Annotated in this window: 98 protein-coding genes and 1 tRNA gene (1 of these 99 running past the window's edge); 47 read left to right on the forward strand and 52 right to left on the reverse strand. The window is 47.2% G+C overall.

What is annotated here, in order from left to right; genetic code table 11:
• On the forward strand, positions 1-238 hold the 3' portion of the coding sequence (locus J0L70_RS11930) for an NUDIX domain-containing protein (protein WP_017285917.1). It extends 218 nt beyond the left edge of the window; the window shows 238 of its 456 coding nt (coding positions 219-456); the start codon falls outside the window, past its left edge; the stop codon is at positions 236-238.
• A 90-nt stretch (positions 239-328) separates the two neighbouring features.
• On the opposite strand, the gene J0L70_RS11935 is transcribed toward J0L70_RS11930, so the two are convergent.
• Positions 329-1,138: a prepilin peptidase gene (locus J0L70_RS11935; protein ID WP_190651535.1), complete on the reverse strand. Its 810-nt coding sequence runs from the start codon at positions 1,136-1,138 to the stop codon at positions 329-331.
• 82 nt (positions 1,139-1,220) lie between these two features.
• Positions 1,221-1,463 carry a hypothetical protein gene (locus J0L70_RS11940; protein WP_017285915.1) on the reverse strand — a complete coding sequence of 81 codons (243 nt, stop codon included), beginning with the start codon at positions 1,461-1,463 and terminating at the stop codon, positions 1,221-1,223.
• A 244-nt stretch (positions 1,464-1,707) separates the two neighbouring features.
• Between J0L70_RS11940 and J0L70_RS11945 the strand changes: the two genes are divergently transcribed.
• The gene (locus J0L70_RS11945; protein WP_017285914.1) at positions 1,708-2,244 is read left to right on the forward strand and encodes a hypothetical protein; all 537 of its coding nucleotides are present in this window, start codon (positions 1,708-1,710) and stop codon (positions 2,242-2,244) included.
• Positions 2,244-3,332, forward strand: coding sequence for a bifunctional diaminohydroxyphosphoribosylaminopyrimidine deaminase/5-amino-6-(5-phosphoribosylamino)uracil reductase RibD (gene ribD / locus J0L70_RS11950; protein WP_287454700.1), 1,089 nt, complete (start codon positions 2,244-2,246; stop codon positions 3,330-3,332). Before J0L70_RS11945 ends, ribD begins: the two co-directional genes overlap by 1 nt.
• Here the strand turns inward: ribD and J0L70_RS11955 are convergent.
• The 4 genes from J0L70_RS11955 to J0L70_RS11970 all read right to left on the reverse strand — a co-directional run bounded on the left by J0L70_RS11955 (position 3,324) and on the right by J0L70_RS11970 (position 6,847).
• The gene (locus tag J0L70_RS11955; protein ID WP_017285912.1) at positions 3,324-3,539 is read right to left on the reverse strand and encodes a hypothetical protein; all 216 of its coding nucleotides are present in this window, start codon (positions 3,537-3,539) and stop codon (positions 3,324-3,326) included. The genes ribD and J0L70_RS11955 overlap by 9 nt on opposite strands.
• 160 nt (positions 3,540-3,699) lie before the next feature.
• Entirely contained in the window at positions 3,700-4,656 is a 957-nt protein-coding gene (locus J0L70_RS11960) for an Npun_F2552 family protein (RefSeq protein ID WP_287454702.1), read from the reverse strand.
• A 206-nt stretch (positions 4,657-4,862) separates the two neighbouring features.
• Positions 4,863-5,474: an SAM-dependent methyltransferase gene (locus J0L70_RS11965; protein ID WP_017285910.1), complete on the reverse strand. Its 612-nt coding sequence runs from the start codon at positions 5,472-5,474 to the stop codon at positions 4,863-4,865.
• A 20-nt stretch (positions 5,475-5,494) separates the two neighbouring features.
• Positions 5,495-6,847 (reverse strand): APC family permease, encoded by a 1,353-nt coding sequence (locus tag J0L70_RS11970; RefSeq protein ID WP_017285909.1) that lies wholly within the window; start codon positions 6,845-6,847, stop codon positions 5,495-5,497.
• A 215-nt stretch (positions 6,848-7,062) separates the two neighbouring features.
• Here J0L70_RS11970 and J0L70_RS11975 point away from each other — a divergent pair, with 215 nt between their 5' ends.
• Complete coding sequence (locus tag J0L70_RS11975) at positions 7,063-8,124, forward strand: peptidoglycan-binding domain-containing protein (protein ID WP_287454704.1); 1,062 nt, start codon at positions 7,063-7,065, stop codon at positions 8,122-8,124.
• 15 nt (positions 8,125-8,139) lie between these two features.
• On the opposite strand, the gene J0L70_RS11980 is transcribed toward J0L70_RS11975, so the two are convergent.
• The 3 genes from J0L70_RS11980 to J0L70_RS11990 all read right to left on the reverse strand — a co-directional run bounded on the left by J0L70_RS11980 (position 8,140) and on the right by J0L70_RS11990 (position 12,320).
• Positions 8,140-8,601, reverse strand: coding sequence for a Fur family transcriptional regulator (locus tag J0L70_RS11980; RefSeq protein ID WP_017285907.1), 462 nt, complete (start codon positions 8,599-8,601; stop codon positions 8,140-8,142).
• A 233-nt stretch (positions 8,602-8,834) separates the two neighbouring features.
• Entirely contained in the window at positions 8,835-10,079 is a 1,245-nt protein-coding gene (gene sigC / locus J0L70_RS11985) for an RNA polymerase sigma factor SigC (protein WP_017285906.1), read from the reverse strand.
• A gap of 357 nt (positions 10,080-10,436) precedes the next feature.
• Positions 10,437-12,320 (reverse strand): DNA/RNA helicase domain-containing protein, encoded by a 1,884-nt coding sequence (locus J0L70_RS11990; protein ID WP_287454706.1) that lies wholly within the window; start codon positions 12,318-12,320, stop codon positions 10,437-10,439.
• A gap of 78 nt (positions 12,321-12,398) precedes the next feature.
• Here J0L70_RS11990 and J0L70_RS11995 point away from each other — a divergent pair, with 78 nt between their 5' ends.
• Positions 12,399-13,523, forward strand: coding sequence for an extracellular solute-binding protein (locus J0L70_RS11995; RefSeq protein ID WP_287454707.1), 1,125 nt, complete (start codon positions 12,399-12,401; stop codon positions 13,521-13,523).
• On the opposite strand, the gene J0L70_RS12000 is transcribed toward J0L70_RS11995, so the two are convergent.
• Positions 13,501-14,085, reverse strand: a complete 585-nt coding sequence (locus J0L70_RS12000) for a hypothetical protein (protein WP_017285903.1) — start codon at positions 14,083-14,085, stop codon at positions 13,501-13,503. The two genes, J0L70_RS11995 and J0L70_RS12000, sit on opposite strands and share 23 nt — an antisense overlap.
• A gap of 130 nt (positions 14,086-14,215) precedes the next feature.
• On the opposite strand from J0L70_RS12000, the gene J0L70_RS12005 reads away from it, so the two are divergent.
• A complete protein-coding gene (locus tag J0L70_RS12005) occupies positions 14,216-14,641 on the forward strand; it encodes a hypothetical protein (RefSeq protein WP_017285902.1) in 426 nt (141 codons plus the stop codon).
• Between the two features lie 67 nt (positions 14,642-14,708).
• Positions 14,709-15,233, forward strand: a complete 525-nt coding sequence (locus J0L70_RS12010; protein WP_017285901.1) for a DUF456 domain-containing protein — start codon at positions 14,709-14,711, stop codon at positions 15,231-15,233.
• A 27-nt stretch (positions 15,234-15,260) separates the two neighbouring features.
• On the opposite strand, the gene J0L70_RS12015 is transcribed toward J0L70_RS12010, so the two are convergent.
• Entirely contained in the window at positions 15,261-16,295 is a 1,035-nt protein-coding gene (locus J0L70_RS12015) for a type IV pilin-like G/H family protein (protein WP_287454709.1), read from the reverse strand.
• A 314-nt stretch (positions 16,296-16,609) separates the two neighbouring features.
• Here J0L70_RS12015 and J0L70_RS12020 point away from each other — a divergent pair, with 314 nt between their 5' ends.
• The 3 genes from J0L70_RS12020 (at position 16,610) to J0L70_RS12030 (ending at position 20,073) form a co-directional block, all read left to right on the forward strand.
• Positions 16,610-17,539, forward strand: coding sequence for an Hpt domain-containing protein (locus J0L70_RS12020; protein WP_287454710.1), 930 nt, complete (start codon positions 16,610-16,612; stop codon positions 17,537-17,539).
• Positions 17,540-17,578: 39 nt separating this feature from the next.
• Positions 17,579-18,460: an NAD(P)-dependent oxidoreductase gene (locus J0L70_RS12025; protein ID WP_287454711.1), complete on the forward strand. Its 882-nt coding sequence runs from the start codon at positions 17,579-17,581 to the stop codon at positions 18,458-18,460.
• Positions 18,461-18,795: 335 nt separating this feature from the next.
• Complete coding sequence (locus tag J0L70_RS12030) at positions 18,796-20,073, forward strand: glycosyltransferase family 4 protein (RefSeq protein ID WP_190651557.1); 1,278 nt, start codon at positions 18,796-18,798, stop codon at positions 20,071-20,073.
• A 59-nt stretch (positions 20,074-20,132) separates the two neighbouring features.
• Here J0L70_RS12030 and J0L70_RS12035 read toward each other — a convergent pair whose 3' ends face one another.
• A complete protein-coding gene (locus J0L70_RS12035; RefSeq protein ID WP_287454713.1) occupies positions 20,133-20,816 on the reverse strand; it encodes a hypothetical protein in 684 nt (227 codons plus the stop codon).
• Positions 20,817-21,102: 286 nt separating this feature from the next.
• Between J0L70_RS12035 and J0L70_RS12040 the strand changes: the two genes are divergently transcribed.
• The 7 genes from J0L70_RS12040 (at position 21,103) to J0L70_RS12070 (ending at position 27,372) form a co-directional block, all read left to right on the forward strand.
• Entirely contained in the window at positions 21,103-22,155 is a 1,053-nt protein-coding gene (locus tag J0L70_RS12040) for a Fe(3+) ABC transporter substrate-binding protein (protein WP_287454715.1), read from the forward strand.
• Positions 22,155-22,808 (forward strand): MotA/TolQ/ExbB proton channel family protein, encoded by a 654-nt coding sequence (locus tag J0L70_RS12045; RefSeq protein ID WP_190651563.1) that lies wholly within the window; start codon positions 22,155-22,157, stop codon positions 22,806-22,808. Before J0L70_RS12040 ends, J0L70_RS12045 begins: the two co-directional genes overlap by 1 nt.
• Before the next feature lie 22 nt (positions 22,809-22,830).
• Positions 22,831-23,205 carry an ExbD/TolR family protein gene (locus J0L70_RS12050; protein WP_268182578.1) on the forward strand — a complete coding sequence of 125 codons (375 nt, stop codon included), beginning with the start codon at positions 22,831-22,833 and terminating at the stop codon, positions 23,203-23,205.
• 87 nt (positions 23,206-23,292) lie between these two features.
• A complete protein-coding gene (locus J0L70_RS12055) occupies positions 23,293-25,101 on the forward strand; it encodes a proline--tRNA ligase (protein WP_287454719.1) in 1,809 nt (602 codons plus the stop codon).
• 235 nt (positions 25,102-25,336) lie between these two features.
• Positions 25,337-25,825, forward strand: coding sequence for a GNAT family N-acetyltransferase (locus J0L70_RS12060; protein WP_239741262.1), 489 nt, complete (start codon positions 25,337-25,339; stop codon positions 25,823-25,825).
• Positions 25,826-25,829: 4 nt separating this feature from the next.
• A complete protein-coding gene (locus J0L70_RS12065) occupies positions 25,830-26,606 on the forward strand; it encodes an LmeA family phospholipid-binding protein (RefSeq protein ID WP_287454720.1) in 777 nt (258 codons plus the stop codon).
• 106 nt (positions 26,607-26,712) lie between these two features.
• Positions 26,713-27,372: a GerMN domain-containing protein gene (locus tag J0L70_RS12070; RefSeq protein WP_017285887.1), complete on the forward strand. Its 660-nt coding sequence runs from the start codon at positions 26,713-26,715 to the stop codon at positions 27,370-27,372.
• A gap of 3 nt (positions 27,373-27,375) precedes the next feature.
• Here J0L70_RS12070 and J0L70_RS12075 read toward each other — a convergent pair whose 3' ends face one another.
• Positions 27,376-27,732, reverse strand: coding sequence for an ArsR/SmtB family transcription factor (locus J0L70_RS12075; RefSeq protein ID WP_017285886.1), 357 nt, complete (start codon positions 27,730-27,732; stop codon positions 27,376-27,378).
• Between the two features lie 461 nt (positions 27,733-28,193).
• On the opposite strand from J0L70_RS12075, the gene J0L70_RS12080 reads away from it, so the two are divergent.
• Entirely contained in the window at positions 28,194-29,276 is a 1,083-nt protein-coding gene (locus tag J0L70_RS12080; protein ID WP_017285885.1) for a Gfo/Idh/MocA family protein, read from the forward strand.
• 129 nt (positions 29,277-29,405) lie between these two features.
• Here J0L70_RS12080 and J0L70_RS12085 read toward each other — a convergent pair whose 3' ends face one another.
• Together J0L70_RS12085 and J0L70_RS12090 are read right to left on the reverse strand one after the other, a co-directional pair.
• Complete coding sequence (locus J0L70_RS12085) at positions 29,406-30,821, reverse strand: glycosyltransferase family 2 protein (RefSeq protein WP_287454721.1); 1,416 nt, start codon at positions 30,819-30,821, stop codon at positions 29,406-29,408.
• Positions 30,822-30,969: 148 nt separating this feature from the next.
• A complete protein-coding gene (locus J0L70_RS12090; RefSeq protein WP_287454723.1) occupies positions 30,970-31,590 on the reverse strand; it encodes an acetoacetate decarboxylase family protein in 621 nt (206 codons plus the stop codon).
• Between the two features lie 87 nt (positions 31,591-31,677).
• Here J0L70_RS12090 and J0L70_RS12095 point away from each other — a divergent pair, with 87 nt between their 5' ends.
• The 3 genes from J0L70_RS12095 (at position 31,678) to J0L70_RS12105 (ending at position 34,205) form a co-directional block, all read left to right on the forward strand.
• Positions 31,678-32,418: an LmeA family phospholipid-binding protein gene (locus J0L70_RS12095; RefSeq protein WP_287454724.1), complete on the forward strand. Its 741-nt coding sequence runs from the start codon at positions 31,678-31,680 to the stop codon at positions 32,416-32,418.
• Between the two features lie 116 nt (positions 32,419-32,534).
• The gene (locus tag J0L70_RS12100; protein WP_287454725.1) at positions 32,535-33,371 is read left to right on the forward strand and encodes a tetratricopeptide repeat protein; all 837 of its coding nucleotides are present in this window, start codon (positions 32,535-32,537) and stop codon (positions 33,369-33,371) included.
• A 9-nt stretch (positions 33,372-33,380) separates the two neighbouring features.
• Positions 33,381-34,205: a tetratricopeptide repeat protein gene (locus tag J0L70_RS12105; protein ID WP_287454727.1), complete on the forward strand. Its 825-nt coding sequence runs from the start codon at positions 33,381-33,383 to the stop codon at positions 34,203-34,205.
• Here the strand turns inward: J0L70_RS12105 and J0L70_RS12110 are convergent.
• The 5 genes from J0L70_RS12110 to J0L70_RS12130 form a co-directional block, all read right to left on the reverse strand.
• On the reverse strand, positions 34,169-34,672 hold the full coding sequence (locus J0L70_RS12110) for a universal stress protein (protein WP_287454729.1): 504 nt from the start codon (positions 34,670-34,672) through the stop codon (positions 34,169-34,171). The two genes, J0L70_RS12105 and J0L70_RS12110, sit on opposite strands and share 37 nt — an antisense overlap.
• 215 nt (positions 34,673-34,887) lie before the next feature.
• Entirely contained in the window at positions 34,888-37,587 is a 2,700-nt protein-coding gene (locus J0L70_RS12115; RefSeq protein ID WP_287454731.1) for a two-partner secretion domain-containing protein, read from the reverse strand.
• A gap of 100 nt (positions 37,588-37,687) precedes the next feature.
• Positions 37,688-40,147, reverse strand: a complete 2,460-nt coding sequence (locus tag J0L70_RS12120) for a beta strand repeat-containing protein (protein WP_287454732.1) — start codon at positions 40,145-40,147, stop codon at positions 37,688-37,690.
• A 93-nt stretch (positions 40,148-40,240) separates the two neighbouring features.
• The gene (locus J0L70_RS12125; RefSeq protein ID WP_287454734.1) at positions 40,241-42,742 is read right to left on the reverse strand and encodes a two-partner secretion domain-containing protein; all 2,502 of its coding nucleotides are present in this window, start codon (positions 42,740-42,742) and stop codon (positions 40,241-40,243) included.
• A 100-nt stretch (positions 42,743-42,842) separates the two neighbouring features.
• The gene (locus J0L70_RS12130; protein ID WP_287454736.1) at positions 42,843-45,533 is read right to left on the reverse strand and encodes a two-partner secretion domain-containing protein; all 2,691 of its coding nucleotides are present in this window, start codon (positions 45,531-45,533) and stop codon (positions 42,843-42,845) included.
• A 179-nt stretch (positions 45,534-45,712) separates the two neighbouring features.
• Between J0L70_RS12130 and dps the strand changes: the two genes are divergently transcribed.
• Positions 45,713-46,279, forward strand: a complete 567-nt coding sequence (gene dps / locus J0L70_RS12135) for a DNA starvation/stationary phase protection protein Dps (RefSeq protein WP_017285874.1) — start codon at positions 45,713-45,715, stop codon at positions 46,277-46,279.
• Here the strand turns inward: dps and hemW are convergent.
• The gene (gene hemW / locus J0L70_RS12140) at positions 46,269-47,447 is read right to left on the reverse strand and encodes a radical SAM family heme chaperone HemW (protein WP_017285873.1); all 1,179 of its coding nucleotides are present in this window, start codon (positions 47,445-47,447) and stop codon (positions 46,269-46,271) included. The two genes, dps and hemW, sit on opposite strands and share 11 nt — an antisense overlap.
• A gap of 320 nt (positions 47,448-47,767) precedes the next feature.
• On the opposite strand from hemW, the gene J0L70_RS12145 reads away from it, so the two are divergent.
• From J0L70_RS12145 to J0L70_RS12165, 5 genes are all read left to right on the forward strand, one after another.
• Complete coding sequence (locus J0L70_RS12145; RefSeq protein ID WP_017285872.1) at positions 47,768-48,847, forward strand: PIN/TRAM domain-containing protein; 1,080 nt, start codon at positions 47,768-47,770, stop codon at positions 48,845-48,847.
• Between the two features lies 1 nt (position 48,848).
• A complete protein-coding gene (locus tag J0L70_RS12150) occupies positions 48,849-49,028 on the forward strand; it encodes a DUF8622 domain-containing protein (protein ID WP_017285871.1) in 180 nt (59 codons plus the stop codon).
• A 26-nt stretch (positions 49,029-49,054) separates the two neighbouring features.
• Positions 49,055-49,906 (forward strand): 3'(2'),5'-bisphosphate nucleotidase CysQ family protein, encoded by an 852-nt coding sequence (locus J0L70_RS12155; protein ID WP_017285870.1) that lies wholly within the window; start codon positions 49,055-49,057, stop codon positions 49,904-49,906.
• Positions 49,907-49,981: 75 nt separating this feature from the next.
• On the forward strand, positions 49,982-50,674 hold the full coding sequence (locus tag J0L70_RS12160) for a Crp/Fnr family transcriptional regulator (protein WP_026148354.1): 693 nt from the start codon (positions 49,982-49,984) through the stop codon (positions 50,672-50,674).
• A 116-nt stretch (positions 50,675-50,790) separates the two neighbouring features.
• Positions 50,791-52,596 carry a M61 family metallopeptidase gene (locus J0L70_RS12165; RefSeq protein WP_287454742.1) on the forward strand — a complete coding sequence of 602 codons (1,806 nt, stop codon included), beginning with the start codon at positions 50,791-50,793 and terminating at the stop codon, positions 52,594-52,596.
• A 77-nt stretch (positions 52,597-52,673) separates the two neighbouring features.
• Here J0L70_RS12165 and lysS read toward each other — a convergent pair whose 3' ends face one another.
• On the reverse strand, positions 52,674-54,194 hold the full coding sequence (gene lysS, locus J0L70_RS12170) for a lysine--tRNA ligase (protein WP_268182539.1): 1,521 nt from the start codon (positions 54,192-54,194) through the stop codon (positions 52,674-52,676).
• A 175-nt stretch (positions 54,195-54,369) separates the two neighbouring features.
• Here lysS and cysE point away from each other — a divergent pair, with 175 nt between their 5' ends.
• Both cysE and J0L70_RS12180 read left to right on the forward strand, forming a co-directional pair.
• Positions 54,370-55,143 carry a serine O-acetyltransferase gene (gene cysE, locus J0L70_RS12175; protein ID WP_287454745.1) on the forward strand — a complete coding sequence of 258 codons (774 nt, stop codon included), beginning with the start codon at positions 54,370-54,372 and terminating at the stop codon, positions 55,141-55,143.
• 208 nt (positions 55,144-55,351) lie between these two features.
• Positions 55,352-55,963 (forward strand): DUF4142 domain-containing protein, encoded by a 612-nt coding sequence (locus J0L70_RS12180; protein ID WP_036045149.1) that lies wholly within the window; start codon positions 55,352-55,354, stop codon positions 55,961-55,963.
• Between the two features lie 77 nt (positions 55,964-56,040).
• Here J0L70_RS12180 and J0L70_RS12185 read toward each other — a convergent pair whose 3' ends face one another.
• From J0L70_RS12185 to J0L70_RS12205, 5 genes are all read right to left on the reverse strand, one after another.
• A complete protein-coding gene (locus tag J0L70_RS12185) occupies positions 56,041-56,997 on the reverse strand; it encodes an NAD-dependent epimerase/dehydratase family protein (RefSeq protein WP_287454748.1) in 957 nt (318 codons plus the stop codon).
• On the reverse strand, positions 56,994-58,118 hold the full coding sequence (locus J0L70_RS12190; protein WP_287454750.1) for a GNAT family N-acetyltransferase: 1,125 nt from the start codon (positions 58,116-58,118) through the stop codon (positions 56,994-56,996). The genes J0L70_RS12185 and J0L70_RS12190 overlap by 4 nt, the downstream gene beginning before the upstream one ends.
• A gap of 63 nt (positions 58,119-58,181) precedes the next feature.
• Entirely contained in the window at positions 58,182-59,447 is a 1,266-nt protein-coding gene (locus tag J0L70_RS12195; RefSeq protein WP_287454752.1) for an FAD-dependent oxidoreductase, read from the reverse strand.
• A gap of 43 nt (positions 59,448-59,490) precedes the next feature.
• Positions 59,491-61,029: a phytoene desaturase family protein gene (locus J0L70_RS12200; RefSeq protein WP_287454754.1), complete on the reverse strand. Its 1,539-nt coding sequence runs from the start codon at positions 61,027-61,029 to the stop codon at positions 59,491-59,493.
• Between the two features lie 237 nt (positions 61,030-61,266).
• Positions 61,267-62,001: a GerMN domain-containing protein gene (locus J0L70_RS12205; protein WP_287454756.1), complete on the reverse strand. Its 735-nt coding sequence runs from the start codon at positions 61,999-62,001 to the stop codon at positions 61,267-61,269.
• A 214-nt stretch (positions 62,002-62,215) separates the two neighbouring features.
• Here J0L70_RS12205 and J0L70_RS12210 point away from each other — a divergent pair, with 214 nt between their 5' ends.
• From J0L70_RS12210 to J0L70_RS12230, 5 genes are all read left to right on the forward strand, one after another.
• On the forward strand, positions 62,216-64,609 hold the full coding sequence (locus J0L70_RS12210; protein WP_287454757.1) for a response regulator: 2,394 nt from the start codon (positions 62,216-62,218) through the stop codon (positions 64,607-64,609).
• Between the two features lie 100 nt (positions 64,610-64,709).
• On the forward strand, positions 64,710-65,357 hold the full coding sequence (locus J0L70_RS12215; RefSeq protein ID WP_287454758.1) for an Hsp20/alpha crystallin family protein: 648 nt from the start codon (positions 64,710-64,712) through the stop codon (positions 65,355-65,357).
• Between the two features lie 22 nt (positions 65,358-65,379).
• Complete coding sequence (locus J0L70_RS12220) at positions 65,380-65,553, forward strand: hypothetical protein (RefSeq protein WP_017285856.1); 174 nt, start codon at positions 65,380-65,382, stop codon at positions 65,551-65,553.
• Between the two features lie 68 nt (positions 65,554-65,621).
• Positions 65,622-66,131, forward strand: a complete 510-nt coding sequence (gene ybaK, locus J0L70_RS12225; RefSeq protein ID WP_017285855.1) for a Cys-tRNA(Pro) deacylase — start codon at positions 65,622-65,624, stop codon at positions 66,129-66,131.
• A gap of 65 nt (positions 66,132-66,196) precedes the next feature.
• Complete coding sequence (locus tag J0L70_RS12230; RefSeq protein WP_268182516.1) at positions 66,197-67,189, forward strand: glycosyltransferase family 2 protein; 993 nt, start codon at positions 66,197-66,199, stop codon at positions 67,187-67,189.
• Positions 67,190-67,194: 5 nt separating this feature from the next.
• On the opposite strand, the gene J0L70_RS12235 is transcribed toward J0L70_RS12230, so the two are convergent.
• From J0L70_RS12235 to J0L70_RS12255, 5 genes are all read right to left on the reverse strand, one after another.
• A complete protein-coding gene (locus J0L70_RS12235) occupies positions 67,195-68,118 on the reverse strand; it encodes an RluA family pseudouridine synthase (protein ID WP_287454761.1) in 924 nt (307 codons plus the stop codon).
• Between the two features lie 37 nt (positions 68,119-68,155).
• Entirely contained in the window at positions 68,156-68,500 is a 345-nt protein-coding gene (locus tag J0L70_RS12240) for a HepT-like ribonuclease domain-containing protein (RefSeq protein WP_017285852.1), read from the reverse strand.
• Positions 68,472-68,798 (reverse strand): nucleotidyltransferase family protein, encoded by a 327-nt coding sequence (locus J0L70_RS12245; RefSeq protein ID WP_017285851.1) that lies wholly within the window; start codon positions 68,796-68,798, stop codon positions 68,472-68,474. The genes J0L70_RS12240 and J0L70_RS12245 overlap by 29 nt, the downstream gene beginning before the upstream one ends.
• Complete coding sequence (gene cobA / locus J0L70_RS12250) at positions 68,795-69,604, reverse strand: uroporphyrinogen-III C-methyltransferase (RefSeq protein WP_017285850.1); 810 nt, start codon at positions 69,602-69,604, stop codon at positions 68,795-68,797. The genes J0L70_RS12245 and cobA overlap by 4 nt, the downstream gene beginning before the upstream one ends.
• Before the next feature lie 130 nt (positions 69,605-69,734).
• Positions 69,735-70,463, reverse strand: coding sequence for a sirohydrochlorin chelatase (locus J0L70_RS12255; protein ID WP_287454763.1), 729 nt, complete (start codon positions 70,461-70,463; stop codon positions 69,735-69,737).
• 94 nt (positions 70,464-70,557) lie between these two features.
• Here J0L70_RS12255 and J0L70_RS12260 point away from each other — a divergent pair, with 94 nt between their 5' ends.
• Positions 70,558-71,616 carry a hypothetical protein gene (locus J0L70_RS12260; RefSeq protein WP_287454765.1) on the forward strand — a complete coding sequence of 353 codons (1,059 nt, stop codon included), beginning with the start codon at positions 70,558-70,560 and terminating at the stop codon, positions 71,614-71,616.
• A gap of 5 nt (positions 71,617-71,621) precedes the next feature.
• On the opposite strand, the gene J0L70_RS12265 is transcribed toward J0L70_RS12260, so the two are convergent.
• Entirely contained in the window at positions 71,622-72,902 is a 1,281-nt protein-coding gene (locus tag J0L70_RS12265; RefSeq protein WP_268182507.1) for a hypothetical protein, read from the reverse strand.
• A gap of 417 nt (positions 72,903-73,319) precedes the next feature.
• On the opposite strand from J0L70_RS12265, the gene pds reads away from it, so the two are divergent.
• Positions 73,320-74,735: a 15-cis-phytoene desaturase gene (gene pds / locus J0L70_RS12270; protein ID WP_017285846.1), complete on the forward strand. Its 1,416-nt coding sequence runs from the start codon at positions 73,320-73,322 to the stop codon at positions 74,733-74,735.
• An 11-nt stretch (positions 74,736-74,746) separates the two neighbouring features.
• On the forward strand, positions 74,747-75,715 hold the full coding sequence (locus J0L70_RS12275) for a phytoene synthase (protein WP_316425900.1): 969 nt from the start codon (positions 74,747-74,749) through the stop codon (positions 75,713-75,715).
• On the opposite strand, the gene J0L70_RS12280 is transcribed toward J0L70_RS12275, so the two are convergent.
• Positions 75,712-76,524: a C39 family peptidase gene (locus J0L70_RS12280; protein WP_017285844.1), complete on the reverse strand. Its 813-nt coding sequence runs from the start codon at positions 76,522-76,524 to the stop codon at positions 75,712-75,714. The two genes, J0L70_RS12275 and J0L70_RS12280, sit on opposite strands and share 4 nt — an antisense overlap.
• Positions 76,525-76,673: 149 nt before the next feature.
• Between J0L70_RS12280 and ilvD the strand changes: the two genes are divergently transcribed.
• The 3 genes from ilvD (at position 76,674) to J0L70_RS12295 (ending at position 81,621) form a co-directional block, all read left to right on the forward strand.
• Positions 76,674-78,359, forward strand: coding sequence for a dihydroxy-acid dehydratase (ilvD, locus tag J0L70_RS12285; RefSeq protein WP_287454767.1), 1,686 nt, complete (start codon positions 76,674-76,676; stop codon positions 78,357-78,359).
• A gap of 348 nt (positions 78,360-78,707) precedes the next feature.
• A complete protein-coding gene (locus tag J0L70_RS12290; RefSeq protein WP_287454769.1) occupies positions 78,708-80,576 on the forward strand; it encodes a GTPase family protein in 1,869 nt (622 codons plus the stop codon).
• Positions 80,577-80,673: 97 nt separating this feature from the next.
• Complete coding sequence (locus J0L70_RS12295; protein ID WP_287454770.1) at positions 80,674-81,621, forward strand: GDSL-type esterase/lipase family protein; 948 nt, start codon at positions 80,674-80,676, stop codon at positions 81,619-81,621.
• A 130-nt stretch (positions 81,622-81,751) separates the two neighbouring features.
• Here the strand turns inward: J0L70_RS12295 and J0L70_RS12300 are convergent, their stop codons facing one another.
• Genes J0L70_RS12300 through J0L70_RS12310 form a run of 3 tightly spaced genes read right to left on the reverse strand, consistent with a single transcriptional unit; the run spans position 81,752 to position 85,110 of the window.
• Positions 81,752-82,417 carry a GAP family protein gene (locus tag J0L70_RS12300; RefSeq protein WP_287454771.1) on the reverse strand — a complete coding sequence of 222 codons (666 nt, stop codon included), beginning with the start codon at positions 82,415-82,417 and terminating at the stop codon, positions 81,752-81,754.
• Positions 82,410-83,645 carry an ATP-binding protein gene (locus J0L70_RS12305; protein WP_287454772.1) on the reverse strand — a complete coding sequence of 412 codons (1,236 nt, stop codon included), beginning with the start codon at positions 83,643-83,645 and terminating at the stop codon, positions 82,410-82,412. Before J0L70_RS12305 ends, J0L70_RS12300 begins: the two co-directional genes overlap by 8 nt.
• A 4-nt stretch (positions 83,646-83,649) precedes the next feature.
• Positions 83,650-85,110, reverse strand: a complete 1,461-nt coding sequence (locus J0L70_RS12310) for a site-2 protease family protein (protein WP_268182476.1) — start codon at positions 85,108-85,110, stop codon at positions 83,650-83,652.
• A 104-nt stretch (positions 85,111-85,214) separates the two neighbouring features.
• Between J0L70_RS12310 and J0L70_RS12315 the strand changes: the two genes are divergently transcribed.
• Positions 85,215-85,943 carry an MBL fold metallo-hydrolase gene (locus J0L70_RS12315; protein ID WP_017285837.1) on the forward strand — a complete coding sequence of 243 codons (729 nt, stop codon included), beginning with the start codon at positions 85,215-85,217 and terminating at the stop codon, positions 85,941-85,943.
• Here the strand turns inward: J0L70_RS12315 and J0L70_RS12320 are convergent.
• Entirely contained in the window at positions 85,935-87,974 is a 2,040-nt protein-coding gene (locus J0L70_RS12320) for a PAS domain S-box protein (protein WP_287454773.1), read from the reverse strand. The two genes, J0L70_RS12315 and J0L70_RS12320, sit on opposite strands and share 9 nt — an antisense overlap.
• 200 nt (positions 87,975-88,174) lie before the next feature.
• On the opposite strand from J0L70_RS12320, the gene J0L70_RS31995 reads away from it, so the two are divergent.
• On the forward strand, positions 88,175-91,924 hold the full coding sequence (locus J0L70_RS31995) for a DUF4912 domain-containing protein (protein WP_353736633.1): 3,750 nt from the start codon (positions 88,175-88,177) through the stop codon (positions 91,922-91,924).
• A gap of 15 nt (positions 91,925-91,939) precedes the next feature.
• Entirely contained in the window at positions 91,940-92,779 is an 840-nt protein-coding gene (locus J0L70_RS12335) for a carbonic anhydrase (protein ID WP_017285834.1), read from the forward strand.
• Between the two features lie 79 nt (positions 92,780-92,858).
• Here the strand turns inward: J0L70_RS12335 and J0L70_RS12340 are convergent, their stop codons facing one another.
• From J0L70_RS12340 to crtR, 6 genes are all read right to left on the reverse strand, one after another.
• The gene (locus J0L70_RS12340; RefSeq protein WP_017285833.1) at positions 92,859-93,830 is read right to left on the reverse strand and encodes an ABC transporter substrate-binding protein; all 972 of its coding nucleotides are present in this window, start codon (positions 93,828-93,830) and stop codon (positions 92,859-92,861) included.
• Positions 93,831-93,964: 134 nt separating this feature from the next.
• Entirely contained in the window at positions 93,965-94,222 is a 258-nt protein-coding gene (locus tag J0L70_RS12345; RefSeq protein WP_287454776.1) for a hypothetical protein, read from the reverse strand.
• A gap of 145 nt (positions 94,223-94,367) precedes the next feature.
• Positions 94,368-94,733, reverse strand: coding sequence for a phage holin family protein (locus tag J0L70_RS12350; protein WP_026148352.1), 366 nt, complete (start codon positions 94,731-94,733; stop codon positions 94,368-94,370).
• Positions 94,734-94,824: 91 nt separating this feature from the next.
• Positions 94,825-98,094 carry an efflux RND transporter permease subunit gene (locus tag J0L70_RS12355; protein ID WP_287454777.1) on the reverse strand — a complete coding sequence of 1,090 codons (3,270 nt, stop codon included), beginning with the start codon at positions 98,092-98,094 and terminating at the stop codon, positions 94,825-94,827.
• Positions 98,095-98,132: 38 nt separating this feature from the next.
• Positions 98,133-99,569, reverse strand: a complete 1,437-nt coding sequence (locus tag J0L70_RS12360; protein ID WP_017285829.1) for an efflux RND transporter periplasmic adaptor subunit — start codon at positions 99,567-99,569, stop codon at positions 98,133-98,135.
• A 400-nt stretch (positions 99,570-99,969) separates the two neighbouring features.
• Positions 99,970-100,905: a beta-carotene hydroxylase gene (gene crtR, locus J0L70_RS12365; RefSeq protein ID WP_017285827.1), complete on the reverse strand. Its 936-nt coding sequence runs from the start codon at positions 100,903-100,905 to the stop codon at positions 99,970-99,972.
• A gap of 226 nt (positions 100,906-101,131) precedes the next feature.
• Between crtR and J0L70_RS12370 the strand changes: the two genes are divergently transcribed.
• The gene (locus tag J0L70_RS12370; RefSeq protein ID WP_287454778.1) at positions 101,132-101,929 is read left to right on the forward strand and encodes a COP23 domain-containing protein; all 798 of its coding nucleotides are present in this window, start codon (positions 101,132-101,134) and stop codon (positions 101,927-101,929) included.
• A gap of 126 nt (positions 101,930-102,055) precedes the next feature.
• On the opposite strand, the gene J0L70_RS12375 is transcribed toward J0L70_RS12370, so the two are convergent.
• Positions 102,056-102,128, reverse strand: a tRNA-Gln gene (locus J0L70_RS12375).
• A 169-nt stretch (positions 102,129-102,297) separates the two neighbouring features.
• Between J0L70_RS12375 and J0L70_RS12380 the strand changes: the two genes are divergently transcribed.
• On the forward strand, positions 102,298-102,723 hold the full coding sequence (locus J0L70_RS12380; protein WP_287454779.1) for a Tery_1686 family protein: 426 nt from the start codon (positions 102,298-102,300) through the stop codon (positions 102,721-102,723).
• Here the strand turns inward: J0L70_RS12380 and J0L70_RS12385 are convergent.
• The 7 genes from J0L70_RS12385 to J0L70_RS12415 all read right to left on the reverse strand — a co-directional run bounded on the left by J0L70_RS12385 (position 102,707) and on the right by J0L70_RS12415 (position 108,828).
• Entirely contained in the window at positions 102,707-103,033 is a 327-nt protein-coding gene (locus tag J0L70_RS12385; RefSeq protein WP_190653003.1) for an MGMT family protein, read from the reverse strand. The genes J0L70_RS12380 and J0L70_RS12385 overlap by 17 nt on opposite strands.
• 7 nt (positions 103,034-103,040) lie before the next feature.
• On the reverse strand, positions 103,041-103,400 hold the full coding sequence (locus tag J0L70_RS12390; protein ID WP_287454780.1) for a hypothetical protein: 360 nt from the start codon (positions 103,398-103,400) through the stop codon (positions 103,041-103,043).
• Positions 103,401-103,426: 26 nt separating this feature from the next.
• Complete coding sequence (locus tag J0L70_RS12395; protein ID WP_287454781.1) at positions 103,427-103,849, reverse strand: hypothetical protein; 423 nt, start codon at positions 103,847-103,849, stop codon at positions 103,427-103,429.
• Between the two features lie 283 nt (positions 103,850-104,132).
• Complete coding sequence (locus tag J0L70_RS12400) at positions 104,133-105,026, reverse strand: tetratricopeptide repeat protein (RefSeq protein ID WP_287454782.1); 894 nt, start codon at positions 105,024-105,026, stop codon at positions 104,133-104,135.
• A 69-nt stretch (positions 105,027-105,095) separates the two neighbouring features.
• Positions 105,096-106,643 (reverse strand): ABC transporter ATP-binding protein, encoded by a 1,548-nt coding sequence (locus J0L70_RS12405; RefSeq protein ID WP_268182452.1) that lies wholly within the window; start codon positions 106,641-106,643, stop codon positions 105,096-105,098.
• A 136-nt stretch (positions 106,644-106,779) separates the two neighbouring features.
• Positions 106,780-107,727 (reverse strand): ABC transporter permease, encoded by a 948-nt coding sequence (locus tag J0L70_RS12410; RefSeq protein WP_268182449.1) that lies wholly within the window; start codon positions 107,725-107,727, stop codon positions 106,780-106,782.
• 6 nt (positions 107,728-107,733) lie between these two features.
• Positions 107,734-108,828: an ABC transporter permease gene (locus tag J0L70_RS12415; RefSeq protein ID WP_287454783.1), complete on the reverse strand. Its 1,095-nt coding sequence runs from the start codon at positions 108,826-108,828 to the stop codon at positions 107,734-107,736.
• Positions 108,829-108,968: 140 nt separating this feature from the next.
• Between J0L70_RS12415 and J0L70_RS12420 the strand changes: the two genes are divergently transcribed.
• Both J0L70_RS12420 and folB read left to right on the forward strand, forming a co-directional pair.
• Positions 108,969-110,351, forward strand: a complete 1,383-nt coding sequence (locus J0L70_RS12420) for an ArnT family glycosyltransferase (RefSeq protein ID WP_287454784.1) — start codon at positions 108,969-108,971, stop codon at positions 110,349-110,351.
• A complete protein-coding gene (folB, locus tag J0L70_RS12425) occupies positions 110,348-110,710 on the forward strand; it encodes a dihydroneopterin aldolase (RefSeq protein ID WP_287454785.1) in 363 nt (120 codons plus the stop codon). The genes J0L70_RS12420 and folB overlap by 4 nt, the downstream gene beginning before the upstream one ends.
• The last annotated feature ends 127 nt before the right edge of the window (positions 110,711-110,837 follow it).

A 110,837-nucleotide genomic window follows, 5' to 3' on the forward strand; every position in this document is an offset into this window, starting at 1 on the left:
ACTGACAAAAATTCGCCGCTTAGTTGGAATTTATTCGGCTCCCGATCGCGATCCGAGAATGCATTCGATCTGTGTGGTCGTTGAGGTCGAAGCAACAGGCAAGTTTAAGCCGAAAGATGTCAATGAAGTCTTGGATGTGAAAGCTTTCCATTGTTCGCAGTTGCCGCCCGGAAAGCTTTCTCATGACCATGGTCAGCAACTGCAAGATTACTTTGCAGGACGCACTACGCTCGCCTAAAGCAAGGAATTTAAACTGAGTTCAATGATTTCAAATCCTGGCGGAAATGAGTTGGATCGCACGCGAAGCTTGCATCCGAACGGTTCCAGGTTAAATCTGAAACAGTTGCAAATAGCTTGATATCCATTGCTCTCCCCAAAAGAGACTTAACCCCGCTCCCAAAGCCAAAAATGGACCAAACGGCATCGCTTGCCGCCGCGCCAATTTTCCAAGCGAGAGTGCCCAAAGTCCAGCAATTGATCCAGTCAAACAACCCAAGAAACCCGTCAATAACAACAGCTTCCACCCTAACCAAGCTCCTATCATTGCCATCAGCTTTGAATCACCTGCTCCCATTGCGGTCTGTCCGAGCATCATCGATGCCACAATTGAGATCGCATCCAATAGCCAAATTCCGACAATTGCTCCAATCACTCCCGTCATAAAATGCTGAATTGCTCCTGGTATTCCTGCGATCGAGAACCCAACGATCGCTTGAAACACCAATCCCAACACTAATCCTGATTGCGTCAAGGAATTGGGCAACAGCATGGTGTCGAAGTCGATCATCGACAGCGCCAAGAGCCAACTAATAAACGCCCAAAATCCCAGCGTTTGCAGCGAAAGATTGAAAACCGCAAAGACCAAGACAAAAAGCATCCCGGTTGTGGCTTCTATCAATGGGTAGCGAGGGGAGATCGGACTCTTACAATGTCCACATTTTCCTTTTAGTCTGAGCCATCCAAACACCGGAATGTTCTCGCGTTTTCTCAAGCGAGTTAGACAATGCGGACAGCGCGAAGGCGGATAGATCAAAGATAAACCAGCAGGTAAACGGTAGATGACCACATTGAGAAAACTACCGATCGATGCACCGATAAAAAAGACAATCAGAAAAGCTGGAACTGCGAGAATGTCCATCACTTGAGACAAGTATTAGGGCAACTCTCATTTAACTCGATCGAATTCAATTCAGCGCCCTAACCCTTCAATTCTCGTATTTTTACTCAATCAATTCAAACGGCACAAAACATTCTTGAGGCAGCAAAATCGGTTTCCCCGAAAAAATAATTTTGCCGCGATGCGTAATCCGATTAATCGCGACCCCTAATGGTCGATCGATATCGGGATGTACCGAAAAATAAGTTTCATAGATCAGTCGCGCCGATTGAATGAGAGTCGGATCCAGATAAGTTGAAAAATCATCTACATCCATTTCTTGATCAACTTTCGTCAAAACATCCATCTTCAGTCACATAGAGATTGACTGTATACTATGCCAAAAATTGCAACTGGAGCGCAAAAAAAAGTTAGTTTATTGAGCCTGAGTATCTTCCTACTTGCCCCTCTCTACTCCCCATCTTCACAAATGTAATGTTCTCCTCACGAAGTTCATTGAAATTAGATTAAATTCACCTAACGGTTAGTGAGGAAAGCGATGACAACAGTTTAGAATTCAGAGATACCATTGCCAATCCTGAGCTACTCCAGTGTCAGTTACTCGGTTCCTCCGCAAAAGCGGATTCATTCGTCGCCAGACTTTCCTCGCTGTGATGGTCTTCCCAGACGAAGCCTCAGTGTTTCAAGCCTATCGTTTGCTGCATTATCACGGTATTTCGCCCGAACATCTCGCGATCGTGGGCGCGGGTTATAGCAATCCCGAACATGTCGGTTTGCTTAAACCGATGCAGCTTGCTATCCGCAAAGCTCGATTTCTCAGCATTATCTTGGGCACCTTGGGCGCGATCGCTGGATTGGGTTTGTTTCTTGCTGCCCAGTTCGATCTGATTCAGATGACAGAATTAGAATCGCCATTTTTAGTACCAGCTTTATCGATCGTCAGCGGATTTTTTGGCGCAGTCATTGGCGCATTATTCGGGCTGTTTGGTGAAGGAACGACGGCGAGTATTTATCGACATCATCTCGATCGGGGGCAGTATTTGCTGATGATCGAAGGCTCCGAACGGCTTGTGCGCTGGGGACAAGAAATCTTAAGCCACTATTCAACCTCTAGTAGTTTGTATTGATGGCAACAGCAGACGAATTCGATCGGGCAATGATGCAGCGGTGTCTGGAGTTGGCGAGGCGAGCAATTGGGCGTACGGCTCCAAATCCCATGGTCGGCTGTGTGATTGTGGCAGATGGTGAAATTGTGGGCGAGGGGTTTCATCCGAAAACGGGAGAGCCTCACGCTGAGGTGTTTGCGCTGCAGCAAGCGGGTGCGCGATCGCGCAACGCGACTCTCTATGTCAATCTAGAACCCTGTAATCACTTTGGTCGAACTCCGCCTTGTTCTCAAGCAGTCGTGAAGGCTGGACTGAAGCGAGTGGTCGTCGGCATGGTTGACCCGAATCCGCAAGTTGCAGGCAAGGGAATTGCAACACTTGAGAATGCCGGGATTGAAGTGACGGTTGGGGTTGAAGAAGCGGCATGTCAGACCTTAAATGAAGCCTTCGTGCATCGAATCTTAAATCGTCGTCCGTTTGGGATTCTCAAATATGCCATGACCTTAGATGGAAAAATTGCGGCAACGTCCGGCCATAGTAGCTGGGTGACTGGGCAAATGTCGCGGCGACGTGTTCATCAATTACGGACACAGTGTGATGCGATCGTCATTGGTGGCAATACAGTTCGCAAAGATAATCCTGAATTAACCACGCATGGACTTTCAGAGTGGCAACCCTTGCGGGTCGTCATGAGCCGCAATTTGGATTTACCAACACTGGCGAATCTCTGGAAGACTGAGATTGCTCGAACTGTCGTATTTACAGGGCTGAATGCCAATTCAGACATTCAAGAAAAATTGAGCCAGCAAGGTGTTGAAGTTGTGAATTTGGAGACGACTACGCCTGCTGCGGTGATGGAGAATCTCTACGATCGCGGAATGAATACTGTGCTTTGGGAATGTGGTGGAAATCTAGCAGCGCAAGCAATTCGCCAAAGTTGTGTGCAAAAAGTATGGGCATTTGTTGCGCCGAAAATTATTGGTGGAGAGCACGCACCAACGCCGATCGCAGAATTAGGACTCAATCAGATGACCGATGCGATTCCGTTAACGCGGGTGACCTGGAGCACGATCGAATCAGATTTACTAATCGAAGGCTATTTAGGCTAAGCGTTCATAGGCTAAATCCCGAATCAAAGCGAGCCGAGAATAAACATAAGTCGAGAGCAGCGAATTCTCTTCTGAGTTGAGGGGTTGCTGCGTATTCACTTGGCGCAGAAGAGACTGCACCAAGTTTGCATCATCTAGGTTAACCAGATGAGTGGCTTGGGTCGTCTCTACCAGCGCCCAGAGTTGACGAATCAAAGATGGGTTCATAGGAACAAAGGATGAGGTTGCTGTTTCCACAATACTGAATCTGCCTATCCTGAAAGCCAGACATTACAAGCTGAAATAACAGTTATTAAAAGATTATTCTGCGCCTGTATATCGACAGGACAGTCGAAAATATTGTGACTTTCCTTCATCCTTTCACACATTAGCGGTAGGCTGCTATCGGTTCTTTGATGAAGCGGATATACAGATGTTTGAATGTTGATTTCAGAACGCGAGGCGCACCAAAATCAATGGGCATCATTTTGTCAGGAAGCTGCCAATCTGAAATCTGTAGATCTACGGGTTGAAGCAGTGGAAAGTCAATTGCATCAATGTCCGAACAGAGTCCTAATCGCTGGCTAGCTACAATCGTCGGTACAGTGTTGGGATCGACTTGTAGAATGTCAACGATCGCTCGGTCAAGAGAAAATATATCACGCGATGCTCCCAATACGCCTAAATCTTTTGGTTCACCGCCGCTTGGTCCATTGCCTTCGTGCCCGATGATGCCATCCACGATCGTTAAATCTGGATCGATTGTTCGCGCTGTCTCAACTAACATCGTGCCAAAACGAGATTGATCTTTCCCCGCTTCCATGTGCCACCAAGCTTTCATTTTGCCTGGAACACATCCGAATAAATTTTTCACACCCATCGTGATAGTCAATTGCATGTGCGATTTGACTTTAGGTAGATTGATCACGACATCCGCTTCGATCGCTTGTTTACAGAGCAATAAATGATTGAATTCTTCACCAACTGTTTCATACCGTTTGCCTTTGAATTCAACGATCGGTAAATTGAGCGACTCAGTGAGTTCGAGATAACCACTTGCCTTTGCGACTCCTAGAGCGCTGCCAAAGGCGGGACTATCTCCTAAGAATGGCTTTCCACCTGCTTCCTGCACCATTTTCGCAACGCAGTAGGCAATCTCAGGACGCGTCACGCATTCTTTTCCGGGGCGGGCACCCGTCAGGAGATTGGGTTTGAGTAAAACGCGATCTCCTGGTTTGACGATGCTGCTGATTCCGCCCAGAGGTTCAAGCAATGCTTCGAGTGCAGCCCGAAGTTCTGTTAAATCGTAAGAGGTAGCACGCAGCAGACTAACGGTTGGTTTCATACGCTTAGAAGGTTTTTTATTACTTTAACCGCGATCGAAAAATCCTATTGCAAAAGCACGCTCAGAATTTTGCACATTTTTTGGGAGTGCTGACTGAGTGAGGTCGAGTTACCTTGTGGAAGCGCAAACGGATGCAGACAAGAAGGCAATTCTAGAGTGCAGTGCTAGACTAACGATCAATCAGCAAACCTGCTGAAACCAAACCGTCATTTTTTCAGATTCGCTGGAACCTCTTCAGGTACAACCCAGTAATAAACCGTTGTTCCGCCAACGTTCACGACTTGATCAGGTTTCCAATCGCCCATATCAAAAGCATGAGACACAATCCGTGTGCCTGGTTTCAACTGCAATAATTTAGGACGCAATTCGAGATTGATCCGAGGTAAAAGATAGAGCGAAATCACAGTCGCCTTGCTTAGATCTGTTTTAAATAAATCTTGCTGAGCAAACTTCACCAGATCACTCACGCCTTCTTTTTGGGCATTTGCGTTTGCTTCTTGAATCCGTTGCGGATCGATATCTACTCCAAATCCACGAGTTCCGAATCGTTTTGCTGCGGTAATAGGAATCCGACCATCTCCACTTCCCAGGTCATACAGCACATCATTCTTCCCAACTTTCGCAACTTTGAGCATGGCATCAACCACTTCAGTGGGAGTAGGCACGTAAGGCACATCAAGCTGCGGAGACTCTTCGACTTGAGCTTGTTGCGGTGCTGCGGAAGGTTCAGGAGTTGCAGTTGGAGTAGAAGTTTGAGCACATCCAGTCAATGCCAAACTGACAAGACTGATAGTGATCATGAAAGTCTTAATCGTCATATCTTAGTTCTCCTAGAGCTTTATCGAAGTTGATTTTGCCGATATAGCACTGGAATTCCCAATGCTAGAACAACCACGCCTGCGATCGCACCCGTTTTCACATACACCAAGCTCGAATACAGCAGGTACCCACAAATTAGACAGAACAAGATTGGCGTGATGGGATAAAACGGAACGCGAAATCCATTTTCCTGAAGTGGCTCCTGCGATCGCAAAATAAATACGGAAATCCCAACCAGCAAAAAAAAGAACCAAAACACTGGAGCTGTATAGTCCACCATTGCTTCAAAACCCTTGCGTGTTAGTACTCCTAGTCCAATCAAAAACAAGGAGATTGCGCCTTGTACAAGTAAAGCGGTGGTTGGAGTATTCTGCTGTGATCGCCAAGTTCCTAAAGCCCGAAATACTGAGAAATCTTGTCCCAAAGCATAGTTTGTCCGTGCTCCAGTAAAAATCGTTGCATTCATCGCTCCTAAGGCTGAAATAGCAACGAGGACGCTAATAAACACAACTCCAGGTTGTCCAAATGCTCGTCGCATGAGTTCTGCTGCTACCGCAGGCGAGTTTGCCATTGCACTGATGCCGAGTCCATGCAGATAAGCTGCATTAATTGCAACATAGATCGCTGTGATAATGCCAATACTCCAAAGCAGCGATCGCACAATATTTCGCCGAGGATTCTGAATCTCAGCAGAGATATAGGCGGCTTCATTCCAGCCTCCATAAGACAGCAAGACGAGAATCATTGCGAGTCCCCAACTGAGTGAGGATTTTGACTCGGTTACAACAGGTGCAGCAGTCGGCGATGTGAAGAGTCCAATTATGACAACTAAGATCAGCCCAACGACTTTTGCCGCACTTAAAGCATTCTGCACTCCCTTGCCCAAGCGCAATCCTGCTAGATTGATCACAGTAAAAAGAACAATTGCGCCTGCGGCATAGATCGGAGTCGAGAAGTTACCCAACGAAAAAATCTCAGAGGCATAATCACCAAAAACAAAAGCAAGGAGAGCAATCGAGCCAGTTTGCACAATCGTCATTCTTGCCCAAGCAAACAGAAACGCGATCGCGTTTCCATAAGCTCGCTGTAAGTAGTAGTAATTACCACCCACATGAGGATAATTCGTTGCTAGCTCCGCATAGCACAATGCTCCAATCAGAGACACAACGCCTCCTGCAATCCACGCCAACAGAGCAGCCGAATTTGTTCCAGTATTCGCTGCAACCAATGCAGGGGTTTCAAAAATCCCTGCTCCAATCACAATTCCAACAATCAACGCGATCGCATCAAACAAATTTAATGTAGTCTTGGGTCTAGCAGACTCAACTTGGGTAGTAGAAGCAATCGAGCCAGAAGAGTTGGGTAAACCCATAGCGACACCTAATTAACAATGATTGCTATCGCAACCTTAGCACCGGATTTTAATGTACTGAGGGAACGGACGCGATCTAACTTTCGATAGAGATCAAGAGCTTTTCCACAATCTCCATCCTTAGGAAAAGCGATCACTCTATGGTATGGGTAATATAGTTTCAGAAGCAAAAATTTCCCATTCTACTCCCATTCACGAAAATTGCTCACAAAATTATGAAAATGATCGCATACTTGCATCGAGCTGGCGAAAATAAGTCCCCAGACCACGCGCAGATCAAGCAAATCCGTTCTGGGAACCTCTGCGTTCGGATTTTGAGCGTGTTGATGGGATGCGCGATCGCTGGATTCACTCAAACCGCAATGGCACAGGAGCTTTTAAGAAAAGGAAGTTCGGGGCAAGCAGTGGTCGAATTGCAGAATCGCTTACAAGAGCTAAATTGCTATGACGGTTCCATAACTGGATACTTTGGCGATCAGACCGAAACAGCGGTCATTCGATGCCAGCAACAATTTGGAATCGAAGCCGATGGAATTGTTGGTGCATCAACGTATAACGCTTTGGGGATTGGAACGACTGTAAATCCCGATACAGGTTTTGAGAATCAGTTCGGCGATCGATTACGAGTGGGCGATCGCGGGTCACGTGTACAACAGTTACAACAGCAATTACAAGCTGCCGGATACTATTACAGCGAGATCGATGGCGTATTTGGCTCTGCTACTCAGAGCGCTGTGATTCAGCTTCAGAGAGACTTCAGATTGCCTGAAACAGGCGAGGCTGATGCTTCAGTTTATGCAGCATTAGATCGAGGAAGTGTGCCTACCTCCCCGACGAACAGACCCGGAACAGGCTTACAGCGTGGAGATAGGGGAACCCAAGTGAGCGAACTCCAACAACAACTCAACCGATTAGGGTATTCAGTTCGAGTAGACGGTATTTTTGGGGCAAGTACAGAAGCAGCCGTCTTAGATTTTCAGCAGAGGAACCTGCTTGCAACGACGGGTGAGGCAGATGCACGAACGCTGAATCAAATCAGACAAAGTGCAGAATCTTCTGCCTCGCTGAATGTTCGTCGCTATGTGGTCATTGTTCCGATCCCTACAACAACAGAGTGGAGTCGGGTACTCAACATTGCGCCTAGTGCCACTCCTCGCAAGGATCGATTAGGAGACTACGCTGAAGTGAATCGTTACACGACACCCGAAGCAGCAGAGAGAATTGCCGCAAATTTGAGATCGCAAGGATTTCCCGATGCTCGTGTGATTTTTCGATAACGATTTTTCGATAACTTAGAGCGGTAAGAGCGATCGCTGACAGGTCGGACAAACGGCGTGAATTGTTAACTGGCAGTCTAGAATGTGGTATCCCTCTTTCTGGGCTGCTTTTGTACCGATTTTCAAGATCGGGTCACTTTTGAATTCGATCGTTTTATTACAGCGTACGCAAATCAAATGATGGTGATGATGGAAAGGCTGGTTAATCTCGTAATGCTTGTGACCCTCTGCTAATTCAAGCTCGCGCAGGATTCCCATTCGCGACATTAATTTCAGCGTGCGATAGATCGTCGATAAACTAATTCCCTCATTCTTTTCCTGAAGCTCATGATACAAATCTTCAGCACTGAGGTGTTGACCTTCAGGAAGCTTTTGAAAAACATTCAGAATAGTTTCACGTTGCGGAGTGAGCCGCCATCCTTTTTCATTCAGTTCCGCTTTTAGCGAGGCACTGGTATATACAGGAGCGTTTAGCATTGTCAACAAAGCCTCCTTTCTTGAGAATCATAGCATATAAAAATAATAGGCGATTTGCAACAAGTTCGCCTTATTGAAAATAATCTGCAATTAACTTTTTCAAAAAATTACCCCGCCTGCCTTGCTTGACTGAGCGGAGTTGATGGCTATATCTGCCTTGAGAAAGTCCCCATTGATTGGATTTACGTACAGCGAGTTTCGGCTTCGCTGCACATAAATCCGATGGCAATTCCTCAGCTCAGCGATTCGAGATAGTCCCGAACGCGATTGCGCCGTTTCGGTTGACGAAGTTTTTGCAGCGCCTTCGCTTCGATTTGTCTCACTCGCTCTCTAGACAATTCGAGCGCGCGTCCAATCTCTGCTAAAGAATAAGGATGTCCATCGCTTCCTAGACCAAAGCGCATTTGAATCACATCTCTTTCACGAGTGGTTAAATCGGCAAGCAACTGCAGCAAATCTCGGCGCAGTGATTCCCGCATCAACGTCTCTTCAGGCGTGACTTCTTCTGTTTCCAGCAAGTCGCCGAGTTCGGTGTCTCGCTCTTTGCCCACTTTGGTTTCTAGCGATACAGACCGCGGAACTCGCAACAACACTTCCCGAACTTGAGGCGGTGTCATTTCTAGCTCTGTTGCAATATCTTCGATCGTGGCAGTTCGCCCCTTTTCTTGAGAAATCTTGCGCTGAGCTTTTTTGATCTTATTCAGCTTTTCCGTAATGTGGACGGGCAGGCGGATTGTCCGGCTTTGAGTGGCGATCGCGCGCGTGATGCCTTGCCGAATCCACCAATACGCATAGGTGCTGAATCGGTAGCCTTTGGTTGGATCAAACTTCTCAACGGCTCGTTCTAAGCCGAGTGTGCCCTCTTGGATCAAATCTAGGAGTTCTAAACCGCGATTTTGATATTTCTTGGCAACGGAGACGACTAACCGCAGGTTCGCATTGATCATGCGAGTCTTCGCAGTGAGTCCTTGACTTTGAATTTGCTCGAGTTCGGCAACGCTGAGTTTCACAACTTGTGCCCAATGTTGTTTGCCTTCTGCCAAGAGAGGTTTGAGGTTAGCGACCTCGATATTTGCTTCGGCAGCCCAGCGTTCGAGAGACGGGCGGTGGGTCAGTGTGGACACCAAGCGATCGCGGGCATCCATTAGGTCTACAAATTGACGGATAGAATCATTGCCTTTGTTAGCGGCATCATTGCGCTGTTCTAATAGCTTCATGTAGCGTTGAACTTTTTGCGCCTCAGCCACTTCCTCGTCGCGTCCAAGTAAGTGGTAGCGGCCGATCTCTTGCAGGTAGAGCCTCACTAAGTCAGTGGTTTTCCGTCCAGCGGCGCGCATTTCCATTTGCCCTGCCAGTTCCGCTTCAAGTTCAGCGAGATCCGCATTGGGATCAAATTCGGTTTCTGATAGGGTTGAGGGTTGCTCTAGTGTAGAGGGATCAAACTCTGCATCAGCGTAGAAAGAAGTTGCTGGCATCATGTTCCGTTTGTGCGCTATGTGGAAATCGTTCTGTTGGTTGCTTTGCTAGTGTTCCCGTGCTTCGGGACTCTGAAACAGAGTTTAAAGTTCCAGGAAACGTAGAAACTACCGATGACATTGGATTCGAGCAGGTTTTTGAAAATTGCAGTCTGCAATCTCCTCAGTTCTTGATAGGGACTACACGCGATCGCGGGTGCAATTCGGAATTTACACAGGAAAACTTTCCCGTGTCATCAAGTTGGAGTCAGTATAGTGACGATAAAAGGGATATAAAGTGATTGAGATCATTCCGTGTTTTGACCCAGATCACGTTTCAACGGGGGCTAAAATGATGTGTGATTGATGACATTACCTTTTTCACAACTCGGGTTTGGTCATCCGGATCGAATCTAGCCTCTGTAATCCGGCTGATTCTAAAGCGTCAAAAGTACTGTCCATCTTGCTCTCAGGCGGAATAAATACAATGAATCCGTCGCGTCCCCGGGTAAGTAAAACTCGATAGCTATTGAGGCGTAATTGTCGGGGATTCTGCACATTTTTTTGGCGATTTGTTGTTTTCCAATCCTCGTTCTGCCAAATCAAATCGTCTCCCCAACCCAAAATTGGCAAATCTAATTCTAACCCTTGGCAACTGAACTCAGTGACGACTCGATCAAACATGCAGCAAGAGGTTTCCGTATCAGGTGGTTCGACATACCATGCGCCAACATTGAGTCTTTGAGTCGAGAGATAGTCGTTTCGGATGCCATATTGAGTGAGATTTTTGGCACGAGACGAGGCAACTAGTCCGTAGCGTTTGTCAGGTTGACCCTGGTAGCGATCGCGACAATAAATTTTCGCAACTTCCAAATCCCGAGTCAGATAACAGTCAAATCCTTCTGCAATCATCAAGGGCATGATAGCCCTAGCTTGTTCAATCTCACCGGCTAAAACATGAGAAACCCAGGTTTGAACATATTGGGCAAGATGCGATCGCAAAGACGTGGTCAGATTCAGCAAGGAATTGGTATGAGTGGGCTGATCAAAGAATTTTGCGTGTTCTGGCGAACAGTGAACTTGCCAAGACTCGATCGAGCTTTGTAATCCCTGATTCCATTGCTCGATTCCGCCTTCTTCTCCCACATGGATCGTTTGCCCTTCGCCAATTAAACCAACCAGCACACACCAATCTGGGGTGCGTTCACAGATCCGTAGAACTGTACCAGGAGCAGCACTTTGAATGCCATATTTTTTGGACATGCGATCGCTATCCCAAGCCCTTTGAGCTTCATCGAAAACAATGATTTGCTCTCTAGGGGCAGATTGGCGACGAGCTTCGTGCTGGATGTAAAAATTCCGAATTTCTCGAACCAAGGCTTTGCTTTTGAGGGCATATTGCAGAACGTTAATCAGTGGGCGGTTTCCAGATAGAAAAAGGGCATTGTGATCGGTTTGGTAGACGAACTGTAAGCCGACGAGCGTTTTCCCTGAACCTGGAACGCCTGTGATCAGAACAAGATGGCGTTCTTTTTTCTCTGAGGCTTGCTGCACTAAGCGATCGAGAAATTCAAGTATCTCTGGAATGCCCGCACTTTGGGCGCGTCTGATATTTGGCAATGGCTCTTGCCGAAAAATTCGCCGCGCTGCTTCGATCACCGTAGGCAAGGGTGCATAATCTGAATTCACCCAACTTGTCGGATCGATTTCCGGTTGCTTTGCAGGTAAGGATTCCAAATAGGTTGAAATTTGAGTGGGCTTGAGAATTTGAACTGCGTTACGGGCTGCATTCTCTTTGACGGAGCTAGTGGGAATTAGAACTGCGCTGACTGGATGTTGTGCCGATGCTTGATGATATTCGGATAAGTCTCGCGCATAGGCAGCAACTTGATCGCAATCTGCATTGGAGGCTGAAGTATTTTGTTTGAATTCAAAGACGACAATGTGTCCTAAACCGAGCATAACTAAATCAGGACGACGACCGCCTTCACCCGGCAGTTCGTATTCAAAAATCAATGTCCAGGATTTGCGAGTCAGAGCAGACAATTGCGATCGCAAAAGTTCTCCACAGTCTTGCCAAGCCTGTTGTTGGGTTCCGGCTGAATTTTGATGATAGAGCCTTTGATAATTCGTTTTGAGTGTTTCAAGCCAATCTGCTTGAGAACAGGTGAGAAATTCATCAAGTGACCCCATCCAACCGTAATTCGACATCGTTTTTGCGATCGCAACTTTCCCTACTGTTGCAAAAAATCGGGAACACGGCATCTCGATTGCGACGGAAAGAATTCCCAGCAATCTTGGCAAATAAAGTCTAAGATTGCTGTGATGGAAGGGTTAGGGAAAATGGATCGACGCAGTTTCATACTAGGAATGGCAGCATTAGGAACCACGCTGAGCGGATGCAGTTCTGACCCCTCAGCATTTCGAGTGAGATTGCTGAAAAATTCCATTCCAAGCCAGCTTCCAAACGAGTTTCGCAGACAACTCAAGCAAGATATCAAGCTCGATTTCAAGCCTGCCAATCAGCTGCAAGACCTGTTTAATGACTTGCAGGCTTGGAAACAGAAGCCAAGTCGCAATCAAACATCATCACCCGGTTTACCCTTCATCAGTCAGTCTTCTGAGCCAATTCCAGACTTGATCACAATGGGCGATTACTGGCTTTCCACTGCGATTCGCCAAAACCTCATTCAACCGCTTGACCCGAAAGCTTGGCAGCTTTGGGCACAACTGCCCGATCGCTGGAAAAAGATTGTCACTCGCGACAATCAAGTTTGGGGTGCGCCCTATCGGTGGGGTGCAACGGTCATTGCTTACCGAACGGATATTTTCCGCGATCGTAATCTCCAGCCGCCTCAAGATTGGGCAGATCTGTGGCGCGAAGATTTACGGGGTCGAATTGCCTTACTCGATCAGCCGAGAGAAACGATCGGACTCACACTGAAAAAGCTTGGTCAATCCTACAACACCGCTGATCTCAATAAAATTCCAAATTTAGAACCGGAGTTAGTCGCGTTAAACCGACAAGCCAGAGCCTACAGTTCTAGTACGGCTTTGCAATCCCTGATCCTGGATGATGTCTGGGTTGCAGTCACTTGGTCTACTGATTTTCTACAAGCAGTAAACCGTAATCCGACGATCGCTGCGATTTTCCCCAAGTCTGGTTCTGCTTTATTTACTGACTTGTGGGTTCGTCCTGCTCCTGTTAGTTCAAAAGCGCCGATTGCAGATTGGATTAACTTCTGTTGGCAGCCCGATATTGCGCCCCAACTTTCCCTGATCAGTCAAGCTGCATCCCCAATGCTTTCCACATTGGATGCCAATACTTTTCCAGAAAAACTTCGGCAAAATCCGCTGCTGGTTCCGCAGCCAGAAGTCCTTGCTCGTAGTGAATTTCTAGAACCCATTCCCGACGCTACGATTGAACAATACCGTTCTCTCTGGGCTAAAATCCGAGCGTCGGCTTAGTCGGCGACCAGAAGTTCGTACTCGCTAAATTATCAAAAGAAGCACAAGCAAGTCTTTCATCTGCATCTTTTGCCGCAATCTCTGAATTGAAGTTACAGGTATAGGCTGCGACTATGCTGCCTTGCGGATCAAACACTCGCAGATTATAGCCATAGCCTGTTGTCGCTGTGCCAAATTTTTGGATGAACTCATAGCGATCGAAGAAATCCAGCGAACTCCAAAGCTGAGCATTCACAACTACATCGACTCGGTTGGGTTCTTCGATGCCAGGACAGGCAAGCCACCCATTGACTAAGCGATCGCCGTATTTATTTTGAGCCGCAAGCTGATCCCGAATCCACCATAGACTCGGCTCTGTCAATTCTGTCTGCTGAATATTTGTATCTGTAATTCCAGCGATATTAGAGCTACACATCCCCTGCTGGATCATCTTCGGATTAAATGGAGTGGTTGAAGGTTCAAGCGCAGGTTTTGCGACAACACTTTGACTCCCTAGACCCAGCATCAAACTGATGCGAATGAAGTAGTGTAAGCCAGTTGAGAAAACGTGTTGCTGTGTCATATTGAGTTGAGCGAATTGAGCTGAACGAAATGTTCCAATCTAGCTGGCTAATCGACGTTGAACTCTGAGCAAAAGTGCCTCTCAATCTGTTGTAGTCTATCTGTTTAAAAATTAAAACCCTCAATATTCTATGTTTGATCCGCTCCGCCCGTTGAAATATCTTCCTTGGATAGAATTGCTGCAAGTTGCACTTGTCACGATCGGATTTACAGTTTTATTAGATTGGGCGTTTTTTCAGGCAGCAAGTACTCCTGCTCTACGACCCATTGCTGCACGAGTTCTACAGTCACCGCTTGGATTTTTGCTCGAATTAGCAGCAGCCGTTGGAATTGGAGCATTAGCAGTTGCTATCATGGAACGCTGGTTCCGCCGGAGAATTTTAATTACGAACTCGGTTCTCTGGGCATTAGTGCCGTGTTTGGCACTGTGGCTGTGGCTGCGATCGTTTTTACCAGACTCGATTTTTCCGCAGCTATTGACTCCGGTTCTAGGAATGAATGCCGTAATTTGTATTATTTTAGGGGTGTTTTGGAAGGGAAAACCCTATTGGCGATGATTCAATTTGTCGCTTGAATACGCTACCGTAGTCTCAAAAGCTTTTACTTACTCAAAGGACGCTCGTGATGGTTGCTCTGTATTGGGTTTTAGTCGTTGCCATGCTCGTTGGCATTGTGGGCGCGATCGTTCCGGGCATTCCAGGAACAAGTCTCATTTTGGCAGCGATCGTCATTTGGGGTGCAGTTAAAGGATTTTCAGATATTACGATCGCGTTAGCAGTGGGTGTGCTCGTCTTTCTGATGAGCTTAGGCATTGATTTTCTCGCAACCTACTGGGGTGCTAAAAAGGCAGGGGCGAGTAATTGGGGACAGATTGGTGCGTTCGTGGGATTTGTGCTCGGATTTTTAGGCTTTTTGCCGACTTTGCCAATCGGAGGACCACTCGGACCCATCATCGGAATTTTCTTTGGTCCTCTGGTGGGTGCGATCGTTGGTGAATATCTCTACCGAAAGGATTTAATGATCGCGGTCAAAGCTGGCTTGGGAATTGTCGTAGGTTCGATCGTTGGCAATCTCATCCAGGGCGTTCTTGCAGTTATTGCAGTGACCGTCTTCATTTTCACAACGTTCCCGACCGTGATGGGAGGTTAGACAAACCACGCTCGCCAGTCTTGCAATTTAAGGCAATTTCTGTGATCGCGCTCCACACTCTAAAGCCTTAGAGCCTTTTGCTATTTTCGGCTTTTCTGGAGCTTGCACCGATGGCTTTAGAGATTGGCAAATTACACGAGTCGTTCCCGATGGACTCAGGCTGACCACACTGATGTAACTCTGTAAATTTGCTTCCCGAGGAATCGCAGTCATCACGGAATCTGTTCCGACTCGCAGGCGATAAGCATAACTATAGCTTTGAGAAATCACATTCGTCGATCGCTCTAATTCTTCTAAGCTACGCGCAAAGCGATTATTCTGCGTGTAAAAATTCTCCTGGGCAGTTGTCATCGCCTTCAGATAGGTTTCTGCCTCTTGCTGCTTCGCCTCAGGTGAATCACTTTGCGGTTTCATGACCGCCTCAACCGACTTGGAACCCTGTTGCTTCGAGGTAGACCAGAACGCCGTCGTTCCACCCACGACAAATCCACCGATGACAACCAACGCGACCGGAAGTGCATAGACTCGCCACCGCTTCTTCACCCAACCTCGAAATGAAAGCGTTTCTTCTTCTTCCTCAATTTCTTCATCGTCGATCGCAACTGCGGATTCCATTTCAGGAAGCTCGTCCTTAATCGGTGGCGTTAAGGTTGCAATTCGCGAAGCTGATTCCTCAATTTTGTCATCGATCGCAACTGCGGATTCCATTTCAGGAAGCTCGCCCTCAATCGGTGGCGTTAAGGTTGCAATTCGCGAAGCTGATTCCGTCGATCGCAGAGAAAACTCACGTGTCCAAGCAAATGCCTCATCTCCGGCTCTTTTTCCTTGTGCCCGTACTGATCGAATTGAGTCATTGCCTAACTCAATCAATCCCTTCTGAATGAACGCTACGAGCGTTTCCTGATTCAGCGGCTTTTGAGACTCTAAAGAAATGCACAAACAGTCATCCTCAATGCCCGCTCGCGCTGTGATGCCTTTGGGAGACAATACTGCATTCATCAACGCTGCGATCGCACTTGGCTCACCTTGTTTTGCAAGCTCTAAAAGGTTCGACTGTTCCATAGACACAAACTAATCTCAAGCTTCAGATCTCAACGAGCCGCGAACGAATTGCCTTTACTTTACCGTAATCCATAGCGTTATCCACTGAAATCGTAGATGCTTCAGGATAAGAACTGACCGATTTTGAAAAAATCTGAATTGGAATTGTGAAGAAATAATTTCATTAAACTTGCATCTTGTAAAATTGCGGCAAAGAATTGTCTTAAAAGCAATTTAGCCTATTTTTGACGTGAATTCTTACCGTCCCTGGGAACACTGAAAAGGTAAAGGGAGAATCTCCCGAACTGGAATCTGTCACTTTCAGGAGCAGGGCGGTGCAATCGGTTAAACAGCAGCAAATTCTCGGTTATTTCATCGAAGAAGCAAAAGAACATCTCGACACGATCGAACAAGGCTTAGTCGATCTCGCTGCTACGATGGCGGATTCAGAGCGGGTCAATGAACTGTTTCGTGCCGCTCACTCCGTTAAAGGTGGGGCAGCAATGCTCGGCTTTGACAGCATTCAGAGAACTGCGCACCACTTTGAAGATTGTTTCAAAATTCTCAAAGAACATCCGGTCAAAATTGACCAACGTCTCGAAGATCTCTTTTTCAAGGGGTTTGACACACTCAAAGAATTAATCGAAGCTTTACAAAGCCCATTTGGCTTACGTGAAGAAGATGCTCAGCAAGCCGTTGCTGCTTCAGAACCAACTTTCCGAGAATTGCAGGCTTATCTCGAAGCGCTCAAAACCGGAAAAGCTTCTCCCTCGAAAGGCAATCTGCTGCCTCAAAATGCTGCGACTCAGATTACAACGATTCTCAAGGGCATGTTGCAGCTTTTCAAACAAGGTGATTCTCAAAAAGGTCGCCAGCAGCTCGTCGCACTCTGCAATCGTCTGATTCAAGTCAGCAGTACCACAAAACCCTGGGTGACATTACTGCAAACTGCTCAACGGGCGATCGCAAATCCCAAAAATACCTACGCATCTCTTGCCCCCATCGTCATTAAAGACCTCAAACAAGCGAGTGATCTTTTACTCTTAGGTCAAGCCGAGCAAATCAGCATTACGGCTAATCTGCAAAAACTGCTCAATCCAGCATCTGCACAGCCTGCTTCGGCAAAAGCTGCCCCATCTCCAGCCGTGAAGCAGCAGGTTACGATTCCACTTGAACCGAGAGCGGCAGCTCGGACTCTGCTTGACGTGTTTAACAAGTCGGAACTGATCGAAATTGCTGAGTTCCTGATGAAAGCGATTCAATAGTCCATTAGACTGTGAAAGGCACAGTCTGGAGTCGCGCTCATGGTGAAGGTTAGCTTTCTGGGCATCGGGTTGATGGGATTACCAATGGCGCAACGTCTCATCGGTGCAGGTTATTCCGTGACTGCTTACAATCGCACCGCTACAAAATTAGAAAAGCTCTCTGAAGTCGTAAACCCAAAGGGTAGCATCGCGATCGCACACACTCCTGCAGAAGCGATCGCGGCTTCTGATTGTATCGTGCTGATGTTAACCGATGCCCAAGCCATTCGAGATGTTTTACATCAAGCTGATTTAAGCGATCGGACTATCATCCAAATGAGTACGATTTCGCCAGATGAAAGTCGCGAGATTTGCCGCGAAGTGATGGCAGCAGGTGGAGCTTATTTAGAAGCTCCAGTTCTAGGAAGTATTCCTGAAGCAAAATCGGGAAAACTCATTGTCATGGTCGGCGCAGAGCCAGAACAATTTGAACAATGGAAACCTTTGCTGCAAACCTTGGGCGAAAATCCAGTTCTGATCGGGTCTGTCGGTTCAGCTGCAACAGTCAAATTGGCACTGAATCAATTGATTGGTTCGTTAACGAGTGCATTTGCTGCAAGCCTTGGGCTTGTCTTACGACAAAACGTTGATGTTGAAGCGTTTATGCAGATTGTGCGGCAGAGTGCCTTGTATGCGCCGACATTTGACAAAAAATTACAGCGGATGATCGATCGAGATTTTGAACATCCAAACTTTCCAACGAAGCATTTGCAGAAAGACATGAACTTGTTTGTTGAAACCGCAAAGTCGTCAAATTTAGATACAGCTTCTATTGAAGGAGTGCAGCAGATTTTACAAACTGCGATCGACCGCAATCTAGCTGACCTCGACTACGCTGCATTGTTTTCGGTAATTGTTCCTGAAGAATCAAAAATTCATTGAAAGTATAATTTTCAGCACTCTCCGGAAATTGGCGCGCAGCGTTGAAATTTAATATAGACCGCCCCCGTAAAAGGTTCATTCCTGACTTTTCACTGAAATTTATATCTCAACGCTAGATTCTCGGCATTTCTATAAAGCGATGTAACGAGTCATCATTTGTGGGCAACCTAGAGTTAGCGTCCCTAAATTTATCTTCGATTTCAAGTCTAGAAACTCACAGGACAGTTTCTTGCCGGTGATATGTGACCCCCTAGCGCATCTTCAGTCTCCAGCAGGTTGAGTTCGACTGAGTTTTATGCACATCGTGACCATTGCCGTTTGGGTTCACCAAAATTATGCGTGTTTTGATCTATTCCTACAACTACTACCCAGAGCCGATTGGAATTGCACCATTAATGACAGAACTCGCGGAAGGTTTAGTCCGCCGGGGACATCAAGTTAGAGTCATCACTGGAATGCCGAACTATCCCCAACGTCAGATTTATGAGGGTTATCGGGACAAGCTCTACATGACTGAGAAACGTAATGGAGTGATCATTCAGCGAAGCTATATGTGGGTAAAACCAAAGCCGAGTCTAATAGATCGTGTTTTACTAGATAGTAGTTTTGTTGTCACGAGTTTCCTACAAGCTCTGAAAGGCTGGCGACCCGATGTCATTCTCCTAACGGTTCCGCCCTTGCCTGTCTGTGTGCCTGCAGCACTCCTAAGCTGGTTCCACAACTGTCCGATCGTGCTGAATGTTCAGGATATCTTACCAGAAGCTGCCGTTCATGTAGGACTGCTCAAGAATAGAACCATGATTCGCGTGTTTGAAGCGCTGGAGAAGTTTGCTTACCGCACGGCTCATACCATCAGTGTGATTGCAGATGGGTTTGTTGAGAATTTAGAAGGTAAAGGTGTGCCGTCCAGTAAACTCACTTGTATTCCAAACTGGGTCGATACAAGCTTCATTCGCCCGCTATCAAAAGAAAATAATGCTTTTCGGCTAGAGAACGGGCTAGATGGAAAATTTGTTGTGCTTTATGCCGGTAATATTGCCCTGACCCAAGGACTGGAAACAGTGATTGAGGCTGCGGCACGATTGAAGCATCAGCGTGATATTGCTTTTGCAATTGTTGGAGAGCCAAAAGCGATCGAAAACCTCAGACAGCATTGTGAAGCCCACGGTGCAGACAATGTAAGACTGTTGCCATTTCAACCGCGTGAAAAATTGCCAGAAATGCTCGCTGCGGCTGATGTAGGCTTGATTGTACAGAAACGCAATGTAGTGTCGTTTAACATGCCGTCAAAAACTCAGGTATTACTCGCGAGTGGGCGAGCAGTCATTGCTTCTGTTCCGAGTACTGGCAGTGCAGCAAAAGCAATCAAGAAAAGTTGCGGTGGCGTAGTTGTCGAGCCAGAAAATCCTGAAGCACTTGCAGATCAGATTTTGGAGTTGTACAACAATCCTGAATTGACGAGCAAGCTAGGGAAGCAGGGAAGACAATATGCGATCGAGCGCTACTCCTTTGAGCAAGCTTTGAATCAATATGAGGCATTGTTTGAGAAAGTTGTGAGAACGCCTGCCGTAAAACCTGCCTATATGTTCAGTGTCAATAAGTCGAGCAGCTAGCTTTTAGGCTACGTATTTCCAATAGTTTGATGCCCTCACTTTAGCAACGAGGGCATTTTTTATAGTTGTGCTATTGCTGTGATTTGATCATAAGACAGTAAGTTATCATCACGGATATAAGCCGTTCCGCGATCGCTCCAGATCATGTGCAAATAGTAGGACTGCGTGCCATCTTTTGCAACGAGATAGACCCGAAAGCCTGTGTCTGGTTCTAGTTCTTGTCTTGTCAAAACAAAGCCTTGCTTTTCAAGCTGTTGCTCAAGTGTTCCAGCGACAGTTCGACCATTTGATTCTGCAATTTGCCAACATCCGATTCGACCTTGGCAACCTGGAGTCGCTCCAGTAATTTGCAGGACATCTGTAGGAGATGGGCTAATGGTTGGTGAAGGATTTACGGTGGGAGATGGGCTGACCGTCGGGGACGGGCTGATCGAAGGCTGTGGAGATGGGCTGACTTGCGGTTGAGGTTGAACTGCTCGCTGAAGTGTGGGAGTTGCAGTCGGCGAAGGTTGAACGGTCTTAGAGGGTTGGACCTTAGGGGAAGGTTTTGGAGTTGGAGAAGTGATCGCGGATGGAGAAGGCGACGGCTTTGGTAAGTTCATCACATTCACTGAGTTCTCAGACTTCGGTGGCTCAATGTCTGAGTCAGTCGATGGAATTGGCATTGCGAAAAGGAATCCGTGCAGCCCAATTGCGATCGGGAGCATGTGCCAAAGCTGGAGATGGGGCAGTTTGAAGATCATGATCGCGACACAGGAGCAGAGACAATACTCAATTTGCAAATTATTCCTGTCTGATCATAAAGCAGTAGCTAAATAAATTGTCAATAGTCTGAAGAAGTTTTGCCAGCGATATTGCGCAGAACCCTTGCAAAATATAAATTCTAGATTGAATTAGGGATTCTCAATGCGGATTCACTTGACAAAGATTTGGAACTCTCTTAAATTACTTACTAGAAAAAAGTCTCAATAATGACGACAGGCTCAGCAAGAAGTGCTATCGGACTTTTAAGAACATAGATGGAGTGTTATGGCGATTAAACGGCGGATTTTCTTGGCTTCAGGCGCAGCAGTGGCAGCGATCGCGGTTCATCAGCTTGTCAAAATGCAAGCAGGCACATCAGCGGGAGTGGTGAATCTTTATTCTGCACGTCACTACGATACAGATAATGCGATCTACGAAGCATTCACCAAGAAAACGGGCATCAAAGTGAATCTGGTCGAAGCAGATGCAGACAAACTGATTGAGCGGATCAAAAGTGAAGGTGCAAACAGTCCGGCAGATGTTTTGATCACCGTTGATGCAGGCAGACTGTGGCGTGCTCAAGACGCGGGATTGTTCCAACCTGTTGACTCTGCAGTCTTAAAGTCTGCCATTCCTGAAAATCTGCGATCGCCCAACAACCTATGGTTCGGGTTCACCAAGCGGGCGCGGGTGATCATGTATAACAAAGACCGTGTTAAGCCTTCTGAACTGAGCACTTATGAAGATTTAGCTGATCCGAAGTGGAAAGGACGGTTGATTGTACGATCGTCGAGTCACGTTTACAATCAATCCCTCACGGGTGCACTGCTCGAAAAGCATGGCGAGCAGAAAGCTGAGGAATGGGTCAAGGGATTAGTTGCAAACTTTGCGCGATCGCCAGAAGGAAATGATACGGCTCAAATTAAAGCGATCGCCGCAGGCCAAGGTGATTTGACGTTAGTGAATACTTACTATTTACCTCGCTTAGCAAAATCAAATAAGCCTGAAGAGAAAGAGATTGCTTCCAAGATCGGCGTGTTTTTCCCGAATCAGGGTAAAGATGGGAGCGGAACTCACATCAATATTAGTGGCGGAGGCGTCCTGAAGACTGCTCCGAACAAGGCAGCGGCAATTCAATTTTTGGAGTTTCTAGCCAGCAAAGAAGCACAGCAAATTTTTGCTGCAAGCAACAATGAATATCCTGCGGTTGCAGGCGTTCCGGTTGATTCTGTCTTGCAGAGCTATGGAACGTTCAAGGATGATAAGCTGAATGCTGAAATCTTTGGGCGCAACAATGCGAAGGCGCTGCAAATTATGGATCGGGCTGGCTGGAAGTAATGTCAACGCTACTTGATTTAGCGGCAAAAGGTGGACCTGTGATGATTCCGATGACAGGTCTATCTGTGCTCACGATTGCTTGTGCCTTAGAACGGGCATGGTTTTGGTGGCATGTGTTGAGGGGTGAGGATCGCTTGGCACATCAAATTTTGGCGGCGGCTGAATCTGATTTGAATCAAGCGCGATCGATTGCCGAATCTGCTTCGGAAATCGCGATCGCGCGATTTTTATATGCGGCATTGAAGCTGGATCGTCCTGAGCCGGAAACCTTTCGACTGGCATTAGAAGCTGCCAGCGATCGCGAATTTGTCAAAATGCACAAGGGCGATAAGCTGCTCGAAACGGTGATCGCCATGGCTCCGTTGTTGGGACTCTTGGGAACAGTGACGGGGCTAATTGTCACATTTTTTAATTTGAGAATTGGTGGATCTGAGAGTGCGGTGGATACTTCTAAAGCTGCATTGGGGATTGCCGAGGCATTGATTACAACCGCAGCGGGAATGATTGTTGCGATCGTGGCTTTGTCAATTTTTCGGGTGTGTGTGACTTTGCAAGCGAAGCAGATGGACTATTTTGCTGAGATTGGCAGTGAGTTAGAGCTGATCTATCGACAGGTCTGGTACAACAGAGGTCATTTGCGCCATGAGATCTAAAGCAAGGCAACGTGGAACATCTATGCCTGAGATCAATCTCGTGCCGATGATGGATGTGATTATGACCATCCTGACATTTTTCATTATTGTGTCGATGACGTTGACCAACTTTCAGTCGGTTGATGTGGCATTGCCAACTGCTCAGTCTGGGGTCAATCGAGAACGACCGATTGAACCGATGATTGTGGGGCTGAATCAACAGCAGCAAATTTTGTTGGAAGGTAGCCCTGCAACTCGTGAGCAGTTAGCACAAGCGATTCAGAACTATCTCGCGCAGAATCCGAAAGGATCGGTTGTTTTGAAGGCTGATCAAAGATTGCCTTACCAACAGGTTATTCAGGTTTTGGCAACGTTGAAAGAAGTGGGTGGCGATCGCGTGTCTTTAGCGATCGAATAGTTTTGCAAAATCGATCGATCAACTCCGGAGCAAACTGCCATTGCCTTCTAGAATAGGATGTGGTTTTTTGCAACAAGGGCACGATCGATGCGGCTATCTCAGATGCTATTTGTAACACTGCGCGAAGATCCGGCGGAAGCCGAGATTCCCAGTCATAAGCTTTTGGTACGAGCAGGGTATATCCGGCGGATTGGCAGCGGCATCTATTCGTATTTGCCTTTAATGTGGCGGGTGTTACAGAAGATCTCGCAGATTGTGCGGGAGGAAATGAATGCAGCAGGCGCACAAGAATGCCTGTTACCGCAGTTGCAGCCGTCGGAATTGTGGAAAGAGTCGGGGCGTTGGGATACATATACCAAGGCTGAAGGAATTATGTTCGCGCTCATCGATCGTCAAGATCGTGAAGTGGGCTTGGGACCGACCCATGAGGAAGTTATTACGACGATCGCACGCGATATGATTCGTTCCTATCGTCAATTGCCTCAAAATCTTTATCAGATTCAAACTAAGTTCCGTGATGAGATTCGTCCTCGGTTTGGATTGATGCGGGGGCGCGAATTCATCATGAAAGATGCCTACTCATTTGACGCAGATGAGGCAGGGATGAAAGTGACGTATCAGAAAATGCACACGGCTTACTGCAAGATTCTGACTAGAACAGGCTTGAAGTTTCGAGCAGTCGATGCGGATTCAGGCGCGATCGGGGGTTCTGGGTCACAAGAATTTATGGTGCTTGCAGAAGCAGGAGAAGACGAAGTTCTCTACACCGAAGATGGGAAATATGCGGCGAACGTGGAAAAAGCGATCGCGCTTCCCCCGGATGTTGTGCCCTCTCCTTTTTCCAGTCATGAAAAACGCGAAACCCCAGGTACAGAAACGATTGAAAAGGTTTGCAAATTTCTAAAATGCTCTCCTACGAATGTCGTGAAGAATGTTCTCTATCAAGCCGTATTTGATAGTGGCATCACTGCATTAGTCTTAGTTCACATTCGCGGTGATCAAGATGTCAATGATGTGAAACTGCAAAATGAACTGACCAAACTTGCTGATCAGTTTGGCGGCAAAACTGTGATTTCGCTGACGGTTCCCGATGCGGAAGCTCAACAGAAGTGGGCAGCAAAATCTTTGCCATTGGGATATATCTCACCCGCGATCGCGGATGATTACATCAAGCCCAGTAAAGAGATTGCATCGAAATTTGTTCGATTTGTGGATCAAACGGTGACAGATTTAGAAAATTTTGTCACAGGTGCAGATGAATCTGGCTATCACGTTGTCGGCGCAAACTGGGGGAAAGAATTCCAGAAACCTGCTTTAGTGGTCGATGTGCGCAAGGCGAAAGCAGGCGATCGCGCAGTTCACGATCCATCTCAAACGCTGCAAACCGCTAGAGGTATTGAAATCGGGCATATTTTTCAACTTGGAACGAAGTACTCGCAGGCGATGAATGCGACCTACACCAACGAGCAAGGGGAGGAAATGCCTTTAGTGATGGGTTGTTATGGGATTGGGGTTTCGCGATTAGCGCAAGCTGCGGTGGAGCAGTCCTATGACAAAGATGGCATTATTTTTCCGGTTGCGATCGCGCCTTATCACGCGGTCGTTGTGATTCCCAATGTCAATGATGCGGATCAAGTCAGCGCTGCTGAGAAGCTATATGCAGAATTGAATCAGGCAGGCGTTGAGACATTGTTAGACGATCGCAATGAGCGGGCAGGCGTGAAGTTTAAGGATTCTGAACTAATTGGAATTCCATATCGAATTGTCACCGGGAAATCTTTGAAAGATGGCAAGGTCGAAGTCGTACAACGGGCGACTAAGGCGGTGCAGGAACTTGCACTCGATCAGGTTGTGCCAACTCTGAAGCAATGGGTGACAGAAGCGCTGCATTCATAATTTTGAGCAAATTTTGAGCAGCAAGTTCTCAGTTAAATGGGTAAAGTTCAAATTTTTCGTGGGATTAACGTGAATTCGGGATAAGAGATTTCGCTCTTGTGCCGATGTGAATGGAATTCACGCCTAAACGTTAACGAACTGACGTTGGAATTAGGTTTCGACTTCGCTCAACCCACGAAAAATTTTTGTTCTTGCGCGTTTGCGTTGAGCTTTGTCGAAGGCTTGACGCAACGGAGTGAACTGGACTAAAGAGGCAACCGCGATGCACATTCGATTGTTTGAAGAACGAGACGCTGAACAGATTGCACAACTGTTTCATGACACGATTCGAGAAATTAATCGCCGTGATTATTCGCCGTCTCAAGTCGCAGCCTGGGCACCGGATGACATCTACTTCAGAGATTGGGTTGCAGTCTGCTCACAGCGAATCACTTATGTTGCTGATGATCACGGTGTGATTGCTGGCTTTGGTGAACTCGAATCGAATGGTCATATCGGCTGTTTCTACTGCCACAAAAACTATCAACGCTGTGGAGTAGGAAAGCAAATTTATCAAGAAATTGAGGCAAAAGCGATCGCACTAAATCTTACACAACTCGTCACAGAAGCAAGCATCACAGCAAAACCTTTCTTTGAAAAAATGGGGTTTTCAGTTGTGAGAGAACAAGAAGTCTATTGTCGAGGTGAGCAATTCAAGAATTACGTGATGCAAAAATTACTCTGAATCCATGGAATTTTTCACAATTTTGCTTTCTAGCTTGCTTGGATTAGTCTCTCCGGCAGGTGTCGTCGTCGATCGCATTGCAGAATCTCAAATCCGCAAGCAACTCGTCAGCGCAGACCAGCTTCAAGTCCGAGTGGACAATGCGCCCAATTATCAAATTGCTCAAGGAAGAATCGATCGCATTCTCATCGCAGGTCGCGGAATTGTACCTGTAAAAGGAGTGCGACTTGAACGATTTGAACTGGAAACCGATGCGATCGCACTTAACCTGAAACGTCGCAAACTGACTCAACCGCTTCAGGCTGGAATTCGAGCGAGTCTCACTCAAGACGATCTCAATCGCGCCTTGCAATCTCCACAGGTGACTGCTCGACTTAAAAATTTGAGTCTTCAATTGCTAACGCGATCGCAAGCCCGACAAGCTGAGCGGTACGATTTTCTCAATCCTCAAATCACGCTTTTGCCACAAAATCGCGCTCGATTTGCAATCGAACTTCAAGAGCAAGGTGATCCCGCTAAATTAAAAATCGTCGCAGAGGCTCAACCGCAAATTATTTCAGGTCGATCGCTACAACTGAATGATTTGAGAATCTGGGCAAATGGTCAAGAAAGTCCAAAGCAAATCACTGAAGCGATCGCCAATTTGATTCGCGATCGTCTCGATCTGCGGCGATTGGAAGCGTCCAATACAACCGCTCGAATTTTAACTTTGGTGCTCAATCCCTCCAACTTAGAGATTGCGGCTTTTGTACAAATCCGACCCGACGTAAGGAAACAATAACGGTTTGTGTCAAACATCCGAAATTGCGCTAAACATAGCTGTAGAACTTCTACAATCTGTCAGGACTCAGACCTGGCGATTTCTGCCCTAGTTGAGGACTTCTCACATGCAAGAGCATCCGCGCCGTTTTCCACTCGGAATCGTAGTTGGATTATCCACGCTGGTTGTTGCGACCGGTAGTGCAACTGCATTTTTCACTTGGCAACAAGCCCAGAAACAAGCACCCACTCCTGTTGCTGTAGAGCAGCCTCAGACCCAAGATCCCCGAACCGCTGCGTCTGTCCCATCAGTTTCGCAAAATCAAATTAAGCCGCAAGCCCCAACGACTGAAAAAACAGCGCAGGTCTTCTGGCTCAAAGATAGTGCAACCGATATGGAACTCGTTCCAGTTGCCATCAAAGTGAAATCTGACGATCGCCAAGAAGTTTTACTCACAGCTGCGGTGAATAACCTTCTGAACAATCCGCCGACTCAAGATTTAATGACTGGCATCCCCCAAGGAACCCAGCTTCGCAGTCTCAAGGTCAAGGCAGATTCGATCTATGTCGATCTGACCAGACCGTTTACCGCAGGTGGGGGCAGTTTGTCGATGACGGGTCGCTTGGCTCAAATTCTCTATACGACAACTAGCCTTAACCCAAAAGCAAAGGTCTTCTTATCGGTTGAAGGAAAGCCTTTAACAGTTTTAGGGGGAGAAGGGCTAATCGTTGAGCAACCCTTGACGCGAGCGCAATTTGAACAAGACACAGGCACGAAGCAGGAATAAATCCTACCGACGACTGGCTAAGCTGAAGGCTCGGAAATACTGAGCTTGCTGTTCAATCCGAGTCGCTAAGCGATCGCAGACCAGATTACATAACTCGAAAATCAGATCGTCTTCGACGCTGTAATATGCCAGCGTCCCTTTCGATCGCCGAGTTAAGATTCCCGCTTGCAGCATCACCTTGAGATGCTTAGAAACATTAGCTTGACTCGTATCAGTCGCTTCAACGAGATCCTGAACGCATTTTTCGCCATCTCGTAGTAAATTGAGAATGCGAAGACGCATCGGTTCACCTAACACACTAAAATAATCAGAAACTTGCTGCACGACTTCAGGTGGTACAGGTTGTGCGGGAGATTTCATGTCAATTTGACAACGGAATGACTTGATCCCAGATTCTAGCCAGTCATAATGCTCTATAGCAATAGAGTCATCTGAGCCTTACGTAATTTTGGCGAAAACTTCATAAAAACCTTGGCATCTATAGAGATGACATGTCGTAATTTCACGCAGAGTAGCTTTCAACCTGATGCAAATAGACTTGGAAGTCAGAAAGTGCGACATAGCAATTTAATCGAATGCTTTTGAATCGATTGGAGCGCTTAATAAAGGGCGGGAAGTTCTCGATCGCAGATCTACCAAGCAATTCAAAACTCCGTCTCTGGGCGTAGAAATTAAAAAAATCAGCGCACTATTGTAAAAGGGAACTTACCGTGCACTTTGGAATTCTTCATAAATAATGTCGCTGTGATAGTATCTGGATGTCTGAGGAGATTATACGGCTGTTTAATCAGCACAATTTCGGTGGTGGAGGAGGAATAAGAGTGCAAAACAATATCCCAATTGGGTATTCCCAGTTTGGTGTATCCCGGAATCAGCCAGAACCTTTGCGGATTGGCGTGATTGGTGTCGGGAATATGGGACAACATCATACCAGGGTGTTAAGTCTGCTGAAAGATGTTGAACTGGTCGGAGTTTCGGACATCAATGTAGAACGCGGGTTGGACACGGCTAGCAAGTATCGTGTCCGATTTTTTGAGGACTACCATGATTTGTTGAATCATGTCGATGCGGTTTGTATTGCCGTACCAACACGGTTGCATCATGGGGTCGGAATGGCGGCTCTGAAGGCAGGGGTTCATGTTTTAATTGAAAAGCCGATTGCAGCAAGTATTGCCGAAGCAGAATCGCTTGTGAATGCGGCAGCAGAATGTCAGTGTATTCTGCAGGTTGGACATATTGAGCGATTTAACCCCGCGTTTCAAGAACTCAGTAAGGTTCTGAAAACTGAAGAGGTTTTGGCGCTCGAAGCTCATCGGATGAGTCCTTATAGCGATCGTGCAAATGATGTATCGGTTGTCTTGGATCTGATGATTCACGACATTGATTTGCTGTTGGAACTGGCAAATTCTAAGGTCGTGAAATTGACCGCAAGTGGTGGGCGTGCCTCGAATTCAGGTCAGTTGGATTATGTGACAGCGACGTTGGGCTTTGCCAATGGCATTGTAGCAACACTGACCGCGAGTAAGGTGACCCATCGGAAGATTCGACAAATTTCAGCCCACTGTAAGAATTCACTGACGGAAGCAGATTTTCTCAATAATGAGATTCTGATTCACCGTCAAACGACCTCGAATTACAAGACGGATTATGGACAGGTCTTATATTGCCAGGACGGTCTAATTGAGAAAGTGAAAACGAGCAATATCGAGCCGCTTCATGCTGAATTGGAGCACTTTGTCCAGTGTGTCCGGGGTGGTATGGCTCCCTCAGTTGGCGGAATTCAGGCATTGAAGGCACTTAGACTGGCGAGTTTGATTGAGCAGATGGCACTCGATGGTAAAGTGTGGCATTCTTCGCCAGACTCAAAGGTAATTGAACTTGATACTGCCGCGATCGCGGTTTGAGGGAGACATAAAATTTGCGCCGATCCAGACAAATCCAGATCGGCGCACAGATCGTAAAAATTAATAGGTTTAAGAGGGTTAGAAGTGTTTAACCCTCTTTTGTTTGTTTTGTAGAATGTTTTGTGAGATTCAGTTTGCTGCACCATGATGCACAGTCTTCACCCACTTCAGCCGCTTCTGACGGATGGACATTCTCAATGTTGCAGTTGAGACAATGACAAACCAGTGCAACATATAAACCGCACCTCGTAATCCTTGAAAGACTTGAGTCAAGATTGAGATATCATCTTGACTTTTCAGTTTTTGAACTCGACGCAATCCACCGATCGCACTAAATAAGAACAAGAACAGCGTCATTGCAGAAATCGGACTTGTGAGCATCATCCGATGGCGCAAAACTGCCATGAGAAAATCGGGAATGGCTGCAGTTGGCATCACATATTGCAGCATCCAAAACATCGCGAGATCGATTGTTTTGCGACTGCCCATGCGATTGCGTAAAATCAGTCGCCAGTAATCGAGATAGCGTTGATAGCCGCCTTCTGCCCAGCGATTTCGCTGATGCCAAAGCGCGATCGCGTTAGTCACGCCTTCTTCGTAAACGGCTGGCTCTGTCACGACTTCAATATCCCAGCCGCTCAAATGCAATCGGAACGTCAAATCCAAATCGTCTGTGATTGTTTCTTCGTTCCACCCCCCACAGTCGAGCAACGCTTCTCGGCGAACGAGTTGTCCATTTCCGCGCAGTTCCCCTAATCCTCCGATCGCGGCTCTCTGCTGCTGAATAAACGCATCCAATGCCATTTCTGCCATTTGTCCTTGGATCCAGAAATTCTTCGCCTCGTTGGAGTGAAATTGCGGTTCAGCCTGAATGATCGCTTTTCTCACTTGGATCGCACCGATATCTCCTCGCTCAAAAACGGGGATAACTCGACGCAAGAAATCTGGCTCGACTTGAGCATCGGCATCAAAGACGACTAAGAATTCGCCCGAAGTGAGTGGAAAAACTTGATTTAATGCACCAGATTTGCCGCCACTTGAGTTTTCAGGACGATTGAAAACTTTCAGTTGAGGATATTGAGTCGTTAAATGGTCGAGCACTTCAGGCGTTTTATCAGTGCTGTTATCGTCAATTACCCAAACTTCGTAGCGATCGCGCGGATAATTCAACTCACACAGCATTTTGACCAAGCGCCCGATCACAGCTTCCTCATTCTTTGCCGCAACCATCAGCGAAACTGTAGGAAATAGATCATCATCTTCAAGAGGCTTTGCGAAGGCATTTGGGCGGGCAAGCATCAAGCGCATTGCATGAATACTCATTAGGGTCGTCACGCCCAACACAAACCAGTAACCCCAGGTCACTAAGTGCAGCGCGATCGTGCCACTCCAAATGGCAGCAAAGACAATCGCTGCTTTTTTCCTACGTCCTTGAAAACCGCGAAACGTATCCGGCTCTTTAGACCCGTTGGGTTCTTCGGGCAGTTCTGATAACAGTGCTGCCAGCGATTCAAGCTCGTTTTCTTGCCAAGAATTCTCCGACATAGGTTGTGATGTCTAACACCCAATAAAGTGAAGTTGAAAATTCAGGTTACTTTAATTTCTGTAACCTTTTGTTCAACTTTCGTACTCTGACAGCTTACCTTGCGATCGCCGAATTTCAGCGTTTTCTTCTAGGGGTTCGTGATTCGGATTACCCGACTCGCTTCGGAGCCGCGACGGTAAGTTCCAGAGATTCGGCACGCAGGGCAAGCCAGGGCTGAGTTCTGATCATGTGAGCAAATGGGCTAGATGCTGGAATATCGAGTCGAGCAGAAATCAGTGATAAATTGGCGATCGCTTCGCTCTCAAACCTTGCAAGCTGTTCCAGACTGGAATAAGTTCCGAATTGTCCCCGCTGTCGCCAAAGATTGAACTGCCAGGTTGGCGTGAAATCGCACAGAACGCGATCGCCTTGTTTGACCATTGCACCTCCGTTCGATTGCCAGACAAATTGTGCTTCTTCTTTCGGCAAACCCCAAATCTTATGTCCTCCTGCGATTGAATTCAAATCATCAACATAAATATGCGAAATCCAAGCTCCGATATTTCCGCCTTGGCGAACTAAAGCAGGTACAACAATGAGTTCTCCATACGTCAAAGTTGAGCCAGGTTCATATTTTCCGAGCACAATGCCGCCGATCGTTTTTCCAGGTAAGACTTGAACAATTTCGAGATCAGTTGGGATGTATTTTTCTGCTTGGGCAACATCAACTAGATGCAGCGTCAAAAAGCCGTAACCTCTGAGAATCCAAGGGGCAAGGGGATAATTCATATGAGATCTCCAGAGTTTCTTCCAAAATGTAGAGATGTTTTATCAGCAAGAAATCTAGATTAGTGAGGAATTAAATTTAAAAAAGCTATGTCTGAGCGATCGCGAACTGAAGAGAATATTTTTGCGGAATTTACAAAGCTAGTTTTGGCAACTCAACTCGATGAATTCAGAAAAATAGCAGTTTCGATGAGAACGAATCTAGGTAAGCTTTTTCAAGGCGAAATCAATGACGTTTCAATTCAAGCGCGCGATTTTGTTAAAGATGAAATTCAAGTCCAAGAATTGGAAGTCAAGACGGATCAAATTTCAATTGATCCGCTCAGTATGTTATTAGGAAAAATCCGATTAAGTGAGCCAATTGATAGTGAAATCCGGCTAACTCTCTCTGAACAAGATCTGAATCAAAATATGAATTCAGAGTATGGAAAGTCTTTATTAAAACCCATTGAATTAACCGTCGATCGCGAAATTATTACCCTTGAATTATTGCCTCCCTCGGCGATTCGCCTCTTAAGTGATAATAAGCTGCGATTTACGGGAACTGTAGAGATTAAGCGTGCGAAGCAACCGCAGACCTTAGCATTCACCTGCATTATTTGCCCACGTACTGAGACAAGTCCTGTTCGATTAGAGACATTCTGTTGTACCCCAAATGCTGGGCAATCTATTCCCTTTATGATTGCACTTCTGCAATGGATGGAATCAATTCTCAATCGGCCCTACTATGAAATCGAAGGCATTGCATTTCGATGTAAAGCATTAGAAATTAAAAATAAAGTCTTAACAACTGAGCTTGAAATTCACGCGCGAAAAGTTCCCGATTTGTAATTAAAATCACACCCATTTTCTCTCGATTTCGCCTTATCAATTTTCATAACGTTTGTGATTCCTAGCACATCTTCTGGGAACCTTAACAAGGAACGTGTATAAGACGGAATTGGGTGATGAGCCAAGCTCAAGACGTTGAAGTAACGCTCTTCTTTCAGAAGGGGTTATATCTCAATAAACAGAAAGCCTACGAAGCCGCGATCGCGAGCTATGAAGCCGCACTAAATCTAAAGCCTGACTATCCGGATGCTTGGTACAACCGGGGCAACTCGCTTTACCATTTAGGACGATTCGAGCAAGCGATCGACAGCTACTCTCAAGCGATTGAATACCAACCGGGTTTCCCTGAAGCCTGGAACAATCGCGGCAATGCTTTAGATGAATTAGGACGCTATCAAGAAGCGATCTATAGTTACGACAATGCGATCAAGTACCGCGCTGATTATCACTGGGCGTGGTACAACCGAGGCATTTCGCTTCGGAACATGGAGCGTTATGAAGAAGCGGTCAATAGCTACGATCGCGCGATTGAATTCAAGCCGGACTATTACTGGGCTTGGTACAGTCGTGGACTCGCCTTACGAAAACTGGGTCAATTAGAACGAGTCGTAGCCAGCTACGATCGGGCGCTCGAACTCAAACCTGACTTCGAGGAATCCTGGACAAATCGCGGCAACGCACTCTACCACATGGGCAACATTGACGATGCGATCGAAAGCTACGATCGTGCGCTTGCGCTCAAACCGGATTCTGCAACGATCTGGTACAACAAAGCCTGCTGTTACGCACTTCAGGGCAAGTCTGACCTTGCTTATGAACATCTGCGACGTGCAATCGAACTCAATCCTGATGAATATCGCGATTTAGCTCAGAGCAATGCTGACTTTGCCGCTTTGCGTCGAGATGATCGATTTCTATCGTTGCTGAGCTTTCGCGCGCCTCGCGAGTCGTAAATTCTGCCCATGCTTCCCTCTGATGAAATTCGGTATCGCAATGCAGGACGATCGCTATCTCTGCTCGGTCGATATGGAAAACAGTATGCGAGATTTGAGCAAATCTTAGCGATCGATCCTGATCATCCGAATGCGCTGTTGTGTCGGGGTTATGCACTAGAAAAGTTAGGTCGCTATGAAGAGGCGATCTCAACTTTTGAACGTGTGATTACACTTCGCCCTCGCATGGCTTTGGCATGGCAAGGACGCGGAATTTCATTAGGTCGAATCGGACAATACGAAGAAGCTTTGACAAGCTTTAATCAAGCCTTAAAATTTACGCCAGATGATTATCGCAGTTGGCAAAATCATGGCAAAACGCTGATGAATTTGTATCGCTATCAAGATGCGATCGCCAGTTTTGATCAAGTCATTGCTTTGAAACCACAAAATTACAAAGCTTGGTACAACCGAGCGATCGCGTTGTCATCTCTCAATGAGCATGAGGCGGCTTTAACGAATTTAGACATTGCACTGAAAATCAAGCCCGTCTCAGACTACATCTGGAATTATCGAGGGCAAGTGCTTGGAAAGTTAAATCGAATCCCGGAAGCGATCGCAAGTTTTGAGAATGCCGTGAAAATTAATTCTCGGAGTGCCAGTGCCTGGTATGGTATGGCTTGTTGTTATGCACTCAAGCGAGATGCAGAAGCAACGATCGAGAATTTAACCCACGCGATCGAGCTTTCAGCTTCAATCTATCGCAACCTTGCTGCTACAGATCCGATTTTCAACTTTTTACACAACCGTTCGCAATTTCAGGCATTGCTAGAAGCTGGAACCAAGGCTTCTTGAACAATGAGCACTGAGCATCGTGCATGGTGCATGACATGATTACTGACACTGCCTAAAAAGAATTCACTGAGTCCTGATCTGCCTCTACGTCCCACCACAATTAGATCCGCGTTCCAAGTTTGCGAGATCTCACAAATAGATGTGCCCGGATCACCGACATGCTGTGTAAATTCGCACCGGACTCCAGCCGCAGTTGCAGCGGCATCTCGTGCCCGTAACATGTCCAATCCAGTTTGTTCAACTTGGGAAAAGAGCTGGGCTGAAGATTGAAGTAAAGCCTCATGGTGCATCGGATAGAGACCATCGGGCATTGGATAAACAGGAGTTGGCACACCTTCGTCGATCGGGCTGATAATATGCAGTAACATCAATTCAGCGTGATTTGTTTTGGCAAGCTCGACCGCTCTTTCAAATACGGCTTGACTCGAATCAGAGTGATCCAGCGCGACTAAAATCTTGTGGAACATACGATTCTCCTAAATGTTGTAGGCAAAGGCATTGAACTGGCTTTGAAGAGGAGTTGATCAGTCTTTGCTACTAACAGTATAAAATGCCTAGCTTGGTATTGCCGCTGGGTGTTTTCGCTTCTTAATATTCGATCGACGCTGACCACAACCGGGATGATTTTTGAGCCAAACAAGAGTACGACAATCCTCATCATTTAAGCGGAACTTGAACAGCTTCAGGAGTTGGGTGTAGTTGCACAAGTCGCGATCGCATTGGATAGGAGAGGTCTTACGGCTGTTAACTCCACTTTGCCTGTTTGGGGATTGCGATACCAATCTGTGGCTTGCACGATCGTTGGAGTTGACGTGGGAGCTTGAGCGATCGCGGATTTGTGAAAAGCCGAGAGATCACGCATATCATTCCAGGAACGATTGTGGCTGACTTCTTGAGTTGGATTTTGAGGAATCCCGCCTCGTCCTGTAATCACAAAACTACTCCCTTCAGTGCCGGAACAGGCAGCGGCGACTTGTTGGTTTGAATCGATGAGTGTGGTGGATAGCTCGACTAAGCCAGAGTTCGGGTCAACTCCTACATTGTTGACATCAACAGTACCATTCACGCTGAATTCAGAACTTGCGGTGATGTCATTTTCTGGGGTTAAGCGATCGCGATATTTCAGCCCAATAATGCCTTGAGTCGTAATCTGGATATTCCCTCCACGACCTTCTACCGCATTGGCAATAATGTCACTATTTTCTAATCCCACGATAATGGGTGCATCGATGGTAATGTTTCCGCCAGTCGAAGTTCCTGTAGCACTCGTAACGATTTGACTACCTTGCCGGAGCAGTAGCAAATCACGGGCTTGCAGCCAGATATTGCCTTGATTACCACCATTGACCTTGGCTTGCAGACTCGCACCATTGTTAAGAAAGACAGTCTCCGCATTGATATTGAGGTTGCCTGCATCGCCGGTTCCGGTATTACTAACAGTAACTTGGGCAGCATCACGAACGGCAATAGAATTTGCAGTAATGTTGACTGAGCCTGCGGCAGCCGAGGAGGAGGAAGAGGCTGTAATGGTACTGGGCAAATATTGACTATTGATTTGAGACAGGGCTCCCCCCTGAACATCGATCGAATTCACGTTCAAGTTCACATTTCCGGCTGCACCTTGCCCCTGGCTAGATGCACTGATTTGTCCTCCATTAAAGACGCGCAGACTGTCCGCTGTCAGATGGATAGTTCCGCCTGTCCCCCTTGCCCCATTGCCAAGGGAAGTAGTAATTCCTGTGAGCGTTTGGCTATATCCATCCACGATTGGATCGCTAACTTGTACCTCCCTAGCTCGAATATCAATGCTTCCGGCTGTGCCTTGTGCACCTGGTAAGGCACCAAAGAATGGGTTGATTTGAGAACCTGCGACTTCACTAGCAATGGCTCCACCCTGAGATAGTTTTAAAAGTCCTGTGTCAATTAAAATATTCCCCCCTTGTCCAGATGATCCTGCTTCCAAGGTCGTGAGAACTGAACTAGATAGGCCACTAAAGGTGGTTCCCTGCATCTCCAAACTCTCGGCAGCCCGAATGATAATGTCTCCAGCTTTGCCATTGCCCCCGATTACACTACCTGCGATACGGCTACCGCCCAGAAGACGTACCCGATCTGCCTCAACCGTGACCTGACCACTCTGATTATTGTTTCCAGCCACAATCACACTCATAATCGTAGTTGCAGTCAATGTGGGTAAAGTTTCAAATCCTCGCATCTCCACATCAGTCGCCCGAACCGTCACATTCCCGGAGCTAGAGTGATTCCCCGCAGTGGCCGATCGCAGAGTAGCCGAATTAGCGACTTGTAAGCGCCCCGTTTCAACGGTTACATTGCCCGCTCGTCCAGTGGCAGGCGGCCCAGGCAGCGCAACAATACCAAATGAATTGCCCACCGAAGTGGAAATCCCATCGAATCCAAAGGGAAAATTAGAATCTGTTGCACCTAAAAGATCAACAAACTCCGTCGTGTTAACTGTAATATCCTGTCCTTCTCCAGAGAAGGTAAAAGATGTCATGTTTGAACTCTCTTGCAAGGTCAATCCCCGTCCTCGCACATTGATGCCTCCCCCAGCAGTCATTCCACTAGCATCGACCAAGGCAGCTTGTTGCAGAGTAATAGTGCCCCAAGTCGCTGCTGTTGCTGGGCTGGCTAATTGCCACGACTGGGTGTTGGTTGCGATCTGTCCATTTCGCAAGGCCCACAGTTCGATTCGTCCTCCAGGGGCAGATATCGTTGCACTACTCAAATCGATCTGACCACCCACCAGTGCTAAGGTTTGCATCGGAGCTACTGCCAGGGTAGGTGGTCGGAATGAAGGATTGGCCGTGGCAGCACCCTGTACTTGAATGGGGCCTGCGTTTGCCCCCATCTGCAAGCCTATGGGTGCGCTGATCGTCAGTAAAGGCGTTCCAGAATTAACCGCGCTAAATTCTGTACCATCCGCAAATTTAACGCTACTAGCTGTCGTTCCGACAAATGACCCGCCCAGATTCAGTGATGCATTTGGTCCAAATAAAATGCCACTGGGATTCAACAAAAATAAGCTAGCAGAACCATTGGCTTGAATCAGTCCATTGATGTTGGATGCAGTTCCCCCCGTGACGCGTGCAAAAATATTCTGCACATCTAAGGCATTGTTGAAACCTGCTGAACCACCCGTGGGTACTGAGAACTGGCTGAAGCTGTGAAAGAGATTGTTGCCAGAACGTGTGCCTCCCTCGATCGTGAAGGCAAGATTGTTCGGAGTTTGAACTGTCGTTGCTAGGGTGTTGTCGGGAATGACTTGAGCATCAACTCGCTCCATTCTGAGAATATGGTCGGTATATCCAAGAGAGATCGTACTGAGTCCAACCCACATTAATCCAACTACAGCCTGCTTCATAACGTTTAACCTTGAATTTTGGAATGTCAAACGTAGAGTGCCCGTGCTTCAAAAAACATCATCTTGCTGTATAAAAAAGATACTGTTGGCAAGCAGAAACTTAGGAAGGGCTTTCAGTTGAGCGAGGTTTGCTGGCACAAGTGGCAGATGGAGTGCTGGAAGTAGGATGTGCTGCAACTAATTCGACTTTTCCAGTTTGAGGATTGCGATACCAAGCCGATGCTTCTACAATCGAGGGTGATGAATTTGGCGACTGAGCGATCGAGGGTTTGTGGAAAGCTGAAAGATCACGCACATCATTCCAGGTGAGATCGTGGGTCACCTCTTGAGCCGGATTCTGAGGCACTCCACCGCGTCCTGTGATCACAAAACTACTGCCTTGAGTGCCGGAACAGCCAGCCGCGACTTGTTGGTTTGAATCGATCAATGTGGTGGATAACTCGACTAAGCCAGAGTTCGGATCAACTCCAACATTGTTCACTTCGACGGTGCCATCTACGCCGATTCCGGAACTCGCAGTGATGTCGCTTTCAGGTGTTGTGCGATCGCGGTATTGTAATCCGATAATGCCTTGAGTCGTAATTTGGATATTTCCGCCTTTACCTTGTGCTGCATTGGCGACAATATCACTATTTTCTAATCCTACGATCACAGGCGAATTGAGCGTAATATTCCCACCGTTACCATTTCCACCCGAAGTTACCGCGATCGCGCTATTGCTCCGTAGCAGTAACAGCTTACCAACTGCTAAATCAATATTTCCGCCATTTCCTGACGCTGTTTGTGCCTGAATGCTAGCTTGACGATCTAATTGAATAGTATTAGCTTTGATGCTCAGCGTACCACCATTGCCATCCCCTTGATTCGTCACACTGACGGTGCCGCGATCTGTCAAGATTAGATTAGGTGTGGAAATGCTAACACTGCCTGCATTTGCGATTAAAATATCGGGAAGCCCAAATTGCTGCCGCAGTTGTGGGTTTAAGGATAGGACAGAAGAGTTGATGCTGCTATTATTGCTCTGATTGTATCCTCTGATCTCGATAGATTCTGCCGCGTTAATTCTCAGATCTCCGCCATTTCCCATAAAGAATGTCGTTGCTGCAAGGGTTCCGCCATCGAGAATTTGTAACCGATCTGTCTCCAGGGTGAGAGCCTTAGCAGTTCCGGTTGCAAACGTGACTGAACCAATAGCGCTCTGGAATCCGAAGCCGTTGCCGCCCGTGATCGTTGTTTGATTGTTGTGAATTGCAACTTGCCCACTCGCACCGCTGCCAAAGGTTGCTGAACTCAAGGAAGCGCCACCGGAAACGACTAAACTATCCCCATTGACCAGAATGTCACCCGCATTTCCCGAACTGTAGTAACTAGAGGTGCTGAGACTACTCACACTCCTAGGATTGCTGAGTGAAAAACCAGATACTTCAATGGCAGTTGCCTGAATGTCAATATTCCCGCTTGTAGCCGTTCCTATCGTTGAAGTATTCAATCCTGCCCCTGCTTGGACAGTTAGCCTGGGAGTAACAACACTGACGTTGCTTCCTGCTGCAATGCCAAACGTTTCACTCCGAATTCCACTCCAAATGCGTGAGTCCGTTGCACCAATCATGTCGATCGCGTTTGAAGCTCGCAGGCGAATTTCCCCACCCGGCAGGTAACCAAAATTTTGTGACAGGATCAGTGAACCATCGGTGAATTGAATCTCTCGCCCTTGAAGCTGTACCGATCCGGCATTAACGCCACTCACGTCGAGAAGCGACTTTTGGGTGAGTTGAATATTTCCAAAGCTCTGATCCTGCTCATAGTCCAATCGATACCCCTGGGCGGTAGGAATGAGGTGAATCAGACCTGCACCACTCAGACTGCCTAATTCGACTCGTCCCTGTGGGGCGCTTAGAGTTGCACCATTGAGATTCAAATTGCCGCCCATCAAGGCGAGGGTCTGTCCTGGTTGAACGCGCAATTCTGTCGCACTGGGAACTACAGCGATGGGAGGCAACCCACTAGGATTGGGATTACTCAGAGCGTGCCCTGTTCCTTGAACAGTAATGGATGCCGGATTGCTCCCCATTTGCAATCCCACAGGAACACTCATCGTTAACAAAGGGGGTGCCATTACATTGTCGGCATACCACTCTGTACCATCGGCAAATCTGAGACGATTTGCAGTTGTTCCCAAGAATGAGCCACCCAGATTCAAACGAGCATTCGCACCAAAGAGAATGCCATTGGGATTGAGCAAGAATAGATTGGCAGTGCCATTGGTTTGAATTAAGCCATCAATGTTGGAGATGGTGCTACCCGTAACACGACTGAAAATATTTTGAATGTTAGTCGCGTTGTTGAAGAGAGCAGAGCCACCTGTGGGAATAGAGAATTCTTGGAAGCTATGGAAAAGATTCGTGCCGGAAGTCGTGCCGCCTGTGATGGTGAAGTCGTTGAGCGATCGTGTGACTTGAGTATTGAGAGTCGTGTCGGGAAGGACTTGTTGCGCTTGAACCGGAAGAGTGAGGGTCAAACACATTCCCAAGAGTACGGAGTGTAGCACGGATCGCACCATAGAAGCTTCTCTTGACAAATAGGAGACTCAGTCAATGTGCCCCAAAAATCATCAAGAGAAATGTTGTGTAAGGAATTTAATTGCAGGGTCGAATTACTTGACACTAGAGCGCAGTTGTAGAGGAGCCGCACAGGTTGCGGCAATGTGAGGTTGAGTCGGTACAGTGGCAACCAACTCGACTTTGCCCGTTTGGGGATGGCGATACCAAGCGGTTGCTTGAGCGATCGAGGGTGATAAATTGGGAGCCTGAGCGATCGCAGGTTTATGAAAAGCCGAGAGATCGCGGATATCGTTCCAGGCACGCTCACTTCTCACAGTTTCAGCCGGATTTTCTGGCATTCCACCGCGTCCTGTGATCACAAAACGGCTGTTTTGAGTCCCAGAACAGCCCGCTGCGACTTGTTGGGTTGAATCGATGAGGGTTGTGGCTAGCTCGACTAAGCCAGAGTTGGGATCTACGCCGACATTGTTAACTTCAACGGTGCCGTTCACGCCGATTCCGGAACTAGCAGTGATGTCGTTTTCTGGCGTTAAGCGATCGCGGTATTGTAATCCGATAATGCCCTGAGTGGTAATTTGAATGTTTCCGCCTCGTCCCTGATCAGCGTTGGCAACAATGTCACTATTTTCTAATCCTACGATAATGGGTGTATTGATGGTAATATTCCCTCCATTTCCCTGTCCGCCTGCCGTTGCCGTAATGCTACTATCGTGACGCATCAATAAGAGATCCCGAAGTTGAAGGTTAATATTGCCACCCTCGCCTGATTGAGCCACCGCAGTAATGCGACTCTGATTTTCTAGCTGGATGTCATTGGCGATAATTTGTACATTTCCTCCAATGCCTGGGCCATCATTTTGGACACTCACAGCGCCGCCATTGCTGAGGCGGAGTGAGGGAGTATTAATCGTTAAAGATCCCGAATTACCACTGGGAATGGGGGGTAATCCAAATGCAGCTTGAATCTCTGGACTGACCTCTTCAGCATTGGAATAGATGCGAGAGAACGTTCCAACCGCATTTCCTGCTGTTCCCTGACCTTCAATCTCGATGGACTCTGAAGCATTTACTTCTACGTTACCCGCTGAACCTGTTGCAGCCGTAGAGGATCCTAAAGATGCACCCCCGGTTATTACTAATCTTGCTGTGTTGATCACGGCACGATTCGCATTGCCAGCCCCCTGGGTATAGGTAGACAGAGAACTTTCTGAAAATGCCACTGGATTGTAACCCGCAATTTCGACTTGTTTAACCGCATTGACTTGGATTGTGCCTGTGTTCCCATCACGCGCAGCAACCGAAATCATTGCGCCAGAATCCAAGACCCTGAGATTTTCTGTAGATAATGCGATGTTACCCGCATTGCCACTGCCAACTGAAAATGTGGCAACTGCTGTGTACACTGCTGGATTATTGTTGTTAAACCCAGTAATTTCAGTCGTACCATTAACGTTGATATTGATGTTTGCTCCAGCAGTGGCGCTTCGGGTTCTAGACATAATTCTAGAGCTATCTCGAAGAAATAGCTGAGCCGCAGAAATGAGAATGTCTCCAACCTGACCACTATTTAAGTTATTACTTTGAATCAAACTTCCTAATTCACCATTGGAAGTATTGCCTTGCAATATTAGAGATCCTTTTGCATTGACCGTGATTCCCCCTGCCGGTTGTGAACCAAGGTTTTGAAGTAAAGCCGCAGATCCTTCTGTCAAGCGAATGTTTTGTCCTTGGAGCTGGATGGAACCATTACTCCCACTAGCATTCAATAGCGATTCCTGCCCCAAATGAATATCGTTAAATTGATGTACTGCTGAGTAATCACCAACCCAGCCCGTTGGAGTGGGTTGAAGTCCAACCGTTCCACGACTGACACTCCCGACTTCCAGATGCCCACTGCCCTGGATAGAAGCAACTCCACCAGAGAAGGTCACTGCACCACCAATCAAGGCTAACGTTTGATTTGCGCCAGCTTGTAAGCCAGTAGGACTGTTAATCGCGCTGGCTTGACCAAAACCAGTGATATCAAATAACTGATTGCCTCGCCCCTGCACAGTAATTGCTCCTGGATTCTGTCCCATTTGTAAACCGATCGGTGCACTCATGGTCAACAAGGGCAGACTACTGGGATTCACTGCACTAAACTCAGTGCCATCTGCAAATTGGATACTATTGGCAGTCGTTCCTACGAAGGAACCACCAACATTCAACTGGGTATTGCTCCCAAACAGGATGCCATTGGGGTTCAGCAGAAACAGACTCGCAGTGCCATTCGTTTTGAGGAGTCCATCAATATGGGAAGCACTGCCTCCAGTGACGCGAGCAAAGATAGTCTGAATATCCGTAGCGTTATTAAAGCTGGCAGAGCCGCCTGTGGGAACGGAGAATTGGCTGAAACTATGAAACAGGTTGCCCCCGGATCGAGTGCCACCTTCGATCGTGAAGTTGAGATTGTTGGGAGTTTGAACTGTGGTTCCTAAGGTAGTGTCAGGAAGGACTTGGGCATCAACTCGATCCATTCTGAGAACAGTGTCGGCATATCCAAGTACAATAGTACTCAGAGTAACCCACATTAATCCAACAGCAGCCTGCTTCATAACGTTCAACCTTGAATTTTGGAATGTCAAACGTAGAGTGCCCGTGTCTCAAAAAAATCATCCCGATTGTAGAAAAAAGATACTCTTAGGAAGCTGAGACTCAGAGAGAGCTTTCAGTTGAGTGAAGCTTGCTAGCACAAGTGGCAGATGGAGTGCTGGAAGTAGGATGTGCTGCAACTAATTCGACTTTTTCAGTTTGGGGATGGCGATACCAAGCTGTTGCTTCTACGAGTGTGGCAGTCTGAGTTGGAACTGGTGCGATCGCGGTTTTTTGGAATGTCGAGAGATCGCGCATATCATTCCAGGCACGATCTCGGCGCACCTCCTGAGTCGGATTTTGCGGCACTCCACCGCGTCCTGTGATCACAAAACTACTGCCTTGAGTGCCGGAACAGCCAGCCGCGACTTGTTGAGTTGAATCGATCAGCGTTGTGGATAGCTCGACTAAACCAGAATTTGGGTCAACTCCGACATTATTGACTTCAACAGTACCATTCACGCCGAATTCGGAACTAGCAGTGATGTCGTTTTCTGGCGTTGTGCGATCGCGATACTGCAAGCCGATAATGCCCTGAGTGGTAATTTGAATATTTCCACCTTGACCCTGCACTGCATTAGCAACAATATCACTATTTTCTAATCCCACAATGATGGGCGCATTGATAGTAATGTTTCCGCCCGTGGAAGCTCCGGTGGCACTCGTGACAATTTGGCTATCCTGCCGTAGCAGGAGCAAATCGCGGGCTGCAAGCCGGATATTACCTTGACTTCCGCCATTGACTTCAGCTTGTAAACTCGCGCCATTGTTGAGGAAAACAGTCCCCGCATTGATATTGAGGTTACCTGCATCTCCAGTTCCGGTGTTGCTGACTGTGATATTGGCTCCATCCCGAACACTCAAACGATCGCTCCGAAGATTGATAGAGCCAGCATTAAAGCTAGTCGTTGAACTCGCAGTGATACTACTGCGAAATTGTCCATCCTGGGAGAAGCCACTAATATCGATATCCCCAGCTTGGAGATTGATACTTCCTGCATTGCCAAATCCATCGGTTGCCGCTGTAATCTGTCCTCCTCGGAAGACTCGTAATCGATCGGTGACAATATCCAAGTTGCCACCTTGCCCAGTCGAGCCATTTTGCACTGAGGTCACAATGCCGCTGATCGCTCCCGTAAAATCTACTAAAGGGTCGCTGACTTCAACTTCGTTCGCTCGAATTACAATATTTCCAGCCTTCCCGTTCCCTACCAAATTTGCAGTAACCTTGGCTCCCTGCTGGATACTCAACCGCCCTGTTGTGATTCTCAAATTGCCGCCATGTCCTGTCCCCCTGGGTTCAACACTGCTAAATAGCCCTGTTGAAAAGGGTCCTCCATCCCAGGTGCTAAACCCGATCAACTCTACCGACTCGGTAGCATTCACCGTTAAGTTGCTGCCATTCCCTGACGCAAAAGCACCCGACGAAAATTGACTACCACCGAAAGCTTGGAACTGCCGAACATTCACCGTTAAATTCCCCGCATCCCCTGAACCGTTGGAATTGGATTGAACAAGCACAAAGTCCTTGGAGAAAAGTCGATCTGCATTGATCGTGAGATTGCCACCCTGACCCTCAGTAAACGTTCCAGTATTGAGAACACTCGGAAAACCATTGCCATCCGGGTTACCATTGATTTCGACCGTTTGGCTCTCGATCGTCAGGTTGCCTGCATTTCCTTGCCCTCTTGTGTTTGCGACAATCGCCCCTGCCTGACTTACGGACAGATAGGGACTGTCAATCTGAATGCTGCCCCCATTCCCGGTTCCTCCTCTGACAACAGCATAAATGCCACTTAAACCACTGGTATCAAAGTCTTCACTACCATAGTAGATGTTGTAGAGAGATAAATCTTCGGTGCCCACAATCTCGACTCGCTCGGATGCCCGAATCGTGATAGGTTTTCCCTGATCCGAGCCAAGCGTATTCGATCGCACTTGTGCCCCTTGTTTGAGGCTCAATTGTCGAGCTTGGATTTGAATCGCCCCCCCACTACTGCCACTGGCATCTACTTGCGCCTTTTGAGTCAGTTGAATATCTTGAAAGCCTGTGGCTCCAGCATAATTCATGACAAAGTTTGTCGGCTCAAGACCCACTTGACTATTCGCAGCAACACTTCCTAGCTCGATGTTGCCAGATGGCGCACTGAGTGTTCCACCCGCTATGGTGAGAGATCCGCCAATTAATGCAAGAGTCTTACCTGGCGCAACTTGGAAGCCTGTTGTGGATTGGTGCGTGATGCTCCCTGGATTGCTGCCAAACTGTAACCCTACTGGCGCGCTTATCGTTAACAATGGGGTTTGGCTCGAATTTACGGCGCTAAACTCCGTCCCATCTGCAAACCGAATACTGTTAGCAGTGGTTCCCACAAAAGAGCCACCAATGTTCAATTGGGCACTGTTCCCAAACAGAATTCCGGCAGGATTAAGCAGAAATAGGCTGGCAGTGCCATTGGCTTGAATCATGCCATCAATGTTAGAAACTGTTCCGCCTGTAACTCGGCTGAAAATCATTGACACATCGAGTGCATTATCGAAAAAAGCTGTGCCACCCGTCGGAACAGAAAATTGGCTGAAGCTATGGAACAGGTTAGAACCATTATTTGGACGAGTTCCGCCTGTGATCATGAAGTTAGGATTTCCGGTCACAACTGTGCCAAGGGTGCTATCAGGCACAACGGCTTGCGCACAAACTTGTTCTGAGATTGCAACTGCCCCCAAGATTGCCAAACACAGCTGGAATATACCCTTCATCACTACTACACTCTTAAAGCTATAGGACGGTAGGTGTAGAGTTCCCTAATTCATCATTTTGTAGTCTATACAAAACTATAAGTAAGCAATGATTGAGAGCGACTGGAGGGAATTTTTTGGCGATTTCCTAAGTTCCGATTTGCGATTAGACTATTAGGAAACATTCAGGAAAAAACAATATGAGTAGCACTCCGCTTCATTTCACGCGAATTGATCTTCCAGCGAATGTTCGATCGCAAATTATCGACATTTTGAATCAGACCTTAGCAAATACACTTGATCTCAAGACTCAAGTGAAGCAGGCTCACTGGAATGTCAAGGGAATGGATTTCTATCAGCTTCATCAGTTGTTTGATGAAATGTCATCCGAGTTGGAAGAGTTTATCGATCTGGTCGCTGAAAGAGTGACTGCTCTGGGTGGCACAGCGCTTGGAACTGCAAGACTTGCAGCGCAGACATCAGAGATTCCCGAATATCCGATCGATATTTTTGACGGAAAATCTCATCTGACTGCTTTAGCAGATCGTTATGCACCCTACGCAAAATTATTACGAGATGGGATTTCGGAAACAGACGATCTCGGAGATGCAGACACAGCAGATTTATATACTGAGATCTCAAGAGCGATCGACAAACGTCTGTGGTTTCTAGAAGCACATTTGCAAGCTGAGGGAACTCCAGTTTCAACCAACGGAAGTTCAGCAGAAACAAAAGCAACAAACGGTAAGAAAAAGTCTAAAAAGTAGACTCATCTTCTTCAAAAGCTGCGAACAATGTTGTCAAAATAACATTGGAAAATAGAAATCCTTCTGGATCAGTGAGTCGGATACTTGCTGCTGTGATTTCGACCCAGTTTGATGTTTGATAGGGTGCTAAACATTTCACAATTTCAGCGATCGCAGCTTCTCCAAATTGGGTTTTGAACTGTGCTAAATCAATGCCTTCTTTGAGCCGTAAGCCAACCATCAAACTATCTAACATCAGATCAGTTTGACTTACTTCGGCTTCAGATTGTGCTGTGCCAATCCAGTCGTAATACTCTTTCAGTTTGCGGGGGCGAGAAACCCGATCGCCATTCAAATAGCTGGTTGCTCCCATGCCAAAGCCATAAAACGATCGATTCTCCCAATACACGCGATTGTGTTGGCATTGATATCCCGGTTTCGCATAGTTGGAAATTTCGTAATGCTCAAAGCCCGCATTCGTCAACGTGCGTTGTGCGAATCGGTATAAATCAGCCGTTAACTCATCAGACGGAAGCGGCTTTTCACCCGGTTTCAATTGCTTTCCAAATGGAGTTTGCGGCTCGATCGTTAAATCGTATGTGGATAAATGTGTGGGAGAAAGCGCGATCGCTTGCTCTAACGACTCTTGCCAACTCTCGATCGTTTGATGCGGCAAACCTGAAATCAAATCCAAACTAAAGTTCTCAATTCCTGCTTGCCGGATCAGATCTACTGAAGTGTAAATATCTTCGACTGTATGTGTTCTTCCGCAGGCTTTCAAAATGTCCGATTGAAATGCCTGAGTGCCTAAACTAAATCGATTCACACCCGCTGATTTGAAGCCTTTAATTTGTTCGAGATCAAACGTTCCTGGATCAATTTCCATTGAAATTTCGGCATCTGAAAGAATGCCAAATCGGCGATCGAGCTTATCTAAAATTTGCTCAAGTTGTGACACCGCTAAAAGTGACGGCGTACCCCCGCCAAAAAAAACAGTTCTTAACGGTTCACCAAAATCATGAGAGCGATCAATTTCTTCACAGAGCTTTTCAATATATTGAGCAATAGTTCCAGAATTCCTGCCATTTCGTTGATCCCCTACAACCGAGATCGGAAAATCGCAATAAAAACAACGTCTTCGACAGAAGGGAATGTGCACATACGCGGAAGTTGGAACATTAAATTCCATAACAATTCACTCATTTTTTAGACCAAAATATTGGTTTTTCAAAACTCTCTGACGGTTGCCTCTCAGAAAGTCCAGCATTTGTATCACAAACTACGACTAAGATACGGTAAACCTCCCATGTAATCGGTATTTGGACACAGGAATCGATAAGCTCTCAAGATATAATGGTGCAAAGTCAAGCCCGATCGCTAAGCCTGACATACTCTAAAATTCTAGTCTGGCGAATTTCTGTCTTTAATTTCGCCTCAGAGACTTGGCACTTGGTTTGACTCGTAATTTTCCCGTACAGACGCGATCAAATGCGTCTCATCTTACCCAATATGCTTGACGCAATCATCATTATTTCATTCATCCTAGCAGGGGCGGGAACTGGCTTTCATGGCATTGAAGCATTGCCGGGAAGTGTACTGCAACAAGTCTCAAATCCAGATGCACTGCGCTGGGTCTGTGCGGGATTTGGGGCAATGTTTGGCTTAGCGATCGGGCTAATCGCGCAAAGCGGATTCCGCCGTATCGAGCGCCAAATCCGTCAACTTCCAGCTTATACGCTTCTGAGTCGCGCGATCGGCTTAGTCATGGGACTGCTCGTTGCCAATTTGCTCCTTGCGCCAACGTTCTTACTGCCGATTCCTCCAGAGTTTTCATTCTTAAAACCGCTGGTTGCTGTAGTTGGCAGCATTATGTTTTCGGTTTCAGGCATGTCACTTGCGGATGTGCATGGGCGATCGCTGTTACGGTTAATCAATCCGAGCAGTGCAGAAACGCTTTTGCTGTCTGAGGGAACGATCAAGCCTGCGACCACGAAAGTACTTGATACCAGTTGCATCATTGACGGTCGAATTGCTGATCTGTTAGATACAGGATTCTTGGAAGGTCAATTGCTCGTGCCGCAATTTGTCTTACAAGAACTTCAGCAAGTCGCAGATGCATCCAACGATCAAAAACGAGTGCGCGGACGGCGTGGACTCGACATTTTGAATCGGGTTCGAGAAAGTTATCCCGATCGAGTGATCATTCATTCAGCAGATTACGACGATATCCAAACCGTCGATGCAAAACTGGTGCGCCTGGCTCAAGAGATCAGCGCAACGCTCTTAACCACGGATTACAACTTGAATAAAGTGGCAACGGTTCAGAAAGTTCCGGTTTTGAATGTCAACGATTTGACCCAAGCGATTCGTCCTTCATACTTGCCAGGCGACAGCATCGACCTGAAAATCTTGCGAGAAGGCAAAGAGCCTGCTCAAGGCATTGGCTATCTAAACGACGGCACAATGGTTGTGGTTGAAGATGGGCGCAGTTATGTTGGTGGTGAGCTGCAAGTCGTGGTGACTAGTTCATTGCAGACCTCCGCAGGTCGCATGATTTTTGCCAAGCCGAAAACATCGGCTGTCGCTTGAAATGAGTCGAGTCCGAGAAAAACAATGTGCGCTCTGTGACAAATCCGCTCCAGTGCTCTACCGTATTCAATACGATGAGTTAGGGGAGTGGATTTTTGTATGTCGAGACTGCTGGAATCAAGTCAGTCAAGACAATCCCTTCTATCTCTATGGCGGCACTTGGAAAGCCCACAAACGTTAAGATCACTAAATTCCTTACTATCCGCCATGTCTCTGAATTCTGCCCAACTGACCGAGATTCGCCAAATTGTTCGATCGTGTGGACAACAAGCAAAAACTCTCTCTGCTGAAAAGTTTGAAGTGTTTCAAAAAGCGCCCGGTGATTTTGTCACCACGGTGGATCAAACGCTCGATCGCCAACTGTCTGAGTTTTTTACCCAGCTTTTTCCTCAAGACGGCATTATCACAGAAGAAAATGCCGACTCTCGAAAACGCTATCAGTCTGACTATCCAAGATTTTGGTGTATTGATCCCCTGGATGGAACGCAGGACTTTATTCATGGCGATCCCGATTACGCCGTTTTAGTTGGACTGTTAGAGCAGCAGCGTGCGATCGCGGGTTGGGTGTACGCTCCTGAGCACGACATTCTTTACTACGGCGGAAAAAATCTTGGAGTCTGGGAAGTTTTGGGTAACGCAGATCCCCAACCTTGCTTTAGCCCGCTCTCACCTCCGAATTCGTATCGCGTCATTATTGGCGACAAGGATTTCAGAAATACATCTGAGAAAATTGGGGCTGCGATCCCTGAAATTGAATTTTTGCGATCCCCTGGTAGCTTCGGCTTGAAAGTAATGAATGTGGTGTTAGGCAAAGCCGAAGTTTATATTTATTTGAATCGCCGCGTCAAAATTTGGGACACGGTGGCTCCGATGGCGATCGCCGAAGCTGCGGGATTAGTCTGTCTCGATCTCGATGGCAAACCGATTGAATTTACGCCGGAAGTTTTGGATTTAGAGAGTTTGGCGCATCAGCAAGCGATTGTCATTGGCAAACCTGCTGCGATCGAGTTTTTGCTGCCGCGCTTAAGAGATGTTCTTGATCCCCAACTCTCATATTGAGTTTGGCTGTGATAGATATCACGGTGAGAAAAAAGGGAACGTTAATACTGACCCCTTTTCTCCATGGATCGCGCAATGCAGACCGAAGTATTCAGTGAGTTATTTCCGTTACTGGCGGCAGCAAATCCAGAAACCCTAGACTGGTTACTTTCTGTCGCAACCGAGCACGAGTACCCCTCTGGCAGAGCCGTTTTGATGGAGGATGCTTGGGGCAATGCAGTTTATTTCGTGGTATCAGGTTGGGTTAAGGTTCGCCGACATTCTGGAACGGGTGAAGATGTTTCGACGCTGGCAATTTTAGGACGCGGGGATTTCTTCGGAGAAATGGCAATTTTAGACGAATCTCCGAGATCGACGGATGTGATTGCCCTCTCGAATGTCCGACTGATGAGCATTTCGGCGCAGCGCTTTATCCAGACTTTGTTCAAAGATCCTCAGTTGCATCATCGTATGTTGCAGTTGATGGTCAGACGGTTACGCCAGACGAATTTTCGTTTTCAGTTACGACATCAACCGCCTGCGATCAAGTTAGTCAATACCTTAGTCAGCTTAGGCGAGAATTATGGACAGACTTCGGGATCAGGAGTTGATATTTTCAATATTCCAGCGAAGGATTTGGCAGATGTGTCGGATATTTCAACCGAGGAAACGAGCAAGATTCTAGAAAAATTAAATAGCAAAGGCTGGATTCAAATTAATCCCGATCAGCAAGTGATTCATTTAGTGAATTTAAAACAGTTGATGCAGTTAGCAACCAAAAAACCTTAGTTCGATTTTAGAGTTGAAATTTCGGTGTCGGGTCGATTGATCCGACACCGTTTTATTTTTGGAATCAGATTCGTATGATAGGGGAGAGCCGTTTTGAGAATTAAGTGAGCATCAGCATGAACCGTGAAGATTTTGATTGGGCAGGATCACAGCAGTCTCAAGAAGTTTCCGATCCTGTAAAACCTTTCACGCTTCATTATGCGATCGCGATGCCTCAGCCAGAGACGCATCTTTTCGAGGTGACGCTACAAATCCGGAATTGCCAATCTGCTACAGTCGATCTCAAAATGCCAGTCTGGACACCGGGATCGTATCTGGTGCGCGAGTATTCTCGGCATCTCCAAGGCTTTAAGTCTGCCTCACCCTGGCGAAAATTAGCGAAAAATCACTATCAAATTTCAACTGAAGGCAAAGACTCAATCGAGCTTCGGTATCAAATTTTTGCGAACGAACTGACGGTCAGAACGAATCATCTGGATGAAAATCACGGCTATTTCAACGGAGCCGCTCTATTTTTCTACGTTCCAGGATTTCAGAATCAGCCGATTCCAGTCACGATCGAGCCTCCATACCCAGATTGGAAAGTTGTCACTGCTTTACCCGCGATCGCGAAAAATACATTCGTTGCAAAAGATTTTGATACATTAGTTGACAGCCCATTTGAGATTGGAAAACATCAATCTTATGAGTTTGATGTGTTAGGAAAACCTCATCAATTTGTGATTTGGGGAGAAGGAAAATTCGATCTCAATCGCTTAATTCACGACACGAAAAAGGTGGTCGAAGTCGAAGCAGAACTATTCGGTGGATTGCCCTACGATCGCTATTTCTTTCTGCTCCATTTAACGGCGAATTCTTTTGGCGGATTGGAGCATAAAGATTGCTGTTCGTTGATTTATTCTCGGTTGGGATTTCGAGCGAAAGACAAATACGATCGCTTTATCCAGCTCGTTGCCCATGAATTCTTCCATTTGTGGAATGTAAAACGAATTCGTCCAAAAGCTTTGGAAGTATTCGACTATGAAGGTGAGAACTACACCCCGTCTCTCTGGTTTAGCGAAGGAACGACCAGTTTTTATGATTTGATTCTGCCGTATCGAGCCGGGGTCTATGATGCAAAAGCCTATTTAAATGCTTTGAGTCAGGAAATTACACGCTATTTGAATACGCCAGGTCGGATAGTTCAGCCGTTAAGTGAATCGAGCTTTGATGCTTGGATCAAACTCTATCGACCGGATGCGAACAGCGCAAATTCTCAGATTTCTTACTATCTCAAAGGTGAGATGGTGACATTGCTGCTAGATTTGGCAATTCGGATCAAACACGCGAACCAACGATCGTTCGACGATGTAATGCGCCAAATGTGGGAGAAGTTTGGAAAAGACGAGATCGGCTTTACTCCAGAAGACTTAACGAGCGTGATTGAATCCGTTGCTGGATTTGATTTGACGAATTTCTTCGATCGCTATCTCCACGGCACAGAAGAACTGCCATTTGATGAATATTTAGCTGGATTTGGATTGCGGCTCAGTTCAAATGCAGGTTCTGCAACGCTGCCTCCATTGACCGGAATGACGGTAAAAACCGAGAACGGGCGAGAAATGATCAAGTTTGTTGAAGCGGGATCACCTGCTCAGAAAGCTCGGATCGATCCGGGTGATGAATTGCTCGCAATCGATGGATTACGAGTTGCGTCAGGTCAATTTGAGGAGCGTTTAAGAGATTACAAACCCGGAGATACGATCGAACTGACGCTGTTTCACGGCGATGAATTGAAAACACGATCTCTGACGCTAGGTTCTCCGCGCGCGACACAATTTGCGATCGAAGCGATCGAGCAACCTTCTTCGCTGCAACAAAGCAATTTTGAAGGTTGGCTCGGTGTACCGTTAAGTGCAGTTAGCCGTTCAGTTGAGAAGTGAATCTGATAGGGAGACAGGAAGCAATCCGAGCCTATGTTCTCCCTACTCCCCACTCCCAAAGTGAGCGCAGTTGACGACTAACTCGATTTCTTCTCCGCCTCATCCGTCTCCGCCTTTTCCGGCTTGAGCAATGGGAAGGCAATGACATCGCGAATGCTCGCGGCATCGGTGAGTAGCATCACTAATCGATCGATACCAATTCCTAAACCTCCCGTTGGCGGCATCCCATATTCCAACGCTGTTAAGAAGTCCTCATCAACGCCTTGGGCTTCTAAGTCTCCAGCCGCTTTTCGAGCAGCTTGAGCTTCTAAACGTTCACGCTGATCTAAGGGATCAGTTAACTCTGAAAAACTATTGGCAGTCTCACGACCGACCATAAATAATTCAAAGCGTTCAACCAGTCCGGGCTTCGATCGATGTGGCTTCGCTAGCGGAGAAATTTCGACCGGATAATCCAAAATAAACGTCGGTTGAATCAAGGTCGTTTCGACTGTTTGTTCAAATGCCTCGTTCAGTAATTTGCCGATCGAAGGACAATCTTCGATATTCTGCAATCCAGCCGCTTTTGCCGCCGCTTTTGCCGCTTCTAAATCGGTGAATGCTGCAAAATCGATCCCAGTCTTTTCCTGCACAATTTCATGCATCGTGACTCGTCGCCAGGGTGGAGTCAGATCAACGGGTTCACCTTGATACGTTAGCTTGAGTGTCCCGATCACATTCTGGGTCACGGTTGTGATGATTGCCTCAGTCAGGTTCATCATGTCGTGATAGTCAGCGTAGGCTTGATAAACCTCGATCGACGTAAACTCCGGATTATGCCGAGTCGAAATCCCTTCATTTCTAAAAATTCGACCCAGTTCAAACACTTTCTCAAATCCGCCCACAATCAAACGTTTGAGATGCAACTCTGTCGCAATTCGCAGATACAACTGCATGTCCATCGTGTTGTGATACGTGATGAACGGACGCGCATCCGCTCCACCCGCTTCACTCATCAACACAGGCGTTTCAATCTCAATAAAGCCTTGCTCATCTAAATAACGCCGAATTCCAGCCGTGATCAAAGCCCGCTTGCGGAAGGTATCGCGCACTTCAGGATTCACAATCAAATCAACGTAGCGCTGACGATAGCGTTTTGCGACATCTGTTAAACCATGCCACTTATCCGGCAAGGGCAACAGCGACTTCGTGAGGATGGTGTACTCTTTCACGTAAATCGATAATTCGCCTTTATCGGTGCGCTTGATGGTGCCTTTCACGCCCAAGAAATCACCTGCATCTGAGAGCTTATCGAGCTGCTTGAATGCAGTTTCGCCCATGTTTTCTTGAATCCGCTTTTTTTCTAAGTAAAGCTGAATCGTTCCGGTTTCGTCTTGAATAGTAAAAAATGCCAACTTACCCAAGAAGCGGCGCAGCATAATCCGACCTGCGATCGCAACTTCGATCGGGTCTTCTTCACCGCTCGGCAACTCAGCAAATTTTTCCTGCAACTGTGCCGCAGAGTGCGTTGATTCCCAGCGATAGGCATAGGGATTGATCCCCAACTGCTTGAGTTGATCAACCTTTTCGATCCGAGTTTGGCGAAGTTCGTCTGACATAGAAATTGAGAGAATGCAGCCTTTTATTATAGAAGTGCAACGGGCAAAGAAGTGGACATCGCAATTATCAATTTGAAATTCACGATCTTTGAAATTCACGATCGCTTCACTCAATGAGGCTCCTTGACACGCTAAGATAAACTTTGGTCTTATCACGCCACATAGGGATGCCACTGTGCTGAAAAGCCTGATTGCTGACTTCAAAATTATTTTCGATCGTGACCCTGCTGCCCGGAACTGGCTGGAAGTTTTGTTTTGCTATCCAGGGCTGCAAGCTTTGATGTTCCATCGCTTCGCTCACTGGTTGTACAAAGTCGGCATTCCGTTTGTGCCGCGCCTGATGTCGCAAATTTCCCGGTTTATTACTGGGATCGAGATTCACCCTGGAGCAACAATCGGACAGGGTGTGTTTATCGATCACGGCATGGGTGTTGTGATTGGTGAAACGGCGATCGTCGGAGATTATGCGCTGATTTATCAAGGGGTAACGCTAGGCGGAACTGGTAAAGAGTGTGGAAAGCGTCACCCGACCCTGGGCGAAAACGTGATTGTGGGAGCCGGAGCGAAAGTTCTAGGCAATATCCAACTGGGTAATAATGTGCGGATCGGGGCGGGATCAGTTGTCCTGCGCGATGTGCCTTCGGATTGTACCGTTGTGGGTGTGCCGGGACGGATTGTTTACCGGGCGGGAGAGCGAGTTGAGCCGTTAGAGCATGGACGACTGCCGGATTCAGAAGCGCAAGTAATTCGGGCACTTGTCGATCGTATTGAATCTTTAGAGCAACAAATTCAGATTCTGCAAACTCGTGATTCTTTAGCTGTTTGCTATGCGATGCCTGCGGCTGAAGCTTCTGAACCTGCTGTCGAAGAGGCTGCGGTTCAGGATGGAGAGGCTTGTCGATTGCGAGATCGCGTGATTGATGAATTTCTCGACGGCGCTGGGATTTAATTTCTGATATCGCACTCCTGTTGGATTTGTCAGATCGTGCAAGTTGGGGGAATGGGGAGCAATTTTCCCTGTTCCCCCATTTCACAGCCGATTGAGGATGGCGATAGATCACTTCTAGAGAGAGAGGGAACTTTCATTCAGATTACGACTATGAATGAAGCGGCTTTATGCTGCCCATAAATTAGACGGAATCAAGGAAACTCTCAAGATGAAAAAGTATTTAGTTCTGGCTTTTTGCGCGATCGTAGGACTTTGTTTTGCGTTTGGTAGCTCTCTATTTTCTTTGCAGGCGACGGCTCAAACTCCTCGCGTTCCTGCAACTCCGGCGCGGCAAGTGAATTTAATTGATGTGGCGTTTGTGAACGAAGCAGCACAGTCTGGCTTAGGCAATATTATGCTGGGTGAGTTGGCACTACAGAAATCGAAGAACCAAGCTGTGCAACAATTTGCCCAAGCTGAAATCAAAGAGCAGCAAGGCGTAAAGGCGAATTTGACGCAAATTGCTCCTCAGATTGGGGTGACACTTCCAACGGCTACAAGTGCGAAGTTTCAAGCTGCAATGGCACGGTTATCTCAGCTTTCTGGGACTCAATTCGACAATGCTTATCTCGATGAAGGTGGGGTAAATGCTCACTTAGAGGTTGCAGCATTGTTTCAGCGAGAAGCTGCTTTTGGACGCAATCCTGATTTGATCAATGTGGTTACGAATGGCTTACCCATCATCAATCAGCATTTCACGACTGCTAGCCGCTTAACAAATTATCAGTTTGCACAAGTGGCGCGACGTTATAACGAAACGCAAAATACTTCGGCTCGGTAGACCTAAACGCGAGCGAGTGAGATCGGACTCAATCAAGTTAGGGGAGTGGAGAAATTACTCCCCACTCCCCACTCTGTCTACCCCTTCATCAGCGATTTAAGGGTAACTTCCGGAGATCGCGGATTCCACCCCAATTCTTGCCGAGCTTTCGTCGCATCTACCCGAACACAGCGATCGTAGAGATAATGCACCCGCTCATTGTCGATTGGAGGTTGCCAACCTGAGAGGCGACCGATGGGATCAAGAATGCTCGCAACGATGCGCACTAAAGCTTTTGGAGCTTCGCGAGGGGCAGGGATTCCGGTTTCTTGGCTAAAGATCTCGAACATTTCTTGGGTCGTGAGATCACCTGCTGAAATGATGTAGTACTCGCCTGATTTTCCGCGATCGACGGCAAGAATCATTGCTTCTGCAAGATCATCGACATGAACAATTCCGGTGACTCGGCTACCTCCTGCCCAGACTTTCAGCCGACCTTTTTGAAATGCACTCAAGACAGGAAGAAAGTGCGGATCATCTTTACCGAAAATGCCAGAAGGCATAACGCTAGCAATCCATAAGCCATCTTTGACTGCTTGATCAACGAGTTGTTGAGCTTCGTATTTCGTACGATCGTAAGCAGAGGAAAATTCTGCTTGAGTGCGCTGAAAGGTTTCGTTAATCACGTTGCCTTGCGTATCCCCAAAAATCCCGATCGTGCTGCAATAGATCATTTTTGGGACATTGACGGCTTTTGCGACTTCTAAAACAGCGCGAGTTCCTTCAACATTTACTCGCTCCATTTCAACCGCATTCACGATTCCAAGTTCAACATAAGCGGCTGTATGAAAAACAACATCTACACCCGTCATGGCTTCCGTTAAAGCCGCACGATCGGTAATGTCACCATAAACAAAGTTGACATCACAGTCAGCAAGACGAGAGACATTACTAGATTTGCGAACCAATCCAGTGACTGAATCGCCTCGGGCTAGTAGTAATTTGACTAAATGAGATCCAGTAAATCCATTTGCTCCAGTTACTAATGCTCTCATAATTGCTTTTCGTACATGCGATAGGTTTTGTAGATTTTACCGCCTGATGCTTCGATCAGTTTTCTGGAGCGATCGTTGTCCTCGTACACCCAGGATAGTTCTGCTCGTTTGTAGGGTTTGCCTTTTTTGATTCCTCCTTGAAGTCCTAGATAGATTAATCCAAGCGGCACAAGTTTTCTCTGAAATTCGGGTAAGGAACAAATTGCAATCACCCGACCTTGATTAATCTGCCGACGATACCAGAGGAATTTAAGAATTCCGAGCCAATTGAGCTTGCCGTTCACGTATTTCAGCGGGATGTTGTAATCAGGTAATCCCATCCAGAAGCCAATCATTTCACCGTTGTATTCTGCGATCGGAAAGACATCGGGATCGACTAAATCTTGCAGCGATCGCGCTTCGTCTAAGAATTCTTCTAACGTTCGAGGGGTCGAACTCCAATTATTCGCAAATGCTTTATTGAAGAGGTTATATAAGCTCACACAATCTTGCTCAAATTCCTCGCCTTTAGTTCTTAACGGTCGGAATGTGACTCCTGATTTACATGCAATTCTATAGCCTTTTTCAAACTCAGGAGAAAGAGGTTTATCAAGTGGGAAATCATAGGCATAGGCATCTTTTGCTTTTGTCCAGCCGAGTGTTTCCAGATAAGTTGGATAGTAGGCTGGATTGTAAGGCATCATAACCATTGGAGGTGAGTCAAAGCCATCGACTAGAAATAAACAGTTATTGTGAGTCGAGAGATCAATCGGGCCTCGAACTTCGGTCATGCCTTGCGATCGCAACCAATTCTCTGCAGCTTCAAATAGTGCTTTTGCGACTTCAATATCATCCACGCACTCAAAGAAACCAAAGATCCCGATCGGTTTTCCTTCGCGTTCTACTAAGCGATCGTTCACCGCTGCGACGATTCTCCCGATCGCGGTGCCTCGACTAATCGCAATAAACTGTTTGAGCCTGCCGTATTGGAAAAAGGTATTTTCAGGCTTGAACTGCTTCGCAACATCGCTCCGTAAAGGAGGAACCCAGTTTGGATCTCCGGAGTACACAACCCAAGGCACATTGACAAACATGTCTTGCTCAGTTGCAGATGTCACCGGAAAGACTTCAAAGGTTGGCATGATTCTTGACCAGTTCTTCACTGCTGACTATACACTGGCAGAATCCCCGAAGCAATTTTTAGATTATGGGCTTGCATAAGTTTCCTGATTTCGCAAACTCGACGATCGCTCAATTCCCGCTATCCGATGTGCAACTCGCAGCGCTGAAGTAATGGCTCCCTCATGCAAACCATCTCCAAGATATGCGCCAGCATGATACGTATTGTTTTCTCCATTAGTGCGGATGACCTCATCTCTGTATCGAAAAGCGTCTACCGTATAGAACGGAGTATGGTGCTGTTGAATATGTAGCACCTTCGCAGGATCAATCAAACTCTCCAGATTAAACGCTAAGCTATACTGCACCGATGAGGAGATGCCGCAGAGTTGATTGAGATAAGCGTTATATCCCCATCCTCGGTCAGTTTGAAAGAAATCAAATTCTGAAAATTGCTTCACCCCATGCCGTTGATACATTGAACTATCTGTATGCATCAGGGTTTGAGCATAGCTCTCTTTCCAATTCGCAAACCGTTGAATTTCTTCTGGCGTTGGATCACCCAGTAATTTCAAGACTTGATCAGGCGGCGTTGCAAATACGACTCTATCAAAGACCTGTGTTGCTCGATCGCTGAATGCAATTCTGACACTATTGGGTGTTCTGAGAATCTCTGTAATCTTGCAATTGGTGAAGATCTCGCCCTGAAAACGCTCTAAGATCTTTTTGATATAAGAATAAACACCGCCTTTAATTCTGACCCAATCGACGAACACATAATCTCGTAATGCTGGAATTGCTAGCTCTGCGGGAAAGTTATCGATCGAGCTAAACGGCATCGAGTAGCTATACATGCTGAGCAACTTCAGCCAGTCCATTTGAATGCACGATCGCTGCCAAAATTCAGACATGGATTGCCCATGTAGTGATTGAGGTGTAGCACGGCGCGTCTTCCTCCACAATCCGATTGAGCGAGCATAAAGCAGAGTCAAGTTGAATGTCTCGATCGCGCGTCGCATTCCAGTAAAATTCTGCTGAATCACACCTCTTGATAGAAAGTGCCGCCCATTCTGAAAATACAACGCAGAACCTACCTGAACAGGCTCTAATTCTACTTCTAGCTCTTGCATCAATTGCAGAAAGTTCCGAAAAGCAACTGGAAATTCTAGTACACCGCCTTCTAGTACCTGATTACAGTCAGAGCAGCTAGGCTGAACGTTTTGATTCAGCGTGCGAATGTGTCCGCCTAAAATTGGCTGACGTTCAAAAACGCTTACTTGATGACCTTGTTGATCGAGCAAGTAGGCAGTGACTAACCCGCTTGCTCCGCCGCCTACGATCGCGATTTTCATAGTTGTATTTCCAGATGAATCGGACGTTTTGACCTACGAATTCTTAGCCTTTCGATAAAATCACATCGCCTGATAATCGTTGATACAAAAGTGCTCCCGTCCAAAAGGTCGGAGCAAATCCGGGATATCCAGATGAAGCATTACAGAAGTAGAAGTTCTTGAGCGAGGTTTCGTGATTGAGTCTGCCGAGCGTCATGTTTTTTGGGGTTAAACTTGAGCCGTAGGAGTTCCCCTGAGGACATCCACAAAACCGTTCATTTGTCGTTGGGCTTCCGGTTACTTTGAAGACGATATGCTCTCTAAAATTTGGAACATAGTACTGCTCAACCACATCTAAAATCGAGTCTAAGATCTCTTCTTTTTTCTGGTAGTACGCTTTACGATCGCTCTCCTTCAACTTCCGAAAGTACTGGTAGTTCGCAACCGTCAGAAATTCAACAATCTGACAGTCTTCCGGGCAATCTCGGTGTGTGTCGCTCATCAATGTGGGTGTTGTAATCGCAAAGCTAGGACGAGAAAAATCATTCTTCTCATACATCTCATAGAAAGCTTCGTTTAAGTCTGGATGCTCCGTGTGAAATGTATTCCATCTTCCAAAGCCATAGTCTCGCAAATCTAAATCTTTCACCACACAGTACGCCATGTAGTTTGAAGGCGAATAGTCATAGTTCAGTTTTTGCCGAATCGATCGCGAAAACTTCTCTTCTCCAATCATTTTGGCAGCTTTCTTCGGGTCGATGTTACACACGATCGTATTGCCTGTAAATTCATGCAGTTGATGCGTAACGCGATCGAAGGTTTGCACCCCAATAACTGCATTATCCTGAAGCATAAAATTGGTAACTTCCTGATTAAGCAAAACTTCGCCGCCATTTGCTTCGATGACTTTGACGAGGGAATTGATCACATGCTCAAAATGCTGCACAGGGTAGAATGCGCCATTTTGATACCCTGTAAACAGAATCACCCAGGCATAAAAGGATAATTGATCTGGTGGTAGTAAGAAGTCTTGCCACTGCAAAGCTAGTAAGGTTTGTGCTTCTTGCGGCAGCTTGAATTTATCAAACACATCCTGAAGTGTGCTATTGAGATAGAGCACTGTAGAGAATACTTCTCCAGAATGCTGTAACAATTCAACTGGATTGATCGGCGGCGATAATCGCTTTAAGCCTGCACTAGTCTTTTCTACTTCTAAAACAAACCGACGAATTTGATCGGTTGCTTCAGGGAAAAGGGCTGATAATCTACGAATCAGTTCTTGCGGGTCTGAAGGAATGTTTAGCTTGTAACCAGGCATCCGCATGTGGTCGAATCCATCGGGATCGTACCGATTAAAGGTGACATCCTGATCTAAGCCTAGTTTTTTTAAGACTCGATTGACGGTTTGCCCTTCTCCACAGTCCCAAACATAATGCAACTGGGCATTAAAACGATACTTCTTGGCTAAGGTAAACGTATGCCCAAACCCGCCTGGATACTCATGAGCTTCTAAAAGCTGCACTTTTTTGCCAGAGTTTGCCATTAAAGCTGCAAAGACCAATGCGGATAAACCACTGCCCACAATCAGATAATCCGTAGTCATGGGACATTTCCTGCAAGTGTGATTAACGAGTAAAAAAGCCTTGTTCGCTTGATATTGACGGATGCAATGAATTTACTCATCCATCTCTAGATAGGGGCACGATCGCGCTCTTATCTGCGATTACTGAGACAAGAAGCCAGCCAATAGCAGAGGAACGAGCAATAGAGCAGCAACAATCAGAAGCAATGTGCCAGGCTCAACAGTGAAAACCCACGGTTTTTTGGGATCAGACATTATTTACTCCTGCGTTAAGTAATCGTTGACAAATTGTTGACGGGTCATCGGTTGTCGCAAGATTAAACCTTCGCCGCCTAGCGGATTGTCTTCATTCAATGGTTTCCCTTCTACAGACAAGTACATTTTGGCTTGTGGATCAAGACTGGTCGCCGTATAAAGCACTTGTGCGACTCGATAGATCATCGAAGTACTGCCACCGCCTTGTGTAAATTCTTGCGAAAGGTTGAGGTGAATGCCTTCAGGTTTGATCTGCAAGCTTAACAATCGGGTTCCTTTGGGAATCGTACTGTCTAAGCGATCGAGCTTCGGATGCGTGAAGAGATAATTGAGTGCTTCAGTCAGGGTAGCAGTTTCAGTTCGTTGAGGAACGCGCGACATGGCAACTGGAACCATCTCAATCTGTTGTCCTCTAGCTTGTAGCCAATAAACTTGAGCAGGCGGCTCAAAGATCGGTTGGGTGACCGTTTCTTCCCCAGATGGAACCCGTTTCGGTGCAGTAGGCGCAGAGAAAATTGGAGTCTTTGAGGTTGGCTGAGCTTTTGCTGTCGAGTGTGGACCTGTACTCGGAACTGTGTTTGCAGATTGCTCGATCTGAGTCGAGGGTTGAGACTGTATCACCAAGCGAGGATGGTTCGTTTGCCAGATGATCCAAGCCGTGCCTCCGGTTAAAGCTAAAAGCAGCGATAATCCAGCAATGACATCAGGATGAGGGGAACGAGGGATCTGAAGTTTCATAAGACACTCCTGTCCGGAGAATCATGGTTCAGAGGCAGGAACTGCTCTCTTAGCTTTTACTCTAAATCAAAAAATTGAGGAACTTGTGAGGATGAAATTGTAACGGTTTGCGAAACTGTTTCATTGAATTTTTGTTACCAATTCTTTCTAGAAACTGTCAGCATCTTCAGACTGGCACACAATAGAAATGGCAACCTGGCTATCAAGAGGCGTTATGAGGATTCTAGTCATTGAAGATGACGAACTAACGGCTCAGGCATTGACTACGATTCTTACTGCCCACCACTATGCTGTAGAAGTCGCGAAAGATGGCAAATCCGGACTCGCACTCCTCGACAGTTTTGAATACGATCTATTAATTCTAGACGTTGGACTGCCGGACTTAAACGGGATCGAAGTTTGCCGACAAGTCCGCAGTGCAGCCCCGACCCCTGACAAACCCCACACTCCTCAACTTCCGATTCTGCTCCTCACGGCTTACCAAAGTCCTCACGATCGCGCACTTGGACTGGATGCAGGCGCGGATGATTATGTCGTAAAACCTTTTGATGAAGAAGAATTAGTCGCCAGAATCCGCGCACTGCTTCGTCGAGCGAGTTCGACAGGGACTCCGATGCTCGAATGGGGAGATTTAGAATTAAATCCTAGCTCTTGTGAGGTCAGTTACGGTTCTACACCGTTGATCTTAACGCCAAAAGAATACGGACTCTTAGAACTCTTCTTACGCAACAGTCGCAGAGTTTTTAGCTGTGGCAATATTCTCGAACATTTATGGGCTTATGATGCGCCGGGAGAAGAAGCCGTTAGAACGCATATCAAAGGCTTGCGTCAGAAACTCAAAGCAGTGGGCGCACCTGCGGATTTTATTGAAACGGTCTATGGGATTGGATATCGGCTCAAACCTTTAAGCAATGCTGCTCTACTGACATCGACGATTCCGACTTCGGTCGAGCAAGAAGTTCGATCGAAGCTCGGAGCAGTTTGGACAAGCTATAAAGAGCGGATCAATGAACAGATTGCAATTATCGAGCGCGTTGCTTGTGAGTCTGATTGGACACTACAGGCATCAGCGACTCGACAAGCCCATACCTTAGCTGGAGCTTTGGGCACGTTTGGGTTTACAGAAGGCTCACAGATTGCTCGAAACATCGAACAAATCTTGGCAGGATGCCCCTTAAAGCCAAGAGCATTGACCCAACTGCAAGAACTGCTTGCGACGCTCCGTCGAGTCATTGATGTTCCAGCTTCGAGTTCTGCTCCGATTTGTCCAGAAGTCACTCCGGCGATCGCGAATCTAGCAACTGTTCAGTTGCCCTCTATCCTGGTCATCTCGCAGGATCGTGATTTTCTGGATGCGCTAGAGAGTGAATTTTTGTTGTGGAACTATCAATGCACGATCGCGACGACTGCGAAAGCGGTAATCAAGATTTGCCAAAATGATGCTCCTAGCCTTGTTCTCCTCGATCTCGACTGTTTTGATTCGATCTCAACCAGCATGGCATTGCTGACTTCGTTGCAGCAATGCTGCTCGACGATTCCAACGATTGTCCTAACCTCGCACAATGAACTGACAGAACGCCTAGAAGTTTCCCGACATGGTGGACGATTACTTTTACAAAAAACAACTCCGATTCCACAAGTCCTAGAGGCAGTCTCTCAAGTCCTTCAACGCGCACTACCCACACCATCGAAGATTCTGGTTGTCGATGATGATATCGCTCTCCTTGATGCTTTGACAGTCCTGCTTAGTCCTTGGGGATTGAAGGTGTATACGCTCAATGATCCGCATCGCTTTTGGGAAACTTTAGAAGCGGTTTCGCCGGATGTGTTAGTGCTTGACTTAGAGTTTCCTGATTTTAAGGGGATTGAACTCTGTCAAGTCGTGCGGAACGATTTGCATTGGCATCACCTACCCGTTGTGATTCTGACTGCTCATTCAGAATCTGAAACGATTTCTCAAGTCTTTGCTGCGGGTGCGGATGATTTTGTTAGTAAACCGATCGTGGGTGCAGAACTGGTCGCCCGGATTCTCAATCGGTTAGAGCGGGTCAGACTCGTTCGACAAATTTTAGACACTGACCCGCTGACTGGCGTGATGAATCGGCAGAAATCGACCCAAGAACTAGAAGCATTTTTACGATCGTCGGATCGGTCTCACCAATCTGTTGCGATCGCGGTAATTGATGTCGATCATTTACGCAGTGTCAATGCCCAATATGGTCATGCCGCAGGCGATGCGGTCTTGCGGCAATTTGGGCATTTACTCCAGCAATCGTTCTGTAGCGAGGACATTGTTGCACGCTGGGGTGGAGAAGAGTTTGTGATTGGCATGTATGGCGTAACGCGCGAAGATGGTGTGCAACGCTTGATGCAAGTGCTAGAGCGATTGAATCAGCAAGCTTTAACGACCGAGAACGGAGAAATCGTACATGTGAGCTTTAGTGCTGGAGTTGCACAATATCCCGAAGATGGCAAAGACTTAAAAACTCTCTATCGCACAGCAGATTTAGCGCTGCGTCAAGCGAAACGCTTGCGAGAGGAAACCCATTCTCAGCATACGATTAGCTCAATTCTCCCAGCCGAATCGGATGTCGTTTTAAAGTCTTGAGCGATCGTGCTTCCTCACAAGTTCCTCACAGTGTTTTTTTATCCTGAACTTAGAGCGATCTTCCCTCGCTCTCATCGAAAGAACGCCAGGAGGAACAGATATGTCGCTGATTCATTGGCAACCGCTGAAAGATTTGGAAACTCTGCGTCATCAGATGAATCAGATGTTTGATACGTGGACGCATCATGACACGGGAGGTGCACCGGGACGTGGAATGACTTGGACACCTGCGATCGAGTTGAAACAAACCGAGACGGATATTGTTCTCAAAGCAGAAGTCCCAGGTGTGGATGCGAAAGATTTAGATGTTCAAGTGACCGAGAATGCTGTGTCGATCGCGGGTAGCCATCACGCTGAAGAACGAACCGAAACCGAAGGCATGGTTCATTGTGAGTTGCGTTATGGTCAGTTTCAGCGTTGGGTTCCACTACCAACACCTGTCCACTATGAGCAAGCTAAAGCAGACTTCAAGAATGGCATTCTTACTTTGACCTTGCCGAAACTTGAACCCACTCAGCAACCTGTGTTCAAAGTAAATCTAGAAGCCAAGCTGCGCAACACGGCAACTCAAAATCGTCTCGATGATGAACATCGTCAGCAGACCGTGCATCGCCGAGCGGAAGATGCGCTGGAAACGATGTCGGAAGGCGATTTGGATCAAGCTGTTCGAGAAACTGTGACTCAGGATCGACAACACGAAGAACATCGGCAGGACGCTGTTCATATGCGAGCAAAGAGCGAAGGCTAACTTGATTTTGAGGAGAAATGGTATGTCTACTACACACGATCGATCTCTATGGCAAACGGTGAAATCGATTCCGCATAACGTGATTCAGTTTATGTCAGGCGCGATCGTTCGGATCTTTGGCACGAGTGATGATGACTATCCTGCCACTGGGGTGCAACCGTTTGAAGGAGAACCAACCAAGGAGAAACATTTCTAACTTGGCTGTTTCTAACTTGACTATGGAAGGCTGGTGAGGAGTGACAAAAGCTGAGAGGTTTGATTACTATGATCAAGCCTCTCAAATTTTTGGTGATGAAGACGAATGCGGTTCGAGTTCTAGATAACTTAGGAATCTCTTACGAACTCAAAGAATACGAAGTTGATCCAGATGATTTGGCAGCAGAATCGGTTGCCAAAAAGATTGGGTTGCCTCCAGAACAAGTGTTCAAAACGTTAGTCGCGCGCGGGGATAGAAATGGCATTTGTCTTGCCGTCATTGGGGGCGATATGCAGCTTGACCTGAAGGCACTGGCAAAATTAACGGGCGATCGCAAAATTGAAACTGTCGCACTCAAAGAAGTTCAACCTCTCACAGGTTACATTCGCGGCGGAGTCACGGCACTCGCTTGTAAGAAGGATTACCCCGTTTATGTCGATGAATTGATTGAACTGTTTGACACGATTTCGATTTCGGCAGGAATGCGCGGATTGCAGATTTTATTAGCGCCGAGCGATTATCTTCGGGCGGTAAAGGGGACGTTGGGAGCAATTGCACAAGACAAACCGGCAACTTAATTCGAGAAAAAATGGTCTTTTTGACATAAGCTAAAGCTTGCTGATTGTTTAAAATTCTCACCTCCATGATTTCTAGTGAATTGTCGATCGCGCTACCCGTAACTGTTCAGCCTGATGTGTCGATCGTCGTGCCCATTTATAACGAGGTTGAGAGCATTCCGAGATTGCTAGACGCGATCGGGACAAGTGCGAGCAATGCAGGCTTGAGCTACGAAATTATCTGCGTGGATGACGGATCTAGAGATGGTTCGGATGCACTCTTAAAACAGCAGGCGCAACTGCGGAATGATTTGAAAGCGGTCATTCTGCGGCGAAATTATGGACAAACTCCGGCAATGGCAGCCGGATTTGGGCAGGCGCGGGGCAAGGTGATTATTACTTTGGATGGGGATTTACAGAACGATCCAAGTGATATTCCGAATCTTTTGCAAAAGCTTGATGAAGGATACGATTTGGTCAGTGGTTGGCGCAAAAATCGTCAGGATGCCTCTCTGACTCGCGTTTTGCCCTCGAAGATTGCAAACTGGCTGATTGGCAAGGTAACAGGCGTACAACTGCACGATTATGGCTGTTCCTTAAAAGCGTATCGATCTGAACTGGTTGCCGATATGAATCTCTATGGCGAATTGCATCGGTTCTTGCCTGCTCTCGCGTTTATTGAAGGTGCAAGAATTGCAGAAATCCCGGTGAAGCACCATGCACGGCAGTTTGGTCAAAGCAAGTATGGACTCGATCGAACATTTCGGGTTGTGATGGATTTGCTGACGGTTTCGTTTATGCGGAAGTTTTTGACCCGTCCAATGCATGTGTTTGGATTGTTTGGATTAGCTTCGTTGGTTGCGGGACTCTCGATCGGACTTTATTTAGCATTGATCAAAATTGGCTTTGGCGAAGATATTGGACAGCGCCCACTCTTGATTTTGGCAGTGGTGCTGTTTCTAGCAGGCTTGAATCTGTTTAGTTTTGGCTTACTCGCTGAAATTTCCATGCGAACCTATCACGAATCGCAAGGTCGCCCGATTTATCGGATTCGGGAGATTGTGGGACGCGAAGAGTAGATCCGTTAGGACTGCGATCGCCGTCTTAATACGTCTGCTAACTTTGTGAATGACTCCGGCAAAGGTGCGATCGCTTCAATCCACTCCTCGCGAGCTGGATGAATTAATTTCAGTTGCCAAGCGTGTAAAGCTTGTCCTGGAAGATTTACACCGATCGATCGTCCTGAACTATAAAGTGGATCTCCAACAATCGGATTTCCCATAAAAGCGCTATGAACTCGAATTTGATGGGTTCTTCCCGTTTCTAGCTCAAACTCTAACAGCGTATAGTTTCCCAATCGCTCTTTAATTTTCCAATGGGTAATCGCGCGTCTGCCGCCTTTTTCTTCGGGAACGATCGCTTGTTTTTGGCGATCGACAGGATGCCGCCCAATCGGTTGATCAACCGTTCCACTCTCTTGCTTGGGTGCGCCATAGACGATCGCGTAATAGTCCCGCCGCGCTGTTTTGGTTCGGAATTGCTCTTGCAGATGATGAAAAGCTAATTCTGTTTTGGCAACGACGATCGCGCCTGTTGTATCTTTGTCCAGTCGATGCACGATTCCTGGACGTTGAATCCCGTTGATGCCTGGCAAACTTTCACAATGAGCTAGTAAAGCATTCACCAATGTTCCTGAATCATGTCCAGCAGAAGGATGCACGACCATACCTGCTGCTTTGTTGACAATGATCAACGAATCGTCTTCGTAGAGAATGTCTAATGAGATCGCTTCTGGCTTGAGTTCAAGCGGTTGAGCTTCGGGCAGTTCAATCTGAATGAAATCTCCATCTTCGACCTCTGATTTTTTTGACTTGCACAGTTCACCATTGACTTGCACATGCCCTGATTCGATTAATTTTTGAATCCGCGATCGCGACAAATCAGGCAGTTGATCCGCCAGATATCGATCGATGCGAATATCACTTTCTTCGACGTAAAATTCAATCAACTTTAAGGTACTTTCACCAAACTATCTACGCTACATCTTACTGTGATTTATCTACTGAAATGACTTTCTCTAGCTCTAGAATCAGAACGGGTAAGCTGTTCACAACAGTATCCCAGACCACATTCAGATCAAGCTCATCGTATTCGTGGACAAGCCGATTTCTCATTCCATTGATCGCAATCCAGGGAATTGTCGTTAAAGCTTGTTGAGTTGCTTTAGAAATTCGGTTTGATGCTTCTCCAATAACCAACAGTCTACGAATCACGGCATCTTGAAATTGCAAATCAGTTGCCAATTCATTTTTTGTCCGTCCAGCAATGTAATTCATCACAATCTGGGCAGATTGCAACATATCAAGCAGAGATTGAAGGTCGCGATCCATAAATAATTTGAGCAGACGAGAGAATGGCATTTCGACGCAAGTAGTTGCGACTCGTTTCAATCCCGTGACGAGTGACTAAATCAACGTCTCGATGAAAAAGGGTTTTTAGCTCGTTCTCCATATAAGTTAAGTCAAATAGAGTCGGATGAGCATCTGGATGAAATTGCACCATTACGTCAATATCGCTATCTGAGCGAAAATCTTCCCGTAGAACGGAACCAAACAGAGCAAATTCAATCACTTGCCAGCGATCGCAAAACTCAGCAATTTTCTCCATTGGTAGCTCGATCGCAATCATGGCAGAGCATCTCCATTTCTCAAAGTATTTGGAAATTGTGGACGGCACTCAGACAAAATCTCATGTAAGTTCACAACGTTACCAATTACGGCGATCGCTGGCGCACCAAAATTTGCGGCTTCCATCTGTGCAGGCATCGTCGCTAAGGTTCCAATCAATTCCTCTTGCTCCGGTCGAGTGCCCCATCTGACCATCGCGATCGGCGTTTCTAAACTCAATCCACCTTGATTTAACTGTTCAATAATCGTCGGCAAATTGTGAACGCCCATGTAAATCACGATCGTTTCTGACCCTTGAGCGATCGCGCTCCAATTGACTGCCGGACGATATTTACCTGCTTCCTCGTGCCCGGTTACGAACGTCACCGATGAACTATACGATCGATGCGTCAGGGGAATTCCTGCATAAGCAGGAGCCGCAATTCCGGAAGTAACTCCAGGAACCATTTCGACAGGCACCCCTGCATCAATTAGATCCGTCATTTCTTCGCCACCACGCCCAAAAATAAACGGATCGCCCCCTTTCAAGCGCACCACGATCGCTGCTTCTTGAGCTTTATCGATCAATAACTGATTAATTTCAGACTGTGCCATCGAATGCCGTCCGCGACGTTTTCCAGCATCGATTTTCTCAGCGATCGGATTGATCATCGCTAAAATTGGCTCACTGACCAACGCATCGTAGACAACAACATCCGCGCACTCTAACAAAGTCTTACCTTTCAGCGTCATCAAACCGGGATCGCCAGGTCCCGCACCGACTAAATATACTTTACCGATACCAGCCGAATGTGTTGTATCTACCATGAGTGTGGCGAAGTTTGCGAAGGGGGAAAAACCGAGTATGGCTCAGTCTACTCAATTTAAGAGTCTACTCAATCTTAAGAAGTGATATCTACTACGTTTGAAACTGGATAATTGAAAAATTGTGAAATGATTATCTCAGAATACTAGCGGACTGCGTTGATCGCATTGCTAATTCTGGCGCAATCCATTCCACAATCAAATTGACGAGATCCTCGCAAAAGTCAAAGGCACTGAGTAAATGCAAAGACGAGTCTGGATATTTCTCAGCCAACGTTTGAACCGAAGCCGCGATCGCATCAGTTATCCCGCCTGAGAAGAGAAAGTAAGGCAAAATCACAATTTCCTGACATCCCTGCAATTCCGCCAAACGTGAATCTAATTTCGGCTCAACTGACCAATACGCAGAAACAGCATCGATCGCGGTTGCAAGTTCTTCAATGACAGCGTTTCCACCAGGGCGACGGCTTCCATGAGACAGCAGAATTCTTGCATCTGAAGGAATCTGACGAATTCGCTTGGCTAAAACTTTCTCCAATCCTGCATAACTGCCCAGATGAGGCATCACTTTGAGTTCGGCTGAAATGTTCGATCGCGCGATCGCAATCTGCTCTGGAATGTCTTCCATCACATGCACGCCAGGTAGCAAAAAGAGAGGCACAATCTGGATTTGAGAGAGGTCAGGATGCTGACGGCTAAACTCCTCGATTTGCTCATGTAAGGGAGTGGGAGCGCATTCTAAAACAGCCGCTCCTACTGGAGTAGAAAGTTGCTGTTCGATGCGATCGCGCAGTTGATCGATCGCGATCTGGGGGCGAATATCCCGACTTCCATGTGTAACGAGAAGATAGGCAGAACGCAAGACTTAAGCCTCTCAAGAATTGTGAAGTTACGTAACATAATAGCGTTTCTGCTTCTGCTCTAACCGAGGATCAGAAAGATTTTAATCAAAGGCGATGAGAAAGCGACTGCTGCTATTGATTTTGGGTTTCGCATTACTGCTGACTCAACGTGCAAGTGCTTATACCCCTGCACAGCCTTACTCACTGTGGTTTTACTTTGATCGTGCTCCTGAAGCGGTGCAATTTGTGGAATGCAAATCGACAAGTTCTCTGCTCTGTGATCAGCCCAAGTTATTAATTCAGTATGGGAACTGTACCGATGTCGTCTGTTTGAAAACGCAGCCCGTTTTGCGATCTCCATACAAATTTGAATGTGCAGAAACGGCTTGTCTCTATCAGGAACCACTTCAGAGTCAAGGTTCTAGAGATCCGATCTTTCAATTGATTGTTCAATTTTCCAATCAAGCTCGCTCCACTCCGCCTTTTACGGCTGATTTTCGTAGTCGGATTGCGGGATATCGCGATCGCCATTTCACGGTAATTCGTCAGAATCAATCGCTCCAAGTCGAACCTGACGAAGCAATGAAGCCAACCCGTTGGGAAGTGTTTGGCATCGCATTGACGATTACACAGTGCAGTGAATTCGCGATCGCGCTGCTCTGTTTGGGTGTTCTCAGATTTAATCGATCTCAAGTTGCAAGAGTGTTGCTCTGGATCGGATTTGTGAATCTACTAACCTTTCCAGTCGTGTGGTTTTTCTTTCCATCTTTGCAAGCGTTTCAGTATCGATCGACTCGCGTCTTTGGTGTATTCAGTTTATTCAATGCGATCGGGTTTAGCCTGGCACTGGTTCATCAAAAAACAATTACGACGAAAACAATCATTAGAACTGGAATCGTCTGGTTTTTCTGTTTACCGATCGTACTAATTGCTGCATTCTTGTTCGCGGTGCTGGTTGGTTATGCAGAATTTCTACCGACAGCTTTAGGCGTTCCCAGTCTGATCACACTGATGACTTCTCAAATCTGCGTGGCGATTTGGGAAGGATGGTTATTAGCGCGATCGCAAAGTGGTCTATCGAACTATCATTCTCACTGGTTAAGTTTGTTGATCAATCTATGTAGTTTTCTATCCGGCTTAGCATTACTTCCTACATTGCAGCAGGTTGGGTGAGCGAATTATTTCGGTACCACTTTTAAAATAATCGGCGCATCTGGTACATCCATCGTTACTCTTCTCGGAGCCGAAAATGTCGCTGTTGCACTCGACGATCGATTCGGTAAAAAGGTCGCTGCTGCTTTAGTTGGAGTCAACAAATTCACGGTCACTCGCTGAGTTTTGATCGCGTCTGTACTTTCGGTGTTCAGCCACATGACTAAGTAAAAGTCACCATTCCTCTTCTGCAACAAGGTATGCCGTAAGTCTTTTACATTGCCGCTGAAATAGTAAGATAAGCTTCCAGGAGCACTGCTGCCAGACTGATCATTCAAAATCCGAATCAGATTACGTACCGCATAAAAGGCAGGTTTCGGAGTGCCATCAGCGCGAATGATGCCAAAGTTATTCTCTTGATCTGGAGCCGGACGTTGATCCATGAGTTCATAGATAAACGTGCGTTTGATCCCACGATTGAAAAACTCCAAATACGTTCTTGGAATATACTTCGCGGATACTTGCTCGGTCACAGCTTTGTGCGTTGTGACGCGATCGTGAATGGCATTGTGGTATCCCGTCTCGGTGACAATAATCGGTCGATCGCCTGAAAATTGTTTTGTGAGCGGCAACCAACGCCAATCAAAATCTTGCCCCGGCACACGTCCCCCTGAATAACTGTGCATATTGCCCAGTTCACTATAAGCCGCGAGCGATCCAACTTTTTTCCCATTTTCTGGTTGTGCCATGGAGGGAGCCAGCACCGGAATATTTGCCGTGGCTCGATCGCTCTTAAGCGCGCGGAACATATCCGCTTGATAGTTACGCAATCCCTCTGGAAAAGACTTACCCTTGTAGCTCATCCTTTCCGCATTCACATCCCATTCGTTCGGTCCTTCTACCCCTGCCACATAAGGTAGTGCTTGCTTTACCTGATCAACGACATTCTGCGGTGTAATGTTGTCACGTGGATCCATCACTAACGTCGATCGAATCCCCTGTGCTCCTAAGCGGCGCATTTTGGCATACATTTTGGGATCATTCCCGCCGTCACGAATGTGTCGAATCCCTAACTCTCGCAGTCGCGGTTCGACCACATCTTCAAAGCGTCCATAGCTCGTATCGATGTAGCGCAAATGCGTTGCAATCCCTATCGAATCAATAAACGTATCCGCAGGTTTTGCACGTTCTCGAACCGTATTCGCGATCGCGACCGTCATTCCATAATCTGTGCTGAGCGGCTGACCTGTAAACACCTGAAGTGCGTATGTTCCTGCACTGAAAACCGCAGCGATTGATTCGATCATAGTTCTATCAGAGGGACTAATAATATCGCTTCGCTCATTGAGCAGTTTGAGATCTAGATTATTCAGTTAGGTTATCAAGCCTGACGTCAATTGCTGTCGATTGAGCCAGATTAAACTGAATGAAAATTTGAAGCATTGATTAGACTCGATGAATCATCAATGAGGATGAGATCATTTCGTTATCTGAAATGATCATTCATCCAAACGTAAATTCGATCATCCGTCTCCACTTTGAATCTTCTGTAGGATTCGTAACGCCGTTCACGAAGCTGAACACTGAGAAGACCTGCGAGACCCTACAGAACTTGAAGATTCGCGGTTTTATTGCGCAACTTTCTTAAAAAACTCCGAAAATGTAACGGATTGCAACGTATAATTAAACCCAATTGTCGATCACAGGTTAGGTGAACAGACTACATGCGAGTAGCGATCGCCGGAGGCGGCTTAGCAGGATTAGCCTGCGCGAAATATTTAGTCGATGCTGGACACACGCCAATCGTGCTGGAAAGCCGCGATGTACTAGGTGGATTAGTTGCAGCTTGGAAAGATGAAGATGGCGACTGGTACGAAACGGGGCTTCATGCCTTTTTCGGCGCTTATCCGAATATGCTGCAATTAATGGGTGAATTGAACATCCTCGATCGACTCCAGTGGAAAGAGCATGCTCTGATTTTTAATCAGCCTGAAAAGCCTGAAACCTATTCCTACTTCAGCGTTCCCGACATTCCCGCTCCCTTTAACGTCATTGCTTCGATTCTGAAAAACAATGACATGCTGACCTGGGAGCAGAAAATCCGCTTCGCGATCGGGCTGTGGCCGGGTGTACTCCGCGGTCAAAAGTACGTCGAAGACATGGATAAGTACAGTCTGCTGGAATGGCTACAGCGTCAAGGCATTGGCGAACGAGTCAGTTCTGATATCTTTATCGCTGCCTCAAAAGCACTGACGTTTATCAATCCTGACGAAGTTTCAGCGACGATTATCCTCACAGCACTCAATAAATTTTTACAAGAACGTTACGGCTCTAAGATTGCTTTCTTAGATGGTTCTCCCACAGAAAGATTGTGCCAACCGATCGTCGATCACATTGTTGCAGGCGGGGGCGAAGTTCACCTGAAAAAGCCGCTCAAGCAGGTCTTGTTGAATGAAGATCAGTCTGTGAAAGGCTTCTTGATTCGGGGACTAGATGGCGCACCCGATGAAGTTATTACCGCAGATAAGTACGTCTCTGCCATGTCTGTAGATGTGATGAAAGTTCTGATGCCAGAGCCTTGGAAAGCAATGCCATTTTTCCAAAAGCTCGAAGGCTTAGAAGGCGTTCCGGTGATCAACTTACATCTCTGGTTCGATCGCAAATTGACAGACATCGATCAGCTATTGTTCTCTCGCTCCGACTTACTGAGTGTCTATGCTGACATGAGCATTACCTGTAAGGCGTACGAAGACCCCGATCGCTCAATGCTGGAATTTGTCCTAGCTCCTGCAAAAGATTGGATCGACAAATCCGACGAAGCGATCATCGAAGCGACGATGAAAGAATTAGAGCGGTTATTCCCGCAACATTTAACTGGGGAAAATCCTGCTAAGTTAAGAAAATATAAAGTTGTGAAAACGCCGCGATCAGTCTACACGGCTTCTCCGGGTCGTCAGGCATACCGCCCATCGCAGGAAACGCCGATCGCAAACTTCTATCTTTCAGGAAGCTACACGATGCAGCAATATCTAGGAAGTATGGAAGGAGCCGTGCTTTCTGGTAAGCTGACAGCGCAGGCAATTACGAACGCGCCTGCTTCAACTGCCACTGAATCACCCCGATTAGTGACCAGTCAGTAGCAATTCGCACTTTGTCAACTTCCACCCTTTCCTCCGTCTTACGAATGCTGCAATTGCCCGAACAACCCTCTTCCTACCTGCGATCGCTAGCTTCTGTCGATGAGGCTTACGAACAGTGTCGCCAACTGATGGAACACTTCACGAAGTCTTTCTACTTAGCGACGCTGCTATTCCCGCTCGAAAAGCGGCGGGCAATCTGGGCAATTTATGTCTGGTGTCGCCGGACAGATGAACTTGTCGATGGCTTTAATGGCAAGCAAGCCACGAACGATACGCTTGATCAGTGGGAAGAGCGCTTAGAAAAAATCTTCGCGGGCTATCCCGAAGATGATTTCGATGTCGCACTGGTTGACACGGTGGAGCGCTTTCCGATCGAGATTCAACCGTTCCGCGACATGATTGCGGGGCAACGGATGGATCTCTATCGCAGCCGCTATGAGACGTTCGATGAGCTTTACTTGTACTGCTATCGGGTTGCAAGTACGGTTGGTTTGATGTCCACGGATGTGATGGGGCTAGCTGAGCCAGATACGACTGCGCCCTGGTATCGTCCTGAACCTAGCTATTCGCCGTTAGACGATGCGATCGCGCTCGGTGTCGCGAAACAGTTAACGAATATTTTGCGCGATGTGGGTGAAGATGCGCGTCGGGGTCGGATTTATCTACCGCTTGAGGATTTAGCGCGGTTTAATTACACCGAAGACGACTTGATGAAGGGTGTGAATGACGATCGCTGGAAAGCCCTAATGAAGTTTCAGATTGAGCGAGCGCGGCAGTTCTATGCAATGGCAGAGCGTGGCATTGGTTCATTAAATGAAGATGCCCGCTGGCCAGTTTGGTCAGCCTTGATGCTGTATAGCCAAATTTTGAACGCAATCGAGAACAATAATTATGACAATTTCAACCGTCGGGCTTATGTACCCGGGTTGAAAAAAATGTCGTTGTTACCGATTTCTTGGCTGAGAGCAAAAGTCCTTTAAGCTCTCGACAATCGATGTAGCCACATAAAGTTCGGACCTTCTGGCGAAGCACAGCGCTGAATCAGATTGTAAGAATACGAGAGATTGTCGCCCGGCAAATCATTGCGATAGCCGTCCTCAAACCACTCGCCAAACGGATCATTCACGCGCAAGCCGACGCGATCGTATCCGCGCACGACTAGAATATGCCCAAAGCTCGTAAAGTATCCATGCAGAATGCAGGGCTTGCCTTCGGAGATCGCTTTACGAATATCGAGCATTCGCCCTTGTAAAGTCAGGTCATCTTTTAATCCATAATCCTCTGCCATGATCGCCAAATCATGCGGATCATGGCGGCTTAAGCCTTTATTTTCCATGTAGCGATAGAGTTCATCCTCAAACTGCACCGCATTTGTTCGCTTCGGAATCTGGAAATACCGCATCACCATCGCAAAACTTGTGACATTGCAAGCTCCTTTCGGATTCTCAGCATTGTTGAGTTGCGTATGATAAGGGACATTTAAGAGCTTCGACGACGGTAGCGAAAAATTCGGCAGTCCAATGCTGGCTTTGCGCTCAAAGTTTTTCACCTGTCCGCGTTGATTAAAAATCTGAACATGCGGCTGAAAGACGTACCAGGTATTGCGCGGAGGTCTGCCCAAAAACTGATCAACGAGTGCAACCCGAACATGATTATTGCCCACGGGTTTGTAAGAGTGAACGGTAAACTCCTCACCAACTGGGACACTGATTTTATCTTGAGCCGATAGCTTAGAAGAATCCGCTGTGGACTGTTTGAAAGTTGTAGATTGCAGAACTTTGAGTTTCATAAGATTAAGCTTCCCTGACGCTAGCAGTTTACTCCGGATGAGCGATGTCAACTCAGGAATCAGACGTAAGCCGCGCCGTTTCGGATCACAACGTCTTAAAATGATCAGTCTGTATCATACTGACCGATTTTAGACTAGCGAGAAAGATCATGCCCGAAAATCTAAGAAGCCAAGCTATCACTCAGGGGGTTCAGCGATCGCCCAATCGTGCGATGCTGCGCGCTGTGGGATTCCAAGATGCCGATTTCACAAAGCCGATCGTCGGGGTTGCAAGTGCTCATAGTACGATTACGCCTTGCAACATGGGAATTGCACCGCTTGCCATTCAAGCAGAAGAAGGCATTCGGGCGGCAGGCGGTATGCCGCAGATGTTTGGCACGATTACGATTAGTGACGGGATCTCGATGGGTACGGAAGGGATGAAATATTCTCTCGTCTCGCGAGATGTGATTGCCGATTCGATCGAGACTGCTTGCACCGGACAAAGTATGGACGGCGTAATCGCGATCGGCGGGTGTGATAAAAACATGCCGGGAGCCATGATTGCGATGGCACGAATGAATATTCCAGCGATTTTTGTCTATGGCGGCACAATTAAGCCGGGTCATTTAGACGGACAAGATTTGACTGTCGTTAGTTCGTTTGAAGCGGTTGGACAGTACAGTGCTGGCAGAATTAACGAAGCCATGCTGTATGCAGTGGAGCGAAGTGCTTGTCCGGGTGCGGGTTCGTGCGGTGGAATGTATACCGCAAATACGATGTCCTCGGCATTTGAAGCGATGGGCATGAGCTTGATGTATTCGTCTACGATGTCGGCGGTGGATCCTGAAAAAGCAGAAAATACCGCACTGGCTGGAAAGGTCTTAGTTGAAGCGATTCGCAATCAAATCCTGCCGCGAGACATTATTACGCGCAAGTCGATCGAGAATGCGATTTCAGTGATCATGGCAGTGGGTGGTTCGACGAATGCTGTGTTGCACTTTTTAGCGATCGCGCATTCAGCAGGTGTGCCCTGGACGATCGATGATTTTGAAACGATTCGCGAACGGGTTCCGGTGCTCTGTGATCTCAAACCTTCGGGTCGTTATGTGGCAACAGACTTGCATCGGGCGGGTGGAATTCCGCAGGTGATGAAAATGCTGTTAGCTCATGGCTTGCTGCATGGAGATTGTTTGACAATTACTGGAGAAACGATCGCAGAACGGCTGAAAGACATTCCCGAAGAGCCGCGTGCGGATCAAGATGTGATTCGTCCTTGGGATCGACCGATGTATGCGACTGGACACTTAGCGATTCTCAAAGGCAATTTAGCGACAGAAGGATCGGTTGCGAAAATCACAGGCGTGAAGAATCCGAAGATTACAGGCCCCGCTCGTGTGTTTGAGTCTGAGGAAGAATGTCTAGACGCGATTTTGGCAAACAAGATCAATCCAGGCGATGTTCTCGTCATTCGCTACGAAGGTCCGAAGGGTGGCCCTGGAATGCGCGAAATGCTCGCACCGACTTCGGCAATTATTGGCGCAGGCTTAGGCGATTCAGTTGGCTTGATCACCGACGGACGCTTTTCGGGTGGAACCTACGGCATGGTTGTCGGACACGTTGCACCGGAGGCGTTTGTCGGCGGTACGATCGCACTGGTTCAAGAAGGCGACGAAATCACGATCGATGCTCCCGCTCGTTTACTTCAGTTGAATGTCACTGAAGAAGAGTTAGAAAAACGCCGCGCTGCCTGGAAACCCCCTGCACCGAGATATACCAAAGGCGTGCTAGCAAAGTATGCCAAATTGGTCTCGTCGAGCAGTTTGGGGGCAGTGACGGATTTGGGATTGGGTTGATTTGAGTAGAGAGATAGAGAGAAAACTAGAATGATGCCTTAGAGGGTGTTTGAAAAGCATCAACAATTTCCTCGCTCCGTTCTAGCTCGCCCTGGAATAGAATTCCGGGCTAACAGTGCGAAGTCCTTTTCAAAGGACTGAAGACCTGATTTTGATTGGCTGTTAGTCCCTTCAGTGGACTTCGTTCAACTAGCCTTGGACTTCCAGTCCAGGGGCGGGTGAATGCGATGAACGATACTTTTCAAACATCCTCTTACTCTCCACTCTCCATCTCAAAATTTCAAATTTTTTCCCAACAATCTTCTCCCCAATCTGCCCTAGCATGGAGAAAACCATTGGAATCAGACTATGGTGCGACTTCGGATTTGGCAGTGGATCGTTTTGGCACTCCCGATCGCAGTTGTGATCGGGTTTCTGCTGATTTCAGCAGGACTTCAAATCCATGAATGGGGAATCAACTGGATTTGGGCGATCGTGGCAGTAATCTTCGTCGGGTGGCGCTGGCTGCTGGTGAAATGGACACAGCCTGCACTCAGTCAAGTTGAAGCGATCGTTGCTGAACTCTCAGAAGAGACGATCGAACTCAGCGACTCTCCTGCAACCAATGCGACTCGACAAGCCGAAACCGAAGTTCAGAAAATCTTAGCTGAAGCACAATTCGATCCGCCCATCTGGCAAGACTGGAACATCTTTTGGCAACGCTGTCAGAGTTTGATTCGCGCGATCGCAAATATTTACTATCCAGATGCTCAAAAGCCGCTGCTGAATATCTATGTTCCACAAGCGTACTCACTGTTGCGTGGAACTGTGGATGACTTAGATCAATGGATGCAAAGACTTGCACCTGTCTTGAATCAAGTCACCGTGGGACAAGCTGTTCAAGCTTATGAGATCTATCAAAAACTAGAGCCTTCTGCGCGGAAAGTGCTGCGAGTGTGGAACTGGGCGCAATGGTTTCTCAATCCTGCGGTCGCAGTTGCTCGAACTGCAACACAGAGTAGTAGTAGCAAAGCAACTCAAGAACTCCTAGGCAATCTGAGCCAAATGTTGCGAGAAGCAGTTTTGCGAAATCTCGCAAGACAAGCGATCTCACTCTATAGCGGCAAGGCTGCACCTGTTCTACCTGCGATTGAAACACCTGCAAAATTCCAAACCTTAAAAGAAGTCATTGCTCAAGCAACACCCGTCGAAACAGTCGCACAAAAGCCTGTTAGCTTATTGCTTGTCGGTCGAACCGGAGCCGGAAAAAGTAGTTTGATCAATACCTTGTTTGTGCAAGCACAGGCAAAAGTCGATGCACTGCCTTCGACGGATCAAATCCAAGATTATCGTTGGGAAACAGAGAGTGGAGAGACTTTAACGATCTGGGATACACCGGGCTATGAGCAGGTTGAACGCTCTGATTTTCGGCAGCAAGTCCTCGATTATGCTGCAAAAACAGACTTAGTTTTACTCGTTTCGCCTGCACTCGATCCAGCATTGCAAATGGATTTGGACTTCTTGAATGCACTGAAGGCACAAGAACTGCCAACTTTGGCGATCGTCACGCAAGTCGATCGCTTACGTCCGATTCGAGAATGGACTCCACCGTACAACTGGCAATTCGGCGATCGCCCCAAAGAAGTCTCGATTCGAGAAGCGGTTGCCTATCGTCAAGACGTGTTTGGCGAAGTTGCTTCATTCGTCTTGCCACTCGTCACAGCGGGTGAACATCGAGAAGCTTGGGGCGTGGATGACTTATCGATCGCGATTCTGAACAGCCTTGATCCAGCCAAACAAGCGCGGCTCGCCCGATTTCTCAAAAACATTGATGCCCGCACTGCAACTGCCGCGAAGATTATCGATCGCTATACCTTTCAAATGGCGACAACTCAAGGCTTAACCGCATTTCTAAAAAGCCCGGTTCTGAGATTTCTCTCCACGATCGCGACAGGTTCACCCACATTAGCCCTATTACTCGCAGAACAAATCCCGATCGAGCAATTACCGATCGTCGTGGGTAAATTGCAAATGGCATATGACCTCTACCAATTGCTGCAACCCTCAGCCCCGCTTGATTTTAAAGCCTTGTGGTCGATCCTGAGCGATAGCTCATCAACCCCCGATCGAGTTGCCTGGGCATTTGGACATGCGTTAACCGAATATTGGACACAAAACTTATCGATCGAAAATCTGGAAATCCGCTACCGCCACTACTTAGACGCAAAACCACTGTGAAATTTAGACAAATCTTCTGTGAAGGATTGCAAAACCCTACTGACTGTGTAATATTTATCACGTTATTAGGGATAAACAGCAATCCTCCGAGCAGTCTATGACAGCCCCCACCGTCTTTGCCTTGACGTTTGCATCTGCGGTATTACCCACACCATCGGTATCCGTTCCTCCGACTTCGCTCCCGCCAGAAAAGTTCCCGATCTCAATTACTGAACCCAGAATCGCATCTTCTCCGTTGAGTTCGACGGTTTCAGTTCGACCTGAAGTGGAGATCCAGCCTGAGTTTTCTTCAGAGGTTGCCCCGCTAGTGTCTGCACCTCGATCAGGTGGACAACTTTACCTGCAACGCTTATCTGCTTTGAAAATCGGCAAACTCTACACCCGATTGCCCAGCGACAGTTTCCGAGAAATTTGGCAAAATTCCTCTGTTCAGCCGACGTATGAACAGTGGCGAAAATTACTTGCTCTAGAAGCGAAGGCGGTATCAAGACGCAATGGCGATCGTCAACTCTCGATTCTCCTGGGTGATTCCTTAAGTTTATGGTTTCCGGGCGATCGCTTACCGCAGTCTCAAATCTGGCTGAATCAAGGCATTTCTGGTGATACGACTTGGAATATCTTGGCGCGCTTACCGGATATTGCGAACACCCGCCCCGATCAAATTTACGTAATGGCAGGGGTAAATGATTTGAAAATGGGGGCAAGCGATGCTGAAATTATTTGGAATATGCAGCGAATTCTCAAGCAGCTTCGCGCAATGCATCCTCGCACCAAGGTGATTGTCGAATCAATCTTACCGACTCGCACCCCCAGAATTCCCAGCGATCGCATTATCCATATCAATCAGCAATTGCAAGAACTTGCACGCCAAGAAGGAGCAACCTATCTCGATTTATTTGCACAATTTGCCGATCACGATGGTCAGATCCTATCGGAATATACGACCGATGGAATTCATCTCACAGCTCAAGGCTATGCGACTTGGCAGACTGTGTTCCAGGATTCTGATACAAGGGTCGCGGCGGCTCCGGTTCTGGCAAATTGATCTGAGATTTGAGCGGGGAATGTAGTCGTCGATCGCATGAATTTTGCGGAGTGGGGAGATGGGGAGAAAGAAACCGATTTTCCTACCCCCCTATCAGATTGATTGTGATGAACTCGTCGATATGCAGCATTCAAATCACCGATAGCCCAAATCCCTGTGCGATGCTATCAGCGATTAACACAATGCCGAGTAAAATCAGCACAACTTGAAACAGAACCGGAAACCAGCGGCTTACAAATTCTTGAATGAGCGAGATCGCTTGAGTAGAACGATTCTGAGCGATGACATAGACGACCACGAGCAGAATCAACGGCAAAACAAAGATGACATCGTAAAACAGTAAGAGCAATGCTAACTCTGTCAAAGATGGATTCGTGCGAGTCATTTGTTCGATCGCAGCGAGATAAGGCAGTGCCGTTGGCGCTTCAGTGAAGGCGAGCATGAATCCAAAAAGAAACATATCGCTCGGTTTCAATGACTTTGGGCGTTTCACTGCTGTTTTCGATATCAATTTCTGAAAATTCCAGCCAAGATATAAAAGTGCAATTCCTAAAAGAAATTGCAAAATGAATAGAACCGCACCCAATTGATTGAATACTTTTGCAATTAATTGCATCATGCCGAATGCAATCAGCATTCCTGCAATCCAAGCCGCTAAGATTTCACCCAAAATAAATGCGATCGATCTCGGAACAGGCTTTGGTGTGGTCAATAGATACACCTGCGCTGCAACTGCATTCGGATTAATACTATCCAAGAGCGCGATCGCGCTAATTGTCCAAAGTAATTCACTCATGCGTCAGTTCGGATTTGAGAAAATCAACAAACTGGCGAGCCGTTCTTCCCGATCGCCCATTGTGTCGCGTCGCCCACTGTAACGCCCGAAACTCTAAATCATCTACTGAAATGCCCGCCTGCTCTGCAAGGTGATGCACAATTTTCAAATAAGTCGGTTGATCCGCAGGTTCAAACGTTAACGTTAACCCAAAGCGATCGCTAAACGATAATTTCTCTTGCACAGTATCCCAGTTGTGAATCTCATCGGCATCTCTAGGTCTAGGGCGATCGTCAAAAAATTCTCGAATCAAATGCCGTCGATTCGACGTTGCATAGACCACAACATTCTGAGGGCGAGCCGTTAAATTGCCTTCTAGAACCACTTTTAATGCCTTATACGCATCGTCATCTTCTTCAAACGACAAATCATCGACAAAGATGACAAACTTCTGAGGCAGATTGCGTAATCCTTCAACGATCGCAGGCAAATCTCTCAATTCTGACTTTGCCACTTCAATCAATCGCAGATTCTCATATTTACCCAGTAGTGATTTGACCAGCGACGATTTCCCTGAACCGCGACTGCCATACAGCAAAATATGCAGTGCAGGTAATCCAGCCAGCAAAAATTCAGTATTCCGCAACAGTTGATCGCGCTGAGACTCATACCCGACTAAGGCATCGATTCGCACCGGATCAGGAGTCGCGATCGCGTTTAATTTCCCATTCTGCCAACGGAATGCAGAGTACTCGGCAAACCTTCCAGTTCCAAACTTGCGATAGAACGAGAGTAACTCAATAAACTCACCTGCCCAATCTTCAGAAACTTCTAAGCGTTTCTGAATTCGTTCAAACTCCTGATACCGAGAACGACTATCGACCTGAATCAAATGATCTCGCCAAGGAACGAGATCCAATAACTCAGCAAATTGAGCACACCCAAGTTGATAAACCTCTTGCAGAATTCGGGCATCACGCCGAACCGCATGGATCAATTCATCGGGAATAAAACTTTCATGCGCTTGCTGAGTAAACGCATTCTCTGAAAGCAAAATTCGATTTAGCAAGTAATCTTTCCAGCCTTGCCGGAGTTTTGCTAACGCTGAAAACCAATCTGCGTAAGCCCGAATTGCAATTTCAGGGCGATCGAGATTCTCTAGTACAGTGAGAAAAGCACCGGAGATCGCATCTTCAAAGACATCGCGATACACCAATAGCGATCGACATTTCTGAACCAATCCTTTCATCACTCTACATTCCCAACACAGCCGTTAAAAACTTTGGCACAGGCAACACTAAAAGGATTAAAATCACCAACGCCATAAATCCAATCGCCTCGCGCCATCCATCAACCTCAACCACATCATTTAATGTCGGTTCATTTAATGCAGGCAACAACAATAATAAAACCGCCCAAAGCAGCAGATGAGGATACACAATCGCCAACCCAAGCAATAAAAATCGCGAAATCCGACCAATTCTCGCCCCGATCCGCCGTCCAAAGATAGCATGAACCATTCTCCCACCATCAAGCTGCCCGATCGGCATAAGATTAAATGCCGTGAATAATAATCCGATCCACCCCGCGATCGCCGTCGGATGTAATCGAATCGCTGCCTCCGCGGTCAACTCTTCCCCAAAGACTAACTTACTAAACAAGGCAAGCACGATCGACAATCTTGGATCAAGCGCCCGAAACTGAAAAATTCCGGTCTGTCCCTGAACCCCGACCAATTCCGACTGCACCAAGCCCCACGCTAACAGCGGAATGCTCACACTCAACCCCAAAAACGCCCCAACTAGCCCAATATCAAACAACGCCTTGCGATTCGGAATCCGCGATGCCAACCGCGTAAAGCCCCCAATCGTCCCAACGGGGAAAAAGGGCAGTGGAATAATCGGAATAAAATACGGCAACGTCGTTGCAACCTGAAATTTCCGTGCCGTGATGAAATACCCAAAACTGCGCGCACCAAAAAACATCAAAATTGCGATCGAATAAGGAAACCCATCCTCCAATAGTGCCGGAATCGTTGGCACTCGTCCAACCACCTGCAATCCTGCCCAAGTCGTCGTAAATAGCGTGAGAAATCCTAGCACAAACGCAAATCCAGGACGCAGTGCACCCGGCTGATGTTTTGCTTCAAACGCGGGCACAGAATTCAGCACCAATTCAAAAAATGGCTCTCCTGGAAAATATTCCTGAAAAATCACATCAAAGCGATCGCCAAACTGCGCCTCAATATTGGTCCGAATGATGTCATATGCCTTTTCCGGCGCAGTTCTCAGTTGTCCACGGCAAACAACTCCCTGCGGATGATACTCCAAATGCCGCAGGTAAAAAACTGACCAAGGAAAGCAGGTTTGCAAATTCGATTCTTCAGCTGGATTGAGAGGGCGGAGGCTGGCAAGACTGGGAGGTTGCAGATCGGGAATCGGTTCGGGCGGAACTGGCTCATCGATCGGCTCTGATCGAGAAATGCGCCCTCGTTGAATCAGATATAAGTACAACACCAAACAGCCTGCAAATAAAATTGCGGTATATCTCAGGGGCATCGTCTGTCCTTGTGACACAACGGTCCAGATCAACAGAATCAAGACAGGCAGCATTGCCACCAGCCACAGTAGCCACACGGGCGTGCGCGTGAGACTTGCGACCCACTGGGTAATAAATAGATAGGTAATCAGTCCGAGCAGCAGAAGCCAAATCATGAGCCGAAAAAAAGGGGTCTAGGGCATGGAAGAGAATTGCAGGATCTGGCACAATCAACGGTGGCGGTTTGCCATATTCTTTAGTTTGAACGATTTAGAAGTTTGTGCCCCTAGAATCTTCAATTCCTTTAACACCCCAGTCACGCCCTGCAAAAGCTCCACGTCTGGTTTTGACTGAGGAAACCTGTGCGCAGGATCGTCTTGTCCCAATTTTCGCATTTCCACCGAATCGTGACACACTCGGTGGAACATCCTATCTCATTGTAGAAAAAGAGGGAAATGTGCTGATCGACTGCCCAGCGTGGGATGAGCAGTCGCGATCGTTTCTCGATGCCCAAGGGGGTGTAAAACAGCTTGTGATCACGCATCGCGGCGGAATCGGCAAAGTTCGCGACATCCAATCGGCGTTTCACTGCGACGTGATCATTCAAGAGCAAGAAGCCTATTTACTCCCGAATCTTACCGTCACTCCATTTCAGGAAAATTTAATGATCTCGCCACATCTAGAGGTCATTTGGACTTCAGGACATTCGCCTGGAACCGCCTGTGTGTATTTGAATGCGTGCGGCGGTGTGCTCTTTTCGGGACGGCATTTAGTCGCAGATTCTCAAGGCAATCCTGTACCGCTCAGGACTGCGAAAACGTTTCACTGGCTGCGGCAAATTCGCAATGTGCAAAAATTACTCGATCGCTTCGATCGCGATACGTTGAATTGGATTTGTCCGGGTGGAAATATTGGCTTACTGCGAGGTAAAACGGCGATCGATCACGCCTACGAGAAATTAGCCCAGCTTGATTTGGAGCAGTGTGTCAAACAACAGCCTTTACTGTGATTGACGAATGGGAAGTTCGATCGTAAATTCTGTCCCCTGACCGGGTTTAGATTGGCACTTCAACCTGCCGTGATGTTGATCGGTGACAATTTGATAGCTAATTGCCAGACCCATTCCAGTACCTTTGCCCACAGGTTTCGTCGTAAAGAATGGGTCAAACATGCGAGCTTGTACCGATTCAGGAATCCCGACACCACTGTCTAGAATTCGGATTCGCACCCAGTTTGCACTGATAAATTCGGTGTGAATCTCGATCACTGGCGCACAAACTTCGCTGACTGCATCGATCGCATTCGTCAAGATCTGGAGGAAGACTTGATTTAAAGAACTCGCAAAACATTCCACCTTCGGCAGTTGGTTATAGAACTTTGAAACTATGATTTTCGATTCAGCCTGATGCAGTCGGCTTTGCAGAATCGTTAAGGTACTTTCAATCCCGTCGTGAATGTTCACAGGCTTCAGTTGCGCTTCATCGAGTCGAGAAAAGTTACGCAGAGACAACACAATTTCTCGAATTCGCTCTGTTCCGGTTTGCATTGAATCAAAGATACTTTGCAGATCTTTGTAAATAAAATCGAGATTGATTTCCTCGATAAACGCTTCAATGTCTGGAATTGAATGACACTCATGAGTTTGATACAACTTAATCAACGCAACAAGATCCTGAAAGTAATTCATGGCGTGAATAATGTTGCCGTGAATAAACCCAATGGGATTGTTGATTTCATGAGCAATTCCGGCAACGAGTTGCCCCAGAGAAGACATCTTCTCACTGTGGATCAGTTGCGCTTGCGTTTTTTGAAGTTCTTGCAAGGCATTTTCTAGATCGATCGCTTGTTGTCTAAGCTTTTCTTCATTGGCTTTGCGATCGCTAATATCGCGCACAATGCTCAAAATACTGACGACTCCTCCGTTCGAGCCTCTAATGCTAGACGTATTACACAACGCCCAGTACCAGTCTCCATCTTTACGTCTAGCCCGAAACTCGATCGCAGATTGCCGCTCTCCAGTTTTCAAAAGCTCCTCGATGGAAGCTTGAACAATGTGCAAATCCTCAGGATGAATAAAGTCGGACAAGGGTTTGCCGAGCAGCTCTTTGGCTAAGAATCCAGAAATTTCAAAGACTTTAGGAGAAATATAAGTAAAGAGACCCGTGGGCGAAAAGGCACAAATTAAATCATTGGCATTTTCCACAAAGCTGCGAAACCGCGCTTCACTTTCTGCGATCGCGCATTCTGCCTGCTGGCGCTGGGCTTCAAGCTGCTTGCGATCGCTGACATCAGTGACAATGCCATCCCACACGATCGCTCCATCAATTTGCAGTTCCGGCTGTGAATGTCCTTCAATCCACTTGATCTTGCCAGAAGACAGAACATTCCGCCCTGACCATTTCCAGGGTTCAAGCGTTTCTGCTGAGTGTCGAATCGATTCTTCAAATGATGCGCGATCATCGGGATGAATTTGACCGATTAGCAAGCCTGGATCTTCTTGAATTAACTCGGGTTCGACTTCATAGATGCGCTCAGAAACCCGGCTGACAAACGGAAAACTCACAGTTCCATCCGGCTCAAGCCGAAACTGATAAATCATACTGGGAATATTCGTTGCCAGACGTTGAAATCGAGCTTCGCTTTGTGTCAGTGCCTTCTCCACATTTTTTTGGGCACTGATATCGCGAACCAGGACTAAAGCTTCTGTCTCACTGTAACGGCGGACTCGAACTTCTTCGTATCGAATTTCATCGTTCCATTCGATCTGCTGTTCATACACTTGCATCTCATTCGTCGCGATCGCAGATGCAACATATTCCATCTGCTGTTGAGCGACTTCTGCTGGAATGATTTCATCTAAGCGTCTACCGTACCAATCGAATTCTCGCCCGTATGCTTTGAAGTTTTTGGGGAGGTGATAGTCGAGGCAAACCCCGTTGCGATCAATCCGTAAGATTAAATCTGGGATTGCGTCTAATAAAATCTGATAATCGCGATCGCGCCCGCTGGAACTGGGGTTTGTCCACTGCTCAACACTCATTGCCTATCTTCATACAGGAATCTTTCGTAGAGTTCCCGATTTAAACTAGGCGCTTACCAATGCGATAGAATCATCCTTACGGGTGCGCTCGATCACATCGCAAGATCCTCAACGCATTGGCAGAGGCGGATTTTGAGCGATCGCTATATAATACTTTGCAAAATCCAAGATCTGCACTGGTGTAAGAGGCGTTTGAATTAATGTTGCCAAACCAAAAATCGTCTGCGCTCGGTTTTGCGCTGCTGTTAACGACTGTTACAACGGTAAAACCCCTAGAATCGATCTTTGTTCCTCAAACTTTGGCTCAAGCCGCGCCCACAAGTTTCCCGTTTCCGTCTTCTGTGCCCTCAGGGACAACGATTCAAATTGATGGTTCAAGCAGTATGGTAACCATCAACCAGGCTTTGAAACAACGATTTGAGCAGCAATTTTCAGGCAGTCGCGTTAATCTCAACTACTCGGGCACGCCAGCTGGATTGCAGGCATTGCGCGATGGCAAAATCGACCTCGCTGCGATCGGTCGTCCGCTCACCGCAGCTGAACGCCAAGAAGGTTTAGTGCCTGTTGCCCTCGAACGCGGCAAAATTGCCATTATCACCAGTCCAGACAATCCCTTCAAAGGCGGGATCACCGTTGTTCAACTCGTCAAAATCGTTCGGGGTGAAATCACCGATTGGTCAGAATTAGGCGGCGCACCTGGAAAGATTCGGTTTATCGATCGCCCTGATCTCAGTGACACCCGGACAGCATTTCGGAACTATTCTGTCTTCATTCAACCGTCTGAGTCAGTCAGCAGCAGCAGTCCAATTCGTACCCCTGAAGACAGCACCCAAGCGGTTGCCCAACAGCTCGGTCAAGACGGCATCAGTTTTGCCCCTGCCAATCAAGTTTTAGGGAATTCCAGCGTCCGGATCGTGCCCATGCACAACACGTTGCCCAATGATCCCCGCTATCCGTTCTCACAGCCGTTCTACTACGTCCATAAGGCGACTCCTTCTCCCGGAGCCGCTGCACTGTTGGGTTACATTACTTCGGATGTAGGACGTAACTTAGTTCAAACCACAGAAAGCGATCCGGCTTCACTCGCTTTAGATCCTGCGACTCTCTTTGCCGCTGGAACGGCTGCAACGGTTGCCTCATTGAATCCAGGAAATCCAGGAAATATCGGCGCAGGTGCAGGTTCTTCTCCCGCTCCTGCTGGGGCTGCTACTCCAAATTCAACTTCAGGCACAGCTCCAGATGGACAAGTCCCAGATTCAACTGCTAATGCGCAAAAGATTGCAGAACAAGTTCCGGCTGGATCTGCCAATGAACCAACGATCGTCGGGCAAGTCCCGGCTGGATCTGCCAATGCGCAACCATCGTCTAACAACGACACAAGTAACAACGATAGTGGTATTCCAGGATGGCTCTGGTGGTTACTGCCACTCGGATTGGGAGCACTGCTTTTAGGTTGGCTTTTACGCGGTCGGCGATCGACTCCCTCAACTGCTGAAGTTCCACCTGCTGCGCCCTCTCTATCCCCTGCTCCAACAGCACCGCCTCCACCTCCGCCACTTATGACTCCGAGCGAACCTGATATCAGTCTGGCTTCTCGCGCGGAATCTGTGATCTCATCGGATCGCGCAGCGATCGCGGAAGTTCAATCCCCGACGATTCCATCGGCTGCAATGGGTGGAGCAGCCGTCATTGCGGGTGCTGGAGCCGCTGCCGCAGCATCACAATTAGGACGTGCTGATGCGGGTGACAGTCCTGAACCGATCCCACAATCCACAAGTGAAGTCGAGCCACCTGCTGAGGTTGCGGGTGCTGGAGCCGCTGCCGCAGCATCACAATTAGAGCAAGCATTAGAGCACTCTGATGTCGAGGGCGTTCCTGAATCAACGACTGCTGCATCTGCAATTGAGGTCGAGCCGACTGCTGTGCCTGAGCGCCCCTTAGTTGAAATTCGAGAGATGCCGCCGATTGAAATGACTGCACCTTCCATCGAACCTCCCGAAGCTCCGCCTGAATCCGATTTTGATCTCTCTGGTGCAGCCGCTTTAGGGTTAGCTGGATTAGGGACTGCGGCTTGGATGAACCGGACTCGATCGGGAGTCCCACCCGAGCCGGAACCCCTTGTAACGTTAGATGCGATCGAGGATTTAGACGCGCCAGAAGATGCCATACTCGACCAACCTGCGATTGAGCTGAATCTTGATGAGGCACCCAGCGTTGTCGAAGCAGTTCCACAACCTTCTTACGAGCAGTTAGCGTTCGAGCAAGGCGTTGCACCGATCGATGCTACTGACGCGACAGAACCGCTGGTCGAAAACTCAAACAATGCTCAAGGCATGATTCCAGAAATTGCTGCATTCGGTGGTGCTGCTGCCTTGGGAGTGGCAGGAATGGGGCAAGCGGGAGATAATTTTTCCGGGATTGATCCAGAACCGCAGTTAGAAGAAGTGATCGAGCCAGAGGACATCGACGAAACTCCTGCGAGTGTTGAATCTTCTGATCTAGAAATTATCGATGCTGAGCCGATCTCCGACGATGAAGCGCGCTCAATTATGGATAATTCTGAAGCACAAGTGATCGAACTTGAGGAGCCACCTATAATTGCGGCAACTTCTGAAGTCGAATCTGTAGAAGCAAGTTCTTCTATTCCAGAAATTGCTGCTTTAGGTGGAGCCGCAACAGCAGCAGGGTTAGCAGGCATCGCAGGTTCTCGCTTAGCAGATCAAGAAGCCAATCTTGAATCTCCTCAGCCAGAAGTGCCCGACACTCAGGAGACACCTGCCATGATTGATCCTTCTCAACCCGATGCAAGCGCAGCATCTTCAGACGAATCTGCATTACCCGGAATCGCCGCAGTCGGCGGAATCGCTACCGGAATGGTCGGTATGGCAATGGCACGATCGGATGAGGGTCAAACGATCGTAGAATCGGCGCGGTTTGATGTCGGACAGACCGATTTGTCGAGTGAAGCTTTAGCAGATGTGGATGAAGGCTTACCAGATTTACCAGACGGCTACGGGGACAGTCGAATTGTGCTGATGCCGCGCGATCCGCAATGGGCTTACACCTATTGGGACATTCCTAACGAACACAAATCCGAACTGCGTAATCAAGGCGGACAGAATTTAGTGCTGCGATTGTACGATGTCACGGATGTCGATTTAGCGCATCAAAGCCCGCACAGTTTGCAGCAGTTTGCCTGTGACGAAATGGCGCGCGATTGGTATTTGCCGATTCCTGTCAGCGATCGCGATTACATTGCAGAAATTGGGTACATGAGCGGGGATGGACGCTGGTTGATGCTGGCGCGATCACACTCTGTACGCATTCCTCCGGCTTATCCGTCTGCCTGGGAAAACGATCAATTCGTCACGATCGACTGGGAAGAAGAACTCACAGGTAAAACTTTCTTGACATTAGGATCACCCGCCGCTGAAAGTGAAATAGGCAGTCCGAATGGCATGTATGATCAGATCTTCGACCTGTCACAAGGCGCAGAACTGCAACGCATGGCTGGATCGATTTTCGGTTCAATGCAGCAGGTTCCCGCTGCCGCTGTCAGTTCGTTTGTGTTCCCGTCGGGGATGGAAATGTGGGCGTTGCCAACGGTTTCGGGCATGTCAGGCATTGGCATGTCAGGAGTCGGCATGTTCTCAGGTAGTGCGATTCCGGCTCGTCCGCGCAAATTCTGGCTTGTTGCAGATGCGGAACTGATTATCTATGGGGCAACAGAACCGGATGCGACAGTCTCGATCGGCGGACAAATCATTCCGCTCAATCCAGACGGAACCTTCCGATTCCAGATGTCCTTCCAAGATGGTTTAATCGATTATCCGATCTTGGCAGTCGCGAAAGATGGGGAACAAACGCGATCGATTCATTTGAAGTTCAATCGCGAAACCCCCAGCCGCAATACGAATACCAAGGATGAAGCGATCGATGAGTGGCAATGATAACAGGAAGGGAGAATGAAAAAGTTAATTCAAGGACATCAGCAGTTTTGGGAAAGCTATGTGCCGTCTCATTTGGATCAGCTTGAGGAACTGTCGCATGGGCAGAAGCCCAGAGTGCTGTTCATTACTTGCTCGGATTCGCGGATTGATCCAAATTTGATCACCCAAGCGGGTATTGGTGAACTGTTTGTGATTCGCAACGCAGGCAATATTATTCCACCGTTTGGAGCCGCGAACGGCGGAGAAGGAGCAGCGGTTGAATATGCGATCGCGGCTTTAGACATTCAGCAAATTATTGTCTGTGGACATTCGCATTGTGGCGCAATGAAAGGCTTGTTGAAGTTGAACAAGCTTCAGGAAGACATGCCCCTAGTATATGACTGGCTCAAACATGCTGAGGCAACTCGCAGATTAGTCAAAGAAAATTACAGTCAGTACAGCGGCGAAGAATTGCTTGAAATTACGATCGCAGAAAACGTCCTGACTCAAATCGAAAATCTCAAAACTTATCCGGTCGTTCATTCCCGTCTGTATCAAGGCAAGCTAGAAATTTACGGCTGGGTTTATCACATTGAAACGGGTGAGCTTTTGGCATTTGATCCGGAGACCCATGCTTATGTGCCACCTCAAAGCCAGCTTTCGCCGCGTGAACTGGGCGCATTTTATGAGAAAACCAGCGCGCCACCCGTGGCTTGTAATTTGCCTCACAAAGAGGACAATGGCAATGGTCAGTTGCGCCAACCTGTGACGATTCGCTCTCAAGTCAAATCCGCTGAGCCTGTCCCTCAAACCGAGGTTATGCCTTGGTTGACGGCTGAGCAAGCCCAACGGATCTATCAAGGATCAAAGCGGTAGAATGCACTATTTGGGGCGGATCGTCGCCCCTTAAAAAGTTTGAGCATTGAACGCAAAGTGATGTTTTTACAATGCGCTCTTAAAGCGCTTTCACAAGCGAATCATCGTAGATAGATTTCACATCCAGCGGTTGTTGAACGACTTTGAAATCGTAAGCAGCTTTCGCAACTAGCTCGAAATTTTTAATCGCATTGTTCGGATTTTGAGGATTGAACCCGATCGTTTTGTTGCCCTCAATATCAAACAATGCAATTCCCGTAAGCTGTGCGCGCAGTTCTGAAGAGGAAGTCCCTAAACGTTGAGCAGCAAGCGCGATCGCAGATTCATCTCCGGCTTCTAGCAATTTAATTCCTTTGTCGGCTGCTTTCAGAAATGTCAGCAAATCGGCTCTGCGATCGGAAATTAACTGCGATCGTGTGACCAGTACATCTGCAATCAAATTTGTGCCCTTGGTACTAAAGAGAAGCTCTCCACCGCTTTCCTTCAACGCTTTGGTCAGAAACGGTTCATAAGTAACAGCAGCATCTACTCGCTGTGCACTAAACGCAGCAGCAGCAGCAGCAGCAGACATATCTTTAATCTTGAGATCCTTTTCGCTCAGCCCCCCTTTTTCCAGATAAGCCCGCAGGAAAACCTTCTCAAACAATACATTTTCACGAGCTACTGTTTTGCCTTTGAGATCTGCCGCAGTCTTAATTCCACGTCCGACAATGCCATCTGCCCCATTCGAGTAATCACACAGAAAGATAATTTTCAGACTGGGATCTTTTCCAGCCATATCAATCACATCCCCTGCTGTCACCCAAGCTAAGTCCGTTTTTCCAGCTAGAAACGCATCAATTTGCTCAGTGGTTGACTGATATAAAAGGTCTTGAATTTTCAGTCCTGCTTGTCCATAAAAATCCTTTTTCATGGCAATATGATGCCCTGAATAGCCAGACCAAGGCGTTGCAGAAACAGCGAGAGGAGTCGATTGAGGAGAACAAGCAACTGACCAGAAAAACGTAATACAGGCAATGATGATCAGGCTAATAGACCGAGGCTTAAACATCTACAGATTCCTTGAAAACCATAAAATAGCGCCAGCCTCTTGCAGAACTGGCGCTGAAATAGATATTAAGCTGAGAGTATGATGCAGTTCAGAAAGCACAGGTAGAATTCAGCATTCTGGCTGACGATCGCCAATCAGTCCTCGCTCAAGCTGCAAAACTCATCAGTCGTCAGCAAAAGTTCGCCATAATCTGGAACCCAAGCGAGCCATTGATCCTCAGCCACTTGGCAAAGAAGCCGCCCCTGGTCAGAACTGTAAGCTGTCGGGGGATTGAGCAACTGCACCCACATCGATGGCGTAAATCGCGGAGCGCAGGAAATCGATTGTGCTTGAAGCATCTGCCAGCCAGCACCCGATCGATCGAACCCATAAATTTCTGAATTAAGAGACATAAGCAAACTTCTCTGAAGCGAAGAGTCAAATCTGTAGCTTATAATACATTTTTTTATCCTTCAGGGCAGGATCTGTATTAGAAAGTTACCTGAAAACCCCCAGAGGTCGCGCCTACCGACTGGGGGTTGATCAGATTCGAGTCATCTAGACGTTTGGCTTCAGATCAGCGTTGCGTTCTGCAAAGTACTTATTCAAGAAGGTACTTGCCAATGACAGAATCACCGGAGCCACGAGGAATGAAATCAGTCCGTGTGCTTGGAAACCTGGAACTAAAGCTGCCGCTAGGGTAAAACAAATACCGTTAATCACGATCGAGAATAAGCCCAACGTTACTAAGTTAATCGGCAACGTCAAAAGCGACAAAATCGGCTTCACAAAGGTATTGATTAAACCAATCACAATCCCTGCAATCATCGCAACTGCAAAGCTTTCAATATTCACGCCCGGTAAAACAATATCGACGACAAGTAAGCTCAGTGCAGTCACTAAAATCGTTAGAACATATCCCATGAGTTTTCCCTCAAATCTATCAATACGGATTTTTTCTAACCCTAATCGTGACTGATCTGCTGAGGAAATCCCCTCTCCATCCAGGTAGATTTCAATCTCTTTCGGAAGTCGCTGCTGATTCACGGGGATGTTTACTATTGCCGTCCAAACTTCCATCAACTGGAGCTAGACGTTTTGCAGGTTTTCTCAAGCGATCTTCAAATCCTTTAATCACAATATAAAGGACAGGAACAATGAACAAACTTAGGAAAGTTGCGACAACCATCCCACCGACGATCGCAGTTCCCAAAGATTGACGAGCCGCCGCTCCAGGTCCAGTTGCAATCACCAAAGGAAGTGCGCCGATCGCAGTTGAGATCGCAGTCATGAGAATTGGTCTTAACCGTTCTCGTCCTGCTGCAACGACTGCACTCGCAATTCCTTTACCGGCAGCACGCTCCTCGTTGGCAAATTCAACAATCAGAATCGAGTTTTTACTCGCCATCCCGATCAGCATCACGAAGCCGATTTGAGTGTAGACATCATTTGCAGTCCCCCGCAAGAGAACAGCTAAGAGTGCGCCCAGAATTGCTAAGGGCACAGTCAGCATGATGATCACTGGATCAATGTAATTCTCATACTGAGCAGCTAGGGTAAGGAACACAAAGACGATCGCTAATCCGAAAATAAAGAACGCTGCGCCCCCTGATTCGATTTCTTCCAGTGAAAGCCCTGACCATTCAAAGCCAAAGCCTCTCGGTAAGGTTTCTCTCGCAACCGCCTCCATCGCTTGAATCGCTTGCCCAGAGCTTGCCCCCGGTGCCGGAGCGCCGTTCAGCTCGATCGATCGGAATAAGTTGTAGTGGGTAATAATCGATGGCCCTGTATTTTGGGTAACTTTGACTAAGTTCCCCATCGAAATCATCTGCCCGGTTGTACTGCGAACATACAGCTTTTTAATATCTTCAGGGTTCGATCGATATTGTTGATCCGCCTGAACATAGACGCGATACGCTCGGTTGAACTGGTTAAAGTCATTCACATAGGTAGACCCGAGAAAGACTTGTAAGGTATTGAAAATATCATCAAGCGGAACTTGCAGTTGATTTGCGCGATCGCGATCCACTTCTACCGCGATTTGCGGCGTATTTCCGTTAAAGTTCGGACGTAATTGAGCAATCTGAGGACTTTGCGGTGAAGGATAAGCGGTTGCACGACCGATAAATTTACCCAAAGTCTCACCCATTGCTTGGAAGCCTAAATTAGTGCGATCCTGCAAGTGAAACTCAAATCCACCAAAGTTGCCAATTCCAGAAATAGCAGGCAAATTAAACGGCAGCACAACCGCTTCCTGAATCGATGCCATCTTGGGGAACAGTCCGAAAGGTTTTGGGAAAAACCCACCAATAATCGAGTCTAAAGATTGATCTGCACCGCGACGCTGATCCCAAGGTTTCAGGGTAGTAAAGATGATTCCGTTATTCGGAGTTGCGCCACTAAAGCTAAATCCGCCGACTGCAAAAATGTTGGCAACTTCTGGTTGAGCTTTGAGAATCGCTTCTGCTTTTTCTAAAACTTTTTCGGTATAGCCAAGCGAAACCCCTTCAGGCGCTTGCACAATTGTGATAAATACCCCTTGATCTTCATCAGGGATAAAGGCTTGCGGCACAAGGTTATAGACAAAGTAGGTCAGCGCTAATGCTCCTGCAAAAAAGGTCAAGACTAATCCTTTTTTGCGCACGACGCGATCGAGGTTTCTTGCATAAGCATCACGAGTTTTATCAATGCCCAAATTCACCCGCCGGAAGAACCAGTTATTGCTAGCCGTTTGTCCACGACGCAGCAGTAACGCAGACAGCATCGGTGTAAACGTCAATGCGTTAAAGGTAGAAACTGCGACCGAAAATGTGATTGTTAAAGCAAATTGTCGATAGAGTTGTCCGGTTGTTCCTGGGAAAAATGCCACCGGAACAAACACGGTCATCAAGACCAATGAAGTTGCAATCACCACTCCAGATAAAGTGTTCATTGATGCGATCGCAGCTTCCACTGGATTCATATCTTCATCTTGAATCCGCCGAGTGATGTCTTCAATAATCACGATCGCATCATCGACTACTAAACCCGTTGCTAGGGTTAAGCCAAATAGCGTCAGCGTATTGATCGAAAATCCCAGGATCTTGACAAAGATGAAGGTGCCAAGAAATGCGATCGGAATCACGATCGACGTGATCAGTGCTGCTCTCCAGTCTTGGAGAAACAAGAACAAAATCAAGACAACTAAGATAATTGCCTGAATCAGCGAATCAACAACCTCACGCGCCCCTGCTTCAATAAAGACAGTCGTATCAAAGGCTACGTCATACTTTAGTCCAGGCGGAAAGTTACTCGATAAGCGTTGCATCTCATCTTTGACAGCTTTTGCCACATCTAGCGCGTTACTGCCAAACTGTTGGTTCACTCCTAACCCAACGCCTCGATGCGTCACGCGATCTTGCGTCGTAAATCGCAGCAATGAACCATAATTCTCAGCCCCAAGCTCAGCCCGACCGATATCTCTCAACCGAACTAAAGCGCCAGACTGTGCCGTTCGGATGACTAAGTTATTAAATTCCTCAGCTTCTTTGAGTCGTCCTTGTGCCGTGACTGAATATTGGTATTCCTGTCCGGGGACTGCTGGCGCTTGCCCAATCTGTCCCGCCCCAACTTGCACGTTTTGCTGTCTGAGCGCTTGCACGACATCTTGCGGCGTTAACGTTCGAGCAGCAAGCCGTTCTGGGTCGAGCCAAATCCGCATGGCGTAAGTTCGTTCACCAAAGATCTGAACTTCGCCCACGCCTTTCAGCCGTCGCAAAGCATCTCTCAAATACAAATCTGCATAGTTACTCAAGTACAGATCATCATAGAAATCTTGATTTTTCTTGGGGTCTTTTTCCGAGTAAATCCCGATCGCGAGTAGAAAATTATTGTTTGTTTTAGTGACCTGAACTCCAGTTTGAGTCACAGGACCAGGTAAGCGCGATTGCACAGTCGAAACGCGATTCTGCACATCAACAGCAGCTAAATCCTGATCTCGTCCTAAGTCAAACGTCAGGTTAATGTTACTTACACCATTATTGGCACTGGTCGATTTGATGAACTTAACGCCAGTAATCCCGTTCAACTCGCGCTCTAGAATGTTCGTGACGGTCGATTCAACGACTTCAGCATTCGCACCGACGTAGTTCGCTGTCACCCCAACTTGAGGCGGAGCAATGTCTGGATATTGCGCGATCGGTAACGTCGGAATACAAGCAATCCCTAACAGTGTGATGACAATCGAACACACTGTCGCAAACACAGGACGTTTAATAAAAAAATCGGAAACAGACAAAATCACCATAATAGATTCACGCCTGTGAAAGGACTATTGTGAGAGGGCTATTGCTGAGAAGACTGTTGAGCAGGAACTTGAGCAGCATCCATGATCGCAGCACAATTTTGCAGTTGCAAAATTCCAGAAGTAATAATGCGATCGTTGGCGCTCAGTCCTTCGACGACTTCTTGTTCATTGCCAATAATTCTGCCGAGTTGAATCGGCTTTTGGGCTGCAACTAACATGTCCGGATTCGCTTCAAATTTTCCGCCCCCTTGAGGTGCGGCTGGCTCTGAACACCCCGATGCACTTAGCGGAGCAGCAACAAAAATAAAATCTCTTCCCCCTAATCGAGAAATTGCCGTTGTGGGCACGAGTACGCCAGGTCGATTACTCCAAACAACGCGCGCGCGCACAAATTGCGAAGGTCGCAAGTTCCGCACATTCTCAAAGACTGCTTTTGCTTGCACTGATTGCGTAGTCGAATCAACATTCGGGGCAACAAAGGAAATTCGACCTGTCTGTACTTCTTTGCCTTGATCATCGAGCAGTTTGACAGGTAAGCCTAGCCGCAAAGCACTTGATCGCTCTAACGGGACTTGAATCTGAACTTCTAACTGCTGATTCTGAGTAATATTCAACAATTGGGAGGTCGGACTCACTGTATCACCGACTTTAATCGGGATTTCCCCAACGGTTCCAGTAAAAGGAGCAGTGATCGTATAGTACTGCAATTGAGCTTGTCCCTCTGCAATATTGGCTTGGGATTGTTCAAAAGCTCGGCGATTTCGCTCAACGACGGATTGCGCGCGGCTAATCGCAGAACGTTGCGCAGCAATATCTGCATCTGCTTGTCTCAAGGCTGCTTGAGCAGTCTGTAGAGCATTTAAACGCTGATCAAGAATTTGTTTACTGGTTGCGCCCTGTCTTTGCAATTCGACAAAGCGATCGTACTCTTTCTGGTTCAATTGCACGTTTGAAAGTGCTGTCGCACGCTGAGCTTGCAGCGATCGTAAAGTTTGCTGTTCGTTTTCAACATCTGCTTGGGCTGAATCAATGTCCGCTGCTGCCGTTTGCGATGCCGATTGCCGACTCGCAACTTGAGCACGCTGTTCGCGATTGTCAATTTGTAAAATAGCTTGCCCGGCAGTCACTTGCTGACCAGGTCTGACATAGATTTGCGAAATCTGTCCACTGACCTGCGGTTGAAGCGTAATGGATTGCCGAGAATCTAAGGTAGCGGCATAGTCAGAGCTATCTTCGATCGTTGAACTTTTCGGGTTTGCCAACGGGACTGGAGTCGGTTGAGGCTTCATCTGACTCACAATCATCAGAGGCAGAATAATCCGATTAAAGACAATCCAACCCAATCCGCCAACAACTGCAAGTCCAATTAACCCTGGAATCAGAAATTTACGCCAGCGCGGACGACGAGGCGGCAATTCTGAAACTGGGGCATCTGTCTGAGCGAATCCAGCGCGATCGGTATTTTCGCCATTCATATTCAAAGTGCTGTCAGGAGGGTTGAATGAAACGGTAGAAGGGGCGAAATCGTCGATCTCAAACTACCGAGCGGTCTTAAAGAAGCTGAGAAACAGATGTATTATTTTAGGAATTCTACCAGAGCATTTCGTACATTACTAAGAATACGAACCATATTGTCTCACTCCACAGGTAGATCTTAGCAACAAAAAAACTAGCTCCATCCATCTTTTCGAGAGTGAGCATAGCCTTGTACCTCGATCTAAGTTTTGCCCGACTAGTAGAAGATCCTTATGATAATCTCGAACACCCAAAGGCGCAAAAAATTCCAGCACAAACAGCACTGGAATTTTTCTGTTAGCTCTCTGTGCCTACTCTATGTACCCAGTCATCCCCAAGGTGAGCCGAATCGACGATGGCTTATAGCTTGGATGAGAGAGAAACTTTGGGTTCTTCAGAAATCGGAGTTTCTTCGCGTTTTGGCTTGCGATGAATCCGAATGCCTAGAAAGATGTCATAGACAAATCCTAAGAAATCTTCTTTCAAAAGCCCGATCGATTGGGGTGATCCCTTCTCATCCAAAATTGGCTTCGCTGCATAATAGGCAGCTTCATACTTATACCAAGGGACAGCAGGCCATAGATGATGCACCAAGTGATAGTTCTGACCCATAATCAGCCAGTTCAAAATCCTACTCGGATAGACTCTCGCATTCAACCAACGATCTCGTTCCTTAAATGGACGATGAGGCAAATAGTCAAAGAATAATCCCAAGACTAACCCCACGATCGCTAAAGGCACAAACCAAAAATTGAACACATATCCCAGAAAATGAAACTGGCACGCAGCGTAGATTACAAGCGCCAAAGATAGCCGTGCCAAAAACCACTCAAAGAGTTCATTTTTCTTCCATAATTTGCGCTGGAAGAAGAAGAACTCGTGATACATAAACCGTGCATTGATGATCCACAAGGGTCCGAATGTAGATACAACATGATCTGGATCGTTTTCTGGATCATTCACATGAGCATGGTGCTGAATATGAACCCTCGTAAAGACGGGGTAAGAGAAACAGAGGAGGAATGCGCTCCCGTGACCCAAAATTGCATTCATCACTTTATTGCGATGAGCCACACCATGACAGGCATCGTGGATGACTGTTCCAACCATATGTAATGCCAAGACATTAAGGCAGAAACTAATCCAATCCACCCATCCCCAAAACCAATATCCTAACGTCGAGATAATTGCGATCGCGACCGACAGCAAAAAGATCAACAACGTTGGATTAAAATCACCAGGCGCTCCCAGTAACTCCCTTGGAATCGTCAGGGGCTTCGTTGCCGCCTCCGACATCACACCGTCTCTCCTTGCGAATACTCAGAAAAGTATACGTCAAGGCATGTCTTTAAGTTAAGTAACGGCTTTCTAAGATTTTGCAATCGACCCGTTCGCTTCTCTCTAAAGGTAGATTCTTTTGCAGTTGGGAACTTCAGAAGATCAATTTAGGTCAATCCAGTTAGAACGCCGTTCAGAGTTCAAATCTTTCTAAATTAATTCACAACGATCGAGGTTGATTTCCATGTCGCTACGACCTGTAAGCTGGGCAAAAAATAAAAATAAAGTAGTTCGAGGAACGTTACTTTCGTTGAGCGCGATGATGATCGCAAGTAGTGCAGCTGTAGCACAAACGGCTCCAGGCGATGTCATCATTCCCACTGAACCCGATCGAGGCGGTTCAACCACGATTCCGGTTCCCAATCCGGGCGGTTCAACTACGATTCCTTCTCCCACGGCTGCGGGCACTCGGTTTGCTTGCCGGGTGAACAATGGACAAAATACGGTGATGTATTTCCCGGAAAATCAGCCGAATCAGGCTTATCCGTGGGCAGTTCCCAGCAATATGGGGGGAGGCTGGGATGCTCTACGTCGGTGTAATGAAATCGCGCGTCGTCTTGAATCGTATCGCCCTGATGGTCTGCGGGAAATGACGACTGGCGTTGAGAATGGCTACAACACGATTTGTGTGACGACCGATCGAGTTCCAAGCTGCCGGATTGTATTGACGGTTCCAAATGGACAAGATCCGTTAGCGACCCGCGATCGTGTTTTCCAAAATCTCTCAGTAGCGGATAGTGGTCAGCAAACCCAAGGCGTTTTAACTTATGGCAGTGGTCGTTCTGATGTGCTTGACCAGTTGGGGAATCTGCTTGGAGTTCGAGGTCGTCGATCGACTGCTGTGACGAATGGTCCAATTAATCTCAAGCCTTTCCTGTCTCGTTCAGATCGAGGAACCGGGGAAAAATTAGTCGGTGGGGTGCAGACTCGAACAAATCGTCCGGCAGTGCAATCGACTCCTCGGATTTTTCAACGCCGCTAAGGGTAGGGAGATGAGGAGATAGGGAGTCAATCCCTAATCTGGGAAAAACTTTTTTCCTTTTCCTCTTTTTGCTTAAAAACAGTAAAAGGAACGAGATTTAATCTCGTTCCTTTTACTGTTTAAACACTGGGGCGCTAGGATTCGAACCTAGGAAATGCCGGGACCAAAACCCGGTGCCTTACCGCTTGGCTACGCCCCAACGTGCTGCCTTACGTATACTAACACTAAACCCCAAGAATATGTCAAGAATTTTTAGAGGCATACAAATCTTGGTATCAAGTCGTACTGCTTCCGAGTTGAGATGTTGCGTATGATGAAGAGATAAAAATCCAGTTTTTTATCTCACGCTGATTGGGAGCCGCACGATCGTGAATGCAGCAGAACAAGCGACTAGTTTAGAAACCGCGAGCAAGATTGCAACGATTACAAATTTAATTAAAACTGACTTCCCAGATGCACGAGTCGATCTCAAACCTTGGGCGAATGACCCAGACACCCGTGAACAAGTTGATCCAGACTCGATCGATATCGGATTTCATTTTCCAGGGCGCAGTCGCTTGTTTCAGTGCCGCAGTGTCCTAATTCAGATTCGCTTTCACTCAGATGATGAAACTCACATCAGACGAGCGATTGGCATTGAGGCCGCTGGATTTGATCACAAAGGCAAACAGTGGCAGATGTCCACCGTTCAGGATTGGATTGCTGAAGGAGAAGGTCAACCAGCACCCGAATCGGTGATGCGATTGAAAGAATTTTGTCAGCGAGTTTTAGAAGTCTTTAATCAAACTGCGTGAGATCCGGTTGCCAGCGATAGCGATTCAAACTCAGTTGGGTCGCCTTGAAGACAATGCCTTCGGCTTCTAACCGCGATCGCTGAATATGATCCATCCCTTCTCGACGCGGCGACATCGAGATTTCTCCTTTAGCATTCACGACTCGATGCCAGGGCACAGCTAACGTGTCATCTGTAGCGCGAAATAGGGCATATCCGACTAAACGCGCTTGTCTTGGCAGTCCTGCAAGCTCTGCAACTTGTCCATACGTTGCGACTTGCCCATAAGGAATTTGGCGAACGACAGAGTAGATTTTCTGATACTTCGACATTATCTTATTACAGACTGCAAATAAAGGCGGCGAGAGCTTTATGGTAATTTGTCTCAGGCTTCATCCACGGGTCATTGACCGTTGTGTAATTGATTCTTGATCGTGTGGCAAAATAGCCCATCCGAATCGTTCTAAACTGCTGCGCTTCGCAATTCATTTCCACTCTCGAATAGGCTGCTTCCGCATTCACCAGATCGTAAGTAATTTTGTCGTCAGACTTAATAATGCTATTTGTCTCAATGTAGGAAGTCCCATTCACTTCAGTGTTCGGAACAGGCTTCCAAGCTGGATTTTGCAGCTCGAAGGTTTCGGCTTGAGCGGGAGTCACAATCAGCAATGCAGCGCTTATGAAAAGAATCGATCGCATTACAACTCCCAAACTCAACTTTTCTATTATGGGTTACTTGGGCGAGACAGACGATCGCGAATCCTTTGCAAAGAATTAGAGGTATTGATCGGCGATCGCGGTTGTGGAAGCTGACTGTCCGGCCAATTGGGCAAATCAAAACAAGGACATTCGGTAGGTGGCAACCCCAGAGATCGAGTGGGAACGGGCATTGCACACCGCGCACAAGGATGAATTTCCCAAATGGGTGAAAGTAAATCTGTAATCGTCTGAGTTGTTCCTTCGATATAGCAGTCTCCGGCTTCAGGAGAAGTCGCTAACTTCCAGCAGGCTTCAAACTCATCGCTATAACGATCGCCTGCAATCACAGAAGCTGGCTTGACGGCTTGCTGTCCATTATGTGTCATGAGCCGCTTTCCTAGCTGCAACCAGTAGGCGAGATACTGTCTAACTTGCTGCTCAGATGCCATAAAATGAGTCACAAAAGATACCCTTAACTTTCCAAGGTTTGAGAAGAATCAGTCTCAATCCCAGGGCAGGTTAAGGAGTGGGATTTCGAGACGAATGATCTACTTCTCTAGGGTATCGTGTCGCTTACCGAGTCAGTGTGAACAAAATCTTTAGAAAGTCTGATCTTTAGAGACTGTCAGTGTAATAGAGTCCCGCTGGAGCGAGTTTTGATTTGTCAGATCTTGCAAGGTGGGGGAATGAGGAAAATAGCTCCCCACTCCCCCAATCAATATAGGACTGCGATCAATTCGCCGTGAGTTTAGTCGGTGAATTCCCTTGAGTCAGCTCTTGTATAAAAGGCTGGCTGCCAAATTGGCGGGCTAGCCTGATCGCTTTCTGGGTATCTGCTCTTGCCGCTTGGTTTTGTCCAATTTGTTCATAAGCCCGAGCGCGGTACTCGTAAGCTTTGACATAAAAAGGATTGAACCGAATTGCAGTTGAGAAATCCTCGATCGCGGCTCGATAATCCTGCATCCAGAAATAAGCAACCCCGCGATCAATATAGGGACGCGCCGAACCAGAGGGCAGCAACGTGACAGCTTGATTGAACAAATTAATCGCCGCCCGAAAATTGCGTGCATCAATCTGCTGATAGCCTTGCTCGATCAATGTCCAGAGTTGGGAGTTGGGAGGTTGTCCTGCGGTGGCGACACGCAGTTCGAGTAGGCTCAACTCGCTCTGATATAAATGCCTGGAAGTCTGACGAGCCAGGAGTGCTGCACTTTTTTCAGTATCGAGTTTGGCTTGGCGATCGTCGCCTAATTTCGCGCGCACGAGCGCTAAACCAGAATACGCGATCGCGGCTGTTGGATCAATTTGCAAAATGCGGTTATAGCTCTCCATGGCTTGTGCAAGCTGTCCACTTTGCAGTTGGGCAAATCCTCGGCCGCTGTAGGCTTCCTTGAATTTTGGATCGAGTCGGATCGCTTGGTCAAAGCTTGCGATCGCATTTTCATAATTGCGAGTTCGCAACTGCTGCAATCCGCGTTCAAAGGCGCGATCGCTTTCGCTCGGCTCCATTAATTTCGGAGCCGCCGGCGACACTTGAGCGAAAGATAACGGCTGCCAACCGCCGAGTGAGATTATCAGGCTTAAACATGTAAACAGACAAATCTGAGCACCTTGGGGTGTCTTCATAGCGGGATTTCAGTAAGGAAAGGCGACAAATTCGTAATTTTTTTACAGAACTTGTCGGTGACTTCCTTATTAGTGCCCAGTCATGCTGCGTCCGATCTCATTAAAGTCGGCATTGTCAATTGAACTTTCGTATAAGAACTTACCGCCGCTAATCACAAGAATGCGATCGGACAATTTCAGCAATTCATCTAAGTCTTCACTGACGAGCAGCACCGCAACACCGCGATTGCGGGCTTGCAGAATTTGCCCATGAATATCTTCGACGGCTGCGAAGTCTAGACCAAAGCAGGGGTTGGCTGTAATCAGCAGCTTAATGTGATCCGACGAAAGTTCCCGCGCCAGAACAGCCCGCTGTACGTTTCCGCCCGATAAGTCACGAATGGGTGTCTCAGGCGTTGGCGTTTTAATTTTGAAACTTTGAATCAGAGATTGAGCTGCGTCTCGAATCGCTTTGAAGTAGAGCAGAATTCCTTTCGATTGGGGAGGACGATCGAAGGTTCGTAAGGCTAAATTCTCTGCCACACTCATATGCGGCACACAGGCATTTTTCAGCGGTTCTTCAGGAAGGACGAAGACGCGATGTTCATACATTTGCGCTCGTGTGGCTTGATAGCGCTCTCCGTTGACGAGGACTTCTCCCGCTGTGGGCTGTCGCTGTCCAGCCAGCACTTCCACAAATTCGCGCTGACCGTTCCCCGAAATCCCAGCAATACCGACAATTTCACCACTGCGAACATTCAGATTGATGCCAGAAACGGCTTCGAGTCCGTTATCTTTATCGGCGTGCAGATCGCGAACTTCGAGAACCGGAATCGGAGCATCATGCGTCACTTTCTCAACGGGCTTGGGTTCGCGCCGTTCACCCATCATCATTTCTGTGATGTCGGGTACGGTGAGAACTTTCATGCTGCCTGTTCCAGCTAATTTGCCGCGTCGCAGTACGGTAATTTCGTCTGTAAAGCCTGTGACCTCACGCATCTTGTGGCTAATCAGTAAGACACTGAGTAAGCCTGCACTGACTTGTTCTCGAAGCAGTCCTAAAATTTCATCGGCTTCGTTGGGAGTCAGGACTGAGGTTGGTTCATCGAGAATCAGAATTTTGCTCTTTAGGTACAGCAGTTTCAGAATTTCTAGCTTTTGTTTTTCCCCGGCTGCCAGTTGTCCAACTAGGGCATCTAACGGCAATTGAAAGGGCGAAGTTTGCATGAAAGCCGAGAGCTTTTCACTCTCTTCTTTCCAATTGATGACTAAATTTCCTCCCGATCGCGCAATCACTAAATTCTCTGCAACCGTCATGGCGGGAACAGAGGTGAAATGCTGATAGACCATGCCAATTCCGTATTTTTGGGCATCGCGAGGAGATGCGATCGTACAAGCCTGTCCGTCTAATTTCACCTGTCCGCTGGTTGGCGTGTAGAATCCCATTACACATTTGACCAGGGTGCTTTTCCCGGCTCCGTTCTCACCGAGTAGGGCGTGGAACGTTCCAGGTCTGAGGGTCAATGCCACATGATCTAGAGCGGTAAACGTTCCGAAGCGCTTCGTCATTTCCTGAATTTCGAGGAGTGGCGGAGCGTTTCGAGTCTCGATCGTAGAGGTTTCAATTTCGGTTGTCATGATTACTAATGCGGTTATCTTTGCGCTTCGATTCCGTCGGCTGACTGATTGTTTCAACCTTCCAGTCTGTGAGACTGTCATCCTGAGACGGGAAGCCTGACGATTTTTTGGAGGTTCTTCCCGGATCTCTACCCTTCTAATTTAAAGTTCCCAATGCTCCCGGTGCTCCTGAGATGGTTCGTTTCGGGGAACAAGTCAAAATCATAATCACTAACGTCAACACATACGGTGCTGCATTAAACAGATAATATCCCCCGTCGATGCCGACTGCTTGCAGGGCAGGGCCGACAGCTTGTGCTCCTCCAAAGAGGAGCGAAGCCCACAAACACTGAACGGGATTCCATCGTGCAAAAATCACGAGTGCCACCGCCATCAGTCCTTGCCCACTCGAAATCCGTTCTGACCAACTTCCCGGATAGTACAGCGACAAATACGCGCCTCCAACTCCGGCTAAAAATCCACCTGCCATCGTACAGAGCATCCGTACTTTCTTGATCGAAATGCCCATGGCTAGTGCTGCTTCTGGATTGTCTCCTACAGCGCGGATAAATAAACCCCAGCGCGTTGTTTTGAAAAACCAGGTCATCGCAGGTGCAATCAAAATTCCTAGCACAAATAATGGATTAATTTTGAAAGTCTGCTGGATTTGTGCGATCGAACTCCAATCTCCGAGTCCAATCGCTGGAAGTTGCGGCGCAGAAGGTTGAATAAACGGCTTGCCAAAAAAGAATGCCAAGCCACTGCCAAAAATAATCATGGCAATTCCCACGGCGACATCATTGACTTTGGGCTGTTGAGACAGCCACGCATGAATGAATCCCAAAAACACTCCCGAGAGTCCAGCGACAAAGACACCGAGCCAGGGAGAAAGAGCACTGCCAACGATACCCTGTGTGAGATAAGAAACGCCATAAGCGCTCATTGCGCCCATCAACAACGTTCCTTCCAAGCCGAGGTTGATCTTGCCGCTTTTCTCGGTCAAGCATTCTCCTAAGCTGACAAACAAAAAGGGTGCACTGCCTCTCAAGGTTCCCGCCACAATGGCTAAGGGGACTCCCCACCAACCGATCGCTTCTGTTGCCATATTGAATTAACCTCCTAAAACTGCAGACGCTGCGGGCACTTTCGGTGCGGGTTCTTTGAACACTCGAAATCGACCGTACAAGGATTCGCTGTACAGAACCACGAGGAACACTAACCCTTGAAGCACAAAGACGGTGGCATCGGGCATTCCTAACCGCCGCTGCAAGATACTCCCGCTGGCGAGAATGCCGCCGAATAAGACGGCAATTAAACCCGCAGCGATCGGGTTATTGCGGGCGACGAATGCAACGAGAATGCCAGAATAACCGTAGTTTGCGTTCAAGGATTCATTTGCTCGTCCGTGCACTGCGGCGATTTCAACCATTCCCGCGAGTCCAGCACAAGAGCCTGCGAGAAAACAAATCGCGATCGCAAGTTGTCCGACCGGAAGTCCAGCAATACGGGCGGCTTTAATATTGCCTCCCGCCGTTCGAGCCGCGAATCCAAACGTTGTGCGCTGGATTAAGAAGTAAGCAATCACACAGGCAATAATGCCGTAGATTAAACCGTAATGCACTCTGGGAAACAGGGGGATTGTGCCTAAGCGATCGAGGTCTGGAATCGCATAGCTAGAAGGTTTATTTAACGAGCTTGGATCCCGCATCGGACCACCGACGAGATGATTTAAAAGCGCGATCGCAATATAGTTCATCAATAAGCTACTAATGGTTTCATTGACGCCTCGGTAGTGGCGCAGCGCACCAACGGCTGCAATCCACAATCCGCCTGCGCCCATTCCCGCGAGTGCCATCATCAGTTGTGTAATTGTGGCTGGAGCCTGATTGACCGCAGAGAGACCAACGATCGTTGCTGCAATTCCTCCGATGACTAGTGCGCCTTCATTCCCAATAATCACTAGTCCTAGGCGGGCGGGCAATGCGGTGCAAAGAGAAGTCAGCATCAGCGGCGCGGCGCGGATCAGTGAATTCTGGAAGGATGACCAACTGCCGAATGCAGCTTGATAAATCGCGGCATATACCTCAAAAGGATTTGTCCCAACGGCGAAGCAGAATAGACCAAATAGAAAGAGTGAAAACAACAGAGCGCCGATCGGAATACAGATCGCCTCTAAAGTTCTCCGCCATGTCCCGGTGGTAAGCATATCAAAACACCCTATGCTGAATAGAGCGAAGTCTACGGTTGAGAAGTCATCCTGTCATATTCACAACTTTTTCACTGTGCTTAAATTAACGTTTTGTCAGAGTGTCATAGTTTTTAATGATCTTTTTCTTTTGTGCGTTTTTGCTGCTACGGGTCATATTTTGGTGGGTTGCGTTTCCCAATTCGGATGAAGCTTACTACTGGTTATGGGGACAACATCTCGATTGGTCTTACTATGACCATCCGCCTTTACAGGCTTGGATACAAGGTAGATTTATTGCTCTGTTCGGGCGTTCGGCGTTTGTGCTACGGCTCCCGAATTTGTTCAGTAATGTTGCTTTTTTCTACACTTATTCTCGAATCGTTACTTATCTTCATAAAGATTTAGGGTTCTGGAAAGTGATGCTTTTGGTAGTATCATCACCGCTCTATTTTATATTTCTGGGCTTTGCTTGGCATGATCATTTGTTGATCACAGCTTCACTCATATCTGCGTATTTATTCATTCGTTTTTTAGATACTTATTTGGCAAATGGCAGAGGAGAAACTTGGCGGTTATACGCAAGCGCGATCTCGCTTTCTTTCGCTTTTCTTTCTAAATACAATGCGATTTTTGTTGCGATCGGCTTTTTTGCAACGGTAATCACAGATGCTCGATTACGACCGTTATTTCGCGATCGCAGGCTGTATATTGCAATTGCGATCGCGCTGACAGCTTTAATTCCAATCATCCTTTGGAATGTCTCAAACGACTTTCTGTCTTTTCGATATTATGTCGATCGTAGTGTTCGCCCAATCGATCCTGGAATCAAAATTGGTCCATTTCTAGGGTTTACATTAGTTTCGCTGTTGGTCGTTCCGCCGTTTAGCTGGATTGGCTTTTATCGGTTGCTCAAAAATCGCTTACCGATTCAATCGATTTATCCATCTGTAGCGTTTTGGGTGTTTGTTCCTTCAACAATTGGATTAACTATCATTTCGCTTGTTTCGGCTGCATTGTATTACTGGAACATTACAGCGTATCTATTATTATTTCCGCTGCTGCCTTTTGTGTTCCGAAATTTCAAAGCACAGGCGATCTATGGCTTGATTATTTCGACCGTACTTGTTTTTCACTATACGGTTTTCCCGCTGACTGCCTTGATTGATCAACAGAGTGATCCAGATTCACGAATGTTATTTGGATGGAAAGAGGTTGCAGCGATCGTTGAATCTGAATCTCGGACGCTGAATGATCCACTGCTGATCACGTCTGATTATCGGTCTGCTTCAGCTTTGGCGTATCAAATGAACAATCGCAATGTGATTGCAATTAGCGATCGCATTGATCAGTTTGATTTTTGGCATCGGAATTTACCCAGTGGCAGAGATGCAGTCATTGTTTCGGATGATTGGTATCCGGCAGAATTAGTGGTACTCTCAAAATTCGAGCGTACTTCTGAGCCAATCACGGTTCCTGTAAAACGCTTTGGAGTCTGGATCAAAAGTTACTATGTTCGTAAAGGCTATGGATTGAAATCATGACGGATTGCATTCACTTAAGCCGAATTCGTGGCTACGGTTACATGGGCGCATTACCAGAAGAACAAATTTTGGGTCAATGGTTTGAGGTTGATCTCACTTTATGGTTGGATTTATCCAAGCCAGGACGCAGTGATGTGTTGGCAGATACGCTCGACTATTGCAATGTGATTGACGATGTTCAAACGCTGATTAAAACCTCAAAGTTTCTTTTACTAGAGAAGTTAGCAACCGCGATCGCAGATAAGATTTTGGGCTATCAGCAGGTCAATCAGGTGCAGGTCAAAGTAGTCAAACCAGCCGCTCCAATTCCTGACTTTGACGGCAAGATTACGATCGACATTCTTCGCAAGAAAGGTTAACTCAGATCTTGCATCATTCTCGATAAGATCGAGTTGGCAATGCTTTCAGTATGATCTCAAATCCGTACTGTGCAGCAAGATTTGCGGAGTTTTGCAGTTGACGAAGCAATTGAAACCACAAGACGGA

The organism is Leptolyngbya sp. UWPOB_LEPTO1 (genome assembly GCF_017302695.1).
GTDB lineage: Bacteria > Cyanobacteriota > Cyanobacteriia > Leptolyngbyales > Leptolyngbyaceae > Leptolyngbya > Leptolyngbya boryana.

Coding starts and splice junctions, on each gene's coding strand:
- ilvD (WP_287454767.1), top strand. CDS start 76,674: ATGCCCGAAAATCTAAGAAGCCAAGCTATCACTCAGGGGGTTCAGCGA.
- J0L70_RS12300 (WP_287454771.1), bottom strand. CDS start 82,417: ATGAGTGAATTACTTTGGACAATTAGCGCGATCGCGCTCTTGGATAGT.
- J0L70_RS12390 (WP_287454780.1), bottom strand. CDS start 103,400: ATGCGATCGATTCTTTTCATAAGCGCTGCATTGCTGATTGTGACTCCC.
- J0L70_RS12160 (WP_026148354.1), top strand. CDS start 49,982: ATGCAGACCGAAGTATTCAGTGAGTTATTTCCGTTACTGGCGGCAGCA.
- J0L70_RS12045 (WP_190651563.1), top strand. CDS start 22,155: ATGTCAACGCTACTTGATTTAGCGGCAAAAGGTGGACCTGTGATGATT.
- sigC (WP_017285906.1), bottom strand. CDS start 10,079: ATGATGCCAGCAACTTCTTTCTACGCTGATGCAGAGTTTGATCCCTCT.
- hemW (WP_017285873.1), bottom strand. CDS start 47,447: ATGGAATTTAATGTTCCAACTTCCGCGTATGTGCACATTCCCTTCTGT.
- J0L70_RS12195 (WP_287454752.1), bottom strand. CDS start 59,447: ATGAAAATCGCGATCGTAGGCGGCGGAGCAAGCGGGTTAGTCACTGCC.
- lysS (WP_268182539.1), bottom strand. CDS start 54,194: ATGTCAGACGAACTTCGCCAAACTCGGATCGAAAAGGTTGATCAACTC.
- J0L70_RS12345 (WP_287454776.1), bottom strand. CDS start 94,222: ATGTCTCTTAATTCAGAAATTTATGGGTTCGATCGATCGGGTGCTGGC.
- J0L70_RS12245 (WP_017285851.1), bottom strand. CDS start 68,798: ATGATTGCGATCGAGCTACCAATGGAGAAAATTGCTGAGTTTTGCGAT.
- J0L70_RS12210 (WP_287454757.1), top strand. CDS start 62,216: ATGAGGATTCTAGTCATTGAAGATGACGAACTAACGGCTCAGGCATTG.
- J0L70_RS12260 (WP_287454765.1), top strand. CDS start 70,558: ATGAGAAAGCGACTGCTGCTATTGATTTTGGGTTTCGCATTACTGCTG.
- J0L70_RS12290 (WP_287454769.1), top strand. CDS start 78,708: ATGGTGCGACTTCGGATTTGGCAGTGGATCGTTTTGGCACTCCCGATC.
- J0L70_RS11960 (WP_287454702.1), bottom strand. CDS start 4,656: ATGAAACCAACCGTTAGTCTGCTGCGTGCTACCTCTTACGATTTAACA.
- J0L70_RS12010 (WP_017285901.1), top strand. CDS start 14,709: ATGGTTGCTCTGTATTGGGTTTTAGTCGTTGCCATGCTCGTTGGCATT.
- J0L70_RS11955 (WP_017285912.1), bottom strand. CDS start 3,539: ATGAACCCATCTTTGATTCGTCAACTCTGGGCGCTGGTAGAGACGACC.
- J0L70_RS11940 (WP_017285915.1), bottom strand. CDS start 1,463: ATGGATGTTTTGACGAAAGTTGATCAAGAAATGGATGTAGATGATTTT.
- J0L70_RS12305 (WP_287454772.1), bottom strand. CDS start 83,645: ATGAAAGGATTGGTTCAGAAATGTCGATCGCTATTGGTGTATCGCGAT.
- dps (WP_017285874.1), top strand. CDS start 45,713: ATGAGTAGCACTCCGCTTCATTTCACGCGAATTGATCTTCCAGCGAAT.
- J0L70_RS11995 (WP_287454707.1), top strand. CDS start 12,399: ATGGATCGACGCAGTTTCATACTAGGAATGGCAGCATTAGGAACCACG.
- J0L70_RS11975 (WP_287454704.1), top strand. CDS start 7,063: ATGAAAATGATCGCATACTTGCATCGAGCTGGCGAAAATAAGTCCCCA.
- J0L70_RS12385 (WP_190653003.1), bottom strand. CDS start 103,033: ATGTCGAAGTATCAGAAAATCTACTCTGTCGTTCGCCAAATTCCTTAT.
- J0L70_RS12090 (WP_287454723.1), bottom strand. CDS start 31,590: ATGAATTATCCCCTTGCCCCTTGGATTCTCAGAGGTTACGGCTTTTTG.
- J0L70_RS12035 (WP_287454713.1), bottom strand. CDS start 20,816: ATGATCTTCAAACTGCCCCATCTCCAGCTTTGGCACATGCTCCCGATC.
- J0L70_RS12410 (WP_268182449.1), bottom strand. CDS start 107,727: ATGGCAACAGAAGCGATCGGTTGGTGGGGAGTCCCCTTAGCCATTGTG.
- J0L70_RS11970 (WP_017285909.1), bottom strand. CDS start 6,847: ATGGGTTTACCCAACTCTTCTGGCTCGATTGCTTCTACTACCCAAGTT.
- J0L70_RS12125 (WP_287454734.1), bottom strand. CDS start 42,742: ATGAAGCAGGCTGCTGTTGGATTAATGTGGGTTACTCTGAGTACTATT.
- J0L70_RS11935 (WP_190651535.1), bottom strand. CDS start 1,138: ATGGACATTCTCGCAGTTCCAGCTTTTCTGATTGTCTTTTTTATCGGT.
- J0L70_RS12095 (WP_287454724.1), top strand. CDS start 31,678: ATGTCTGAGCGATCGCGAACTGAAGAGAATATTTTTGCGGAATTTACA.
- J0L70_RS11980 (WP_017285907.1), bottom strand. CDS start 8,601: ATGCTAAACGCTCCTGTATATACCAGTGCCTCGCTAAAAGCGGAACTG.
- J0L70_RS12025 (WP_287454711.1), top strand. CDS start 17,579: ATGGTGAAGGTTAGCTTTCTGGGCATCGGGTTGATGGGATTACCAATG.
- J0L70_RS31995 (WP_353736633.1), top strand. CDS start 88,175: ATGTTGCCAAACCAAAAATCGTCTGCGCTCGGTTTTGCGCTGCTGTTA.
- pds (WP_017285846.1), top strand. CDS start 73,320: ATGCGAGTAGCGATCGCCGGAGGCGGCTTAGCAGGATTAGCCTGCGCG.
- J0L70_RS12350 (WP_026148352.1), bottom strand. CDS start 94,733: ATGGGATATGTTCTAACGATTTTAGTGACTGCACTGAGCTTACTTGTC.
- J0L70_RS12180 (WP_036045149.1), top strand. CDS start 55,352: ATGAAAAAGTATTTAGTTCTGGCTTTTTGCGCGATCGTAGGACTTTGT.
- J0L70_RS12215 (WP_287454758.1), top strand. CDS start 64,710: ATGTCGCTGATTCATTGGCAACCGCTGAAAGATTTGGAAACTCTGCGT.
- J0L70_RS12240 (WP_017285852.1), bottom strand. CDS start 68,500: ATGGATCGCGACCTTCAATCTCTGCTTGATATGTTGCAATCTGCCCAG.
- J0L70_RS12005 (WP_017285902.1), top strand. CDS start 14,216: ATGTTTGATCCGCTCCGCCCGTTGAAATATCTTCCTTGGATAGAATTG.
- J0L70_RS12055 (WP_287454719.1), top strand. CDS start 23,293: ATGCGGCTATCTCAGATGCTATTTGTAACACTGCGCGAAGATCCGGCG.
- J0L70_RS12105 (WP_287454727.1), top strand. CDS start 33,381: ATGCTTCCCTCTGATGAAATTCGGTATCGCAATGCAGGACGATCGCTA.
- J0L70_RS12185 (WP_287454748.1), bottom strand. CDS start 56,997: ATGAGAGCATTAGTAACTGGAGCAAATGGATTTACTGGATCTCATTTA.
- J0L70_RS12205 (WP_287454756.1), bottom strand. CDS start 62,001: ATGAAACTTCAGATCCCTCGTTCCCCTCATCCTGATGTCATTGCTGGA.
- J0L70_RS12335 (WP_017285834.1), top strand. CDS start 91,940: ATGAAAAAGTTAATTCAAGGACATCAGCAGTTTTGGGAAAGCTATGTG.
- J0L70_RS12280 (WP_017285844.1), bottom strand. CDS start 76,524: ATGAAACTCAAAGTTCTGCAATCTACAACTTTCAAACAGTCCACAGCG.
- J0L70_RS12310 (WP_268182476.1), bottom strand. CDS start 85,110: ATGATTTGGCTTCTGCTGCTCGGACTGATTACCTATCTATTTATTACC.
- J0L70_RS12200 (WP_287454754.1), bottom strand. CDS start 61,029: ATGACTACGGATTATCTGATTGTGGGCAGTGGTTTATCCGCATTGGTC.
- J0L70_RS11990 (WP_287454706.1), bottom strand. CDS start 12,320: ATGCCGTGTTCCCGATTTTTTGCAACAGTAGGGAAAGTTGCGATCGCA.
- J0L70_RS12075 (WP_017285886.1), bottom strand. CDS start 27,732: ATGAAATCTCCCGCACAACCTGTACCACCTGAAGTCGTGCAGCAAGTT.
- cobA (WP_017285850.1), bottom strand. CDS start 69,604: ATGGTAGATACAACACATTCGGCTGGTATCGGTAAAGTATATTTAGTC.
- J0L70_RS12395 (WP_287454781.1), bottom strand. CDS start 103,849: ATGGCATCTGAGCAGCAAGTTAGACAGTATCTCGCCTACTGGTTGCAG.
- J0L70_RS12405 (WP_268182452.1), bottom strand. CDS start 106,643: ATGACAACCGAAATTGAAACCTCTACGATCGAGACTCGAAACGCTCCG.
- J0L70_RS12165 (WP_287454742.1), top strand. CDS start 50,791: ATGAACCGTGAAGATTTTGATTGGGCAGGATCACAGCAGTCTCAAGAA.
- J0L70_RS12030 (WP_190651557.1), top strand. CDS start 18,796: ATGCGTGTTTTGATCTATTCCTACAACTACTACCCAGAGCCGATTGGA.
- J0L70_RS12415 (WP_287454783.1), bottom strand. CDS start 108,828: ATGCTTACCACCGGGACATGGCGGAGAACTTTAGAGGCGATCTGTATT.
- J0L70_RS12110 (WP_287454729.1), bottom strand. CDS start 34,672: ATGTTCCACAAGATTTTAGTCGCGCTGGATCACTCTGATTCGAGTCAA.
- J0L70_RS12070 (WP_017285887.1), top strand. CDS start 26,713: ATGCAAGAGCATCCGCGCCGTTTTCCACTCGGAATCGTAGTTGGATTA.
- crtR (WP_017285827.1), bottom strand. CDS start 100,905: ATGTCGGAGGCGGCAACGAAGCCCCTGACGATTCCAAGGGAGTTACTG.
- J0L70_RS12015 (WP_287454709.1), bottom strand. CDS start 16,295: ATGGAACAGTCGAACCTTTTAGAGCTTGCAAAACAAGGTGAGCCAAGT.
- J0L70_RS12145 (WP_017285872.1), top strand. CDS start 47,768: ATGCTTGACGCAATCATCATTATTTCATTCATCCTAGCAGGGGCGGGA.
- J0L70_RS12320 (WP_287454773.1), bottom strand. CDS start 87,974: ATGAGTGTTGAGCAGTGGACAAACCCCAGTTCCAGCGGGCGCGATCGC.
- J0L70_RS12230 (WP_268182516.1), top strand. CDS start 66,197: ATGATTTCTAGTGAATTGTCGATCGCGCTACCCGTAACTGTTCAGCCT.
- J0L70_RS12155 (WP_017285870.1), top strand. CDS start 49,055: ATGTCTCTGAATTCTGCCCAACTGACCGAGATTCGCCAAATTGTTCGA.
- J0L70_RS12190 (WP_287454750.1), bottom strand. CDS start 58,118: ATGCCAACCTTTGAAGTCTTTCCGGTGACATCTGCAACTGAGCAAGAC.
- J0L70_RS12360 (WP_017285829.1), bottom strand. CDS start 99,569: ATGAATGGCGAAAATACCGATCGCGCTGGATTCGCTCAGACAGATGCC.
- J0L70_RS12295 (WP_287454770.1), top strand. CDS start 80,674: ATGACAGCCCCCACCGTCTTTGCCTTGACGTTTGCATCTGCGGTATTA.
- J0L70_RS12120 (WP_287454732.1), bottom strand. CDS start 40,147: ATGGTGCGATCCGTGCTACACTCCGTACTCTTGGGAATGTGTTTGACC.
- J0L70_RS12355 (WP_287454777.1), bottom strand. CDS start 98,094: ATGGTGATTTTGTCTGTTTCCGATTTTTTTATTAAACGTCCTGTGTTT.
- J0L70_RS12000 (WP_017285903.1), bottom strand. CDS start 14,085: ATGACACAGCAACACGTTTTCTCAACTGGCTTACACTACTTCATTCGC.
- J0L70_RS12130 (WP_287454736.1), bottom strand. CDS start 45,533: ATGAAGGGTATATTCCAGCTGTGTTTGGCAATCTTGGGGGCAGTTGCA.
- ybaK (WP_017285855.1), top strand. CDS start 65,622: ATGATCAAGCCTCTCAAATTTTTGGTGATGAAGACGAATGCGGTTCGA.
- J0L70_RS12400 (WP_287454782.1), bottom strand. CDS start 105,026: ATGAAGACACCCCAAGGTGCTCAGATTTGTCTGTTTACATGTTTAAGC.
- J0L70_RS12085 (WP_287454721.1), bottom strand. CDS start 30,821: ATGTCGGAGAATTCTTGGCAAGAAAACGAGCTTGAATCGCTGGCAGCA.
- J0L70_RS12115 (WP_287454731.1), bottom strand. CDS start 37,587: ATGAAGCAGGCTGTAGTTGGATTAATGTGGGTTGGACTCAGTACGATC.
- ribD (WP_287454700.1), top strand. CDS start 2,244: ATGGCAACAGCAGACGAATTCGATCGGGCAATGATGCAGCGGTGTCTG.
- J0L70_RS12265 (WP_268182507.1), bottom strand. CDS start 72,902: ATGATCGAATCAATCGCTGCGGTTTTCAGTGCAGGAACATACGCACTT.
- J0L70_RS11965 (WP_017285910.1), bottom strand. CDS start 5,474: ATGACGATTAAGACTTTCATGATCACTATCAGTCTTGTCAGTTTGGCA.
- J0L70_RS12065 (WP_287454720.1), top strand. CDS start 25,830: ATGGAATTTTTCACAATTTTGCTTTCTAGCTTGCTTGGATTAGTCTCT.
- J0L70_RS12340 (WP_017285833.1), bottom strand. CDS start 93,830: ATGTTTAAGCCTCGGTCTATTAGCCTGATCATCATTGCCTGTATTACG.
- J0L70_RS12150 (WP_017285871.1), top strand. CDS start 48,849: ATGAGTCGAGTCCGAGAAAAACAATGTGCGCTCTGTGACAAATCCGCT.
- J0L70_RS12370 (WP_287454778.1), top strand. CDS start 101,132: ATGTCGCTACGACCTGTAAGCTGGGCAAAAAATAAAAATAAAGTAGTT.
- J0L70_RS12050 (WP_268182578.1), top strand. CDS start 22,831: ATGCCTGAGATCAATCTCGTGCCGATGATGGATGTGATTATGACCATC.
- J0L70_RS12100 (WP_287454725.1), top strand. CDS start 32,535: ATGAGCCAAGCTCAAGACGTTGAAGTAACGCTCTTCTTTCAGAAGGGG.
- J0L70_RS12040 (WP_287454715.1), top strand. CDS start 21,103: ATGGCGATTAAACGGCGGATTTTCTTGGCTTCAGGCGCAGCAGTGGCA.
- folB (WP_287454785.1), top strand. CDS start 110,348: ATGACGGATTGCATTCACTTAAGCCGAATTCGTGGCTACGGTTACATG.
- J0L70_RS12220 (WP_017285856.1), top strand. CDS start 65,380: ATGTCTACTACACACGATCGATCTCTATGGCAAACGGTGAAATCGATT.